Here is a 110305-nt window from a genome sequence, read left to right as displayed (position 1 = left end):
CGCCGGCGCCGGCGCCGGCGCAGCGTCGGGTACTGGCGCCGGTGTGGCGATGGCGCCGCGTTGCACCAGCGCCGGCGCCGGCGCGGCCAGCATGGCTTCATACGCCAGCCAGGCCAGCGGCAAGACCGTCATCCCCAGCAGGGCGCCGATGATGGCCAGCCAGCCGGGCCGCCAGCGCAGCGCCGGCAGCGGGGCGGAAAATGGCGTACTGCCGTATTCCAGCTGCGACAGGATGCGGTTGTCGCCGGCCATGCCGGCCCGGGCCAGCAAATCGGGGCCACCCTTGCGGCCGCCCTGGTTGGTGCTTGTCGCCAAAATATCACCTCCGGACTCGATTCCATTGCATCTGATTTGATCTCATTTGATCTATGCCGCGCCCGTCCTGCGCGCCCGCGCCTACGATTTGGCGATACCCGCTGGCAACCCTTGACGGAGTGTCCCATGCTGATCGCCCTGATCCTGATGTATTTCCTGCTTGCTTCCTTTGCCTGCTGGCTGCTGCTGTTTCCCTCGGGCCGCGCCACGCTGGTGCAGGCGATGGTCAACCTGGGCTGGCGCATGCACGGCCGCGCCCGCAAACTGAACCAGGGCGGCGGCAGGCAGTGGCGACAGCTGCAACATCGCACCGGCCATGGCCTGGCGCAAGGCTGGCAGTTGCTGCTGCGGCATCGCTGGCTGTCGCTCGCAAGCGCGCTGCTGATCATCGTTCCGCCCTGGCTGGCCTGGCTGGCCAGCGACCGTATTGCCTTGCGCGGCTATGCCGATCGGCAATATGTAATCAACGACCAGGTCAGCGACTTGCTCAAGGGCGAGCAACTGGTGCCGCCGCCGGCCTTGCCGCCGCTGGTGTTTACCACTGCCGAAGTGACGCAGCTGCGTCCGCTGCTGGGCGGCGCCAGCCGCAACTGGCAGTTGCTGGAGCAGGATTTTGCCCAGCGGCTGCTGCTGGTGTTCAAGATCATGAAGGATATGCACGGCTATGACATGGTGCTGCTGGAAGGCTACCGCAGTGCGGCGCGGCAAGACCAGTTGGCTGCGGCCGGGCCGAACGTGACCAACGCCAAGGCGTTTCAAAGCTATCACCAGTACGGCCTGGCCGCCGATTGCGCATTCATGCATGAGGGAAAACTCATCATTTCCGAAAAAAATGCCTGGGCCATGCGCGGCTACCGTTTGTATGGCGTGACGGCCGAATCGGTGGGCCTGCATTGGGGCGGGCGCTGGACCATGATGGACTTCGGCCATGCGGAACTGCGCCAGCGCGGCGTGCTGGGGAACTGACTGCCAGGGCCAGCGCGCCAGCCATTCTAGCCCGGGACCGCGACGCAATTTTCTCAGGCGAACTCATACTTGCGCAGCGTCAAGCATGGCGTGCCGGGCCGGTCAGTCCGGGCGGCAATACTTGCTGAAAATCAACAAAGCTCGGCTTTTTTACTGTCAGCATGGTTCGGTTCGCCCTTGCGGCGGCGCCCGTTTTGTCGGACTCAACCAGGACCCACCATGCTGCGACGAATCTGGAATTTCCTCACCGATAGCCGCCACCTGACCATTTTCGGCTTCGTGGCGCTGGCCTTGTTGCTCTACCTGGGGGCCGAAGTGCTGGAGCTGGCACTGGTCTGGGCGCTGGCCTTGCTGCTGCTGGCCTGCGCGATCTGGCTCACCGTATGGCTGCTGCGCCGGCGCCGCGCGCGCCGCGATGCGCAGGCGCTCGGGCAAGCCATCCTCAACCAGGCCGAGATCGCCGCCGCCAACGCTGCCCAGGCGGCCTCGCCCCGGGATGGCGAACTCGACGCCGTGCGCACGGGTTTGCTGGCCGCCATCGAGACCATCAAGACGTCCAGGCTGGGCCGCAAATCGGGGGCGGCGGCCCTGTATGAACTGCCGTGGTACATGATCATCGGCAACCCCGCCGCCGGCAAGAGCAGCGCGATTTTGCATTCCGGCCTGCAGTTTCCATTTGCCGACGGCAAGGTGGTGCAGGGCGTGGGGGGCACCCGCAATTGCGACTGGTTCTTCACCACCGACGGCATCGTGCTCGATACGGCCGGCCGTTATTCGGTGGTCGAGGAGCACCGCGGCGAGTGGTTCGGCTTTCTCGACCTGCTGAAAAAATACCGGCGCAAGGCGCCCATCAACGGCATCATCATTGCGGTGAGCATCGCCGAACTGGGCGGCGACCCCGATGTCGGCATGCAACTGGCGCGCAGCCTGCGCAAACGCGTGCAGGACGTGATCGAACGCCTGGAAGTGTTCGCGCCGCTGTATATCGTGTTTACCAAGGCAGATTTGATCGCCGGCTTTACCGAGTTCTTTGCAGAATCTGAACGCAGCGAGCGCGAACGGGCCTGGGGCGCCACCATGCCCTACCAGCGCAAGCTGCCCACGGCGCAGCTGCTGGCGTTTTTCGACCAGAGTTTCGACGAACTGCAGCACGGCCTGACGGAGCTGAGCCTGGCCAATATGGCGCACCGCCAGCGCAAGACCATGCCGCCAGGGGTCTTCACGTTTCCGCTCGAATTTGGCGCCATCAAGCCGTCGCTGCGCGCCTTTATCGCCACCCTGTTCGAGGAAAATCCGTTCCAGTTCCAGCCCGTGTTCCGCGGGTTTTACCTGACCAGCGCGCTGCAGGAAGGCGTACCCGTCAGCGCTTCGCAGCAGCAGGTGGCGCGCCGTTTCGACCTCACCTGCAGGCCGGCACCGGTGGCCGCCGGCCTGCGCCAGCAAGGCTACTTTTTGCTCGACCTGTTTCGCAAGGTGATCTTTGCCGACAAATACCTGGTGTCCAACTACGCCAGCCGGTACCGGCTGCGCTTCAAGTACGCGGTGTTTTTCAGCGCCACGGTGCTGCTGGGCGCCTGCCTGGGCGGCTGGAGCTGGTCTTACCTGGGCAACCGCCAACTGGTGGCCAATGTCGAGGCGGACATGAACAAGGTGCTGCGCCTGCAGCAGCAGCGGCTCGATTTGCAGTCGCGCCTGGAAGCGCTGGAGATTTTGCAGGACCGCATCGAGCAGCTTGACGCTTACCGGCAGCAAAGGCCGTGGTCCTTGCGCATGGGACTGTACCAGGGCGAGCTGCTGGAACGCAAACTGCGTGAAGAGTATTTCGCCGGCGCCCGCCACGTCATGCTCGATCCCGTGACGGCCGGCCTGGAAGACCTGCTGGCCGAGATGAACGCCAATGCCGGGCAGCTACAGCCGGCAGCGCGCACGCCGCAAGCGCCGGCGGCCGCAGCGGGCGGCCAGCCCTACCAGGCGGCCAGCGCCACCAGTGTGGAAGACGCCTACAACGCCCTGAAAACCTATCTGATGCTGGCCGATAAAAGCCATGCCGAGAGCAGCCACCTGAACGACCAGATGGCGCGCTACTGGCGCGGCTGGCTGGAGCACAACCGCGGCGCCATGCCGCGCGAGCAGATGATACGCAGCGCCGAGCGCTTGCTGACGTTTTACCTGGCACAGGTGGGCGACCCGTCCTGGCCGCGCATCGAGCAAAAGCTGGCGCTGGTCGACCAGGCGCGCGAAAACCTGCGCCGCGTGGTGCGCGGCATGCCGGCGCGCGAGCGCGTCTACGCCGATGTCAGGGCGCGCGCCGCGACCCGCTTTGCCGGCGTGACGGTGGCGCGCATCGTCGGCGAAGCGGACCAGGGCCTGCTGCTGGGCAGTTACGCCATTTCCGGCGCCTACACGCGCCAGGCCTGGGAAAAATTCGTCGAAGGCGCTTTTCGCGAAGCGGCCAACCGCGAGCTGCAAAGCGCCGACTGGGTGCTCAAAAGCGCGTCCACCGACGACCTGACCCTGGAGGGCAGTCCCGAACAGATCGAGAAAAATCTGGTTGAACTGTACAAGGCCGATTACGCGCGCGAATGGCAAAAGTTCGTGCAGGGCGTGGCAGTGGCCGACCTGAAAGGGTTTGACGGCGCCGTGCAGGCGATGAACCGGCTCGGCGACCCGCAAGCGTCGCCGATCGCCAAGCTCCTGACCACGATCTACGAGCAAACCTCGTGGGACAACCCGGCCCTGCAGAACGCGCAGCTGCGCCAGGCCGAGCGCGGCATCGTCGCCTGGTTCAAGGACACGTTCTTGCGCCGCGTGCCGTCGCAGATGACTTCCAGCCCGGGCCTGAACGCGCAGCTCGATCCGGCCCGGCTCGACAAACCAATGGGGCCGATCGGGCGCGAGTTTGCCGGCGTCGGCAAGCTGGTGGCGGCGAAAGAAAAGGACGCCTCCCTGATGCGCGCCTATCTGGAAGCGCTGTCAAAATTGCGCAGCCGCCTGAACCAGCTGAAAAACCAGGGCGACGCCGGCCCCGGCGCCAAGCAGTTCATGCAGCAGACTTTGGAGGGCAGCGGCTCGGAGCTGGCCGAGACCCTGAAACTGGTGGACGAGCAGATGCTGACCGGCATGAGCGACACGCAAAAGCAGGCGATCCGGCCGATCCTGGTGCGCCCTTTGACGCAGACCTTTGCCGTCATCGTGGCGCCGGCCGAACTGGAAGTGAACAAGACCTGGTCGGCGCAGGTGTACGAGCCGTTCCAGCGCTCGCTGGCGAACAAATATCCGTTTGCGCCCACTGCCCGCATCGAGGCCAGCCACCTGGAAATCGGCCAGTTTTTCGGCCCCGAAGGCCTGGTGGCCAAGTTTGTCACCACGGCGATGGGGCCGCTGGTGGTGCGGCGCGGCGATGTGCTGGCGCCGCGCACCTGGGCCGACATGGGCATCAGCCTGTCGCCGCAGATGGTGGCGCGCTTTCCGGGCTGGATCGCGCCGCTGGGCGCGGGCGGCGCGGCGGCCACTTCGAGCGCGGCGCAGACCGTGTTCCAGATCCTGCCGTCGCCGGCGCCCGGCACGCTGGAGTACACGGTGGAGATCGATGGCCAGCAGCTGCGCTACCGCAATACGCCGCCGCAGTGGACCAATATGGTGCACCCCGGCCAAGGCACGCCAGGCGCGCGGATCGTGGCCACCACCTTTGACGGGCGCACGCTGGAGCTGTTCAACGAGCCGGGCCAGTACGGCCTGAAACGCATGATCGACGCGGCGGCCAAGAAGCGCAAGGAGGGCGGCGTGTTCGAGCTGCGCTGGGCGCGCGGCGAGGTGGCCGTGGCCGTGGACCTGAAAATTACCAGCAGCCCGGAAACTGCGGCCACCGCTGCGGGAGGCACGGCGGCCGCAGTACAGGAGCAGGGCTTTCGCGGCATGCAACTGCCGGAGACCATCGTCGGCGCAGCGCTGGCTCCACCGGCCGCCGCGCCCAAGGTCGCCGTGGCGGGAGCGGCGCCATGACGGCCGCGCCGCAAGCCGTGCGCCTCGGATACTTTGGCAAGTTGCCCGCGCGCGGCGACTTCGTCAAGGCTTGCGACAATCACGCGCTGGTGCGGCTGCTCGACGACTGGCTGGCGCAGGTCATGAGCGCGCTGACGATGGAGCCGCGCTGGAAGCTCAATTACGATGCGCTCGCGCCGCTGCGCTTTGCCTTTGTCGGCACGCGCAGCCGGCGCGCCATCGCCGGGCGCCTGGAGGCCAGCTGTGATGTCTCGCAGCGCCGCTTTCCCTTCATGGCCATGAGCGCGATCGAAGTGCCGGACGCCGATGCCTTTGTCGGCTGCAGTCCTTTGGTGTTGTCGCCCCTGTGGCAGCGCCTCGACAGCCTGTGCGCGGGCCTGTCGTCGCAGGCCGATCCGGCACAAAAGCTGCAGGCGCTGGCCGGCGAGCTGGTGCAGGTCGACCCCGGCGACCCTGTCCATGCGGCGCGTTTTTCGGCTTTCCTGCAGGCGCACACGCTGCACTCGCTGCAAGCGATGCTCGCGTCGCCCACCTTTCCCGTCACTGTGCGCGAACTGTTGCTGGGGCTGGGCATGCTGCTGGAGCCGCTGCGTCACAGCGGGCACAGCCGGAACATACAGCTGGAAAAAAACCTGGTGCTGCCGCTGCCGGTTGATGTTGCCCAGCGCGAACTGGTGGCCAGCTTCTGGCTGCACCTGATCCTGCCGTTCCTGCAAGCGCTGGACTTTGAACTGGCGCTGTTCTTTGCCCACCTGGGCGAGGCGCCGGTGCTGCTGGTCGGTTTTTGCGGCGCCGATCCGCATGCGCTGCGCGCGCTGATCGACCCGCAGGCGGCGTGCGAACGGCTGATCGTGCTCGACCAGCTGGACTGGGTCGAGGATGGCCTGGCGCAGGAGCCGGCGCTGCGCCATTTGTCCGCCTGCCTGCAGCAGGACCAGCTGTCGCTGCGCTCGGCCTGCGCCATGCTGACCGATACCTTTGAGTGAAGGATGGACATGAAAGCACTGACCTTGTTCCTGCTGCTGGCGGCAAGCTGCGCCGCCCGCGCGCAAACCCCGGCGCCGGTGTCGCCGCAGCCGGGCCAGATCCTGGTCACCGGCACCGTCGCCGATGAAGCGTCGAAGGCAGCCGTGCTGGCGCGGCTGCGCGAATTGTATGGCTTTGACCGCGTGGTGGACCAGGTGGCGGTAGGCGCGGTGGCGGTGCCGGCCAACTGGAACGCGCACGTGCAAAAATTGCTGACGCCGAACCTGAAACTGATCACGCGCGGCCAGTTGACGATCGACGGCAGCAGCGTCAGCGTGCGCGGCGAAGTGGCCAATGAGGCGCAGCGCCAGCAGATCGCCAGCGAGATCGCCACCAGCCTCAATCCCACCTACACCGTCAACAACGGCCTGCGCGTCGCCGCTTCCGAACAGGGCGTGCTCGATGCGGCGCTCGACAAGCGCATCATCGAATTTGACAGCGGCCAGGCCAGCATCACGTCAAACGGTCTGGCCATCCTCAACGAGATGGCGGCCGCCATGCAAAAGCTCAAGGGCCGCAAGGTGGAAGTGATCGGCCACACCGACAATACCGGCCTGCGCGCCAGCAACGTGTCATTGAGCCAGGCGCGCGCCGACGCCGTGCGCGGCTACCTGGCCAGCAAGGGCATCGCGCCGGACACCGTGCTGACCTCGGGCCAGGGCCCGGACCGCCCGGTGGCCAGCAATGCGACGGCCGATGGCCGGGCCAGGAACCGGCGCATCGAGTTTCGCATCGCCCAGTAAGTCAGGGTAAGGTAACTGTCAAATGCGCCGGCCGTGGCGCCAGCTTGACCAGGTCGGCATAGGCGGCCAGCGTGGTCTGCGTATTGCGCGTCAGGTGGGCGCGCAGGCCCAGGTAGGCGCACAGGGCCAGCAGCGCGAAGATGCTGCTCAAGGCCCACAGCGGCACATCGCTGCTGCGCTTGTTGATCACCTGGTCGGGGCGCCCGGCGCGCGGCGCGAAGCCGCGGCTCTTGCCCTTGATATGGGCGATCTCGTCGCCGAGGCGGGCCGTCAGGTAGCTGAGCTTTTCGCCGCCGTCGATCGCATACTTTCCCTGGAAGCCCAACAGCAAGCACATGTGAAAAACCTGCAGCGCCTGCACCCGCATGGCGCCCTTGCCGCGCAGCGCGTCGAGGCGGTCAAAAAAGTGTTCGCCGGCCAGCTGGTCGCCAAAGATCAGCAACTGCAGCGGGCGCCGTTCCCACGGCTTGCGGATCTCGAACGGCGAAGCGAGCACGATTTCATCGACGGCGGCGCAGAAAGCATACTTGGCCGCTTCGATATCGTCGTCATCGGCGCGCATCTTCTTCGCTTCGCGCGTGTACTCGGCCAAAAAGGTGTTGATGCGCTCCATGAAGCCCTGTTCGTCGCCGGGCGAGCAGCCATTCTTCAGCAGGAACAGCATGTAGAAGCCTTCATGCATCAGGTCGAGCAGGGCGCTGCCGGCATTGGCGGCGGTGGAGGCGCTGCCGCGTCCCAGCAGCGAGGGCGCGGAGCGCCGTTCGATGAGCTCGCTCATGCTGTCACCGCGATCAGTTCGAGCTGCAGTTCGCGTATGCCGGCCGGCACATACACCGAGATCGACTGCGCCTTGAGCATGTGTTCGTACAGGCTGCCGCGGCTTTCCAGCGCAAAGTAGCAGGTGTCGGGCCGCACGGGAATGGCCGCCGGCACTTGCGGCGCATGCGACAGTTTCACGCCCGGCATCGCCGTCAGCACGCATTTTTCCACGTCGTCGGGCGCGCCCACTTTCACGCGCAGCGGCGCGATGTCGACCAGTTCGATGGCCGGCATGGCGGCGCGGATCGCCAGGTACAGGGTGGTGTGCTGGTCGACCTTGTCCGAGTCGAGCTTGCCCAGGTAGTAGGAGGGTTTGCTTTCTGCCAGGGCGATGGCAAAGTACTTCGACGAGATGACGGTGTCGAGCAGTTCGCGGATGATGGTGTCGATGGCGGCAAAGCAGGTGCCCGGCTGCACGTGGTCATAGGCGGGCAGGCTGGCCAGGGTATGGTGGCGCGCATAGCTGAGCAGGCCGCCGGCCAGCGACAGCAGCGCTTCATACAGCCGCTCCGGGTGCAGCGCAGGGTGGCGTACATAATGCATCAGGGCGGCGGCGGCGGTGCTGGCCGTATGCAGCAGCCAGAACGAGGACACGTCGCCCGAGCGGAATTCGATCACGTTGCGGCTCGGCTCGCGGTGATGGCCGTGCAGCGCCGCCACCTTGGCCTGCAAGGCGTCGAGCAGGTGTTCGAGCAGGTCCTGCAGGCGCGGCGCGCCGGCGATCGACAGGCTGGGCGCCATGAACGAGGGCAGCGGCTCGAAGCCGCCCGTCACCGTGCGGCGCAGTGCGATCAGCGGCAGGCAGTCGTAGGAGCCGCGCGCTTCGCTGTCGGGGATCAGACGCACGGTCTTTTTCAGGTAGGCCACTTCGGCCACGCTGGCGCTGGTGAACAGGTCGGGCGTGGCGCGCATGGCGTGCGCGAAGCGGGTGGCGGGCGGCGCGCCGGTTGAGGCAAGCTGCGCGGTATAGTTCAGGCCTTCGCGGTTCAGCACCGGCAGGGCGGCGTAGTACGTCACCTCCTGCAGCGCCGCCGGCAGCGCGGCCAGGTCGACCGGCGGCGGCAGGCTGTCGCCGCCGCTGCCGTCGCCGGCCGCATCGAACACTTCGCCATCGCGGAAAATCGCCGACAGCGCCCGCAGGCGCAGGCTGCCGGTTTTCAGCGCATCGAGATCCCATTCCATGTGCGCCACGCCCCAGGCATACGGGTGCAGGGCGCTGGCTGTCTGGTGCAGCCGCGTTTCGTGATAGTGATCCTGGCGCTGGAAGTGCTGCGGCCGCAAGAACAGGCCCTCTCCCCACAGGACTTTCGCTGCCATGGTCATGCCGTTCTCCTTGTGTCGGTGATATGGTGGTTGATGGGACTAGTCGCAGCGCGCGCCGGCCAGGACGGCCTGCGCGCCGACCGTCAGCGCGCACGCATGCAGGCCGATGGTGACGCCATCGCGCTCGGCCGCATTGGCCGCAAAGGTGGCGCGCCAGCGCTGCGCGGCGGGGGCGCGAAACAGCGCCACCACGCCGATAAAGGCCGCCTCGCGGCCGACCTTTTCCTGTATCTCGTAGTGCTGGCCCGGCACCAGCAGCACTTCCTGTACTTCCAGCAGGTCGGCGCCCAGCAGCGCCTTTTCCCTGGTCGCGTCCAGGAAGCTGTCATACGGCGCCTGCTCGAAGGCGGCGCTCTGGCGCAGCTTGTAGATGCGCGCCACCAGCGCCAGCGGCCGGCCCTGCGGATCGGTGTTCAGGCGCTGGCCCGCATGCAGCCGGATGCTCACGTTGCGCGGCGGCTTCTGGGCTTCCGGGACCTCGGGCGCGGGCTTGGCCAGGCCCGCCATCTGCAGCGCCGCATTGGCCATGCCGCCGATGGCGCCGCCGGCGCAGCCGGCCAGCGCCAGCAGCAAGAAACAGGCGGTGCAGCGCAGCGGCAGGGAAGGGCACATGGCTGGCCTCTCAAAAAGTAAACGTGTGGAAATAAAGTGCTGCCGCTATTTAAACGCATGGCGCCGCTGGCCGTTTGCGCTGGCACAAACCCGCTACCCGAGCGTTGAAATAGCTGTGCTAGATCAGCTTTTTGATGTGTTGCATGCATGGCTGAGTGGAACTTATTCTTTGCTGATCAAGCTCAAGCTGGCAAAAAATAGCGCGATCAATAATGGCCTCCATTGGCGTCGCCCATCTTTCCCAGCAGCAGCGTCCTTTACGTGAAGGAAACACAAAATGAAGTCAAGCATGCATCCGCCCCGCCTGGCCTGCCTGGCCGCCGCCTTCCTGCTCGCCGCCTGCGCCACGACGCCGCCACCGGCGCCGCAGCCGGCGCCAGCACCGACCCTGACGCAGGTGCTGTCCGAAGCCGATGCCGCCGCGCGCGCCGGCCAGTACGACAAGGCCTACGCCTTGCTGCAAAAAGGCGGCAGCGCCTACCCGGCCGACAAGGCGCCGTGGCTGCAGATGGCGCAGATGAAATTTGACCGTGGCCAGTACGGCGATGCCATCAGCCATGCGCTCGAAGCGCTGGAGCGCGATCCCGACGACAAGGTCGCCAACAGCATCGTCGCCGTCAGCGGCCTGCGCCTGTCGGGCAAGGCGCTGGCCGACCTGTCGCGGCAAAACAACCTCAATGGTTCGCTGCGTTCGGAGGCGCAGGAACTGGCCAAGCTGCTGCGCGCCAGCATCGGCGAAGAGGTGCTGGTGCCGCCGGCCCGGCGCCCGGCGGCCGCCGGCAAGCGGGCGGCCGGTAGCGCCGCAGCGTCACCATCGCCCGCACCGTCGCCGGCGCTGGCGCCTGCGGCAAAAGGCGCGGCCGATCCTTTCAGCGGCTTGAAGTAAGCAGCATCTTTATCGGGCGCCTTGGCGGCGCCCGCCCATCGACTTTGCGAAGGAAACCCCATGGCCAAGCCTGACAGTGTCCAGAAACGCCTGCAGCAGGTACGCGCGCCGCGCGTGCAGATGACGTATGACGTGGAGATCGGCGGCACGATAGAAAACAAGGAGCTGCCCTTCGTGGTCGGCGTGCTGGGCGACTTCGGCGGCGATGCCGAGCTCGAGAAACGGCGCCTGAAAGACCGCAAGTTCGTCGGCATCGACATGGATAACTTCGACGAAGTGCTGGGCAGCGTCGAGCCGGTGGCGCGCTTCCAGGTGCGCAACCGCCTGAGCAGCGAAGGCGGCACCTTTCCGGTCGACCTGCGCTTTCGCGCCATGAGCGACTTTCGCCCGGAGTCGGTGGTGCAGCAGGTCGAGCCGCTGCGCCGCCTGCTCGAAGCGCGCACCAAGCTGGCCGACCTGCGCAACAAGCTGGCCGGCAACGACAAGCTGGAAGACCTGCTGACGGAAGTGCTGAACAACACCGACAGCCTGGCCGCCCTGCAACCACAACGCGCGATCAAGGAGGATTGAGATGAATGCACAGGCAGAAGTCCAGGCGTCACCCGTCTTCGCGGCTGGGGCATCGACCGATTTGCTGGACCAGATCGTCGAACAGAGCCGGGTCGCCAAGTCCGACGCCGAACATGCGCGGGCACGCGACCTGATCGCCGAACTGGTGGGCCAGGTACTCGACGGTACGGTGCTGATGTCGCACAGCCTGTCGGCCACCCTGGACGCGCGGGTGGCGCAGATCGACCAGCTGATTTCCATCCAATTGAGCGAAGTGATGCACTCGCCGGCCTTCCAGCAGCTCGAACAGAGCTGGACCGGCCTGCACTACCTGGTCGGCAATTCCGAGACCGGCACGCGCTTGCAGATTCGCATGTTCAACGCCACCAAGCGCGAACTGGTGAAGGACTTCCAGTCGGCGCTGGAGTTCGACCAGAGCAGCATGTTCAAGAAGATCTACGAGGAAGAATTCGGCACCTTCGGCGGCGCGCCGTTCGCCGCGCTGCTGGGCGACTACGCCATCTCGCGCCAGCCCGAAGACATGTACTTCATCGAGCAGATGTCGCATATCGCCGCCGCCGCGCATGCGCCCTTTATCGCCTCGGCCGCACCGGAACTGTTTGGCCTGGAAACCTATGGCGACCTGGGCAAGCCGCGCGACCTGGCCAAGGTGTTCGACACCATCGAATACGCCAAATGGAAGGCGTTTCGCGAGTCGGAAGACGCGCGTTACGTCGGCCTGACCCTGCCGCGCTTCCTGGGCCGGCTGCCCTTCAATCCGGTTGATGGCACCACTGTCGAAGGCTTCAATTTTGTCGAGGAAGTCGACGGCAGCGACCACCACAAATACCTGTGGTGCAATGCTGCCTATGCGTTCGGCAGCAAGCTGACGCGCGCCTTTTCCGACTTCGGCTGGTGCGCGGCGATCCGCGGCGTGGAAGGCGGCGGCCTGGTCGACGACCTGCCGACCCACACCTTCAAGACCGACGAGGGCGACGTGGCGCTGAAATGTCCGGCCGAAGTGGCGATCACCGACCGGCGCGAAAAGGAGTTGTCGGACCTCGGCTTCATCTCGCTGGTCCATTGCAAGAACACGGCCTATGCGGCCTTCTTCGGCGCCCAGTCGACGCAGAAAAGCCGCAAGTACAACAGCGAGGCGGCCAACGCCAACGCGCTGCTGTCGTCGCAGCTGCAGTACATCTTTGCCGTCTCGCGCATCGCCCACTACATGAAGGCCATGATGCGCGACAAGATCGGCAGCTTTTCCGCCGCCTCCAATGTCGAGGATTTCCTGAACCGCTGGCTGATGACGTACGTGCTGCTCGACGACAACGCCAGCCAGGAGCAGAAGGCCCAGTTTCCGCTGCGCGAAGCGTCGGTACAGGTGCACGAAGTGCCGGGGCGGCCCGGCGTGTACCGCGCCGTGTCGTTTTTGCGGCCGCATTTCCAGCTCGACGAGCTGTCCGTTTCGCTCCGACTGGTCGCGGAGTTGCCGAAGTCGACCAATTCCTGATTCATCCCGATTTTTTCAACCAGAGGAGCACACCATGGCAATCGATGTATATCTGCAGATAGACGGCATCAAGGGCGAATCGACCGATGACAAGCACAAGGACTGGATCGAGTGCAAATCGGTCAGCTGGAGCGTGGAGCAGCCGAAATCGGCCACCGCCTCGACCGGCGGCGGCCACACGGCAGAGCGTTGCGAGCACAAGGACATCGTCATCTCCAAGCTGGCCGACCTGTCCTCGCCGGTGCTGCTGCAGACCTGCTCGGCCGGCAAGACCATCCCCAAGGCGCGCTTCGAGTTCATGCGCGCCGACGGCCAGGGCGAGCGCGTCAAGTATTTTGAAATCGAAATCGAGAACGTGCTGATCGGCGCCGTCACGCCCAACGTGGAAGAAGGCGACATCCTGGGCGAACACGTGGGTTTCAAGTTCTCGAAAGTGAAGTGGAAATACACGCAGCAAAAGGTCACCGGCGGCGTCGGCGGCAATACCTCGGGCGGCTGGGACCTGGCGGCCAACCGCGTGGTGTGACGGTGCGGCGTTGATCAGTTGAGCCGTTGCGCGGCAGGCGCCAGTGCGACGCCTGCCGTTTCATTTTTCAAAGAGGTCGCATGTCATCTCCATTGAATGCAAACGCCGGCTTTGTGCCGGGCTTGTTCGACCGCCTGATGGGCGAGGGCACCGCCAGCGCCAGTCTGGCGCGCCTGACGCTTGAACAGCTCAAGGACGCAGTGGCACGCGACCTCGAAGAGCTGCTCAACACGCGTGTGGCCCTACCGGCCGGCGCGCTCGATGGCTTCCCCGAATGCGCCGCCTCCATCGTCAACTATGGGCTGATCGACTTTGCCGGCATGTGCCTGTCGAGCAGCGATGACCGCACCCGCATCTGCGCCGCTTTGAGCGCCGCCATCGAGCGCCACGAGCCGCGCCTGCGCCATGTGCGCGCGCGCCTCGAGCGCGAAGCCGGCTCCATCAACCGCGTCAGTTTTGTCATCAGCGCCACCCTGGCAGTGGCGCACGCCAGTGAAGCCGTCAACTTTGACGCCGTGCTGCAGCCGTCGTCGCTGCGCTATTCGATCAACCGCAAGGGAGCCGCCGCATGAGCAACAACCTCAAGACCCTGATCGCCAAACTCAATGACACGGCGCGCACGGCCGCCACGCGCGCCGCCAGTATCTGCATGGGGCTGGGCCAGTATGAAGTCGATATCGAACACCTGTTCCTGGCGCTGCTGGAACAGGAACGCAGCGATGTCGCCGTCGCCGCGCGCCGCAGCGACATCAGCGTGACGGCCCTGGAAACGGATCTGCGCCGCGAGATCGGCAACTTTCTGACCGGCAGCGCGCGCACCCCCGTGTTCTCGCGCCATTTGCCGCGGCTGTTCGAACACGCGTGGCTGATCGCCTCGCTCGGTACGGCGCAACCGGCGATGATACGCAGCCGGCATCTGCTGTTGGCGCTGCTGACGGAGCCGGAACTGTCGCAGCTGGCCTATCGTGGCTCGAGCCTGTTTGCGCGCTTCAGCGTCGAACAACTGAAACACCATCCCGACAAACTGACGGCCGGATCAAGCGAAGAAACCGGCGCCGCGCCGCCAATGCCTGATGCGCCGGCCGACGCCGTCGCCACCCTGGCCAGCCAGACGCCGGCGCTGGACCAGTTCACCACCGACCTGACGCAACTGGCGCGTGACGGCAAGCTCGACCCCGTGATCGGGCGCGAAAACGAGATCCGCCAGGCGGTCGACATCCTGCTGCGCCGGCGCCAGAACAATCCCATCCTTACCGGCGAAGCGGGCGTGGGCAAGACCGCCGTGGTTGAAGGCCTGGCCTTGCGCATCGCCGCCGGCGACGTGCCGGAAGTGCTGCAGGGCGCGCATATCCACGCGCTCGACATGGGCTTGCTGCAGGCCGGCGCCAGCATCAAGGGCGAGTTTGAAAGCCGGCTGAAAAACGTCATCGACGAAGTGGGCAGCAGTGCCCATCCCATCATCCTGTTCATCGACGAGGCGCATACCATGATCGGCGCCGGCGGCCAGGCCGGCCAGAACGATGCGGCCAACCTGCTCAAGCCCGCGCTGGCGCGCGGCGCCTTGCGCACCATCGCCGCCACCACCTGGAGCGAATACAAAAAATATTTTGAAAAGGACGCGGCCCTGGCGCGCCGTTTTCAAGTCGTCAAAGTGGAAGAGCCGAGCGAGGAGATCGCCTGTGCCATGCTGCGCGCGATGGCGCCGCTGATGGAGCGCCATTTCCATATCCGCGTGCGCGACGAAGCCATTGTCGACGCCGTGCGCCTGTCGCACCGCTATATCAGCGGCCGCCAGCTGCCCGACAAGGCCGTCAGCGTGCTCGATACGGCTTGCGCGCAGGTGGCGCTGGGGCAAAGCGCGACGCCGGCGCAGCTGGAAAACGCCAGCCGCAAGCGTGAGCGCATCGGCGTTGAAATCGCCGCGCTGGAACGCGAGCAGGCCGGTGGCGAGCAGCCGGGCCAGGCGGCCACCGCACGCTTGCGCCAGCTGCAAGGCGACGCCGAACAATGTCAGCAGGCAATCGCTGCGCTGGCGCAGCGCTGGCAGGCGGAAAAGTCGCTGGTGGCGCGCATCACCGAACTGCGCGCCGGCCTGCGGCGCGAGCGGCCCGGCGAGGCAGGGGCGGCGGCCTTGCTGGCGCTGAAGGAGGAACTGGCGGCGCTGCAGGGCGAGGCGCCGCTGGCGCCACTGGAAGTCGATGCGCAGGTGGTGGCCGGCATCGTCGCCGGCTGGACCGGGATTCCGCTCGGCAAAATGGTCAAGGACGAGATCCGCACGGTATTGAGCCTGGACGCGGCCCTGCGTGAGCGCGTGCTGGGCCAGGATCATGTGATTGATGCGGTGGCACAGCGCGTGCGCACGGCGCGCGCCAACCTGGACGATCCCGACAAGCCGCAGGCGGTGTTTTTGTTTACCGGCCCGTCCGGCACCGGCAAGACCGAAACGGCGCTGGCGCTGGCCGACCTGCTGTATGGCGGCGAGCGCAAGTTGATCACCCTGAACCTGAGCGAATACCAGGAGGCGCACAGCGTGGCCGGACTGAAAGGCGCGCCGCCAGGTTATGTCGGCTATGGCGAGGGCGGCGTGCTGACCGAGGCCGTGCGGCGCCAGCCCTACAGCGTGGTGCTGCTCGACGAAGCCGAGAAAGCCCATCCCGACGTGCTTGAACTGTTTTTCCAGGTGTTCGACAAGGGCGTGCTCGATGATGCGGAGGGGCGCGAAATCGATTTTCGCAACACCATCATCATCGCCACCTCGAACCTCGGTTCGGCCGCCATGATGGCCGCCTGTTTGAACCAGCCGGCGCACGCCTTGCCCACGCCCGGCGCGCTGGAAGAACTGGTGCGCCCGCAACTGGTGAAACACTTCAAGCCGGCCTTTCTGGGGCGCCTGAAAGTGCTGCCATTCTATCCCCTGACCGACGCCGTGCTGGCCGATATCATAGGCTTGAAACTGGCGCGCATCGGCGAGCGCATCGCGCGCAACCACCAGGCCCGCTTCAGCCATGACGAGTCCCTGGTCGAGGCGGTGCTGGCGCGCTGCACCGAAGTCGATTCGGGCGCGCGCAATGTCGACCAGATCCTCAACGGCAGCGTGCTGCCCGAGATCGCCGTGGCGGTGCTCTCGCGCATGGCCGGCGCGCTGCCGCTGTCGCGCATCCACGTGGGCGTCAATGCCTGCGGCCAGTTCAGCTACACCATCGATTAATCACGGGAGCGCACCATGTTCAACCTCGACCAATTGCTGCAGCCGGTCAGCCCCATCAAGCCCTGCGGCGACGATATCACCTTCAGCCAGGAGCTCGACGCGATCGCCCGCGCGCGCCAGCACGACGACCCCAGCCTCGACCAGGGCGAGTGGGTGGTGGCCTTGAAAGAAGCCGACTGGCCGTTTGTCGCCACCCGCTGCGAGCAGCTGATTGCCTCGCACAGCAAGGACTTGCGCGTGGCCGTCTGGCTGGCCGAGGCGCACGCCAAAACGCGCCATTTTCGCGGCCTGGGCGATGGCTTTGCGCTGCTGGCCGGCTTGTGCGAACGCTATTGGGATGGCCTGTATCCACCGATCGAAGACGGCGACCCGGAGCAGCGCATCGGCAACCTGTTCTGGCTGTTGACGCGCACGCCGCAGCTGGTGCGCGAAATGCCGCTGACCGACGGCGCCGACGGCAGGTTCTCCCTGCAGGACTTCGATGCGGCGCGCCAGCGCGCGGCGGCCAGTGCGCAAGCGCCGGACCAGGGCTGGGGCGAAATCCGGCAGGAAGAGGGCGCGACCCTGGCGCAGATGGAGGCGGCGCGGCAGAAAAATCCGCGCCAGTTCAGCGACGCCCTGCTGGCCGATGCGCAGTACTGCATGCAGTCGCTGCTGGCGCTGGAACGCGGCATCGACGCGCGCTTCGGCATCGACGGCCCCAGTTTTCGCGCCGCCCGCGAAGCGCTGGAAAACGCCATCCATTTCATCGCCCCGATGCCGCTGGGCGCCGAGCTGGTGGCGGCCCTGCCGGGGGCGCCGGCGACGCATGGCATCGGCAATGTTGGCGCCATCGTGCAACGCCAGCAGGCGCTGGCCCAACTGCGCCAGGTGGCCGATTTTTTCCGCCGCACCGAGCCGCACAGCCCGGTGGCCTACCTGGCCGACAAGGCCGCCAACTGGGGCGAGATGCCGCTGCACCTGTGGCTGCGCGCCGTCGTCAAGGACCAGGGCACCCTGGCCCAGCTCGATGACATGCTGGGCAGCGATACTGCCCAGGGATGATTGCCCTGTTCGCTTGTCGGACGCGCCTGTCGGCAATGGCAAGCTACAATCGGCGCCAACTTGTTATCCGGAGATCATGATGAAAAAAATGCTGTTGCCGTTGATGTTGACTGCGTTGCTGGCCGGCTGTGTTGGCCGTCCCGACAATATTGTGCCCGTGACCAATTTCAACACCACCAAATACCTGGGGAAATGGTATGAAATCGCCCGCCTCGACCACTCCTTCGAGCGTGGCCTGAGCCATGTGACGGCCGATTACAGCCTGCGCCAGGATGGCGGCCTGAAGGTCGTCAACCGTGGCTACAAGGATGCGGACGCCGTCTGGAAAGAATCGGAAGGCAAGGCCTATTTTGTCGACAAGAAAGACGAAGGATTTCTGAAGGTGTCGTTTTTCGGTCCTTTCTATGGGTCTTATATCGTTTTCGATCTGGACCAGCAGGGCTACAGTTATTCGATGATCAGCGGTCCCGACAAGTCCTATTTCTGGCTGCTGTCGCGCACGCCCACCATGGATCCGGCCCTGCAAAAGCGTTTGATTGAGAAAGCGCAAGGCCTCGGTTTCGATACCTCGAAACTGATTGTCGTCAAGCAAAACTGAGCCTGGCTTTACATTGTTGTTTTTCAAATCTTCTTCCTTGCAATGCCTATCTGATGCGCTCACAATCAGGCCCAGCGCGCGACGCGCCTGCGGCCGCGCGGCAACTTTTTTCAGACAGGACAGCATCATGAAAAACCTCAAGATCGGCGTACGTCTTGGTGGAGGTTTTACCGCAGTACTGGTATTGCTCACCACGCTGACGGTGGCGGGCATCGTGCAGATGCACAACGCCAGCCGCGAGACCGACGACCTGGTCCGCGTCAAGGTGCGCAACGAGCGACTGATCGGTGAATGGACCAAGGTCATTGAAGTCAATGCGGCGCGCACGGCGGCGGCCTGGAAAGTGAGCGACCCGGCACACCAGAAACAATTCGAAAACGAAATGGCGGTCTCGTCGGCGCGCGCCACGGAAATCCAGGACGCCATCGGCAAAAGCGAGCTGAACCCGCAGGAACAGGCGCTGTACCAGGAGGTGCTGGCCACCCGCAAGGCCTATACGGAAGTGCGCAAGAACGTGTTCAAGGCCAAGAATGCGGGCGACCTGGAACTGGGCAAGCGCTTGTACGAAGGCGACATGTCGGCCAAGCGCGACATTTACCTGGCCTCGCTGGCCAAGCTGGCCAAGCTCGAAGCGGAACTGCTCGACGTGACGGCCGGCGAGCTGCGCGCCGGTTATGAAAATGGCCGCTTGCTGCTCACCTCGCTGGGCCTGGCCGCCATCATGCTGGGCGTCGCCTGCGCCTACTGGATCACGCGCTCGATCACGCGGCCCATCACGCGCGCCGTGGCAGTGGCGCAAGCGGTCTCGACCGGTGACCTGACGAGCCGGATCGTGGTCGACAGCACCGACGAAACGGGGCAGTTGATGCAAGCGCTGAAAGACATGAACGACAAACTGGTCAGCATCGTCGGCCAGGTGCGCACCAGCACCCACGCCATCGGCACCGCGTCGAGCGAAATTGCGGCCGGCAACCTCGACCTGTCCTCGCGCACCGAGCAGCAGGCCAGCTCGCTCGAAGAGACGGCCTCGTCAATGGAAGAGCTGACCTCGACCGTGAAACGCAACGCCGACAACGCGCGCAGCGCCAACCAGCTGGCGATCGACGCTTCGCAGATCGCCAGCCGTGGCGGGGTGGTGGTGTCGGAAGTGGTCAGCACCATGGGCTTCATCAACGATTCTTCGCGCCGGATCGTCGACATCATCAGCGTGATCGACGCGATCGCCTTCCAGACCAATATCCTGGCCCTGAATGCGGCCGTCGAGGCGGCCCGCGCCGGCGAGCAGGGCCGGGGGTTTGCGGTAGTGGCCGGCGAAGTGCGCAGCCTGGCCCAGCGGTCGAGCCAGGCCGCCAGGGAAATCAAGGGGCTGATCGACGATTCGGTGCAAAAGGTCGAAGCGGGCTCGCAACTGGTGGACAAGGCCGGCCGCACCATGGACGAGATCGTCCAGAGCATCAGTCATGTGACGCAGATCATGAACCAGATCACCGACGCCAGCGAACAGCAGCGCTCCGGCATCGAACAGGTCAACCAGGCCATCGGCCAGATGGATCAGGTCACCCAGCAAAACGCCGCATTGGTCGAAGAAGCGGCGGCTGCCGCCGAATCGATGCAGGAGCAGGCGGCGCGCCTGAGCGAGGTGGTGGGCCTGTTCAAGCTCGACGCCAGCCATGTGACGCGCGCGGTTGCCGCCGCACCTGTGACGACGCGCCGTCCGCCGGCCGTGGCGGTAGCCGCCGCCGGCAAGCCGCGCAAGGCGGTGGCGGCAACAAACAGCGACTGGGAAGAGTTTTAACGGCGAAGACGGTGGGGCGCTACAATCGCGGTCCTGATGCCTTTGTGCTCCACCATGACGACCCAGACTGACTCCGTTTCCTCCCGGCGCGAACGCTGCGCCACCTGTTTGCGCGCGCAGTCCGGCTGCATCTGCCAGTGGGTGCGGCCGCTGTCGCATGCCGTGGAGATCTTGATACTCCAGCATCCGCTGGAAGTGCAGCACGCCAAGGGCAGCGCGCGCCTGCTGCACCTGAGCTTGCCCGACAGCCGCCTGGTCACGGGCGAAGCGTTTGCCGCCGCAGAACTGGACGCGCTGCTGGCCGGCAAGCACAACGTGCTGCTGTACCCGGACACGCCCGGCGACCGCTCGCTGGGCATCGCGCCGCCGCCGCCCCTCGACGATGCATGGCTGAAGGATACGGCCAGCTTGCGGCTGGTGGTGCTGGACGCTACCTGGCGCAAGAGCCGCAAGATGCTGTATCTCAACCCGGCCCTGCAGCAGCTGCCGCGCTTGCCGCTGCGTGATACGCCGCCATCCCATTACCTGATCCGCAAGGCGCATGTGCCCGACCAGCTGTCCACCCTGGAAGCGACTTGCTACGCGCTGATGCAACTCGAAGATGAGGTCGCCCGTTTCGCCCCTTTGATCGCCGCATTTGACGGCTTTGTCGCTCAACAGTTGAGCTATATCACCGCATTTGACGCAAAAAACGTGAAATAAGCCCTTGCCGACCCTTGATCTTGCTGTGACTGCGGCATAGTATACTGTACGTATATACAGTTGATGGGGTCGTTCATGAAAGCAATCATTCCGCAGCATGACGACAGCTTTGCCGGCCAGACCATGCTGCCGCCGCAGTCGCTCAAGCCGCGCAAAGGGCGCGGCGCCGTTTCCAACCTGCAGGGCCGCCATGCAGTGCACGGGCGCGAGGGCTTCGATGACGGCTGGAGCCTGCCGGTGGACGATGGGGAGGAGACCGCCAGTGCCTGGAAAACCCAGGTCAGCGACGAGCAGGCGCGTACCATCCTGTCACGCAATACCTCGCCCGACCTGCCGTTTGGCGTCTCGCTCAATCCCTATCGCGGTTGCGAGCACGGCTGCATCTACTGCTTTGCGCGCCCCACCCACAGCTATCTGGGCCTGTCGCCGGGGCTCGATTTCGAAAGCCGCATCGTCGCCAAGGTCAATGCGCCCGAATTGCTGCGGCGTGAACTGGCCAAGCCATCGTATGTCGCCGAAGCGATCGCGCTGGGCGTCAACACCGACGCCTACCAGCCCTGCGAGCGCGAACGGCAACTGACGCGCCGCGTGCTCGAAGTGCTGCACGAATGCGACCATCCGGTGGGCCTGATCACCAAGTCGTCCCTGATCGAGCGCGATATCGATCTGCTCGCGCCGATGGCGGCGCGGCGCCTGGCGTCGGTGGCGATCACCCTGACCACCCTCGACCCGGCCATCTCGCGCACGCTCGAGCCGCGCGCGGCCGCGCCGGCAAGGCGCCTGCGCACCATCCGCACCCTGACGGATGTCGGCATTCCCGTCGGCGTGAGCATCGCGCCCATTATTCCGTTCGTGACCGAACCGGAAATCGAACAGCTGCTTGAAGCGGTGCGCGACGCCGGCGCCATCAACGCCCATTACGTGGTGCTGCGCCTGCCGTGGGAAGTCAATCCGCTGTTCCAGCAATGGCTCGAAGCGCATTTCCCCGAGCGCGCCCAGCGCGTGATGAACCGCGTGCGCGAAATGCGCGGCGGCAAGGACTACGACAGCAGCTTCGGTGCGCGCATGCATGGCGAAGGCGTGTGGGCCGACCTGATACGCCAGCGTTTTGACAAAGCCGTGCACCGCCTGGGCCTGCATGGCAGGGGCGGACGCTTCAAGCAACTCGACAGCACGCAGTTCCGGCGTCCGCTGACGGTGCCGGCTATGGCGAGCAGGGCCAAGGGCGGCAATGCGGGGCAGCTCGATCTGTTCTAACGTGGTGATCATGCTCCCGGCACGCCCCTCATGACGCTCGATATGTTGCCAGCGGCGCCGGTTTGCCGGCGCGCCTTGACGAGCCTGGCGATTCATGAGCACTAACACTGCCTGCTGATATAATACTTTTAATTACATCACGCGACGACAATGCGCCACCGGTGCTCCCGCCATCATCCTTGCAATGCAAGACTAGCCCATGAGCGCCCTTTTCGATTTTGACATCATCGAACAGCTCCATAGCGGGCCCCGTTCACTGGTCTGCCGCGCCAGGGCGGCTGACGGCGCCGCGCTGATCGTCAAGATTCCCAATCAGCAGTTCCCTTCTTTTCAGCAATTGGCCAGCTTCAAGCGCGAGTACGCCGTCGCGCGCCTGTGCCGCCACCCTGGCGTGGTGCATCCGCTGGCGCTGCGGCTGCATGGCGGCCGCTGGACGATGCTCTTGGAAGACATTGGAGGCCAGGCGCTGGACCGGCTGCTGCGCGCGCGGCTGGCGGCGCGTCAGTCGCCGGCGCAAAGCGCGCTGGCGCTGGACGATTTCTTCGACATCGCGCTGCAGCTGTGCACGGCGCTCGAAGCGGTCCATCTGCAGGGCGTGATCCACAAGGATATCAATCCCTCGAATCTGGTCTGGCATGGCGAACGGCGGCAACTGCAGCTGATCGACTTCGGCATTGCCAGCGAGCCGACGCCGGCCCACCTTGGCGGCGCCAGTATGCAACATCTGGAAGGCACGCTGCGCTACATGGCGCCTGAACAGACCGGGCGCATGAACCGGCGGCTCGATCATCGCGCTGATTTTTATGCGCTCGGCGCCACGTTTTATGAGCTGCTGGTCGGCCAGGCGCCGTTCGAGGCGCGCGACGAGATGGAACTCGTGCATTGCCACATTGCGCGCAGCCCCGACTGGTCGCATCCGGTGCTGGCCAGCCTGCCCGGCCAGTTGCTGCCGATTATCCAGCGCCTGCTGGAAAAAAATCCCGGACAACGCTACCAGAGCCTGCAAGGCCTGCGCAGCGACCTGGCGGCCTGTCGCGCGCCGCTGCCTGCCGCGCCCGGCCGCCTGTCGATCCACGATGGCCGTTTTCTGGTGCCAGCAACCTTGCACGGGCGCGACGACGCCGTTGCCGGCTTGCTGGCTGGGTTCGAACGCAGCGCCGCTGGCGCGTGCGAGATGCTGCTGGTGGCGGGCAATTCAGGTGTTGGCAAGTCGGCGCTGGTGTATCAACTGCAGCAACCCGTGCTTGCCCGGCGCGGCTATTTCTTGCCTGGCAAACTGGACCTGCTGCAGCGCGACGCGCCCTATGCGGCGCTGATCCAGGCTTTCCAGGCGCTGGTGCAGCAGTTGCTGGGGCAGAGCGCCGACACGCTGCGCCAGGCTACCTGCAAACTGCATGATGCCCTGGGCGGCGGCATGGGCGCGATGGTCGAACTGATACCACAGCTGGCCCTGATCGTCGGCGCCAGCGAGGCCCTGCCGGCGTCGACGCCGACCCAGGCCCAGCTGCGCCTGGACCGCCTGTTTCCCCGTTTCGTCGATGTCTTCGCCTCCGCAGGGCAGCCACTGGTGCTGTTCCTCGACGACCTGCAATGGGCCGATGCGGCCACCTTGAGGATGCTCGAGCTGCTGATGGTGGCGTGCGACAAAAGCCGCCTGCTGATCATTGGCGCTTACCGCGACAATGAAGTGGACGCAGCGCATCGGCTGATGGCGCTGCGCGACAGACTGTTCGCGCGTGGCGCGCGCGTGAGCACGCTGGCGCTGGGCGCCTTGAGCGAACCGCAGGTGGCGCGGATGGTCTCGGCCACCGTGCGCGTGGCGATTGCCGACTGCGCCGCGCTGACCCGCCTGTGCCACCTGAAAACGGCCGGCAATCCCTTTTTTCTGCGGCAGTTTCTCGCCGCGCTGCACGAAGACGGCCATCTGCGTTACCGCGCGGCCGGCGATTGCTGGGACTGGGACCTGCCGGCGATCGAGCAGGCCAGATATACCGACAACGTGGTCGAGGCGCTGCTGGAGAAAATCCGCCGCCTGCCGATGAAAACGCAGCAGCTGCTGCAACTGGCGGCGTCCAACGGCAACCGCTTCACCCTGGGCACGCTGGCGCTGGCCGTCGATCACGCGCCCGGGCACACGCGGCAAGACCTGGCGCCGGCCATGAATGCCGGCCTGATCCAGCTATCGGTCGGCGCTGGCGATGATGGCGGCAGCTACCAGTTTCTGCATGACCGGGTGCGGCAGGCCGCCTATCTGGCCGTCGATGCGCAGACCCGCGCGGCCAACCATCTGCTGCTGGGCCGCTTGCTGCTGGCGCGCACCAGCGAGCAACAGCGCGATGGCAAGCTGTTCGACATCGTCGAGCAGCTCAACGCCGGCCGCGCCTTGATCCACGACGCCGGCGAACGGCTGCAACTGGCCGCACTGAACCTGCAGGCGGGCGAGAAAGCGCGCCGTTCGGCTGCCTTCCAGGCCACGCTGGAACATATGCGCGCCGGCCTCGAGCTGCTGCCAGTGGACGCCGGGCACGGCGACACCGGCTTGTGGCTCGACCTGCAGCTGGGCGCGGCCGAAGCGAGCTACCTGTGTGGCCAGTTCGATGCCGCCGAAGCGATCCATGCCCTGGTGCGCGCGCGCGCCCTGGCGCCGCTGCAGCAGGTGCGCCGCATCGCCATCGAGGCGCACCAGTATCAGCTGCAGGGCCGCTTGCTTGAAGCCATTGCCGTGCAGCGCGAAGCGCTGGCGCTGCTGGGCATGGCTATTCCGCAGGAGGTGGCGCAGATGAAGTCGCTTTTTGATGACATCCGCGCCGAGATCGGGCAATTGCCTGGCGCCCGCGCGCCGGCCAGCTTGCTGGCGGCCGCCGACATGCGCGATCCTGTTCATGTGGCCGCGATGCAGATCATGCATGGCCTGTGGATGGCCAGCTACTACGCCGGCCAGCAGGATCTGAGCGCGCTGATGGTGGTGTCGATGACCCGCCTGTCGATGCGGCAGGGCAGCAGCGACTTCAGCGCCGTCGCCTATGTCGGCTACGCGCTGATGATCGCCCTGTACGAGGGCGACGGGACGCGCGGCCATGATGTCGGCGCCATGGCTTTGTCACTGGCCCGGCGCCGCAGCAATCTGCAGGCGCGCACGCAGACCGGCCTGATGTTCGCCGCGCTGACCAGCCACTGGACCCGGCCACTGCGCAATTGCGACGCACTGTACCAGGAAGCCTTGGGCTGGGCGCTGGAAATCGGTGACTTCGTCCAGGTCGGCCTGGTGGCGGCCGTGCGCGCCACCGAGCGGCTGATCCTGGGCGACCATTTGCCGCAGCTGATGCGCGATATCGAGCAGGACATGGCCCTGATGCGCGCCAACGGCCAGCAGGCGATGGCCGACTGCTGCATTGCCGGCGCCATCGGGCCGATCAAGTGCCTGATGGGGCTGTCTGCGCGCCACGACAGCTACGATGACGGGGTCTTCAGCGAGGCCGCTTTTCTGGCGCAGTATGGCCAATCGCAGCTGTACCGCGCCTATTTGTTGCAAGGGAAAATCCGCAACGCCTACCTGTTCGACTGTGCCGATGGCGAACCGCTGGCGGCGCAACTGACGCGCGTCACCACCATCATGCGCGGCCAGGCCAAGGTGGTCGAGGCCAGCTTCTACGCCGCGCTGATCTGGATCCGCGCCTTGCGGCGCGATCCCGCGCGCCTCGATGCGGCCAATCTGCCGGGCCTGATCGACACCGTGCAACGCAGTCTTGCCGCCTGGGCCGGACAAGGCTCGGACTACATCGACGCCAGGCATCTGCTGGTGCAGGCCGAGCTGGCCCGCAGCCGCCAGGAACTGCAGATTGCCACGCGCCTGTATCAGCAGGCGATAGCCGTCGCCGCCCTGGCCGGCCACGTGAGCATGCAGGCGCTGGGCAATGAGCTGTGCGGCGAATGCTGGCTGGAGCAGGAGCAGCCGCGCGTGGCCGCCGTCTTCATCATGGACGCCATCGCCCACTACGAGCAGTGGGGCGCCGAAGGCAAGGTGGCGCAGCTGCGCGCGCGCCACGCCGCAGCGCTGTCGAAGGCGCAGGCGCGCAATATGCAGGTGCAGGGGCAGGGTGCCGCGCTCGACATGGTGTCGCTGATGAAGGCGGCCACCATCCTGTCGAACGAAGTGGGCCTGCGCAAGGTGCTGGCACGCCTGATTGCCATCGTCTGCGAAAACGCCGGCGCACAGGTGGCGCGCCTGTTGCTGCTGTCCGATGGCGTCTACCATGTCGAGGCCGAGATGGACGGCGACGCCATCACCGTGCTGCAATCGCGCCGGCTCGACCTCGAGGCCGCCAGCGACCCGCAGTTCCCGCTGCCGCTGCTGCGCTACGCCATTCGCACCAGCAGCGAAGTGATCGAGGACAGCGTGATGTGCCTGCCGATCCGGCACGGCGGCCAGATCGGCGGCGTTTTGTACTTCGAGAACCGGCTGGCCGAGGCCTCGTTCACGCACGAGCGGATCACCTTCCTGCGCATGCTCGGCGCCCAGGCGATGATCTCGATCGCCAACGCCAGGCTGCATGACAACCTCGAACGGCGCGTGGCCGAGCGCACCGCCCAGCTGGAGGATGCCAACCGCAAGCTGGCGACCCTGTCGATCACCGACGGCCTGACGGGCCTGGCGAACCGGCGCCATTTCGATGATGTGCTGCGCCGCGAACATGCGCGTTCGACGCGCGCCGGCCAGCCGCTGTCGGTGATCATGATCGATGTCGATTACTTCAAACGCTACAACGACGGTTATGGGCACCAGGCCGGTGACGCCTGCCTGATCCGTGTCGCGCACGCGCTCCTGGCCGGCACGCGGCGCGCCAGCGACCTGACGGCGCGCTATGGCGGCGAGGAGTTTTCGATCGTGCTGCCCAACACCGGCGCGCAGGAAGCGCGGCATGTCGGCGAGGCGCTGCGTAGCGCCATCGAAGCGCTTGGCATCGTCCACGCCGGCCGCGATGCGGGGCAGGTGACGATCAGCGTCGGCGTCGCCGTCCGGCCGGCAGCGGCAGCGGGCGATGCGGACGCGCTGCTGCGCCTGGCCGATGCCGCGCTGTATCACGCCAAGGATGCCGGGCGCAACTGCGTGGTGGTGAAGCAGATGTCGCCTGCCTGAACCGGCGCCGTGATGGCATGCCGTCAGGTCTCGTGCGCCGCAAACCATTCGCCCAGGAAGGCCAGCATGGTGCGGCTGATGGCCCTGGTGTGAGCACGCGAAATATAGATGGCGTGGATGCCCATCGAGTGTGGCTGGTAGCCGGGCAGCAGGGCCACCAGTTGTCCGCTGGCGATCAAGGGCGCGGCGGAAAACACCGGTTGCAGCGTAATGCCGGCCCCTTCGACCGCCGCCTGCAGCAGCACCACCGATTCATTGGCGCTCAGGCTGCCGCTGACGGGTACGCTGACGGTGGCGCCAGCATGCTCGAAATGCCACAGGCTTTTGCCGAAATACGTATAGGTGAGGCAATCGTGTGTCTGCAGGTCGGTGGCCTGCCGTGGCGTGCCGTGCTCGCGCAGGTAGGCGGGCGAGGCGCACACCACCGAATGGCAGGTGCCCAGGCGGCGCGCGATCACGCCCGGATCGAGCTGGTTGGTGATGCGGATCGCCAGGTCGATTCTTTCCTCGACCAGGTTGACGGCGCGGTTATCGATGCGCAGGTCGACCGCTGCCTGCCGGTAGCGTTTCAGGTAGGCGGCAATCGCCGCCGCCAGGCTGGCCTGGGCCAGCGACTGCGAGCAGGCGAGGCGCAGGATGCCGGCAGGTTCATCGGCATCGGTGTCGCCCACGCTGGGCATCTGCTCGGCCAGCGCCAGCAGCTCCTGGCAGCGCAGCAAGGTGATGTCGCCGGCGGCCGTCAGGTTGATGCGCCGCGTGGTGCGGTGAAACAGGCGCGCGCCGGACCAGGTTTCCATTTCCGCCAGATAGCGGGTAACCATGGCGCGCGACATGTCGAGCAGTTCGGCAGCGCCGCTCAGGCTGCCGCATTCGGCGATGGTGGCGAACACTTTCGCGGCAACGATGCGGTCCATGGCGCGCTTCCTTTCAAGAGGTTACTTGCGCGATCTGCGCAACAATCCATTGCATTCTAGGCGATTTATCGAACAGGCTGATGCGACTACCATGAGGTTGTCGCCCGCTGTCCGGGCCCAAACCCCGTCAAAGGAAACCACCATGCACCGTCGCCACCTGCTCGCCACCGTATTCGCCGTCGCCTTGTCCACCTTGCTGCCGGCAGCGCAGGCCGCGCAGCCACTGCAGCTGCAAGTCTACAATCCGGGCGAAAAAGCCATCTTTCCGGTCAGCTCGGTAATCGTCAGCGGCGAACGCGACGCCATCCTGGTCGACGCCCAGTTCCAGCACAACGATGCGCTGGCGCTGGTCAGGCAGATCCAGGACAGCGGCAAGACCTTGCGCACCGTATATATCAGCCACAGCGACCCCGATTACTACTTCGGCCTGGACGTGATCCACGCCGCATTTCCATCGGCAAACATTGTCGCCACCGCGCAAACCGTGGCCGCCATCAAGGCCAATATGGACGGCAAGCTCGCCTACTGGGGGCCGATCATGAAAGACAATGCGCCACGCGCGCTGGTGCTGCCGCAAGTGCTGCACGCGGACCACCTGACCCTGGAAGGCAAGACGATCGAGATCAAGGGGCTCAAAGGCGCCAGCCCCGAGCGCAGCTACCTGTGGATACCATCGCTGAAAACCGTCGCCGGCGGTGTCGTCATCAGCAGCGGCATCCATGTCTGGATGGCCGACACGCAAACGCCGCAGTCGCGCGCCAACTGGCTGGCCACGCTGGACCAGATCGCCGCGCTGCAGCCGCACGCCATTGTGCCGGGCCACTTCCTCGGCGCCGCTCCTCCAGCGACGGCGGCGCTGGACTATACGCGCAGCTACTTGCAGGCGTTCGAGACGGCCGCCTCTAAAGCCAGGGACTCGGCCGCGCTGGTCAAGGCCATGCAGGAAAAATTTCCGCAAGCGGGTGAAAGCGCCTCGCTGGAACTGAGCGCGAAAGTCATCAAGGGAGAAATGACATGGCCACAGTAAGCACGCCCGTGCTGCATTATGTGTACGACCCGCTGTGCGGCTGGTGCTACGGCGCCGCACCCTTGCTGCACGCCGCGCAGGCGATCGAAGGCCTGGCCATCGTGCTGCACGGCGGCGGCATGATGAGCGGCGCCAAGCGCCAGAATGTCAACGACAATCTGCGCCGCCACGTGATGGCGCATGACCAGCGCATCGCCCAGGCGACCGGCCAACCTTTCGGCGCGGCGTATGTCGACGGCTTGCTGCGCGATACCGGCGCCGTGTTCGATTCGACCCCGCCGACCACCGCCATCGTGGCGGCGCAGGAAATCGCCGGTCTGGGCCTGGCCATGCTGCACCTGGTCCAGCACGCCCACTATGTGCTGGGTCAGCGGGTGGCCGAGGCCGCCGTGCTGGCGGCGCTGGTGCAGCAACTGGGAATCGCTCCTGACCTGTTTGCCGCTGCCTATGGCCGCCTGGCCGGCGCCGCCATCGAACGGCACATTGCACACAGCCGCGCCTTGCTGGCCCGTTTGGGCGGGCAGGGCTTTCCCACCCTGGCCATCGAGTACCTTGACGGCCGCATGGCGCCGCTCGAGCTTGGCAATTGGCTGGGCCGTACCGAAGGGTGGACCGACTACCTGCGCCAGCAGCTGTCCACGCAAACGCAGCCAGGCCAGGCGAGCGGCGGCCCGGCTTGCGGTCTCGGCGGCTGCGCGCTGTAAGGCGCGGCGGCCCGGATATCAGGTCGCCGCTTCACCGGCCCGGTCCAGTTGCGCCAGGTGCTGTTCGATGGAGAATACATGCGCATCAACCTTGCCCAGCTCGCGCAGCGCGCTGGCCAGGTGCAGCAGATACTCGCTGTTCGGGCCGCTGGGGCCGCTGGCGCGGGCGATCTGGCGCGCGATGTCCAGCTCCGAGGCGGCGCCAAGGAAGGCTGCGTTTTCCTCGTTGGCGATGTAGACCAGGCCTTCTGTCGCGCTGCCATCGTCAAAGCTGATGGTGGTGGCCAGGCGCAGGTAGCCATTCTTTTCGCGGTGGTCCAGGTGGGCGAATACCTGCGGCGTGATCAGGTAGGCCATGCCGTCGCACACGGCGCCGGCCTGCGGCACGATGGTCGCCACCCTGCCCGGCGCCAGCGGCGTGCCGCGGTGGTCGTGCGAGCCTTGCCAGAAGCGCCGGGTCCAGCCGGCGATGCTGGCCGCACGCCGTTCGATGAAGGGAAAGTCGGCCTTGTAGATCAGCGAGCCATAGCCGAACAGCCATACTTGACGATGGCCGTCGAAGCGGTTCATGCGCTGGTTGATGGCGATGGTGGCGGCGTCGATCCGGGACAGCTCTTGCGGGGCGCTCAAAGGTTCGGTCATGGCGGCGGAGGCGATGGGGGCATGGCAGATTATACGGGCGCAGGTGCCGCGCCGCTGCCCACGTTCCATTCGTGCGTGTCGACGAAGCTGACCAGGAAGGCCTTGAAGCTGTCGGCCGCCGGCGACAGCGAGCGGCCGGTTTTCGTGTACACGAAAAAGCGCCGCGTCAGTTCCGGCTCGTGCAGGGTGCGCATCTGCAGCTTGTACAGTTTCACCATCGGTTCCGCATACGGCAGGCAGGCCGTGACGCCCAGGTTGGCGCTGACCATGGCCAGCGCCGTCGTCATGAAGGTCACCTCGTTGTACGGCTTGAGCGGCAGCGTGCGAAAAGCGCCGTGCATGTCGCGCAGCAGCCGTTCCGTGAACTGGCCCTGCAGCGAAATGAAAGGGTAGTCGGCGGCGTCGGCCCAGGTGACTTTTTCCTTGTGCCGCAGCGGATGCTGTTCGGGGAAGACCAGCACGAAAGGCATGTCGAACAGCACTTGCGCGGCGATTTCCGGCGTCGGATCGCGTTCGGGGCCGATGCCGAAATCGACTTCGCCGCTGAACACGCGCCCCGAGACATGCTCGACCGGGCAGTCGACCAGGCGCAGCTGCACCTCGGGGTGCGCCTGGCGGTAGGCGGCGATCACTGCGGGCAGCAGGGTGCACGACATCATCTGCGGCGCGGCGATGCGCACCATGCCGGTTTTGAGCGCTTTGCGCCGGGCCACGCTGGCCATGGCGCCGTCGAGGTCCTCGATCATCTTTGCAAACAGCGGATACAGCTCGCGGCCGAGCTCGGACAATTGCATCTTGCGCGTGCTGCGCTCGACCACGCGCACGCCGAGGATGCTTTCCAGTTCCTTGATCAGGCCGCTCAGGGCCGATTGCGTCACGTGCAGGTATTCGGCGGCCAGGGTAAAACTGCCGGTCTTGGCCAGGGCGACGAGGGCGCGCATCTGGCGCAAGCTGGGACTCATAAGATAATCCGATAAATCAAGCAATAAATATTGTTTGTATGATAGAGCGAAGCAGCTTCTAATGGTGAAAAACCTCGTACAAGGACACCACCATGAAACTCGCCACCCTCAAGAACGCCAGCCGTGACGGCGCGCTGGTCCTCGTCAGCCGCGACCTGCGCCATTGCCTGCCGGTGCCCGCCATCGCCGCCACCTTGCAGGCCGCGCTCGACGACTGGCACACGGTCGCGCCGCAGCTGGAAACGGCCTATGCGGCGCTGAACGCCGGCCAGGCGCCGGACGCGCAGCCGTTCGACGAAGCGCTGTGCCATTCGCCGCTGCCGCGCGCCTACCAGTGGGCCGACGGCTCGGCCTATATCAACCACGTCGAGCTGGTGCGCAAGGCGCGCAAGGCAGAAGTGCCGGCCTCGTTCTATACCGATCCGCTGATGTACCAGGGCGGCTCGGACAGCTTTATCGGCCCGCGCGATCCCGTTTTTGCGCTGTCCGAAGAGTGGGGCATCGATCTGGAAGCCGAAGTGGCCGTGATCACCGGCGACGTGGCGATGGGCGCGGGCGTGCTTGATGCGGCTTGCGCGATCCGGCTGGTGATGCTGGTCAATGACGTCTCGCTGCGCAACCTGATTCCGGCCGAGCTGGCAAAAGGCTTCGGCTTCTTCCAGTCCAAGGCGGCCAGCGCGTTTTCGCCGGTCGCCGTCACGCCGGACGAGCTGGGCGGCCACTGGCGTGATGCCAAGCTGCACCTGCCGCTGCTGGTCGAACTGAACGGCCAGCCGTTCGGCAAACCGAATGCGGGCGAGGACATGACCTTCAATTTCGCGCAACTGGTCGCCCATGCGGCCAAGACGCGCGAACTGGCCGCCGGCACCATTCTAGGCTCCGGCACGGTATCGAACAAGCAGGGCAACCTGCATGGTTCGAGCATTGCCAACGGCGGCGTCGGCTACTGCTGCCTGGCCGAAGTGCGCATGTACGAAACCATCGAGACCGGCACCGCGCAAACGGCCTACCTGAAGTTCGGCGACCGCGTGCGCATCGAGATGCTGGATGCCGGCGGCGCCAGCATCTTCGGCGCCATCGACCAGGCCGTGCTCCACTACCGCGAAAAAATCTGATGAAGCTCTATACCTATTTCCGCAGCTCGGCCGCCTACCGCGTGCGCATCGCGCTCGGACTCAAGGCCCTGGACTATGACGCGGTGCCGGTGCACCTGCTGCGTGGCGGCGGCGAACAACTGGCCGATGCCTACCGCCAGGTCAATCCGTCGGCGCTGGTGCCCACGCTGGTGGACGATAACGGCGTGGTGATCGGCCAGTCGCTGGCGATCCTCGAATACCTGGAAGAGACGCGTCCCAGCCCGCCGCTGCTGCCGGGCGACGCTGCCGGCCGCGCCCATGTGCGCGCGCTGGCCTTGACACTGGTGGCAGACACCCACCCGCTGGGCAATCTGCGGGTGCTCAAGTACGTGAAGGGCGAGCTGGGACAAAGCGAGCAAGCCAAGCTGGCCTGGCAGCGGCACTGGTTGCGCGAAGGCTTGCTCACCTTCGACGCGATGCTGGCCCGCGCCGCAAACCCGGGCGCTTACTGTCATGGCGATACGCCCACCCTGGCCGACTGCTGCCTGGTGCCGCAGCTGTTCAATGCGCGGCGCTTCGACATCGACCTGGCGCCGTTTCCGGCCCTGCTGCGCATCGATGCGGCCTGCGCGCAGCTGCCCGCCTTCCAGCTGGCGCATCCCGCGCGCCAGCCCGATGCCGAGTAGCCTTTGCCGGTCAGAAGCGGGTCGCGAGCGTCACGCTGGCGCGGCGCGCCTGGCTGGATCTGCACATTGTTGATGGCCGACTCAAACAAGCGCGCGTCGCCGAGGGTGTTGACCTTGAAGCGCACGTCGTAGTTTGGCTGACGAGTTACCCGTGCGGCAGGCGTCAGGACGATACGACCCGGTTACGCCCCGCATGCTTGGCGCGGTACAGGGCCTGGTCGGCGCGGATCAGCAAATCGGTCAGGCTGTCCGGCCCGGGCGGGGTGGTGGTGTCGGGCAGCGGCAGGCTGGAGGTGGCGCCGATGCTGATGGTCAGGCGCACCGTCTGGCCATCGCCGCAATCGACTTCCATGCCCTCGACCGCCGCGCGCAGCCGTTCGGCCGCCGCCAGCGCCACCTGCAGCGGCGTCTCGGGCATCAGCAGCACGAATTCCTCGCCGCCGAAGCGGGCCGCCGTGTCCATGCCGCGCGTCATGTTGTGTAACACGTGTGCCACGGCGACAATGGCGCGGTCGCCCGCGTCGTGGCCATAATGGTCATTGATGCGCTTGAAATGGTCGATATCGATCATCAGCAGCGACAGGGCGTGGCCGCAACGATGGCCCCGTTCGATTTCTTCGGCGATGCGCAAGGTCATCTTGCGGCGGTTGCCCAGTTCCGTCAGCGGGTCGGTGGTGGCCTGCTGCTCCAGCCTGGTGTTGGCCACCAGCAGTTCCAGGGTGCGCTGCAAGACCCGCTCTTCGAGTTTGTCGCGCTCTTCATGGAGAATCGCCAGCGTGGCGCGCCGGCCGCGCAGCGCCATCACCAGCGCGGCGATCAGCGCCGCCTGCAGCGCCAGCAGCGACAGGCCGGCAAGGATTTGCATGTGATACAAGCTCCACAGTCCCTGCGGCTGGTTCAGGATGCGCGCGCCGGCCGGCAGGTTGCGCAGGCCGAAGCGCCGCACCGCGCCATCGTCGAAGATGGTCGCCTGCATGCCGGCCGGATCGGGCAAGCGGCCTTGCAAGATGCGCGCGATGGTGCGCCCGACCATGTCGGCGCTGATCACATGGCCGCCCGCCACGCCGGGCAGTATCAGCGACTCGACGCTGGTAAAGATCGGCACGGCGCTGCGCGCGGCCAGGTCGCGTGTCATATCGGCTGGCGCCACCCTGACGCCCTGCGCGTCGCGGTAGACCGGCAGCAGGTAGATGGCGCTGCCGGCGCCGAGCGCCTCGGTGCGGTGGCGCAGCTCTTCCAGCGTCAGCTGGTCCCAGTAGTCGAACACGATGCGGCCCCGCCAAGGCGTGGCGGCGCTGCGGATGGCGGCGATCCAGTCGCGCCCGCGCGCGCTGGTGTCGCCGACCACGGCGATATGGCGCAAGCCGGGCGTGACCTGCTCGATGACGGCCAGCGCACGTGGAAAATCAGGGATGACGTCGAGATTGACGCCATCGTCGGGCTTCCAGCCCTGGCGGCCCTGGTTGACATAAAAGCGCGGCACGCCGGGAAACAGCCTCGGATGCTCGCTCAGAAAGCGCGCTGCCACATAGTTTTCCGTGATGATGGCATCGAGCCGGACATTGGCATATTTGGTGTGCAAATACGTCTCCAGGCCCGCCACTGCCTGGCGTTCGCCCACGCGCACCGCATCGAGGCGCTCTTCGAATATGCCGGGCGTGCTGTTCCAGTGCTGGTTGGCCAGTTCGGCGGTCATGCCGCGGCGCAGCTGGGTCTGCCATGGCGACGAGGCGTCGCTGCCCAGCGAATACAGCACCAGCACCTGGCGCGGCGCGGCGCGCGCCAGCTGGCTTTGCGTTTCGGCCGCCAGCCCCTGTGCCTGCGCGCAAGCAGCCAGCGTCCAGCATAACCACAGCAGCAAGGCCAGGCGGCGCCAGCGGGCGGTGCAGGCCGGCAAGAAAAAAGTCAGGCGGTGCATGAAGGTCGGAGGCGCAAGGCGGCTGATGGATTGATGGGTCTGCTTAATTTCATGGTTGGGATGGAAGCGGAGTCTAGCATTCTTATGTTCCTTGGGAACATTAATGATGCATTTTTTACCAAATTGATTATGTTATTTGTATGGCGGCGAGCGCTGGCAGGCTTGGCGATACTGCAAGGTCCATGCCGCCTTCAGTTACAATTTCGCTTTTATCTTGTGCGGCCACAACCGCACGCCAGCCAGCGCTTGCCTGGTGGAAGTTCGAGGAATATGCAAATCCATAACGTTGAAGAATTGAAGGCATGGATCGCCGCCGGCGGCGTGCCCGACTATCTGCACTTCTGGGGCCATACGCCGGCCCAGGCGCAACTGGCCGACAAGAGCTGCCTGAGCCAGTGGTTTCCGTCGCCGTTCAGCCTCGCTGGCGTGCGCTACGCCACGGCCGAGCATTACATGATGGCGCAAAAAGCCGCCCTGTTCGGCGACATGGCGGTGCAGGCGCGCATCGTGGCGGCCGAGCGGCCGTCGGAAGTGAAAAAACTGGGCCGCGAAGTGGCCAATTTCGACGCCAGGACGTGGGAGGCGGCACGCGCCGGAATTGTTTTCGATGGCAACTACGCCAAATTTGCGCAAAAGCCGGCGCTGCGCAAATTTCTGCTGGGAACGGGCGAACGCATCATCGTCGAGGCCAGTCCGGTCGACCGCATCTGGGGCGTGGGACTGGCGTCGGACCATCCGCGCATCCTCGACCCGGCGACCTGGGACGGCCTCAATCTGCTGGGATTTGCATTGATGAAGGTGCGCACCGCACTACGCGGTGGCTGAAGCGCGCCTCGCCCATCTTGCGGAAATGAGGGGGGTCTCTGACAAACCCCTGCGGATTTGTTATACTTGACTAAATCATTCAACTACTCAGGGTTTCGGAAGTACAATCGAGTAGTTGAAGAGCCGCAATATTTTAACCGAGTTGAGCCGAGGATGTATGCGTCTGACCACAAAAGGCCGTTTTGCCGTGACCGCGATGATCGATCTTGCCCTGCGCCAGGGCAAGGGACCGGTCACGCTGTCGGGTATCAGCCAGCGCCAGTCGATTTCCCTGTCCTACCTGGAACAGCTGTTCGGCAAGCTGCGCCGCCATGAGATCGTCGAATCGATCCGCGGCCCTGGCGGCGGCTACAGTCTGGCGCGCCGCGCCGACAAGGTGACGGTGGCCGACATCATCATCGCCGTCGACGAGCCGCTCGACGCCACCCAGTGCGGTGGCAAGGAGCACTGCCATGGCGCCGACACGGCCACCGGCGCGCGCTGCATGACGCATGAGCTGTGGTCCACGCTGAATGAAAAAATGGTCGATTATCTGGATTCTGTGTCGCTGCAGGACCTGGTTGACCAGCAGAAACAAAAGAACGCCGAGCAAAGCGTGATGGTGATGCACCGTAATCATGCTGCCCTCGGATAAGAAGACCAAAATACCAGTTGCTGATTGCAGGAGTTATTGATGAACGCCCCAGAAAAAAACGCAGGTCAGGTGCACTTTGAAACGGCACCGCATTTCCCGATCTACATGGACTATTCGGCCACCACGCCGATCGATCCGCGCGTCGCCGACAAGATGATTCCCTACCTGCGCGAGCAGTTCGGCAATCCGGCTTCGCGCAGCCACATGTATGGCTGGACGGCGGAGAAAGCCGTGGAAGAAGCACGCGGCCACGTTGCCGCGCTGGTCAACGCCGACCCGCGCGAAATCATCTGGACCTCGGGCGCCACGGAAAGCAACAACCTGGCGATCAAGGGCGCGGCGCAGTTCTACAAAACCCGCGGCAAGCACATCATCACGGTCAAGACCGAACACAAGGCCGTGCTCGACACCGTGCGCGAACTGGAACGCCAGGGTTTCGAGGCGACCTACCTGGAGCCGCAGGACAACGGCCTGATCACCATCGAGCAACTGACTGCCGCCATCCGTCCGGACACCATCCTGGTGTCGGTCATGCTGGTCAATAACGAAATCGGCGTGATCCAGCCGATCGACGAAATCGGCGCCCTGTGCCGCTCGAAAGGCATCATTTTCCACTGCGACGCCGCGCAAGCGACCGGTAAAGTCGTGATCGACCTGCAGAAAACCAAGGTCGACCTGATGACCTTCACCGCCCATAAAACCTACGGCCCCAAAGGCGTGGGTGCGCTGTACGTCTGCCGCAAGCCGCGCGTGCGCCTCGAAGCGCAGATGCACGGTGGCGGCCATGAGCGCGGCCTGCGTTCGGGCACCTTGCCGACCCACCAGATCGTCGGCATGGGCGAAGCGTTCCGCCTCGCCAAGGAAGAGATGGATGTCGAGCTTGGCCGCATCAAGGCCTTGCGGGACCGCCTGGCCAAGGGTCTGCAGGAAATCGAGGAAGTCTATATCAACGGCGACATGGAACAGCGCGTACCGCACAACCTGAACGTCAGCTTCAACTACGTCGAAGGCGAGTCGCTGATCATGGCGATCAAGGACATCGCCGTGTCGTCCGGTTCGGCCTGCACCTCGGCCAGCCTGGAGCCATCGTACGTGCTGCGCGCCCTGGGCCGCAGCGACGAGCTGGCGCACAGTTCGATCCGTTTCACCATCGGCCGTTTCTCGACCGAAGCCGACATCGACTTCGCCGTCGACCTGCTGAAAGCGAAAGTGCACAAGCTGCGCGAACTGTCGCCGCTGTGGGATATGTTCAAAGATGGAATCGACATCAACTCCATTCAATGGGCCGCCCATTAAAAGTACCTGTTAAACCTACTGCGCGTCGTGATTTGCGGCCTGCGATGCTCACTGTGCTCAAGCACAGTTCCGCTTCTTGGCCACAATTCACTTCCGCTCGCTACGGTTTTCCAGGCACTTTGTAACAATTTGACCCCAACCGGGGCCGGCAAGAATATTTAAGGAGCATCAAAATGGCTTACTCGGACAAAGTACTCGATCATTACGAAAATCCACGCAATGTAGGCGCCTTCGACAAGGGCGATGAAACCATCGGCACCGGCATGGTCGGCGCGCCCGCCTGCGGCGACGTGATGAAACTGCAGATCAAGGTCGGCGCCGATGGCCTGATCGAAGATGCGAAATTCAAGACCTATGGTTGCGGTTCGGCCATCGCGTCGAGCTCGCTGGTGACCGAATGGGTCAAGGGCAAGACGCTGGATCAGGCGCTGTCTATCAAGAACACCCAGATCGCCGAAGAACTGGCGCTGCCGCCGGTGAAAATCCACTGCTCGATCCTGGCGGAAGACGCGATTAAAGCGGCGGTCCTCGACTACAAGACCCGTCACCCGGCAGCAGCTTAAATTCGTTGGCATCCCGTTTCCTGCCGCAAGGCGGGGGGCGGTTGCGGAGAGATACATGATTACACTGACCGAAAAAGCGGCAAAGCACATCAACCGTTATATCGAACGTCGCGGCAAGGGCATGGGCCTGCGCTTTGGCGTGCGCACCACCGGCTGCTCGGGCCTGGCCTACAAGCTCGAATATGTCGATGAAGCGGCGGCCGAAGACAGCGTGTTTGAATCGCACGGCGTGAAAGTGTTCGTCGATCCGAAAAGCCTGCCGTATATCGACGGCACGGAACTCGATTTCGCGCGCGAAGGCCTGAACGAAGGCTTCAAGTTCCACAACCCGAACGAAAAAGACGCCTGCGGCTGCGGCGAGAGTTTCCGCATTTAAGAAGCAAGCATGATCCCCGGTCGGTGCGCTGTACTCATCGATTGAGGTACAGCGACCACCGACACACTATGCAAAACCACTTCGAATTATTCCAGTTGCCGCCGCAATTCGCGCTCGACCAGGCTGCGCTCGACAGCGCCTATCGCGAGGTGCAGGGCAAGGTCCATCCGGACCGCTTCATCAACGCCAGCAGCGCCGAAAAGCGGGTGGCGATGCAATGGGCCACGCGCGCCAACGAAGCCTACCAGACCCTGAAAAGCCCGCAAAAGCGGGCTCAGTACCTGTGCGAACTCCATGGCGTCGACCTGCAGACGGAGTCGAACACGGCCATGCCGGTCAGTTTTCTGATGCAGCAGATGGAGTGGCGCGAGGCACTGGGCGAGGCGCGTGCCGCCAAAGACGCCGATGCGCTCGACGTGCTCGACCGCCAGCTGCGCGGCGAACGCAAGACACTGCTGGCCCAAGTGCAGGCCCAGCTCGACGCTGCCGACTATGTGAACGCCGCGCAAAGCGTGCGCGCGCTGATGTTTCTCGACAAATTCGGCGAAGAAGTCCGCTTTGCCTTCGAGGCGCTTGAAGCCTGAGCAGCGTGAGCTTCCTCCGCGCTTTATAATGCGCGCTACAGTATCTGCGGCACCACGCAATTCATCATCGAGGCACGAATACCATGGCACTTCTGCAAATTTCCGAACCAGGCATGTCGACCGCGCCGCACCAGCACCGGCTGGCCGTCGGCATCGACCTGGGCACCACCAATTCCCTGGTCGCCACCGTGCGCAACAGCATTCCTGAAGTGCTGAGCGACGAAGACGGCCACGCGCTGCTGCCGTCCGTGGTGCGCTACCTGCCGAACGGCCACGCCAATATCGGCTACAAGGCCCTGGCTGCGCAGACCACCGATCCGAAGAATACCATCGTCTCCGTCAAGCGCTTCATGGGCCGCGGCCTGGGCGACATCGCCTACGCGGAGAACCTGCCTTACGACTTCCAGGACACGCCCGGCATGGTGCAGCTCAAAACCGTGGCCGGCGTGAAAAGCCCGGTCGAGATCTCGGCGCAGATCCTGGCCACCCTGCGCCAGCGCGCGGAAGACTCGCTCGGCGACGACCTGGTCGGCGCCGTGATCACCGTGCCGGCCTATTTTGACGACGCCCAGCGCCAGGCCACCAAGGATGCGGCCCAGCTGGCCGGCATCAATGTGCTGCGCCTGCTGAGCGAGCCGACTGCGGCCGCCATCGCCTACGGCCTCGACAGCGCCTCCGAAGGCGTGTATGCCGTGTATGACTTGGGTGGCGGCACCTTCGATATCTCGATTCTGAAACTCGCCAAGGGCGTGTTCGAAGTGCTGTCCACCGGCGGCGATTCGGCCCTCGGCGGCGACGATTTCGACCGCCGCCTGTTCTGCTGGATCAGCGAGCAGGCCAGGCTGGCGCCGCTGTCCGACGAAGACACGGCGATCCTGATGGTCAAGGCGCGCGAGGTCAAGGAACTGCTGTCGAGCAAGGCGGAAACCAGCATCGACGCGGTGCTCAATTCAGGCGAGGAAGTCCACCTGCGCATCAAGGCAACCGATTTCGCGGCCATGACCCAGCACCTGGTGGCAAAGACCATGAATGCCATCAAGAAGGCCTTGCGCGACGCCCAGGTGGACGTTGATGATGTCGACGGCGTGGTGATGGTGGGCGGCGCCACGCGCATGCCGCACGTGCAGCGCATTGTCAGCGAATTCTTCCATACGATTCCGCACGCCAATATCGACCCCGACAAGGTAGTGGCGCTCGGTGCTGCGATCCAGGCCAATCTGCTGGCCGGCAACCGCGCAGCCGGCGACGACTGGCTGCTGCTCGACGTGATCCCGCTGTCGCTCGGTATCGAGACCATGGGTGGCCTGGTGGAAAAAATCATTCCGCGCAACTCGACCATTCCCTGCGCACGGGCCCAGGAATTCACCACCTTCAAGGATGGCCAGACGGCGCTGGCCGTGCACGTGCTGCAGGGCGAGCGCGAGCTGGTGACCGACTGCCGTTCGCTGGCGCGCTTCGAGCTGCGCGGCATTCCGCCGATGGTGGCGGGCGCCGCGCGCATCCGCATCACGTATCAGGTCGATGCGGACGGCTTGCTGTCGGTGTCGGCGCGCGAACTGCGTTCGGGCGTGGAAGCGTCGATCAGCGTCAAGCCGGCCTATGGCCTGGGCGATGACGAGATCGCGCGCATGCTGCAGGATTCCTACACCTCGGCCGACGTCGACATGGTGGCGCGCGCGCTGCGCGAAGAGCAGGTGGAAGCCGAACGCATCGTGCTGGCCACGCAGTCGGCCCTCGATGAAGACGGCGCACTGCTCGACGCGCTTGAACGTGCCGCCGTCGATGGCCTGATGGACCAGGTGCGCAGCGCCATCGCGCAATCGCAAACCGGCGCCGTCGACCACCATGGCCTGAAACGCGTGATCGAGCTGCTCGCCGACGGCACCGAAGACTTTGCCGCGCGCCGCATGGACCGCAGCGTGCGCAGTGCCTTGACCGGCAAGTCGCTCGACCAGGTAGCATAAAAAATTGAACAGCGCGGCGGCAAGGCTGCCGCGCCCGAATGACAGACTGAAAGAAGACACCATGCCACAAATCGTTATCCTGCCGCACGCCAAGCTTTGCCCGGATGGCGCCGTGATCGAAGCCCCTGCCGGCAAGTCCATCTGCGACATTCTGCTGGAAAACGATATCGACATCGAGCATGCGTGCGAAAAATCGTGCGCCTGCACCACCTGCCACGTGCTGGTGCGCGAAGGCATCGAGTCGCTCAACGAAGCGACCGAACTGGAAGAAGACATGCTGGACAAGGCCTGGGGCCTGGAAGCCGTGTCGCGCCTGTCGTGCCAGTCCATCGTGGCCGAGGCCGACCTGGTGGTCGAGATCCCGAAATACACGATCAACCAGGTCAGCGAAGGCAGCCACTAAGATGAGATGGTCCGACATCACGGCGATCGCCGAAGCGTTGTACGACGCGCATCCCGATATCGATCCCTTGACCGTGCGCTTTACCGACCTGCATAACTGGGTGGTAAGCCTGGACGGTTTTGACGACGACCACACGCGCGGTGGCGAAAAAGTGCTCGAAGCGATACAGATGGCGTGGATCGATGAAGCGCGCTAAGGGCGCGGCACAGGCTGCCGCCAACACAGTCGCTGCCCCGAAGGACGTGATCACGGCCGCCAGCAATATGCCCGAGATCAAGGATGGCCAGTCGATCGCGCTGCTGCAGGAGTTGCACATCCTCACGCGCGACGGCAAGATGAACCAGGACAGCCGCCGCAAGCTGAAACAGGTGTATCACCTGACGCAGTTCATCGAGCCGCTGCTGCGCGAAGTGCAGCTCGACCATCCTGGCGTCTCGCTGGTCGACCATGGCGCCGGCAAGTCCTACCTGGGCTTCATTTTGTACGACCTGTTCTTCAAGAACGGCAACGACGGCTCGCATATCTACGGCATCGAAACGCGCGAGGAACTGGTGCAGCGCTCGCAAGAGCTGGCCGCCAAATTCAGGTTCCCCGGCATGTCGTTCCTGCCGCTGTCGGTGGCCGAGTCGACCGAATCGAGCCTGCTGCCCCAGCAGATCGATATCGTCACCGCCCTGCATGCCTGCAATACCGCCACCGATGATGCGATTCACTTCGCTTTGAAGAAGCGGGCGAAATTCATGGTGCTGGTGCCGTGCTGCCAGGCGGAAGTGGCGTCGGTGCTGAAGAAGAACAAGGGCAAGACCCTGGGCCGGAACGTGCTGACGGAACTGTGGCGCCATCCGCTGCACACGCGCGAGTTCGGCAGCCAGATCACCAATGTGCTGCGCTGCCTGCAGCTCGAAGCGCACGGCTACCAGGTGAGCGTGACGGAACTGGTGGGCTGGGAGCATTCGATGAAAAACGAACTGATCATCGCCAGCTACAAGAACCTGCCGCGCCAGCGTCCTACCGAGCGGCTGCAGGAAGTGCTGCAGACGCTGGGCCTGGAAGAGATGGGCCACCGTTTCTTTGCCGAGCAATTGGCCAGGGCTGCGGCATAAGGTCTCGCGCAGCGCAAGACAATCAGCAAAAAGGGGAGGGGCAGGTCGGTTACAATACCGGCTTCTCCTCCCCTTTGCTTTTTTGCGCCTCACATGACCACACCACTCGATATGCCCACCGTCCGCCTGGCCAAGCGCCTGGCCGAAGACTTGCCCTGCTCACGCCGCGAGGCCGAGCTGTATATCGAGGGCGGCTGGGTCACGGTCGATGGCGAGCTGGTGGAAGAGGCCGGCGCGCGCGTGGCCGACAAACAGGAAGTGGTGCTGTTGCCGAACGCGACGCTCGACGAAATGCCGCCGGTGACCATCCTGCTGCACAAGCCGGCCGGGATCAATGGCGGTGTCGGCAGCGAAGGCAAGCCGGCCCTGAGCTGTTTGCGTCCCGAAGAAATTTTTACGCCCGACAACGTCGCGCCCAGTTCCGTCACGCGTTTCCTGAAACGCCATCTGATCGGCCTGACGGTGACCAATCCGCTCGACACCATGGCCTCGGGCCTGCTGGTGTTTACCCAGGATTTCCGCGTCGCCCGCAAGCTGGTCGATGAAGCGAAAACGGTGGAGCAGGAATTCATCGTCGAAGTGACTGGCCAGATGCTTGATAACGGCCTGGCGCTGCTCAATCACGGCCTGCCGTTCAATGGCAAGCCCTTGCCGCCGATGAAGGTCAGCTGGCAGAACGAAACGCGGTTGCGCTTCGCCCTGAAAAACGTGCAGCCGGGCCAGATTGCCCATATGTGCCGCATGGTGGGCCTGGAAGTGGTGGGCATCAAGCGGCTGCGCATCGGCCGTATCTCGATGGGCGCCATGCCCGTGGGCCAGTGGCGGTATTTGCAGGGTTACGAACGGTTTTAAGCCGGCTGGCCTGGCATATGGCTTTCGGCAAAGCTTTTCCATAGCCGCTCGGCGATGCGCAGGGCGATGGCGTCGGCTTTTTCCTGCAGGGCGGCATTGCCCAGGCTTTCGGTGGTGGCGAAAAACAGCGTGAGCCAGCGGCGGAACATGCACGGCGTCAGGTGCTCCATCTGCGCATGCTGTGCCAGCGGCTTGCCGTGGTAGCGCATGGTGCCGCGCAACAGGCCCGACCAGAAGTCGACCAGGGTGGCCAGGTGCTCGTCCCAATCCTTGACTTCGCGGCCAAAGATGGGGCCGAGCATGGCGTCTTCGCGGGCGGCGGCATAAAAGGTGTGGACCAGTCGCGTGACTTCTTCTTCGGTGCAGATGTGCGTGCGCGACTGGACGATGTGAACGTGGGGTGGGGGAGCGGTTTTCATGGCCTGCCATGATGGCAGCACAGCCCCGTTTGCTTCAATGATCCAAGTCAAGCCGCTGCAAATAGCGGCTCAGGCGGCAACCTTTTTGCTCTTCCTGGCCGGTGCCGGCAGTTGCACCAGCTGCGTGCCGAGCAGCTTGTCATGCAGGAACTGGCCATTGCCGGTCAGTAGCGCCGTGGCGGACCAGGCCAGCATGCCGACGCCGATCGCCGACAGCGCCTGCCAGTGCCGCAAGTCCAGCCCATACGATACCAGCAGCGCCGGCAGCAGCCACATCCAGGCCAGCAGGTAACGACAGGCGGCCACCCGCAGCGGCACGTGCGCGTGGCCGGGCAGCACCAGCTTCAGGCGCCAGGTCTTCATGGCCAGGGTTTGCCCTTCGCGGCTCCATTGATGGATGAAGTAGGCGCCCATCACCAGGAAGGCCAGGCACTGGCGCATGTGTTCGGTCAACGGCGTATGCGCGCCTCGCACGGCCAGTTCAAACAGCAGGAAGGGCAGGAACAGTACGGCCAGCGCCAGCAGGGACTCGTACACCATCGAGATCAGGCGCCGCTTGATGGTCGGTGACGTGGTGGCGGCGGCGATATTATCTGGCATAGTCGGGCAAAGGGCTGGGTGTGGCGGGCGGCGTCGCCGGCTCCAGGGGCGCCGGGGCGGCCGGGGCCGGCGCGGGTACGACCGGCGCGGGTACAACCGGCGTGGGTATAACCGGCACGGTCATGACGGCGGGCGGGCGGATGTCCGGCTTGATGACAGTGATCTTGTTCGGCAAGGCTTCGGCCGCCAGTTTTTTCTTTTGCTCTTCCGGTAATTGCTGGTATTGCTCCCACTGTGCCGACTTCTGACTTGGATCAATCTTCTTGGCGCGCGCATAATTTTCGCGCACCGTGCGCCGCTGTTCTGGCGTGAGCTTGATCCAGTCGCGCATGCGTTCGTGCAGGCGCGCCTGCTCGTCCGGTGTCATCGAGGCAAAGCGATTCGCGATATCGAGCCACTTCTGCTTGCGCGCCGGTCCGAGCTTGTTCCATTCGCCGGCCAGCGGCTGCAAGGCCGCCTGTTGCGCAAGCGACAGATTGTCCCATTGCGACTTGCCGGCATTTTTCACCGGCGCCGCAGGCGTTGCGAGCGGTTTTGCGGCGGGCGCGGCCGTGACGGCAGGCGCGGCGGGCAGCGCGTCCTGGTGGACGTACACCCAGGATGCGCCCGCCAGCACGCAAACGCCCAAGCCTGCGCCGCCCATGATCCAGCTTTTGCGTGCCTTGCTTGCGGTGGCGTCGGCCATTATTGCTCGCGTTTCGTCAGGTAGGCATTGAAGCCATGGTCCATATAGGCCGACAGCGGCAATTCGTCCGACAGCACGGCCGCGTCGAGTTCGGCCAGTTCGGCAATCTGCTGTTCCTGCTCGAACTGGTAGATGCCGACGCCGCCCAGGACCAGCACCAGCAGCGGAATGACCACGCTCATGCGGCCCAGCCACGACAATGGCTCTGCCAACAGATGGGTGGCGATACCGGCAAGTACGTTCTGGCGCGCAGCGACGCGCGCAGGTGCGTCGGCCTTCTTGCGCGCCATGGCCGCCTTGCGCGCGGCGGCCAGGCGGTCGGTGGTCGAGGCGGGCAGGTCGTCGAGCTTTTCGTTGAGCGCGTGGCGCACTTTGTAGGCGAAATTGATGTCGTCGGTATTCATAGTTGTATTCCCTTGGCTTTCAGCGATTCGGCGAGCGCGTGCGTAGCCCTTGAGCAATGTGTTTTCACGCTGCCTTCGGAGCAACCCATCGCCAGCGCTGTTTCAGCCACGTCCATATCCTGCCAATAACGCATGAGGAAGGCTTCGCGTTGACGCGCGGGCAGCTTTTGTACCTCTTCATCAATCAAATCAAGCATTTGCGCGCGCTCGACCTGGTCGGCCGACGATTCTGCGGCGCTCGAACCTTGTTCCGCCGCATACGTTTCCAGTATATCAAAGTCTTCATGCTCGTCGCCCGATGGTTTCATGCCCGAAAACAGGCTGACCCAGGTGTTGCGCACCTTTTCACGGCGGAAATAATCGAGGATGGTCGTTTGCAGGATGCGCTGGAACAGCATCGGCAGTTCGGCGGCCGGCTTGTCGCCATATTTTTCGGCCAGCTTGATCATCGCGTCCTGCACGATGTCGAGCGCGGATTCATCCTTGCGTACGGCGTAGGCGGCCTGCTTGAAGGCGCGCCGCTCCACATGTTCGAGAAAATCGGATAGTTCTTTGTCTGTTGCCATGCGGTAGGGAGCGAGCCGGGGGGCTGCGTGGACTGTGGGCGGGGAGGTGGCCTGCTTTGTGCAAACTGAGCGCATGCTAGCAAAAAATGTGCATTTCCGCATGATTTTTGCACCCGGGCCGCGCAAAAAGGTATTTAGACAGACATTTTCCTTGACCATCATGGTGCGACGCGATAACGTATGGGACGCTTTGAACACCCCAAAGCTCTATGGTCAAGTTGCAACTGGCACACAACGCCAGCAGCGACAAGACGCGCTTTCATTTGCAGGCAGTTTGTTCTAACCCGCGCCACAAGCGCGAGCGGTTCGTACAGTCGCCACAGAAACTCCGGCCAAACGAGTTGCGTCCAGCGTTGTTTTGCAAGGTATCTATGGGTGCCCGAAGAAATATCGTGACCGCATGAAAAGGGAAGCAGGAGCACTGTAGCGTCAGGCGTACCTCGTCAGGAAAGAACATCCGATCAATCTCCAATGGACCTTGAAAGGAATGTTTCATGAATACCGAAGCAAGAGGATCTGCCTCGGGACCGGCCATCGGTCCCATTACCGGCGCGGAAATCGTCGTGCGCTGTCTGGCTGAAGAAGGCGTCGAGCACGTCTTTGGTTACCCGGGCGGAGCCGTACTGTATATCTACGACGCCATTTTCCAGCAAAACAAATTCCAGCATATCCTGGTTCGCCATGAGCAGGCCGCCGTGCACGCCGCCGACGCCTATTCGCGCAGCTCCAATAAAGTCGGTGTGGCCATTGTCACGTCCGGCCCCGGAGTGACCAATGCCGTGACCGGTCTGTCGACCGCTTACATGGATTCCATCCCGATGGTCGTCATTTCCGGCCAGGTGCCGAGCCATGCGATCGGCCAGGATGCGTTCCAGGAATGCGACACCGTGGGCATCACCCGCCCGGTCGTCAAGCACAATTTCCTCGTCAAGGACGTCAAGGATCTGGCTGCAACGATCAAGAAAGCCTTCTTTATCGCCCGCACCGGTCGTCCCGGCCCCGTGCTGGTCGATATCCCGAAGGATATCAGCATGCACAAATGCCATTTCGACTATCCGAAGGAAGTCGAGATGCGCTCCTACCGTCCGGTCGACAAGGGCCATTCGGGCCAGATCCGCAAGGCCGTGCAGCTGCTGCTGCAAGCCGAACGTCCGATGATCTACACGGGCGGCGGCGTGATCCTGGCGCATGCGGCGCCCGAGCTGAACAAGCTGGTCGACCGCCTCGGTTTTCCGTGTACCAACACCCTGATGGGGCTGGGCGGCTACCGCGCCTCGAGCGAGCAGTTTGTCGGCATGCCCGGCATGCACGGCACCTACGAAGCGAACATGGCGATGCAGAACTGCGACGTCCTGATCGCCATCGGCGCGCGTTTCGATGACCGCGTGATCGGCAACCCGAAACACTTCGCCTCGCATCCGCGCAAGATCATTCACATCGACATCGACCCCTCGTCGATCTCCAAGCGCGTGAAAGTCGATATCCCCATCGTCGGCAACGTCAAGGACGTGCTGATCGAATTCCTGGCGCAACTCGACGCGGCCGAAGCCAAGCCGAACGTCAATGCGCTGTCGAACTGGTGGAAGCAGATCGCCGAATGGCGCGGCCGCGAATGCCTGAAGTATCCGACGTCGGACCTGGTGATCAAGCCGCAATCGGTGGTGGAAAAAGTGTTCCAGATCACCAAGGGCGACGCCTTCATCACCTCCGACGTGGGCCAGCATCAGATGTGGGCCGCGCAATACTACCGCTTCGACAAGCCGCGCCGCTGGATCAATTCCGGCGGCCTGGGCACCATGGGCGTCGGCTTGCCGTATGCCATGGGCGTGCAGATGGCCAATCCGGACGCCACCGTTGCCTGCATCACCGGCGAAGGCTCGATCCAGATGTGCATCCAGGAACTGGCCACATGCAAGCAGTATCACCTGACGCCGAAGATCATCATGCTCAACAATCGATTCCTCGGCATGGTGCGCCAGTGGCAGGAAATCGATTACGGCTCGCGCTATTCCGAGTCCTACATGGATTCGCTGCCCGACTTTGAAAAGCTGGCCGAGGCCTATGGCCACGTCGGCATGAAAATTGAAAAACCGGGCGACGTCGACGGCGCCCTGAAAGAGGCGTTCGCCATGAAAGACAGGCTGGTGTTCATGAACTTTATTACCGACCAGTCCGAAAACGTGTGGCCGATGGTGAAAGCCGGCAAAGGCTTGTCCGAAATGATGCTCGGCTCGGAGGACCTGTAACCATGCGCCATATTATTTCTGTCTTGCTGGAAAACGAAGCGGGCGCCCTGTCGCGCGTGGTGGGCCTGTTCTCGGCCCGTGGCTACAACATCGAGACGCTGACCGTGGCGCCGACCGAAGACGCGACGCTGTCGCGCATGACCATCGTCACCAGCGGCTCGGACGACATCATCGAGCAGATCACCAAGCACCTGAACCGCCTGATCGAGGTGGTGAAGGTGGTGGACCTGACCGAAGGCCAGCATATCGAACGCGAGCTGATGCTGATCAAGGTAAGAGCGGTGGGCAAGGAGCGCGAGGAAATGAAGCGCACCGCCGACATCTTCCGTGGCCGCATCATCGACGTGACCGAGAAAACGTACACGATCGAGCTGACGGGCAACAAGGTCAAGCTCGACGCGTTCATCGATTCGATCGACCGCGCCTCGATCCTGGAAACCGTCCGCACGGGCGGCTCGGGCATCGGCCGCGGCGAACGCATCCTCAAAGTATAAAAAAGATTGCAGCACGCGGCCCCGGCCGCACCCCCATACAACGCAGTTAATTAAAAATAGGAAATACCATGAAAGTTTTTTACGACAAAGACGCCGACCTGTCCCTGATCAAAGGTAAAAACGTTGCCATCATCGGCTACGGTTCGCAAGGCCATGCCCACGCACAAAACCTGAACGATTCGGGCGTCAACGTCACCGTCGGCCTGCGCAAGGGCGGCGCTTCGTGGAACAAGGTCGAGCAAGCCGGCCTGAAAGTGGCGGAAGTCAACGACGCCGTCAAGGCGGCCGACGTCATCATGATCTTGCTGCCAGATGAAAACATTGCTCAGGTCTACAACGAGAACATCGCGCCACACGCCAAGCAAGGTGCGGTGCTGGCGTTTGCCCACGGCTTCAACGTGCACTACGGCCAGGTCGTGCCACGCGCCGACCTCGACGTGATCATGATCGCGCCGAAAGCCCCGGGCCACACCGTGCGCGCCACCTACACCCAGGGTGGCGGCGTGCCGCACCTGATCGCCGTGTACCAGGACAAATCGGGCGTGGCCCGCGATATCGCCCTGTCGTATGCATCGGCCAACGGCGGTGGCCGTGCCGGCATCATCGAAACGAACTTCCGCGAAGAAACCGAAACCGACCTGTTCGGTGAGCAAGCGGTTCTGTGCGGTGGCGCCGTGGAACTGATCAAGGCCGGTTTCGAAACCCTGACCGAAGCGGGTTACGCTCCGGAAATGGCGTACTTCGAGTGCCTGCACGAACTGAAACTGATCGTCGACCTGATCTATGAAGGCGGTATCGCCAACATGAACTACTCGATCTCGAACAACGCCGAATACGGCGAATACGTGACCGGCCCGAAAGTCGTGACCTCGGCCACCAAGGACGCGATGCGCCAGTGCCTGAAGGACATCCAGACCGGCGAATACGCGAAGAGCTTCATCCTGGAAAACAAGGCCGGCGCACCGACCCTGATCTCGCGCCGCCGTCTGACGTCCGAGCACCAGATCGAAGAAGTCGGCGCCAAGCTGCGCGCCATGATGCCTTGGATCGCCAAGAACAAGATGGTCGACCAGTCGAAAAACTAAGCAGTCTGTTGCACAGCAAAGCCGGCGCCAGCCGGCTTTTTTTTCGTGCGTACGGCCCCGTATATGGGGCATCCGCTACAATCAGTGCCATTCAAAAATACCGGTTGCGCCATGCTTGTTTTTTCAAAAGTTTTCGTTGCAAATTTGAACTCGAACAAGCGTCCAGTATCGGTTGCCATCAGTTGCTGGTTTCTGATCGTCGGCTCACTGGCGTCGCTGGTGTCGGCCTGGCTGGGCCGTAACGATCCCGTCATGCTGGCCTGGATGGCGCGCAGCGCGATTCCCGTCGAGGTGCAATATGCGATCGTGCTTGGCGGCCTTGGCCTGACGCTGGTGGCTGCCTTGGCCATGCTGCAACGGCATCGCGGCGCGCGCACTGTCTATCTGCTGTGGGGAGTGATCGACATCGCGCTCAGCCTGGCGACGGTGCCCGTCAAGATTGGCGTGTTGCCTGGCGCGCTCGCGTTTGCCGTGATGTGCGCCTTCCTGTTCAGTGCGGAATCGAGCGCCTGGTTTTCGCCGCGCAAGGCGGCCAACGATGCCTCGATGACGGCGGCTTGAGCACTTGTGTCCAGATGTGATTATCGGGCAGAAAGTGTGACGATTTGTTAATTTGCGCCACGGCAAATTCCTGGACGTTAGAATCAAGTCAGTTTGTATTATTCATAAGCAGCAGGGCTTATCCAGACCCTGCTTGCATCCCACCACCGAGGAGCCGTATCCATGATCAAATCCGTACTTGTTGCCGCCGCAGCTACCGTTGCCCTTTCCGCCCAGGCGCAAACCTTGCCGACCACCGGCACCCTGGTGGTGGTGCCCGCCTTTGGCGAGGTCAGGCATGCCAATGACCAGGTGGTCGCCACGCTGGCCATCGAGGAGCAGGACAAGGACAAGGCCGCCGCCGCTTCGCGCGTCAACCAGAAGATGAACAAGGGCGTGTCCATCATCAAGCAGGCCGATCCGTCAGCGGTGCTGAAATCGTATGGCTATTACACCTACCCGGTGTATCCGGAAGACCGCCCGCTGCCGGCCGGCGCCGTGGCCAAGCCGCGCGTGCCGACCGCCTGGCGCGTCGGCCAGTACCTGGAAGTGACCACCGCCAACCTGGCCAGCCTGCCCAGGACCGTCTCGGCGGCCCAGGGCGTGCTGACACTGAACGGCCTGAACTTTGGCCTGAAGCCGGAAACCGTCCGCTTGCTCGACGACCAGCGCATTGCCGCCACCTATAAAAACCTCAACGAACGTATCGCTTCGATTGCGCGCGCCATGGGCCGCAATGTGGCCGACGCCGTGCTCGACACGGTGGACTTCGAGGGTTCCGGCAATTACGCGGGCGAAAGCCGTGCCGCCGCCGCGCCGATGATGATGCGTAGCGCCAAGATGGCCGAAGATAGCCAGGTGGCCGAACCGAGCTTCGAGCCGGGCGAAACCACGCTCGACATGCGCCTGGTGGGCAAGGTCAAGTTCAAGTAAATCGCGATGCGGTGATAGGCGACAAAGTAAATATTTCCGCGTTAGAATGAATTACTAAAAAACCATGGGGCTTTGAGCCCCATGGTCGCTTCTGCCGCCACCACTGAAAGGGTTTTCATGACTATCCTGCAATCGATCCTGTTCGCCGCCGCCGCCACTGTTGCCGTCACGGTGCAGGCACAAGTGCTGCCCACCGCCGGCACGCAGGTGGTGGTACCCGCCAGTGGCGAGGTGGTGCATGTGAATGACCAGGTCACCGTCACCCTGGCCATCGAGGAGCAGGACCGGGACAAGGCGGCCGCGGCGTCAAGAGTCAACCAGAAGATGAACCAGGGCGTGGCCATCGTGAAAAAGGCCGATCCGCAGGCCGTGCTGAAAACCCAGGGCTATTACACCTATGCTGTCTACCCGGAAGTGGCGCCCTTGCCAGCGGGCAGCGTGGCCAGGCCGAGGGTGCCGAGCGGCTGGCGTGTGGGCCAGACTCTGCAGGTGAAAACGACCAACCTGGCCGCCTTGCCGAAAACGGTGGCGGCGGCACAAGCCATGCTGACCCTGAACCGGCTGAACTTTGGCCTGGCGCCCGATACCGTGCGCAAGCTCGACGATGAACGCATCGTGGCTGCCTATCAAAACCTGAATCAGCGCGTGGCCTCGATTGCCGGCGCCATGGGGCGCAATGTCAATGACGCGGTGATCGAGACCATCGATTTTGAGGGATCGGGCAATTATGCGCGGGGGGGTGCTGCGCCTGCTCCTCCCGCGCCGATGCGCCTATTCAAAAATGACGGTGCTCAGGTGGAAGAGCCGAACTTCGAGCCAGGCGAAACCACCTTGAGCCTGCGCTTGGTGGCCAAGGTGAAGTTCAGGTGAAGGCCGCAGGGGCCACACGGCTTTTCTTTGACCTTGTCTCCTCTATAATGGCAATATCGGCGCACCTGCACGGCAAGGCGTGCGCCTTTCGGTTCCGATTACCCTGTAGCACACAAGAAATGGATTAACATGGCAAACTTTCCCCGTCGTCGAGGCAAGAACGGCAACCCGGCAAACTCCAAGGCATCGCGCTTCAGTACCTTCGTGCGGCTGCCGGCGGCCGATGCGGCAGGCAAGAAAACCTTGCGCCGCCGCGGCATTTACCTGTTGCCCAATGCCTTCACGACGGCGGCGCTGTTCTGCGGCTTCTACGCCATCGTCATGGCCATGAACCAGAAGTTCGAACATGCGGCCTGGGCCATCTTTATCGCCATGATCCTCGACGGCCTTGACGGGCGCATCGCGCGCCTGACCAATACCCAGAGCGAATTTGGCGCCCAGTACGACAGCCTGTCCGACATGGTGTCCTTCGGCGCCGCGCCGGCGCTGGTGATCTATGAATGGTCGCTGCGCGGCATGGGCAAGCTCGGCTGGCTGGCCGCCTTCGTGTATTGCGCCGGCGCCGCGCTGCGCCTGGCGCGCTTCAACACCAATATCGCGGTGGTCGACAAACGCTTCTTCCAGGGCTTGCCCAGCCCGGCGGCGGCGGCCATGGTGGCCGGCTTTATCCTGATGATGAACGATCTGCAGTTTGCCGGCAACCAGCTGGCCTGGGTCTCGTGGGCCATCGCCCTGTTCGCCGGCCTGACCATGGTCACCAATGTGCCATTCTACAGTTTCAAGGATGTGAACTTCCGCAAGTCGGTGCCGTTCATCGTCGTGTTCCTGCTGGCATTGTTCTTTGCGCTGATCTCGATCGATCCGCCAAAGGTGCTGTTCCCGATCTTTGTCGCGTATGGCTTGTCGGGCTATGCCGTGTTTTTCTGGCGCATGGCCAAGGGCAAGCCGGTCAGCATTATTCAGACCGATCACGAGCATTGATGTTGCCAGGGCCAGATCTGCCGGTCTGGCCCTGCTATTTTTCCGTCACCAGAAAAACCGCCGCTCTTCCTTCGCCGGGTCCGGTCCGTTCATCATCTGGCGCACGATGCCGGCCTCGTCAAAATGCACGTGCATCATCGAATCCCACACCCCCGACTCCTTGTAGCGGTACGACCAGACGTACAGTCTGGGCAGCGCCAAATACGACGTTTCCGTCGGCCGGCCCAGCAAATGCAGCACGTCTTGCCGCGTCGATACGCCGATCTTCACCCTTGCAAAGCCCGGCGTGTCGAGTACCTGCTCGAACGACGCCAAACGCTGGTCGGGGCCGAAGCGGGCCATCCAGGTGACCTGGCCGTAGGGGCCGTGCGCGTATTCGAGTTCCGGGCCTTCCGGCAACTGGTAGACATTGGTGGGCGGACCGAGCCGCGCTTCGATGGCGGCGCGCGATTCGCCCGGCTGCGGCGGTGGCCCGCCAAAGCTGGCGCAGGCGGCCAGCAGCAGGGGGGCCAGAAGCGTTGCTATTTTGAATGCTTTTTTCATGGTCAGACTCCCGAACGACAGGAAAATCTTATCATGCACCGAGAAAAGCGCGCGCGACTGGATACAGCCAGGCATTTTTCCGATATACTTGCGCGTCTGGTTTGAGCTCAAGCCAGTTTTTTCAATCGTAGTTCACGGTGGATAGGGTCCAGACTCTGTGCACCGCATGTGAAAGGTTTATCATGACAGTAGAGAACATCAACAAAGCCGCCATTATCGCGGACAACGCACGTGGTCAGAACGACACCGGCTCCCCTGAAGTGCAAGTTGCACTGCTGACCGCTCGTATCAACGAACTGAACGGCCACTTCAAAGCCCACTCGAAAGATCACCACTCCCGCCGCGGCCTGATCATGATGGTCAACCGTCGCAAGAGCCTGTTGTCCTACCTGAAGGCCAAAGACGCTACCCGTTATCGCGACCTGATCGCTAAACTTGGTCTGCGCAAGTAATTTTTGCCGTACAAGGTTTAAACAGAAATGCCTGCGCCAGTTCGCTGTCGCGGGCATTTTGTCATTTGAAATTCCGAATTGCTACCCATAGTTGCAGTATTCTATGTGGATGAACATGTTTTAAAGGCAAAATAGCAAAGGCGGCAACCTTGTATGCGCCGCCTGTGGTGAGGTGAACGACAGCCCCTGAAAATCTGTCGGCAAATAGAAAAGGGTACCCAATGTTTAATAAAGTTACGAAAACCTTCCAGTACGGTCAACATCAAGTGACCCTGGAAACCGGCGAGATCGCACGTCAGGCATCCGGCGCAGTGCTGGTGTCGATCGAAGATACCGTCGTGCTGGCAACCGTGGTGGCGCGCAAAGATGCCAAGCCAGGCCAGGATTTCTTCCCTTTGACAGTAGATTATGTTGAAAAAACTTACGCTGCCGGTAAAATCCCGGGCGGTTTTTTCAAGCGTGAAGGCCGTCCTTCCGAAAAAGAAACCCTGACGTCGCGCCTGATCGACCGTCCTATCCGTCCGTTGTTCCCTGAAGGCTACCTGAATGAAGTGCAAGTCATCATTCACGTGCTGTCGGTCAACCCTGAAATCGATCCGGACATCGCCGCCATGATCGGCGCCTCGGCCGCCCTGTGCGTGTCGGGCGTGCCATTCAACGGCCCGATCGGCGCCGCGCGCGTCGGTTACGCCAATGGCCAGTACATCCTGAACCCGACCGTCCAGCAACTGAAAACGTCGGAAATGGACCTGGTTGTGGCCGGTACCGAAACGGCCGTGCTGATGGTCGAATCGGAAGCGAAACAGCTGTCCGAAGAAATCATGCTGGGCGCCGTGGTGTTTGGCCATGACCAGATGAAAGTCGTGATCGACGCGATCCACGAACTGGTGCGTGACGGCGGCAAGCCGGAAGTCGAATGGGCGCCGGCGCCGAAGAACGAAGCGCTGATCGCGCGCGTGGCCCATTTCGCCAACGCCAAGATCAATGACGCGTATCAAACCAAGGACAAGCAAGAACGTACGGCCAAGCTGAAAGCGGCCACCTCGGACGTGCTGGCCGACCTGGCGGCCGAAGCGGCGGCCAATGGCGGCGCAGCGATCGACAGCGCAGAAGTGAACAACATCCTGTTCGACATCGAAGCGAAAATCGTGCGTACGCAAATCCTCGACGGCGAGCCACGCATCGACGGGCGCGACACGCGCACCGTGCGTCCGATTTCGATCCGCACCAGCGTGCTGCCACGCACCCACGGTTCTGCCCTGTTCACGCGCGGCGAAACCCAGGCGCTGGTCGTCGCTACCCTGGGCACCGCCCGCGACAGCCAGAAGATCGATGCGCTGATGGGCGAATTTACCGATTCGTTCATGCTGCATTACAACATGCCACCGTTCGCCACCGGCGAAACGGGCCGTGTCGGTACCCCGAAACGCCGTGAAATCGGCCACGGCCGCCTGGCCAAGCGTGCGCTGATCGCCGCCCTGCCGCCTGCTGAAGAATTCAGCTACTCGGTGCGCCTGGTGTCGGAAATCACCGAGTCGAACGGTTCCTCGTCGATGGCATCGGTGTGCGGTGGTTGCCTGGCGCTGATGGACGCCGGCGTGCCGATGAAAGAACACGTGGCCGGTATCGCCATGGGCCTGATCAAGGAAGGCGGCAAGTTTGCCGTGCTGTCCGATATCCTGGGCGACGAAGATCACCTGGGCGACATGGACTTCAAGGTAGCCGGTACCCGCAACGGTATCACCGCGCTGCAGATGGACATCAAGATCATGGGCATCACCAAGGAAATCATGCAAGTGGCGCTGGCGCAAGCCAAGGAAGGCCGCGAGCACATCCTGGGCGAAATGCAAAAAGCCATGCCGCATGTGAAAACGGAACTGTCCGATTTCGCGCCGCGCCTGATCACCATCAAGATCAATCCGGAAAAAATCCGTGACGTGATCGGCAAGGGCGGCGCCGTGATTCGCGCGCTGACCGAAGAGACGGGCACCCAAATCGACATCAGCGACGAAGGCGTGGTCACCATCGCTTCCGTCGATGCCGCCGCCGGCCAGGAAGCCAAGCGCCGCATCGAAGAACTGACGGCCTCGGTTGAAGTGGGCAAGACCTACGAAGGCACCGTGCTGAAACTGCTGGACTTCGGCGCCATCGTGCAAGTGATGCCAGGCAAGGATGGCTTGCTGCACATCTCGCAGATCGCCAACGAGCGCGTCAACGCCGTCGCCGACTACCTGAAAGAAGGCCAACTGGTACGCGTGAAAGTACTGGAAACGGACGACCGCGGCCGCCTGAAACTGTCGATGAAAGCTGCCGAAGGCGAAGCGCCAGCCGCGTAATTCCGGCTGACGGCGGCTTTGGCCGCATGATCAAAAACCGCCAGCGCGCAAGCCCTGGCGGTTTTTTATCGTGGTTTTGTTGTTTCACGGTAATCGATAGTTAGTATTTCTTGACGGAAAAATAGTAATCGCTGACGATGGTTCATCCCTTCGATTTTCCTTTTTTATTGGATGCCCATGCTGTCTTCGCTTAAGGCGCGCTTGATCGCCATCGCTGTCTCCATCGTCGTGCTGGCCATGCTGGCCGTCGCCATCGCCAACTTCTTTACCACCCGCAGCAGCACGCTGGCCGCACTCGACACGCAGATGCTGCAGTTGTCGCACAGCCATGCGCAAGCGATTGCCGAATGGCTGCGCGCAAAACAGGCGGTGGTGGCGTCAATGAAGATCGGCGCGCAGGCGCAGGACCCGGTGCCGTCGCTCAAGGCGGCCGAGCAGGCCGGCATCTTCGACATGGCGTATATCGGTTTTGCCGACAAGCACGCCGTGTTTTCGCAGGAGCGCAAGCGCGCCGCCGATTACGATCCGACGGCGCGCCCGTGGTACAAGCAGGCGCTGGCGACTGGCGGCCCCATCATCACCACGCCGTATATCGGCGCCAGCACCGGCAAGCTGGTGGTGACGTTTGCCGAGCCGCTCGGCGAGAAGGGCAATCCGGCAGGCGTGCTGGCGGCCGACGTGATGATGGATGTGGTGGTCAAAAACGTTGCCTCGATCAAGCCGACGCCGGCCAGTTATGCTTTCCTGGTCGACGGCGGCGGCAAGATCATCGCCCACCCGGACGACAAGCTGACCTTGAAACCGTTGTCCGATCTCGACGCCAAGCTCACTTCGCAGGCGCTGGCCGATATTGAAAAGAGCGGCGAGAGCGAGACCATCCGTCTCGGCGAGCGCGAAGGCATCTTGCACGTGAGTAAAGTGCCGGGCAGCGACTGGATGCTGGCGACTGTGCTCGACCGCGCGGAAGCGACGCAGGCCCTGGCCTCGATGCTGCGCGCCTCGGCCCTGACAGCCTTGTTGGTACTGGCGCTGGCCGCCACCGTGCTGAGCGTACTGGTGGCGCGTGCTTTGCGCCGCCTGGGCCTGGTGCGCGACGCGTTGGACGCGATCGCCACCGGCGATGGCGACCTGACCAGCCGCCTCGACGCCGACGGCAGCGACGAGCTGGCGCAGATCGCCAAGGCCTTCAATCTGTTCGTGGAAAAGATCGCCACCGTGCTGGTGCAGATCCGCAGCATCAGCATCCTGGTGCGCAGCGAGTCGGCCGATATCGCTGCCGGCAATGCCGACCTGTCCTCGCGCACGGAAGCGCAGGCCGGCGCGCTGGAGCAAACCGCCAGCTCCATGGATGAACTCACTTCCACCGTCAAACAGAATGCGGAAAACGCGCATGTGGCCAATGAGTTGGCCGTGTCCGCCTCGCAAGTGGCGGCCAAGGGCGGCGAAGTGGTGCGGCAGGTGGTCGGCACCATGGCCGGCATCCAGGAAAGCTCGCGCAAGATCGTCGACATTATCGGTGTAATCGACGGCATCGCTTTCCAGACGAATATTTTGGCCCTGAACGCGGCCGTGGAAGCGGCGCGCGCCGGCGAGCAGGGCCGGGGCTTTGCGGTGGTGGCCTCGGAAGTGCGCAACCTGGCGCAACGCTCGGCCGGTGCGGCCAAGGAAATCAAGGAACTGATCGGCGACTCGGTGGAAAAAGTCGGCGCCGGTGGTCGCCTCGTCGATGAAGCGGGCCAGACCATGGGCCAGGTGGTGGCGTCGGTGCAGCAACTGGCCACCATCATGAGCGAGATCACGGTGGCCAGCCGCGAACAGAGCGCCGGCATCGGCGAGATCAATACGGCCGTCACGCACATGGACGCCATGACGCAGCAAAATGCGGCCCTGGTCGAGCAGGCGGCCGCCGCCGCCGAAAGCCTGCAGGAGCAGGCGGTGGATCTGGCGCAGGCGGTTGCCATGTTCCGCCTCGGCGATACGGTGGCGGCCAGCGCGCCGGCCAGGCCCGCCAAGGAATATGCCACAGCCGCGCCTGTCGCGAAGCCTCGCGCGCCGGCCAGGGTCCTGCCCGCCGCCCCTGCGGCGAAGCCGGTGAAGGCGTCGAAACCCGCCGCCGACGAGTGGGAAGAGTTCTGATGTAGGTCAATGGTTTGCACGCTCATCGGCGATTTTGTCCGGCCATGCCGCCAAAATCGCCGTTCGTCGCAATCGGCGTGTCTGGCGCAGGCGGTATGGCTATAGTGGCTACATGCCGATTCACTGCCAGAGACCCCGAGGAGAACCACATGAACGTCGCCAGACACATGGAAGCCATCGTCATCGCCGCCGCCATCGTGCTCGGCGCCAGCTGCTACGCCACCGCACCGGCGCCCGCCCTGCAGGTGGCCAGTTCCAGCATGCACTCCACTGCTTCCTTCAACGTGCCTGATGCGCATATCGTTCAGGTCAAGGCCAGGCGCCTCACTGCTGCCCAAAAAGCCTTCTTCGCATAAGTGATTGCCAGCAATATTGGCCGCTGCTAGAGTGGCCGCTTGCCGTCGCCTATAAAAACAAGATACTGAGGAATGCAATGAAAAAAACCCTGCACTTTGCGCTGGCCTTGCTGGCCACGTTTGGCCTGCTGCGCGGCGTCTGCGCCGAAACGCGGCAGCTGGAAATGCGTGCGGTCGACGCGCGCGTGGTGCGCGTCAAGCTCGATGGCGTGATGGAAGTGCGCATCCGCCAGGGCAACGTGGCGTCCTTGAGCATTACGGCCGACAAGCGCTATATCGCCGATGTGAGCACGGCGCAAAGCGGCGACACCCTGCATATTGAAACGGAAGTGCGCGGCTTCAAGCTCAATCCGGGTTCCATCCGCGCCGACCTGGTGCTGCCCAATCTGCGCGAGGTCAGTTCGGAAGGCTTCGGCAGCACCGACGTATCCGGTTTTGCGGGCGACGAGCTGACCCTGTCGCTGGAAGGGGCGGGTAGCGTGAAGGTGGTCGGCGACTATCGCAAACTGAACGCCAGCCTGGGCGGCGTGGGCAGCATGGTGCTGTGGATCGGCAATAACGACAAGGCCGACCTGGACCTGCAAGGGGCCGGTTCGATGGTGCTGGGCGGGCGCGGGCGCGTGCTCAAGGCCACCCTCGGCGGCCTGGGCAGCCTCAATGCGCAACAATTCGAGGCCGATGCGGTCAATCTGGATTTGAGTGGTCTCGGTAACGCCATCGTCAACGCCCGCAGCAACGCCAAGCTGAACCTGAGTGGACTCGGTTCGGTGACGGTGTATGGCAAGCCGGCCAACCGCGATGTCAGCGTCGATGGCCTTGGCAAAGTGAGCTGGAAATAAGGGAATCCCCGGGGGTCCTGCCGTCGTGCAGGATAATAAAAGCAATCAGACCACATCCCATTCCGATGAAAAAACTGATCATTACACTTTGCATGCTGTTCGCGATACAGCTGCCGGCCAAGGCCGGTTTCAGCGAAGGCGCCAGCGCCTACAACAACAAGAATTATGTGCTGGCCTACAAGGAAATTTTGCCGTTGGCCAAGTCTGGCAACGCCGACGCCCAGCACTTGCTGGGCCTGATGTATTACATGGGGCGCGGCTTGCCGCAAGACTACAAACAGGCCATGTTCTGGCACCGCAAGGCGGCCGACCAGGGCAAGGCCGATGCACAATATGTGGTGGGCGCCATGTATTACACGGGCAACGCCGTGCTGCAGGACCACAAGCAGGCCGTTGCCTGGTTCCGCAAGGCGGCCGAGCAGAACCATGCCGAGGCGCAGCAGGTGCTGGGCCTGATGTACCGTTATCACATGGGCGGCGTGCAGCAGGATAATGTGATCGCCTACATGCTGTGGAACCTGGCTGCCGCCAATGGTTCGAGCAATGCGGCCGACCAGCGCGCCGCCGTGGTGCGCAAGATGACGCCGGAACAGGTCGAGGAGGGGCAGACCCTGTCGGCCAGATGGAAGCCTGGCACGCCCTTGCCGCGCACGTCAAAGACCGGCGCAGAATAGGCGCGCTGCAGGACGCGGGGGCGTCTGCAAGGCACGCAAGCTTGGCGTACAATCGCACTTTCCCTTTAAAGATGCCTTGCCATGCGCGCAATTGAAATCAGCCAGCCCGGCCCCTCCGATGTCCTGAAAATCGCCGAACGTCCGCAGCCTGCCTGGAAGGCGGGCGAGTTGCTGATCAAGGTGCACGCGGCCGGCATCAACCGTCCCGACGTGCTGCAGCGCCTGGGCAAATATGCCCCCCCAAGCGGCGCCTCCGACCTGCCCGGCCTGGAAGTGGCGGGTGAGCTGGTCGATGGCGATTTCGAGGGCAGCGGGTTCCAGCCCGGCGATCTGGTGTGCGCGCTGGTACAGGGCGGCGGCTATGCCGAATATTGCGCGGCACCCGCCGGCCAGTGCCTGCCGTTGCCAAAAGGCTTGACGGCGCTCGAGGGCGCTTCGCTGCCGGAAAACTTCTTTACCGTCTGGAGCAACGTGTTCGACCGCTGCGCGCTGTCGGGCAGCGATACCTTGCTGGTGCAGGGCGGCAGCTCGGGCATCGGCGTGGCGGCGATCCAGCTGGCCAGCGCGCTCGGCCATCGCGTGTTCGCCACCGCCGGCAGCGATGAAAAAGCGCGCGCCTGCGAAGCGCTGGGCGCCGAGCGCGGCATCAATTACCGCACTGAAGATTTCGTTGCCGTCGTCAAGCAACTGACCGATGGCAAGGGCGTCGATGTGATCCTCGACATGGTCGGCGGCGATTACCTGCCGCGCGAGATCGCCTGCCTGGCCGACGACGGGCGCATCGGCCTGATCGCGGTGCAGGGCGGCACCAAAGCCGAGCTCGATCTGGGCACCTTGTTGCGCCGCCGCCTGACGGTGACGGGTTCGACCTTGCGCCCCCGTTCGGTGGCCTTCAAGGCGGCGGTGGCGCAGCACCTGCGCCAGACCGTCTGGCCGCTGATCGAGGCCGGCAAGATCAAGCCCGTGATCTATAAAACCTTCCCGCTGGACAAGGCGAATGAAGCGCATGCGCTGATGGAGGCGAGCACCCACATCGGCAAGATCATGTTGCAAGTTGCTTGAAAGCAGTAGCTAGCGGTTTGACCGCCAACAGTGGTAGCGTTAGAATGACGGGTTATTAAAATTTAGGCTACTATGCGTCGCAAACTCGTCGTCGGAAATTGGAAAATGAACGGCAGTCTCACCTCGAACGCGGTGTTATTGTCTGAAATCGTTGCTGGCCTGGCTGATGCCGTTGCTGCCAGCGCCGTCTGTGTGCCCGCGCCTTACCTGGCGCAGTGCCAGGCGCAATTGACAGGGTCCAGCCTGGCATGGGGCGCGCAGGATGTTTCCGCGCAAGCGGGCGGCGCCTACACCGGTGAAGTCTCGACCGCGATGCTGCACGATTTTGCTTGCAGCTACGTCATACTGGGACACTCCGAGCGGCGCGCCTATCACGGCGAGACCGACGCGCAAGTGGCAGCCAAGACGGTCGCGGCGCTGGCGGCAGGCATCACGCCCATCGTCTGCATCGGCGAGCATCTCGACGAGCGCGAAGCAGGGCAGACCGACGCGGTGGTGGCCATGCAGTTGAATGCAGTGCTCGCCGCCATTGGCGAAGCCGACGTGGCGAAACTGGTGCTCGCTTACGAGCCGGTCTGGGCCATTGGCACGGGCAAGACCGCCACGCCGCACATGGCGCAGGAAGTGCATCAGGTATTGCGCGGCCAGTTGGCGGCAAAGAATGCGGTAGCGGCCGCCGGCGTGCAGATCCTGTACGGCGGCAGCATGAAGCCGGAGAACGCGAAAGAATTGATGGCAATGCCGGATATCGATGGCGGTCTGATCGGTGGGGCGGCATTGAAGGCGGCGGATTTCCTGGCGATTATTCACGCCGCTGATTGAATTACTTTAAACTAAGAATGGAATTGCAATGAACATGATGTTCAATCTGGTAGTCGTGGTACAGGTAGTGTCCGCTTTGTCGATTATTGCGCTGGTGTTGTTGCAGCACGGCAAGGGCGCCGACATGGGCGCCGCCTTTGGTTCCGGCGCGTCCGGCAGCCTGTTCGGCGCCACGGGTTCGTCGAACTTCATGTCGAAGTCGACCGGCGTGGCCGCCGCCATTTTCTTCGGCGCCACCCTGGCGCTGTCGTTGATGGCCAACCAGCGTGCCACCACGGTGGGTGGCGGCGTGATGGACAAGGTTGTCAAGCCTGTGCCCGTGACCGGCGCTGGCGCCATTCCTGGTGCCGCTCCGGCCGCGCCAGTGGCGCCATCGACCGGTGTGCCAGCGGCCACCGTGCCAGCGACCCCGGCGGCATCCACTCCGGCAAACACGATTCCGAAGTAATTGGCGGCGTTTTTCGAGAGTAATTCTCATTACGGGCAGAATATTGCTCAATGTTTTGGCAGTACGGTAGGAAAACGCAGTACAGAGGCATTAGCTGTAAAAATTTATCGTTTTTATCTGTGTTTTGATGCATTTTTGCATTAACTTTGGCAGCAAAGCAGAGTAGAATACGGGCCTTACCGCCGACGTGGTGAAATTGGTAGACACGCTATCTTGAGGGGGTAGTGGCGCAAGCTGTACGAGTTCGAGTCTCGTCGTCGGCACCAGAAATCAGAAGCCAGCAACGGCGCACGGGCCATGGCTCGTTCAAAGTTGCTGGCTTTTTTTACGAGGATGTGTCGTTCGATCCTGATCGTAGCCCTGATTGGGATCGTGCGTTAGATACGCTGCAAATCACCGCAGCGTCCTCATTTAACCGATCGTTCAATATAAGCTCATCAAATCGTGAACCTCGAAAATTACTTCCCCGTCCTGCTGTTTATTCTTGTCGGCCTTGGTGTCGGCATCGCGCCCCAGGTCCTGGGTCGCATCCTGGGTCCTCACCGGCCCGACGCAGCAAAACTCTCCCCGTACGAATGTGGCTTTGAAGCATTCGAAGATGCACGCATGAAATTTGATGTGCGCTACTATCTGGTTGCAATCCTGTTTATTTTGTTCGATCTGGAAACGGCATTCTTTTTCCCGTGGGGCGTGGCAATGCGCGACCTGGGCTGGGCTGGTTTCGTCACGATGATGGTGTTTATCGCCGAATTCGTGGTCGGATTTTGGTACATTTGGAAGAAAGGTGCCCTTGACTGGGAATAAGCCATGGCTATTGAAGGCGTATTAAGCGAAGGTTTCATCACCACCTCGGCCGACAAGCTGATCAACTGGGCGCGTACCGGGTCGATGTTCCCGATGACGTTCGGTCTGGCCTGCTGTGCGGTCGAAATGATGCACGTGGGCGCAGCCCGCTACGACATGGACCGTTTTGGCGTGGTGTTTCGTCCCTCGCCGCGTCAGTCCGACGTGATGATCGTTGCCGGCACGCTGTGCAACAAGATGGCGCCGGCGCTGCGCAAGGTCTACGACCAGATGGCCGAGCCGCGCTGGGTCATCTCGATGGGCTCCTGCGCCAATGGCGGCGGGTACTACCACTATTCGTATTCCGTGGTGCGTGGTTGCGACCGCATCGTGCCCGTCGACGTGTATGTGCCTGGCTGCCCTCCGACAGCCGAAGCGCTGCTGTACGGCATCATGCAACTGCAGAACAAGATCAAGCGTACCAGCACGATCGCACGCTAACCGGGCCGCTTCAGATTATGACAACACATTTAGAAGTATTGCAAAACGCCCTCGGCACTGCCCTGGGCGAACGCGTTGGTACGAGCGTTGCGCTGGGCGAAGTGACCCTGACCGTCAAGGCCGAGGACTACCTGGCCGTGATGCAAACCCTGCGCGATGATCCGTCCCTGCATTTCGAGCAGTTGCTCGACCTGTGCGGCGTCGACTACCTGACCTATGGTGACGGCGCCTGGACCGGCCTGCGTTACGCGGCCGTGTCGCATTTGCTGTCGGTCAAGCACAACTGGCGCGTGCGCGTGCGCGTGTTCGCGCCCGACGACGAGATGCCGCTGCTGCCGTCCGTGATCGGCATCTGGCGTTCGGTCAACTGGTACGAGCGCGAAGCGTTCGACCTGCTGGGCATTCTGTTCGAAGGCCATAACGACCTGCGCCGCATCCTCACCGACTACGGCTTCATCGGCCATCCGTTCCGCAAGGACTTCCCTGTCTCCGGCTATGTCGAGATGCGCTACGACCCGGAACAGAAACGCGTGATTTACCAGCCCGTGACGATCGAGCCGCGGGAAAACGTGCCGCGCGTGATCCGCGAAGAACATTACGGGATGAAATAATGGCTGAGATTAAGAATTACACCCTGAACTTTGGGCCACAGCACCCGGCCGCGCACGGTGTGCTGCGCCTGGTGCTTGAGCTCGATGGCGAAGTCATCCAGCGTGCCGACCCCCATATCGGTCTGCTGCACCGCGCCACCGAAAAACTGGCCGAACAGAAGACCTATCTGCAATCGGTGCCGTACATGGACCGTCTCGACTATGTGTCGATGATGTGCAATGAACACGCCTATGTGATGGCGATCGAAAAGCTGCTGGGCCTGGAAGTGCCGCTGCGTGCGCAATATATTCGCGTGATGTTCGACGAAATCACCCGCGTGCTGAACCATCTGATGTGGCTGGGCGCGCACGCGCTCGACGTCGGTGCCATGGGCCCGTTCCTGTACTGCTTCCGCGACCGCGAAGACCTGTTCGACTGCTACGAAGCGGTGTCGGGCGCGCGCATGCACGCGGCCTACTACCGTCCGGGCGGCGTTTACCGCGACCTGCCGGACGCGATGCCGCAGCACAAGGCGTCGATCATCCGCAACGCCAAGGCGATTGCCAAGCTGAACGAAAACCGCCAGGGTTCGCTGCTGGACTTTATCGAAGACTTCACGCGCCGTTTTCCGACCTATGTCGACGAATACGAGACGCTGCTGACCGATAACCGTATCTGGAAACAGCGCACGGTCGGCATCGGCGTGGTCGCGCCGGAAGATGCGCTGGCGATGGGCTTTACCGGCGCCATGCTGCGCGGTTCGGGCGTGCAATGGGACTTGCGCAAGCAGCAACCCTACGAAGTGTACGACCTGATGGACTTCGACATTCCGATCGGCACCAACGGCGACTGCTACGACCGTTACCTGGTGCGCGTGGAAGAGCTGCGCCAGTCGAACCGCATCATCAAGCAGTGCGTGGAGTGGCTGCGCAACAATCCGGGTCCTGTCATGACCAGCAACCGCAAGGTGGCGCCGCCGGGCCGCGTCGACATGAAGACCAATATGGAATCGCTGATTCACCACTTCAAGCTGTTTACCGAAGGATTCCACGTGCCGCCGGGCGAAGCCTACAGCGCGGTCGAACACCCGAAAGGCGAGTTCGGCATTTACCTGGTGTCCGATGGCGCCAACAAGCCGTACCGCATGAAGCTGCGTGCACCCGACTATGCCCATTTGCAGTCGCTCGACGAAATGGCGCGTGGACACATGATTGCCGACGCCGTGACCATCATCGGTACGCAAGACATCGTGTTCGGCAGTATTGACCGCTAAGAGGCAAAAAGTATGTTGTTATCAGAGCAGTGCTATAAAAAAATTGACCGCGAGCTGGCCAAGTATCCGGGCGATCAGCGCCAGTCGGCCGTGATGGCCGCGCTGGCCCACGCCCAGGATGAGCTGGGCTGGCTGGCGCCGGAAACCATGAAGGAACTGGCCGGCTACATCGGCATGCCGGCCATTGCCGTGCAGGAAGTTGCCACGTTCTACAATATGTACAATGTGAAACCGGTCGGCAAGCACAAGATCACCGTGTGCACCAACCTGCCATGCGCCCTGTCGGGCGGCGTGCGCGCGGCCGAATACCTGAAGCAGAAGCTGGGCATCGATTTCCGCGAAACCACCCCGGACGGTCAGTTCACGCTGGTCGAAGGCGAGTGCATGGGCGCTTGCGGCGATGCGCCTGTCCTGCTGGTCAGTAATAAAACCATGTGCAGCTGGATGTCGAACGAGAAGATCGACGCCATGCTGGAGGAACTCAAGAAATGACGTCACTCCACAACCGCCATATCGATCCATTGATCCTCAAGGATCTGGATGGCAAGAACTGGCATTTGCAAGATTATGTGAACCGCGGCGGCTATTCCGCCCTGCGTCGCATCCTGGAAGAGAAGATCACGCCTGAACAGATCATCGCCGACCTCAAGGCCTCGTCCTTGCGCGGCCGTGGCGGCGCGGGTTTCCCTACCGGCCTGAAGTGGAGCTTCATGCCGCGCCAGTTCCCGGGTCAGAAATACCTCGTCTGCAATACAGATGAAGGCGAGCCGGGCACTTTCAAGGACCGCGACATCATTCGTTACAATCCCCATGCCCTGATTGAAGGCATGGCCATTGGCGCTTATGCGATGGGCATCACCGTGGGCTACAACTATATCCACGGCGAGATCTTCCAGGAATACCTGCGGTTCGAAGAAGCGCTGGAAGAGGCGCGCGCCGCCGGCTTCCTCGGTGACAAGATCATGGGCAGCGAATTCTCGTTCCAGTTGCATGCGCACCATGGTTATGGTGCCTACATCTGCGGCGAAGAAACCGCCTTGCTCGAATCGCTGGAAGGCAAGAAAGGCCAGCCGCGCTTCAAGCCGCCTTTCCCGGCCTCGTTTGGCCTGTACGGCAAGCCGACCACCATCAACAACACGGAAACCTTTGCGGCTGTGCCGTTCGTGCTGAACATCGGCCCTGAGAAATACCTGGCGATGGGCAAGCCGAACAACGGCGGCTCGAAGATTTTCTCGATCTCGGGCGACGTGGAAATGCCGGGCAACTACGAAGTGCCGCTCGGCACGCCGTTTGCCAAACTGCTGGAACTGGCAGGCGGCATGCGCGGTGGCAAAAAGATCAAGGCCGTGATTCCTGGCGGCTCGTCCGCGCCGGTGATCCGCGGCGACATCATGATGCAGACCGACCTGGACTACGACTCGATCGCGAAAGCCGGTTCGATGCTCGGTTCGGGCGCCGTCATCGTGATGGACGAAACACGCTGCATGGTCAAGGCGCTGGAGCGCCTGTCCTACTTCTACTTCGAGGAATCGTGCGGCCAGTGTACGCCTTGCCGTGAAGGCACTGGCTGGATGTACCGCATGGTGCACCGCATCGAGCAGGGGCAGGGTCGTCCAGACGACCTGGACATGCTCAACTCGATCGCCGACAACATCCAGGGCCGCACCATTTGCGCGCTGGGCGATGCGGCCGCCATGCCGGTACGGGCCTTCATCAAGCAATTCCGTGAAGAATTTGAATATCATGTCGAGCACAAGCATTGCTTAGTGCCCGCTTACATCTAAGCTGCGTCAGGTAACGATCACCATGGTTGAAATCGAAATAGACGGCAAAAAAGTCGAAGTCCCTGCTGGTAGCATGGTGATGGACGCCGCCAACAAATTGGGAACCTACATTCCGCACTTCTGCTATCACAAGAAATTGTCGATCGCAGCGAACTGCCGCATGTGCCTGGTCGAAGTGGAGAAGGCGCCCAAGCCTTTGCCCGCTTGCGCGACCCCGGTCAGTGCCGGCATGATCGTGCGCTCCGCCAGCGACAAGGCTGTGCAGGCGCAAAAGTCGGTCATGGAATTCCTGTTGATTAACCACCCGCTCGATTGCCCTATCTGCGATCAGGGCGGCGAATGCCAGTTGCAGGATCTGGCAGTCGGCTACGGCAAGAGCGAATCGCGCTACAAGGAAGACAAGCGCGTCGTCAAACCGAAGGAAGCCGGTCCGCTGGTCTCGATGCAAGAGATGGCGCGCTGCATTCAGTGCACCCGCTGCGTACGCTTTGGCCAGGAAGTGGCCGGCGTGATGGAGCTGGGCATGATCGGCCGCGGCGAACACTCGGAAATCGTGTCGTTTGTCGGCCAGACGGTCGACTCCGAACTGTCGGGCAACATGATCGACCTGTGCCCGGTCGGCGCCTTGACCTCGAAGCCGTTCCGCTACAGCGCCCGTACCTGGGAACTGTCGCGCCGCAAATCGGTCAGCCCGCATGACGGCCTGGGCGCCAACCTGATCGTGCAAGTGAAAGCTGGCAAGGTCAAGCGCGTACTGCCGCTGGAAAATGAAGCCGTCAACGAATGCTGGATCTCGGACAAGGACCGTTTCTCATATGAAGCGCTGGACAGTGCCGAGCGCCTGACCTCGCCAATGCTGAAGCAGGGCAACGAGTGGAAAGAAGTCGACTGGCAAACCGCGCTGGAATACGTGGCGCACGGCCTGAAAAACATCAAGCACGAGCATGGCGCCGACGCCATCGCCGCGCTGGCCACGCCGCATTCGACGGTGGAAGAACTGGTGCTGCTGCAAAAAGTCGCCCACGGTCTCGGTTCCGAGCACGTCGACTTCCGCCTGCGCCAGCTTGACTTCGCGCTCGACGCGAGCGTCAAACCATGGCTGGGCATGCCGATCAGCGACTTCGCGCAGATCAAGCGCGCCTTCGTGATCGGCTCCTTCCTGCGCAAGGACCATCCGCTGCTGGCCACGCGCCTGCGCGCCTCGGTCAAGAGCGGCGCCAGGCTGTCGATCCTGCACGCCTCCGACGACGAGCAGTTGATCACGATCGCCAACAAGATGATTGTCGCGCCAGCTGACTGGCTGGCCGCCTTGTCGGAAGTGGTGGCTGCCGTGGCGAAAGCCAAGCAGATCGCCGCCCCCGCCGGTTTCGAATCGGTCAACGCCTCCGACGTGGCCGTCAATATCGCCGCCAGCCTGATGGCCGGCGACCATGGCGCGATTTTGCTGGGTAACGCGGCAACGCAGCACCCGCAAGCGTCGCAGCTGCATGCTGCCGCACAATGGATCGCCGAACAGACCGGTGCGACTCTGGGTTACCTGACGGAAGCGGCCAACACGGTCGGCGCCCATCTGGTCGCCAAGCCGCGCAGCAATGCTCAAGCCGCGTTTGCCGTGCCGAAAAAAGCCTATGTGCTGCTGCACGCGGAGCCGGAACTCGATAGCGCCAATCCACAGGCGGCCCGCGCCGCTTTGGATGGCGCCGAGATGGTCGTGGCCATGTCCGCCTTCAAGCATGGCATGGAGTACGCCGATGTGCTGCTGCCGATTGCGCCGTTTGCCGAAACCTCGGGCACCTTCGTCAACTGCGAAGGCCGCGCGCAAAGTTTCAATGGCACCGTGAAACCGCTGGCCGAAACCCGTCCGGCCTGGAAAGTGCTGCGCGTCTTGGGCAATATCCTCGGCTTGCCAGGGTTTGACTACGACACCTCGGAAGCGATCCGCGACGAAGCATTCGGCGTGGGCGTGCTTGACCTGTCGGCACAGCTTTCCAACAGCGCCAAAAACGCACCGCAGGCTGCCAGCTACGCACCGGCGTCAAACAGGCTGCAACGCATCGCCGACGTGCCGATCTACTTTGCCGACGCGCTGGTGCGCCGCTCCGAGCCTTTGCAGCGCACGGTCGACGGCGCCGCGCCGCAAGCCCATCTGTCGCCAGTACTGGCCGGGCAGCTCGGCATCAAGGCCGGCGACAAGGTCAAGGTCGCGCAAGGCGCGGGCAGCGCCATCCTGGTGGCCGCCATTCATGCCGGCTTGCCAGCCAATGTGGTGAAAGTGTCGGCGGCGCATGCCTCGACCGCCCAGCTTGGCGGCATGTTCGGTGACATCACCGTTGAAAAAGCAGAGGGGAACATCTGATGGCGCTGCCTGAATTTGTAAACGTCATCAATACCGGCGGCCAGAATCTGCTGGGCGTGACCTGGCCGTTCTTCTGGACGCTGATCAAGATCCTGTGCGTGCTGTTGCCGCTGATGGGCCTGGTTGCTTACGCCACCCTGTGGGAGCGCAAGCTGATCGGCTGGATCCAGATCCGCGTCGGCCCGAACCGCGTGGGTCCCTTGGGCTTGCTGCAGCCGATCGCCGATGCGTTGAAACTCCTGTTCAAGGAGATCATCATCCCGTCCAAGGCCGCCAAAGGCCTGTTCGTGATCGGCCCCATCATGACCATCATGCCGGCCCTGGCCGCTTGGTCGGTGGTGCCGTTCGGCCCGCAAGCGGTGCTGGCCAACGTCAACGCAGGTTTGCTGCTGCTGCTGGCGATCACCTCGATGGAAGTCTACGGCATCATCATCGCCGGCTGGGCCTCGAACTCGAAGTACTCGTTCATGGGCGCCATGCGCGCCTCTGCACAGATGATCTCGTATGAAATCCCGATGGGTTTCGTGATGGTGATCGTGCTGATGGTGTCGGGCAGCCTGAATTTCATCGACATCGTCGGCGGCCAGCAGATTGGCTACTTCGCCGACAAGGGCGTCAACTTCCTGTCGTGGAACTGGCTGCCGCTGCTGCCGATGTTTGTCATCTACCTGGTCTCGGGCCTGGCCGAAGCGAATCGTCACCCGTTCGACGTGGTCGAGGGCGAGTCCGAAATCGTGGCCGGCCACATGGTCGAATATTCGGGCATGGCCTACGCCATGTTCATGCTGGCCGAATACGCCAACATGATCCTGATCGGCGCGCTCGCCTCGATCATGTTCCTCGGCGGCTGGTCGGCACCGTTCGGCTTCCTCGAATTCTGGGGCGGTTTCGGCGGCTTCTTCTGGCTGTTTGCAAAAACCTTCTTTATCGTCTCGCTGTTTGTCTGGGTGCGTGGTACTTTCCCCCGTTACCGTTATGACCAGATCATGCGCCTCGGTTGGAAAGTGTTTATCCCGTTGACGCTGGTCTACCTGGTCTTCGTCGCTGCCTGGATGCAGACATCCTGGAATATTTGGAAGTAAGAGAGTGCATACGAATGGATAAGGTAAAAGATTTTTTCAGCAGCCTCCTGTTAGGCGAGCTGATCAAGGGCATGGCGCTGACCGGCAAGTACATGTTTTCGCGCAAGATCACGGTGCAATTCCCGGAAGAGAAGACACCGATCTCGCCGCGCTTCCGTGGCCTGCACGCGCTGCGCCGCTACCCGAACGGCGAGGAACGTTGCATCGCCTGCAAACTGTGCGAAGCGGTGTGCCCGGCGATGGCCATCACGATCGAATCGGAGCAGCGTGACGACGGTTCGCGCCGTACCACGCGCTACGATATCGATTTGACCAAGTGCATCTTCTGCGGTTTCTGCGAAGAATCCTGCCCGGTCGACTCGATCGTTGAAACGCACGTGCTGGAATATCACGGCGAGAAACGCGGCGATTTGTATTACACGAAAGAGATGTTGCTGGCCGTGGGCGATCGTTATGAAAACGAGATCGCCGCCGCGCGCGCCGCCGACGCACCTTATCGCTGATGGAGGCGCCGCAGCCACAGGCTGCGGCGCACCCCTCGTTCATCTGTACGTCTATTGGGTTTTTTATGGACTTTAAAACAATTTTGTTTTACGCCTTCTCGCTGATCTTGATTCTGGCAGCGACACGCGTCATCACGGCCCGTAATCCGGTCCACGCAGTGCTGTTCCTGGTGCTGTCCTTCTTTTCTGCGGCAGGCATCTGGATGCTGCTGCAAGCTGAATTCCTGGCCATCGTGCTGGTGTTGGTGTATGTCGGCGCCGTGATGGTGCTGTTCCTGTTCGTCGTCATGATGCTCGATATCAATATCGACCGCATGCGCGAAGGCTTCTGGGGCTACCTGCCCTTGTCGGTGACGGTGGGCGTGCTCATCGTGCTGGAAATGGCCGCCGTGCTGTGGCATGGTTTTCGCAACTTTTCGCCAAGCATCGCACCGGCCAACATCAACCTGGGCGGCACCAAGGAATTGGGCCTGCTGATCTACACCGAGTACGTGTTTGCGTTTGAAATCGCTGCCGTGGTGCTGCTGGTGGCCATCGTGGCTGCGGTTGCCCTGACCTTGCGCAAGCGCAAGGACACCAAGCATTTTGCTGCGGGCGACGCCGTGCGCGTCAAGCGTAACGACCGCCTGAAGATCATCAAGATGGATCCGGTCGTCGAGCGTGCCGCGGCGCCGGAAGTTAAGGAGACACCATGACACTTACGCTCACACATTTCCTGGTCCTGGGCGCGATCCTGTTCGCCATCTCGATCGTCGGTATTTTCCTGAACCGCAAGAACATCATCGTATTGCTGATGGCAATCGAATTGATGCTGCTGGCGGTGAACATGAACTTCATCGCGTTTTCCCATTTCCTGGGTGACGCGGCCGGTCAGATCTTCGTTTTCTTCATCCTGACGGTTGCCGCCGCTGAGTCGGCTATCGGTCTGGCTATTCTGGTGGTGATGTTCCGTAATCTGGATACCATCAACGTCGAAGACCTGGACAGCCTCAAAGGCTGATGTTTTTCAGACTCGATCTCTCGAATAATAACGATTAAGGTTCATCATGGCGGGGCAACTCCTCAACCCTAACCTCCTTCTTGCCGTACCGCTGGCGCCGCTGGCCGGTGCCGCGATTGCAGGTTTGCTTGGCACCCAGTTTCTGGGTAATTTGGTCGGTCGCAAGACGTCGCATACCGCGACGATCCTGGGCGTACTGATCGCGTTCATCCTGTCCGTGCAGACGTTGCTGGCAGTGATGGATGGCGCGACATTCAATGGCACGATCTACAACTGGATGACGATCGGCACCCTGAAGATGGAAGTGGGCTTCCAGATCGATTCGCTGTCGGCGATGATGATGTGCGTGGTCACCTTTGTCTCGCTGATGGTGCACATCTACACGATCGGCTACATGAAGGATGACGAAGGCTACAACCGCTTCTTCTCCTACATCTCGCTGTTCACCTTCTCGATGCTGATGCTGGTGATGGCCAACAATTTCCTGCAACTGTTCTTCGGTTGGGAAGCCGTCGGCCTGGTGTCGTACCTCCTGATCGGTTTCTGGTACCAGCGTCCGACGGCCATCGTGGCCAACATGAAGGCCTTCCTGGTCAACCGCGTGGGCGACTTCGGCTTTATCCTGGGCATCGGCCTGCTGCTGGCCTACGCCGGCACCATGAACTACCAGGAAGTCTTCGCCAAGAAAGAAGCACTGGCGCTGTTGAACCTGCCAGGCACCGACTGGGCGCTGCTCACCGTTGCCTGCATCTGCCTGTTTATCGGCGCGATGGGCAAGTCGGCGCAGTTCCCGCTGCACGTGTGGCTGCCTGACTCGATGGAAGGTCCGACCCCGATTTCGGCACTGATTCACGCCGCAACAATGGTGACGGCCGGTATTTTCATGGTCTCGCGCATGTCGCCGCTGTTCGAACTGTCCGACACGGCCTTGTCCTTCATCCTGGTGATCGGTTCCATCACGGCGCTGTTCATGGGTTTCCTGGGCATCATCCAGAACGACATCAAGCGCGTGGTCGCTTACTCGACCCTGTCCCAACTGGGCTACATGACGGTGGCGCTCGGTTCGTCCGCCTATTCGGTGGCCGTATTCCACCTGATGACCCACGCTTTCTTCAAGGCACTGTTGTTCCTGGGCGCCGGTTCCGTGATTATCGGCATGCACCATGACCAGGACATCCGCAATATGGGTGGCTTGCGCAAATACATGCCGATTACCTGGATCACCTCGCTGGTCGGTTCGCTGGCCCTGATCGGCACGCCGCTGTTCTCCGGCTTCTATTCGAAAGACAGCATCATCGAAGCGGTCGAAGCGACCCATATCTGGGGCGCGGGCTTTGCCCAGTTCGCCGTACTGGCCGGCGTGTTCGTCACCGCCTTCTACTCGTTCCGCATGTATTTCCTGGTCTTCCACGGCAAGGAACGTTTCGGCCAGGCGCATGCGCATGGTCATGATGATCACCATGCACCGAAGGCTGCCCATGGCGCCCACGCAGGTGATGATCACGCGCATGACGACCACCATGAAGAAGCCGAGGAAGACGACCATGGCCACCACGGCCTGGCGCCTGGCCAGAAACCGCATGAATCGCCCTTCGTGGTCTGGTTCCCGCTGGTGATGCTGGCGATTCCTTCGCTGCTGATCGGTTATTTCACCATCGGCCCGATGCTGCATGGCGACTTCTTCAAGGGCGTGATCTTTGTCGGCGAAAACCATCCGGCGATGGAAGAGTTGTCGCACGAGTTCCACGGTGCACTGGCGATGGCGCTGCACGGCCTGTCGACGGCACCGTTCTGGCTGGCCTTGTCCGGCGTGGTGGCGGCTTACTACTGCTATATGGTCAACCCGCGCGTGCCGGCCTGGTTCTTCGCCAAGTTCCACGCAATCCACACCCTGCTCGACAACAAGTACTACATGGACAAGTTCAATGAAGTCGTGTTTGCCGGCGGCGCCCGCCTGTTGGGCAATGGCCTGTGGAACTTCGGTGACAAGAAGCTCATCGATGGTCTGGTGGTCAATGGCAGCGCCAAGGTGGTTGGCTGGATCTCGTCGCTGTCGCGTGGTCTGCAGACGGGTTACATCTACCACTACGCGTTCGTGATGATCCTCGGCGTGCTGGCCGCCCTGATCTATTTCCTGCCATTCTGGCCCGCTAAGTAAGCTGACCTGATAAAAGAATACTGAGAACCATGATGCAGTCTACGATTTCTACACTACCTCCTTACCTGAGTCTGTCGATCTGGGTGCCGATCATTTGCGGCGTCCTGGTGCTGGCTCTCGGCCGTGACAGCAAAGCGGGTTTTACCCGCTGGCTGTCGTTGGCTGGCGCGGTGCTCAGCATGCTGTGCACCCTGCCGCTGATCCAGCATTTCGACAATGCCGCGCACGGCATGCAGTTTGTCGAAAAAGCGCCATGGATTGCCCAATTCAATATCTGGTACTCGCTCGGCATCGACGGCCTGTCGCTGTGGTTCGTGCCGCTGACCGCCTTCATCACGGTGATCGTGGTGATCTCGGCCTGGCAGGTGATCGAGAAGCGCATCGCGCAGTACATGGGTGCGTTTTTGATCCTGTCGGGCCTGATGATCGGCGTGTTTTGCGCCATGGACGGCCTGCTGTTCTACTTCTTCTTTGAAGCCACGCTGATCCCGATGTACATCATCATCGGTATCTGGGGCGGCTCGAACCGCGTGTACGCCTCGTTCAAGTTCTTCCTGTACACCTTCTTCGGTTCGCTGCTGACCCTGGTCGCCATCATCTACCTGCGCTCGAAGACCGGCACCTTCGATATCCTCGAATGGCATGCCTTCAAGCTGTCGATGCGCGAACAGATCTTCATCTTCATCGCCTTCCTGATGGCCTTTGCCGTCAAGGTGCCGATGTTCCCGGTCCACACCTGGCTGCCGGACGTCCACGTCGAAGCGCCTACCGGTGGTTCGGCCGTGCTGGCTGCCATCATGCTGAAGCTGGGCGCCTACGGTTTTCTGCGCTTTTCGCTGCCGATTACCCCTGACGCCAGCCATTACCTGTCGGGCTTCATGATCGCGCTGTCGCTGATCGCCGTGATCTATGTCGGCCTGGTGGCGCTGGTGCAGACCGACATGAAAAAACTGGTTGCCTATTCGTCGATCGCCCACATGGGTTTCGTCACCCTGGGCTTCTTCATGTTCAACGACATCTCGGTGCAGGGCGGTATCGTGCAGATGGTGTCGCATGGCTTTATTTCCGGCGCCATGTTCCTGTGCATCGGCGTGCTGTATGACCGCATGCATACCCGTAACATCGCCGATTACGGCGGGGTGGTGAACCGCATGCCGAAATTTGCCGCCTTCTTCGTGCTGTTCTCGATGGCCAACTGCGGCTTGCCGGCCACCTCCGGTTTCGTCGGCGAGTTCATGGTGATCCTGGGCGCGGTGCAATTCAACTTCTGGATTGGCCTCCTGGCTGCAACGGCGCTGATCTGGGGCGCGGCCTACTCGCTGTGGATGGCCAAGCGCGTGGTGTTCGGCAAGATCAAGAACAAGCATGTGGCGGAACTGACCGACATCAACCAGCGTGAATTCGTCATGCTTGGGTTGCTGGCCATCGCCGTGCTCGTGATGGGTCTGTACCCAGCCCCGTTCACCGACACGATGCAAACGTCGGTGACGGACCTGCTCAAGCATGTCGCCACCAGCAAGTTGCCTTAAATACGAAGATCGATAACATGAATAATGCACCCAACCTGGTCCCGCTGTACGCGGAGATCTTTCTGCTGATCGCCACTTCGGCGATCCTGCTGATCGATATGTTCTTGCCTGCGGCGAAGCGTTCGATCACCTATGCGCTGTCGCTGCTGACCCTGGCCGGCTGCGCCTTGCTGACCGTGGGCGACTTTACTGCCGGCACCACCGTCTACACGTTCCACAATATGTTCGTGTCGGACCCGATGTCGCAGCTGCTCAAGCTGTTCTCGTATGGCGCCGTCGCCATGACCCTGATCTACTCGCGCAGCTATGCCACCGACCGCACCATGCTGTCGGGTAACCTGGGCGGCGAGTTCTACGTGCTGGCCCTGTTCGCACTGCTGGGCCAGATGATCATGATCTCGGCCAACAGCTTCCTGATCATCTACCTGGGCCTGGAACTGATGTCGCTGTCGCTGTACGCGCTGATCGCGCTGCGCCGCGACAACGCCAAGGCCACCGAAGCGGCCATGAAATACTTTATCCTGGGCGCGCTGGCCTCCGGCTTCATGTTGTACGGTATTTCGATGCTGTACGGCGCGACCGGCACGCTGGATCTGCATGCCGTGCGCCATGCGCTGGAATCGGGCAAAGCCAACGGCACCATCATGGTCTTCGGCCTGGTGTTCCTGGTTGCCGGGCTGGCCTTCAAACTGGGCGTGGTGCCCTTCCACATGTGGGTGCCTGACGTCTATCAAGGTTCGCCAACGGCCGTCACATTGCTGCTGGGCGCGGCGCCAAAACTGGCCGCGTTCGCCATCTGCCTGCGCCTGCTGGCCGAAGGCCTGCTGCCGATGGCGCGCGACTGGCAACAGATGCTGATGGTGCTGGCCGTGATGTCGCTGGCTATCGGCAACTTCACCGCGATTGCCCAGACCAACCTGAAGCGCATGCTGGCCTATTCGACCATTGCGCAAATGGGCTTCGTGCTGCTGGGCCTGATGTCCGGTACCTTCACCGAAGCGACCGGCGTGCTGAATGCCACCGGTGCGGCCACCGCCTATGGCGCGGCCATGTACTACGTGGTCACCTACGTATTTACCACGCTCGGTACCTTCGGCGTGATCATGCTGCTGGCCCGCAATGGCTTCGAAGCGGAAGAACTGGCCGACTTCAAGGGCCTGGGCAAACGCAGCCCGATCTTCGCACTGGTAATGACCCTGTTCATGTTCTCGCTGGCCGGCGTGCCGCCACTGATGGGCTTCATGGCCAAGTACTCGGTGCTCGCTGCCGTGCTGGGCACGGGCCAGATCTGGCTGACCATGGTGGCCGTGCTGTTCTCGCTGATCGGCGCCTTCTACTACCTGCGCGTGGTGAAAATGATGTGGTTCGACGAGCCGACGGATACCAACGCGCTGGTGGTGCATGGCGACATGCGCATCGTGCTGGCTGCCAACGGCGCCATGGTGCTGGTACTGGGCGTGCTGCCTAACAGCATCCTGGCCGCCTGCGCCACGGCGATTTCCAAAACGCTGGTATCGTAAGGCGATGGACGCCACGGTTTCAAGCTGGCTGGTGATCGCCATGGGCATCCTGGCGGCCAACCTGCCTTTCTTCAATGAAAAGCTGTTTGCCGCCGTGCCCTTGAAACAGCACGCGGCGCCGGGGGACGGCAGAAGCTGGCGCAAGCCGCTGGCCCTGCGCCTGCTGGAGATGGTGATCCTGTACTTCATCGTCGGCAGCCTGGCCTTCGTGCTCGAAGGGCGCCTCGGCAACGCTTTCCCGCAAACCTGGGAGTTTTACGCCATTACCGGCTGTCTGTTCCTGGTGCTGGCATTCCCCGGCTTCGTGGCTCGTTATTTACGCAAGCAGCGCTGAATCAGCGCTTCAAAAGCGGCGCCTCTGGCGCCGTTTTTTATTGAATAAAAGGACATGCATGGATACGAATCTGCTTGAAACCAAGGTCGACGGCGAAACCGTCTTTACGGGCAGCTTCCTGCAAGTGCAACGCGACCGCGTCAGCCTGCCTGACGGCAAGATCACCGACCGCGAATATATCCTGCACCCGGGCGCGGTCGTCATCTTGCCGCTGTTGGGCGACGGCACCGTGCTGATGGAGCGCCAGTTCCGCTATCCGCTGAACAAAGTCTTTATCGAATTTCCTGCCGGTAAAATCGATGCGGACGAAGCGCATCTGGCCTGCGCTAAGCGTGAACTGCTGGAAGAGACCGGTTATACGGCCAGCGACTGGCAATTCGTCACGACGATCCATAACGCCATTGCATATTCGGACGAGCACCTGGAACTGTTCCTCGCGCGCGGCCTGGTGGCCGGCGAGCGCCAGCTCGACGAGGGCGAATTCCTGGAGACCTTTACGGCCACCGTGCCGCAATTGCTGGACTGGGTCAAGGATGGCACGATTACCGACGTGAAAACCGTGATCGGCATCTTCTGGCTCGATAAAATCACCAGCGGCGCCTGGCAGCCGGCCTGAGGGTCGGAGCAAATTGCTCATGCGCGCAGCCGTCTTCCTGATGCTGGCGCTGGCCTCGGCCAGCAGTAGCGCGTTTGCCCAGGCGCGTACGCCATTCCAGGTGCGCTGCGAAGACACCATCAGCAAGACGGTATCGGTGCTGACGGCGCAGCAGAACGGCTACAGCATCGACACCCATCTGCCATACCGGGCGCTGACCGCCATGAAGGGCGTGGCGCGCAGCAATGCCTTCGTGCTGGGCTTGACCAAGACCGATTCACAAGTGAAAATCGCGCTGGCCGGTCCGATGCTGCTTGACCCCGTCAGCGGCTACGAATGCGTGGCGCCGCAGATCAGCGTGAGCCTGACCTACGCGCCCGTGATCATCTATATCGGCCGCGAATTTCCGCCTGGTACGTGCGCGTATGATGAAATACTCAGGCACGAGCTGCGGCACATGAAAACGTATATGGACGATTTGCCGCGCGTCGAAAACACCGTGCGCGCGGCGCTGGCCAGGCGCTTCGAAGCGCGCCCCCTGTATGCGCCGCGCGGCACGGCCAAGGCGGCGCTGGCGCGCGAGATCGACACGGGCTGGCTGCCGTATATCAAGGCGGAAATGCGCAAGGTGGAAACTTTGCAGGCAGCCATCGATTCGCCGCAGGAGTATGCGCGTCTCGGCAAGGCCTGCAATGGCGAAATCCAGACCATATTGGCCGGCAAGGCGCAGCCTGCGGCCAGGTAAAGCAAGAGACAGCAAGAGACAGGAAAGCAGAGATGACCGAACCCGCAACTGCCGAACAATCAACGGCCGAACAATTCACCGCGGCGCGCTATTTTGCGCTGATTCCCGCCGCCGGCGTGGGCGCGCGCATGGCGGCGGGCAGCCCCAAGCAATACCTGAACATTGCCGGCAAACCGATGCTGCGCCACGCGCTCGACGCCTTTTTATCCAGCCCGCTGATCGCCCACACCTATGTGGTGGTCAGCATGGATGACGGCTGGATCGACGCCGTGATTCCCGAGCACGGCGTGACGGTGCTGCGCTGTGGCGGCGCGACCCGCATGGAGAGCATTTTGAACGGCCTGCACGCGCTGCAGGACGTGCTGCAGGGCATGGATCAGGTGCTGGTGCACGACGCGGCGCGGCCCGGTCTTACGCCTGCCTTGATTGCAAAGCTGATCGCGGAAGTGGGCCAGCACCCGGCCGGCGGCCTGCTGGCCTTGCCGGTGGTCGATACCGTCAAGCGGGCAGGGCAGGGCAATGTGTGCGCCGCCACCGTGCCGCGCGACGGCCTGTGGCTGGCGCAGACGCCGCAGATGTTTTCCTACGCGCTGCTGCGCCGCGCCTTGTCCGAAGCGCCCGATCCGCAGGCGATCACCGATGACGCGTCCGCCATCGAAGCGCTGGGCCTGTCGCCGAAACTGGTCGAAGGCCATCCGCGCAACCTGAAGGTGACCTTGCCGCGCGATATACAAACGGCGGAAATGTACCTGGCCCATTCTTGAAACCTGAACCGAAAGACCGCATGACAACCATCACCACTCCCGTATTGCCGTTCCGTATCGGCCAGGGCTATGACTGCCACGCGCTGGTGGAAAACCGCGACCTGATCATCGGCGGCGTCAAGATCCCGCACCACCTGGGCCTGCTGGGCCACTCCGACGCCGACGTGCTGCTGCATGCGATCACCGACGCCATCTTTGGTGCGGCGGCCCTGGGCGATATCGGCCGCCATTTCCCCGACACCGATCCCAACTTCAAGGGCGCCGACTCGCGCACATTGCTGCGGGAAGCCGTCTCGCGCGTCAAGGCCGCCGGCTATGTGGTCGGCAATATCGACGCCACCATCATCGCCCAGCGCCCGAAAATGGCGCCCCATATCGACGCCATGTGCGCCAACGTGGCCGCAGACCTGGGCGTGACGGTAGGCCAGGTCAATATCAAGGCCAAGACCAATGAAAAGTTGGGCTACCTGGGGCGCGAGGAGGGCATTGCGGCGGAGGCGGTGGCGTTGTTGCTGCGAGCCTAGCAGCCGGGATCAGACGGATGCCTGTACGGCAAGTTCATGCTTTTTGATGTTGCGCTAAGATGCACACTTGCTACTGAACTGCCGTCCACCGCCATCCCTAGTCCTGGAGAAAACCATGTCCCATTTCCGTTCCATACGCGCCATGGCCATCGCCGCCGCCATGCTGGCCTTGAGCTTGCCCGCCCACGCCGAACTGGCCGCCACCGGCGAGCCGCCCGCAGCCAGGCAAGGCTGGAAGGCGGTCACGGTGGCCGAAGGCGTGCGCCAGCCCTGGGGCATCGCCTGGCTCGGCGACGGCCGCGCGCTGGTCACCAGCAAAGAAGGCAGCTTGCATATCCTGAATGGCCAGACATTCGACGAGGTGGTACTCGACGGCATGCCGGCGATTTTTACGGGCGGGCAGGGCGGCCTGCTCGATATCGCGCTGCACCCGCAGGATGCCGGCAAACCGCATCCGCGCGTCTACATGACGGTCTCGACCGGGACCAGTGAAGCCAACCGCACGACCCTGGTGCAGGGCGTGTTCGACGGCAAGAAAGTGACTGGGATCAAGACCTTGTTCAAGGTCTCGACCGACAAGAGCGGCGGCCAGCATTTCGGCTCGCGCCTGCTGTGGCTGCCGGACGGCACTTTGCTGATGAGCGTGGCCGACGGTGGCAACCCGCCACTGCGCATAGGCGACCGGCTGGCGCGCGAGCAGGCGCAAAATCGCGCCACCCACCTGGGATCGATTCTGCGCCTGACCGACGAAGGCAAGCCGGCGCCCGGCAATCCGCTGGCCGCCAAAGGCGCCTTGCCGGAAATCTGGTCGATGGGACACCGTAATATCCAGGGCCTGGCGCGCGACCCGGTATCGGGCCGCATCTGGGCCACCGAGCACGGCCCTTATGGCGGCGACGAGCTGAACCTGGTGGTGGCCGGCGGCAATTACGGCTGGCCGTTGCAAAGCTATGGCGCCGACTATAAAACCCATGAGCCGGTGGGCAAGCACGAAGTGGCCGGCATGATCAACCCGAGCGTGGCCTGGGTGCCGTCGCCGGCGCCGTCGGGCCTGGCCGTGTATTCGGGCGACAAGATTCCGGCCTGGCGCGGCAGCGTCTTCAGCGGCGGCCTGGCGGCCAGGGATATCCGCCGCGTGGTGCTCGACGCTGCTGGCCAAGTGACGGGCCAGGACCGCCTGGCCATCGGCGAGCGCGTGCGTGACGTGAAGCAGGGGCCGGACGGCTACCTGTATGCGTTGACGGACGAGAGCAATGGCAAGCTGCTGCGCATCATCGCGCAATAATCATGTGCCGCAAGGGCGGTCTGCTTTAAGATGGCGCCTTTCTTCAAGATAAGGTGGCGCCATGGCCCGTGATACCTATGCATACCGGCACGTCGCCGTCGAATCGCGCGACATCGGCGGCGCGGTGGAAATCCGTCCGGTGCCGGGCCAGGCGTTCTCGCCCGAACTGGCGGTGCAATGCTCGCGCCGCCTGGTCGACCTGCAACGCTACCGGCTGGGCAGCCGTTTTTTACTGTTTGCCAAGCTGACCGACCGTCTCGGCGGCACACCCTATCTGTATGCCTGGCATGGCGACCCGGATGTGCCGATGACGCCGGCCGATGTCAAAAAATTCCTCGGTGAATTCAGGCGCGGGCGTATCTGAGCCTGATTACGGGCTGGCCGAGATGGTTTTCGCCAGGTCGCTCGGCGCCTTGCGCCGCCAGGCCGCCGTCAGGGCCGCCGCCAGCATGTCCAGTTCGGCGTCCGCCAGGCGCACCGTGATGCCGGCCAGCCGTTCGCCCCACAGCAGTTTTTCGCAGCCGTGAGGCGAGATGACGGTGGCGATATGCGCCGCTTCCGCATCGAGCAGCACATTGATGTGCTCATCGTCGGGCAGGGTGGCGAAGATCTTGCCGCCGACGCGGAACGCGGGGCGATCATGGTGCTCTTCCTCGGTGGTATCGGGAAATGACAATGCCAGATAGCGTAGTTCTTCCAGGTCGACCATTTCCTCTTTCCCCCTCATCGGACAGACAGTAACGTATATGCATTTTGCCATGTTGCTTCGCCGCGTGGGGCCGGCATGCGTGAAAAGAACACGGCGGCACGCGACAGCTGCCGGGCGGTTTGTGGTGTCTGCGCGACACTGTCCGCTCATCGCCTGCGCCCTGCCACCAGTGCGCAAGCCGCATTCTTCCGCATGGCTTGCCGTGATTGTATTGCAATAAAATCATTTTTGATAATAAAAAGAAAAAATCTTTTCTTTTGAGAATTTTCAGATAAAATAGTGTCATTCGATTGCCTGACCCGTCTATCGTTGTGATCGTGTTCCGGAAACCCGACCCTTTTCCAGGACACTTGTGGCGCCAGCACGCTGCCGCAAGTCCGCCACCCGTGCGGAAGGTCATGCCACCGGCCGCTCATCCTTGCAGCGCACCGCCGACACGCCTCAACGCAGCGTGAATTCAGCTGAAGTGCTCCCATGCCTTTATTCCTGGATCATCATGAAAAACTTGTCTCAATGGGTCTTGTCCCTGATCGCTGTTGGTGTGTTTGCCCACGCGAACGCCAGCACCACTACCATCTCCACCGGCTACTTCGCTGCCGGCGCGCAAAAAAGCGCCGCTGCCTACAAGAGCGTGGTTGATGCCGCCGTCGCCAGGCCAACCGTGGGCTATGGCAGCAAGACCGTGGCCAGCTACAGCAGCGTCGACAACAGCAGCCTGTTCGGCAGCTCGAAAAATGTCGCGTTTCGTTCGACCATCGATTTTGGCGTGAGTGCCGCCCAGGCCGGCCCGCAAAGCTGCTGCGATGGCTTTCAGCAGGCGCAGTTCACGGCGGCTAACAGCAGCGTCGCCAGTGTCAGCGCCACCGATGGCCCGGTCCCGGTGTCGCCGGTAGCGGAACCATCGACCTACGTCATGCTGCTGGTCGGCCTGGGCCTGCTGGTCTTCACCACCGGCCAGAAGCAGCCGGACGTGTTCCGCGCCTGAGCTACTCTGCGCCGTCGTCCTCGCTGTCCTCGTCGCCGCCGCCACCTTTGCCGCGTTCGGCATCGACGCCTTTCTGCAGCGCCTGGGCATCCTTGAACAGGCTGTCCGTGCTGTGGTCAAGGCTGATGCGCAGCACGGGTGGGTACAGCACGGACATATACAGTTCATCGGACAGCCGGCCATTGAGTTGCAGGTTGCTCAGGAGAATCAACGTCGAGCCGATCATGGCCAGCACCGCGCCCACCAGCGCGAAGCGGCGCGGATGCTGGGGTTTGATGGTCCACAGGTGGAAGAAGATCATGGCGCAGACGATGACGATGAACATATGGCGTCCATAGCGCGTGAGCGACTCGAGCGACAGCGCATAGGCGACCATGCCGCTGGCCAGTTCCCACACCTCCATCGCCACCAGGCCGCAGCCGATAATGAACAGATGACGGCCGAAACGGGCCGTCTGGCCGAACAAACGGTTGGCCACGGCCCAGATCGCCGCCCAGACCAGGCCGCCACCCAGCGCATAGGCGATGATCATCAGATAGGAAATCGGCTCGAATTTTTCGGCGTCGCCGAGCCAGTTGGAAAAAACGGCGGACACGGCGATCATGGCCAGGCCCGACACGGCCGGGCGCAGGCCTTCCCAGTCATGCCTGGTGGTGTCGCTGCGTTCGGGCGCGACCTGCTGGTCGGCGCCGCGCACGCGCAGCAGGGTATGGCCCAGGCGCACCACGGTGTGGCCCTGCAGGGCCAGGGTGCTCTGGCGCTTGCCTTGGTGGATCACGCCGTTATGGCTGCCCAGGTCGCGCAGCAGCAGGCCGCCCGCGCCGTCGTCCTCGACGATGGCGTGTTCGGGCGCCGTATGCGCGTCGTCGAGAATGAAGTCGTTGCCATAGCCGCGGCCTATGCGGATCGGCAATGCGGCGATGCGCTGGCGCTGTTGCACCTCGCCATTGGCGGCCAGGATCTCGATGTAATAGGGCGCTCTCATGGCTTGCCCGCGAGTTTGTCTGATGGCGTGCGCGTCAGCGCGTCGAGGAAGGTGCGCGTCACGCGCAGGCCGTTGGCGTAGGATACGCCGCGCGCGTCGATGCGGCTTTGCAGGTTCATCAGTGGCTCATCGGTGCTGGCGGCCAGCAGGGCAAAATCATACAGGCCGGGAAATTTGCGGTAGGCGCGTACGCACAGGACGGCGCGCAGCGGCAAGGTGGCGTTCCTGACGAACTGTTCGGTGCAGTGCGGGCCCGTCAGGTGGACGCTCTTGTAGTTGCCGAAGCTTTCGTTCTTGAACGAGGTACTGGCCAGTTCGGCAAAGCGCAGGGCGCCCAGTTCGCTGCTGCGCAGGAACTCGTGGCGCATCGACACCTGCCCCGTTTGCAGGGCGCCGGAAATGAAGATCGCCGATTCCATCGCACAATTCGTATTGTCGATGGTATACGGCTTGTCGGCTTTCACGTTCGAGCGGCCCCAGCAGCGCATCTGTTCCGATTCGCGCACCGGCACCCGGTACGGACCCATGGCTTTCAGGCTCAGGGGCGTTGCCAGCAGTCGCCCCAGCATGGCGTCCTGGTGGGTCAGCAGTTGTGCGGTGACCAGCGGCTTGAAGTCTTTCGGCGGCTTGACCAGGCGCGCCGCCTGCTCCAGCAGTTCCTGGGCATAGCGGGCAGGCACCAGGAAGCTGACCAGTTCGCCATCGAGGCGTTTTGACACGTTAATGCCCGCCACGTCGCCGCTGGCCGTCACGCTGGGCCCGCCGCTCATGCCGGAATTGATGGGGCCGGTAAACATCAGCTGGTCGTAAAAGCTGCGCGTCACCACGCCGTTGTAGGCGCCTTCGGAAATGGCAAAGCCCAGGTCCAGCGGATTGCCCATCGAATACAGGTACTGGCCCTGCGTCAGGGTGGCCAGTTGCGCCGGCATCCTGAAAAAACCGGTGCCGTGGCGGTTCACGCGGATCACGGCCAGGTCGTGCAGCACGTCCACCGCCAGCAGTTCGACGTTGCCGCGCTGGCCGACCGTGTCCACCCATTCTCCGACATAGGTATCGGGGTCGAGCGCAAATTGCGACACCACGTGGTAATTGGTGACCACCAGGTCGCCCGTGCCGATCAGGAAGCCCGAACCGACCGACGATTGCGTGCGGCCATTTTTCAGCAGCACGCGTACTTGCAGGATATCGGCGCGCGCGGCGGTGTACAGCTTTTGCGCGGCCGAGGACGGCGGCGGCAGGGCCGCATGCTCGGTGGCGGCGGGCGCTGCCGTGGCGGGCGGCGGCTTGGCGGGGGACACTGGTGCGCCAGTAGCGGCAGGGGGCGTGACGGGCGCCGGGGCGGCGTGCGTGCCGGCGGACAGGCCGGCCAGCAACAAGGCAGTGTTAAATAATTTCATGCATCCTTAGGGCGTGAGGCAAGCGGGTCGCGCGCCAGGCGCCACGCGCCCGGCCCGCGCGGCGTGGCTTACAGGGCGCCGTCTTCGAGCGCCGGCGCTTCGGCCGGTGTCATCATGTGGCCAAGCTTGCTTTCCTTGGTGTTCAGGTAGTGCTGGTTGAAGGCGTTGCGGTTGACCAGCAGCGGCACCCGTTCGACCACCGTCACGCCCAGCGCTTCCATCGCCGCGATCTTGCGCGGATTATTGGTCATCAGGCGCAGGCTGCCGATGCCGAACTGCTCGAACATCGGTTTGCACAAGGTGTAGTTGCGCGCGTCGGCCTTGAAGCCCAGCTGCTCATTGGCCTGCACCGTGTCGGCGCCCGCTTCCTGCAGGCGGTAGGCGCGGATCTTGTTGATCAGGCCGATGCCGCGTCCTTCCTGGCGCAGATACAGCAGGATGCCGCGGCCTTCCTCGGCAATGCGTTTCAATGCGCCTTCCAGTTGCGCGCCGCAATCGCAGCGCTGCGAAAACAGCACGTCGCCCGTCAGGCATTCGGAATGCACGCGCGCCAGCACCGGCGCGCCGTCGCCGACATTGCCCAGCACCATGGCCAGGTGTTCCTTGCCGGTTGCGTGTTCGACAAAGGCGTGCAGGGTGAACTGGGCCCACGGCGTTGGCAGCGCACAGGAAGTCGTGTAATCCAATTCGCCTGTCGCCAGGATGTCCGCGCCGCTTTGCATGGTTGTGCTCATATAGGTAAGTGTCAAAAATAAAAGGCGCGCAGCACCACTGCGGTGCCGGCGCGCCTTGCCATCATACCAAAAAGCAGCAAAACGTTTTCCGCTGTCTTAGTAAGGCAGGTCGAACAGCAGCAATTCCGCATCTTCCGCCTGGGTAAAACTCACTTTGGCTTCCTGCGTCAATTTCAGCGCATCGCCGGCTTTCAAGGGCGTGCCGTTGACCACCAGGCTGCCGCGGATCAGGTGCACATACGCCGTGCGGCCGTCGTCGATGGCGTGTTCCAGCGCATCGCCTTCCTGCATGATGCTGGCGTAGAGCGAGGCGTTCTGGTGGATCAGCACCGAGCCCTGGCGGCCATCGGAAGAAGCAACCAGGCGCAGTTTGCCCTGTTTGCTGTCCGGTGCGAAGTGTTTCTCTTCGTAGCTGGGAGCGATGCCCGTCACGTTCGGCTGGATCCAGATCTGCAGGAAATGCAGGCCGTCCGTTTGCGAGTGGTTGAATTCGCTGTGACGCACGCCGCTGCCGGCGCTCATGCGCTGTACATCGCCATAGTGCAGGACCGAACCGGTGCCCATGCTGTCCTTGTGTTCGAGCGCGCCGTCGAGCACATACGAGATGATTTCCATGTCGCGGTGGCCGTGGGTGCCGAAGCCCTGGCCCGGCGTGACACGGTCTTCATTGATCACCAGCAAAGGACCAAAGCCCATGTGTTTCGGATCGTGGTAGCTGCCGAACGAGAAGCTGTGGTGGGAATTGAGCCAGCCATGGTTGGCGGCGCCGCGTTCTTCGCTATGACGGATTTGTAACATGGTAAGACTCCATTTCTTGATAAGTTAATGTGCGATAATTTCGAAGGGCCGTTGCCGCGCTTTGTCGGATTTGGCTGGCTGACTTCGTCTTTCGTGACGCGATGAAGCGAGTATAGGCCTGCCTGCGGAGAAAGAAAAACGGAAAGATTACCGTGCTATGATCGAAAAAATCGAATGCTAAGACTCAGCCTGGAAGCCCTGCAAATCGTCGACGCCATCGACCGCCGCGGCTCGTTCTCGTCGGCCGGCAAGGAGTTGCACAAAGTGCCGTCGACCATCTCGTATACCGTCGCCAAGCTCGAAGACGACCTGGGCGTGCAGGTATTCCAGCGCAACGGCCCGAAAGTGGTGCTGACGGCGGCCGGCCAGGAATTGCTGAAAGAAGGGCGCTATCTGCTGAAAGCCGCGCTGGACCTGGAGCATCGCGTGCGGCGCGTCGCTTCGGGCTGGGAGACGGAACTGGCGATCGGCCTCGATTCGGTGTTTTCGGCGCGGGCGCTGGCCGGCGATATCGCAGCCTTCTATGAGGTGGCGCAGCAGACGCGCTTGCGCCTGGTGCAGGAGACCCTGTCGGGGACCTGGGAGGCGCTGCTGGAACGCCGCGTCGATCTGCTGGTCGGCGCACCCGGCGACGGCCCGCCCGGCGGCGGCTATATCGCCCAGCCGCTGGGCATGCTCGACTTCGTGTTTGCGGTGGCGCCCACGCATCCACTGGCGCGCATCGACCGGCCCTTGACGCGCGGCGACCTGCAGCATCACCGCGCCGTGGTGGTGGCCGACTCGGCGCGCCAGCTGGCGCCGCGCACGGTGGGCTTGCTGCTGGGACAAGACGCCCTGACCGTACCCGGCATGCAAGTGAAATTCGATTACCAGGTGCTGGGCCTGGGGTTTGGCTTTTTGCCGGGGCCGTGCGCGCGGGCCGCCATCGCGCGCGGCCAGCTGGTGGAAAAGGCCGTGGAAGAGCCGAAGCCGGCCGAAACGTTCTACCTGGCCTGGCGGGTGGGCGAGGATGGCGCCGCCTTGCGCTGGTGGCTGGCGCGCATGCGCGAGCCGGAACTGTTCGCCCGCCTGACGCAATATCTGCCCGGTGCGTCGCCCTTGCCATCGGCTTGATCAAGGACAATCGTGTACCGCTTGCATCGTGTGGAACTGTAAAATGTTGACATGGGACAACAATTTCGGGTTACTATATTCGCAGCATTTTGCGCCAAACTCCAAGCCCGATCACGGGATTTTGATGATGACACTCCCTGCAGCGCCTACTTTATGCCTTCCCCTGTTTGCTGTCGTGCGGAGGCGCCGTGCTTGAGGCGCGGCTTGCGCAGTGTTTGCGCCTGAGCCATGAAGCGCAGCGGCAGGGCGGCTTGCAACTGGCCGAAACCCTGGCGCAGTTGCAGGGGGAGCTGGAACAATTGCGCGGCGCCAGCCGGCCCGTGCTGCGCCTGGCGCCGGCCGATGCCTTGCTTGAAATCGACCTGGACGGCTACCTGATCGGCTGGAACCATGGCGCCGACCAGATGTTCGGGTATGCCGAGTTCGAAGCGCTGGGCCAGCACATCCTGTTTCTGTATCCGCCCGACGAGGCGCAAGACACCCCATTGGAACTGCTGCCGGTGCAGCCGGACATCGCCGTCGATGTGCTGCGACGCAAGAAGTCGGGTGTGCTGACCTGGCTGCGCATGCAGCGCCACGCCATTTTCGACCAGTCCGGCAAGACGTGCGGCATGGCCGTGCGCCTGTCCATGCTGGCCGAGCCGTTGCCCGATATCGACAAGGTCAGGCTGCACGCGCGCATTATCGAAGACAGCGAGCAGGGCGTCTTGATTACCGACGCCGACGAGCGCATCGTGTCCGTCAACAGTTCCTTCAGCCGCATCACCGGGTATTCGCCGTTCGAGGCCATCGGCCGCACGCCGGACCTGCTGCGTTCGGGCGTGCACGACGCGGAATTCCGCGCCAAGGTGCGCGCCGCCATGCGCGGCCATGGTTCCTGGCGCGGCGAAATCATCGGCCGGCGCAAGAATGGCGAGCTGTTTCCGCAAGCCGTCACCATCAGCGTGGTGCGCAATGAGTTTGGCGAAGTGAGCCATGTGTTCTCGCTGTTTTCCGATATCTCGGTGCACAAGGACGCCGAGGCGCGCATGCAGCGCATGGCCAATTACGACAGCCTGACGGGCTTGCCCAACCGCTGCCTGCTCAATCAATTGGTGGTGCAGGGCCTGGCCGAAGCGAAGCGCCAGGAAACCCATGGCGCGCTGATGGTGATCGATATCAGCCGCATCGGCTCGATCAGCGACACCCTCGGCCACGAGGTGGGCGACCAGTTGGTGATCGCCATCGGCGCGCTGTTCCGCGGTGCGCTGCGCGACGCCGATATCCTGGCCCGTGTCGACAACAGCAAGTTCGTCGTTGCCCTGCTGCATATCGAAAAGCGCGAACACGCGGCCAATGTGGCGCAAAAGCTGCTGAACCTGCTCGACGCGCCGATCCGCATCGACAGCCACGCCTTGTACGTGGGCGCCAGCATCGGCATTACCGTGTATCCGGAAGACGGCATGGAAGCGCCGGCGCTGTTCCGCTTTGCCGACGTGGCCGTGGCGAAAGCGGCGCAGACCATCGAGCCGACCTTTTTGTTTTACCGCGAAGACATGAATCGCCGCGCCAAGGAGCATTTGCGCCTGGAAAGCGAAATGCGCCTGGCCCTGGGCGACCGGGAACTGGAACTGCATTACCAGCCGAAAGTGAGCTTGACCAGTGGCCAGATCGTCGGTGCGGAAGCCCTGCTGCGCTGGAAGCATCCGCTGCGCGGCATGGTCTCGCCCGGCGTCTTTATTCCTGTCGCCGAAGAAACCAGCTTGATCCTGGAACTGGGTACCTGGGTGCTCGATGAAGCCTGCCGGCAGATCCGCGCCTGGGAAGACCGCGGCTTGCAGATGCCGGTGATCGCCGTCAACCTGTCGGCGCGCCAGTTCGACGCCCACCTGCCGGCCAGGGTGGCAGCGGTGCTCGAGCGCTACGGTGTGCGGCCGGACCAGATCATGCTGGAAATTACCGAAAGCCTGTTGATGCGCGGCGCCGACAAGGTGATCGAGATCATGAACGAGCTGGTGGCGATGGGCCTGTCGCTGGCGCTGGACGACTTCGGCACCGGCTACTCCAGCCTGGCCTACCTGAAAAAATTTCCGATCAGCACTCTCAAAATCGACCGCGCTTTCGTGATCGGTTTGCCCTACGAGGAAAACGATTGCGCCATCGCGCGCGCCATCGTCACCATGGCGCAGCAGCTGCGCCAGGAGATCGTCGCCGAAGGCGTGGAAACGCCGGAGCAGATGCGTTTCCTGCGCAGCCTGGGCTGCGACCAGTTGCAGGGTTATCTGTTCAGCCCGGCGGTTACGGCCGTGGAATTCGAAACCATGCTCGGCGAGGGCCGGCACCTGATGCTGGAAGAGGTGATGTAGCGCGGCGCGCCGGCGCGCGCTGCACCGTCTTGCTGCGGGCGTAAACGCAGCCGGGGCCGGCAGTTGAAGAGAGTGCTGCTCAGTTCAGAATGCCGTACACCCGGTGCTTTTTTTCACCTTGCCGGGCTCGCCTTCATGGCACAATGCGCCATCCGCACCCCAGGTGCCTTCTTCAGGACTCCCATGACCCGTGCCATACTCGACGAAAGCCAGATCCATCCCGCCGCCCGCCCTTTGATCGGCGGCAAGCATGCCGATCTGGTACGCGAAGTGCAGGCCGCCATTGCCGCCAATCAAGTTGTGGTGGTTGGCATGGCGATCAATCCGTTTCCGCGCAAGGCGCGCAAGATCCTCGACGTGCTCGGCACGCCTTACCAGTATCTGCAATACGGCAGCTACTTCAATCAGTGGCATCGCCGCAACGCCCTGAAGATGTGGAGCGGCTGGCCGACTTTTCCGATGGTCTTCGTCAACGGCGTGCTGGTCGGTGGCGCCAGCGAGTTGCAGGCGCTGGTCACGTCCGGCGAGCTGTCGACCATGCTGGCAAAAAAGTGCGCCAGTTTTAAGCGCTCCGGCGCAATGTATGACCGACAGGCCTGGCCTGGTCCAGCTGAGTGGAGATCAGTCTTGCCGGCGCTTCCAGCCCGGCGGGCGTAGCGGATCGAGCAGGCCGCGCAGATCATTGTGGTCCAGCTCGTACATCAGCGCCAACAAACCGCCCAGTTCGCCCGAGGGGAAACCCTCGCGTGCGAACCAGCCCAGATAGTGGCCGGGCAGGTCGGCCAGCAGCCGTCCTTTATATTTCCCATAGGGCATTTCGCGCGTCAGCAGCAGCGCCAGTTTGTCTGCATTCATCAGATGATTCTAGCAGATCGCCTCATTGTTGAAATTGGCGCAAGTATCTTCGGCTTGGCCTGGTAGTCTTCCATATTCAATATCTCCATTGCCTTGCGGGCGCTGACCATCAGCGGGCCGTTTCTTTCCTGTTCAGCGCATGGCCGATGCCAGTACCTGGTCATCAAGCTGAAATATTCCTTGTTTATGATCTGGCATCGTCTTCAAAGCTGGTTTGTTCTACGATATTTATTTATAAAGAAAGAAACAAAAAATGTCGAATTGTGCTCCTGAGTCTACGCGTCGTCGCCTGTTGCAACTGTTTGCCGGCGCCCCCATGCTGCCATTGGCAGGCCTGACCGGTGTCAGCGCTTTCATGTCGGGTTGTGGCGGCAGCTCCGATACCATCGTGCCGCCGGCCACCACGCCAGGCACGGGTACCCCGGTCGTCACGTTTACCACCGCAGAATTTACCGGCATGGCTGCGCCAGCCGCGAGTTCCCCTGCCGCACTGGCCACCACCACGGTCGGCTCCAAACTCAAGGTCAATTTCAGCGATGGCAGCAGCAACAGCTATAACCTGGCTTACCAGCCTTTCTTCCTGACCGGCGACCGGGTGCCGGACGGCAAGGGCGGCACCGTAATCGCCGGCGGCTACGTCGACATCAAGAACCAGCCTATCATCGACGCGTCGGTGCCGGGCAAGGAGCGCCAGTTCTTCTCGGACTCGCCGGATGGCAGCTCGATGCTGACGGTGGCCAACGCCACGGTGACCGGCGTCAAGGGCAAGCCTGTGTTTGCCGTGGTGCAGTTTGAATACAACTCGCTGAACCAGGCTGGCGCCTCCACCTACGGCACGCTGCCGTCGCCGATCGCCGTGCTGACGCTGGACCAGGACCAGAGCACCGGCAAGCTCTCGCTGGTGAAATATCACAATGTCGATACCTCGTCCGTCAAAGGCCTGTGGATTACCTGCGGCGCCAGCCTGTCGCCATGGAACACCCATCTGTCGAGCGAAGAGTACGAACCCGACGCTTTTGACCAGGGCCTGGGCGGCCAGACCCTGGCCGTGCTCAAGGAGTTCAGCAAGAACGTCTTTGGCAATACCACCACCGCCAATCCATATGACTACGGCCACTTGCCGGAAGTGTCGGTCAACCCGGATGGCACCGGCAGCATCAAGAAACACTACTGCCTGGGCCGCTACTCGCGCGAACTGGTGCAGGTGATGCCAGACCAGCGCACCATCCTCGGCGGCGACGACTATACCAATGGCGGTCTGTTCATGTTCGTGGCCGACAAGGCCGCCGACCTGGCGGCAGGCGGTACCCTGTACGTCGCCAAATACACCACCCAGCTGACCGAAACCACCACCGGCAAGCTGCAATGGGTCAAGCTGGGCCATGCCACGCACGCCGAGATCAAGGCGCTGGTCGACGGTGGCATCAAGGCCACCGATATCATGGATTCGACGATGACCGATCCGTCCGACACCAGCTACACGAAGATCGTCCTGAACAAGAAAACCGCCTGGGTGCGCGTCAAGGCCGGCCAGGAAAAAGCCGCCGCCTTTCTTGAAACCCATCGCTACGCCGCCCTCAAGGGCGGCAGCATGGCCTTTACCAAGAACGAAGGCACGACGGTCAATGCCAAGGACAAGATTGCTTACTCGGCCTACGCCAACATCCAGGACTCGATGGTCGAAGGCGGCTCGGGCTATGTGGCCGGCCTCAATGTCAAATTCAAGAAGCTGGTGGCTGGCGCCGTGGTGTCGCACAAGCTTGCGGGTGGACAGAAGGACGATACCGGCGCGGCCATCGACAGCGAATGGGTGCCGAGCGAATCGAGCGTCCTGATCGCCGGTGAAGACATCGCGGCCGACGGCCTGGGCAACAGCGCCAATCCGGACAAGATCGCCAGCCCCGACAACTTGAAGTTCTCGGAAAAACTGCGCACATTGTTTATCGGCGAGGACAGCGGCAACCATCTGAACAATTTCTTGTGGGCGTATAACGTCGATACCAAAAAGCTGGACCGTTTGCTGTCCTGCCCGGCCGGTGCGGAATCGACGGGCTTGCATGCGGTCGACGAGATCAACGGCTGGACCTATGTCATGAGCAACTTCCAGCATCCGGGCGACGAGTGGAACCGCTTCCCGGCGTTGCCATCGGCGCTGAAGGACCAGCTCAACATCATGATCAACACCAACTACAACAACAAGTTCAGTGGCGCGGTCGGCTATCTGACGGCGGAGTTGACACAGGTGAAGCTGTCGAAATAACTTGCCGTATCTGATGCCGGCGTAAGCCGGCAGGAAAAGTAAAAGTGCCCGTCTTCGCAAGGAGGCGGGCACTTTTCTTTATATTCTTGCCCTGTTTTATCTTTGTCGGCGACGCGCACCATCTCTTCCGCAATTCTTATACACTTGTATTTCCGGGTAAATCCGAGGGGGGCAACGTCTTATTATTGTCATTCTGATCATTTGAGTGGTATTGTTGTAATTTTCATGATGGCCGATGAAAAAGATGCGCTCAACTCCATCGCCGCCCTGTCATTCGGCGCCACTCCTTCCAGTGTGTTAAATGCTAAAAACTCTCCAGGCAGGTCGTGCGCTTGCCGCTTTGTCAGTCGCCGCATTTCACCTGTCGATCACCATGGGGCAGCAGCGATACGGCGGCAATCCTGTCTTCAGCGAGTACACTCCTTACCTGTAGAATTTGAGTTCCATTGTCTTTGCCGTCGGCTTTGCCCTGCTGCTGGCGGGGGTGACCAAGCTGGAAACGGCTGCTTATGTGAACATTCCCGCATTCCTCTGTCTGGTTGGCGACGCGTCCTATACGATTTATCTGGTACACCTGGCGCTCGAAGGCGTGCTGTTAAAACTGTCAATGAAGATGCGCCTTGACGAATTTGCCGGTGCTGGCGCGACCTATATCCTTGTTCTCGCAGGAACCATCGCACTTGGCTGCGTCGCCTATTTGTTGATTGAACGGCCCTTGTTGGCCAGGCTTCGCAGGCGCCGTGTGGCCGGCCCCGTATTTTCCTGAACCGGCCGTACAAAGTTTGACAGTCCGGCTTTGCTGTATATTCACGCCCCTGTCCTTTTCGCCTCGGCACCCCATGTCCCCCGCCATCCTGTTCTCCGTCGTCGTCGCCTATTTCCTGATCCTGCTCGCCGTTGCATGGCGCACCTCGCGCCATGCCACCAATGACAGCTTTTTTATCGGTAACAAGGACAGCAACTGGATGCTGGTCGCCTTTGGCATGGTGGGCACCACCCTGACCGGCGTGACGTTTATCAGCGTGCCCGGGGCGGTAGGGCGCGACGGCTTCGGCTATATCCAGCTGATGATCGGCTATGTATTGGGCTACCTGGCGATCACCTTCATCCTGCTGCCGCTGTACTACCGGCTGCAACTGACATCGATTTACCGCTACCTGGAGCTGCGGCTGGGGCGGCGCTCGTACCAGAGCGGGGCGGCGTTTTTTATCCTGTCGCGGCTGCTGGGGGCGACGGCGCGGCTGTATTTGGTGGTCAATATCCTGCAGGCGACCATACTCGACAGCTTGGGCGTGCCGTTCTGGCTGACCGCTTCGGTGGTGCTGCTCCTGATCCTGCTGTACACCTGTGAAGGGGGCGTCAAGACCATCATCTGGACCGATACCGTGCAGACGGCCTGCATGCTCGCTGGCCTGGTGATCTGCACCGTGTTCCTGCTGCGCGCAATGGATCTTTCCGTGATCGACAGCATCGAGCGCATGCGCTCGCAAGGGCTGGCGCGGGTGTTCAACTTTGACCCGGACAGCCCTGGCTACGTGGGCAAGCATATCGTGGCCGGCATGTTCATCACGCTGGCGATGACGGGCATGGACCAGGAGATGATGCAGAAGAATATTTCGGTGCGCACCTTGCGTGATTCGCAAAAGAACATGCTCAGTCTCACCGTCGTGCTGACTGGCGTCTTGCTGCTGTTTTTGTTCCTCGGCGGCCTGCTGCACCTGTATGCACCTTTGGTGAGCGTGACGGCGACGGGTGATCAATTGTTTCCGGCCGTGGTGCTCGGGCATTTCCCGGCGGTGGTGCAGCTGATCTTTTTTATCGCCTTGATTTCCGCCCTGTTTCCCAGCGTCGATGGCGCGTTGACGGCGTTGACCTCGACTTTTTGCATCGATATCCTGGGCCTGCAGCAAAGAAACGAACTGGATGCGGCCACGCAGATGCGCTGGCGCCGCCGCGTGCACCTGGGCTTTGCCGCGCTGTTCCTGCTCTTGATCATGGCCTTCAAGTGGATGGACAACCCCAGCATGATAGGCGTGATCCTCAAATTGGCCAGCTATACCTATGGACCCTTGTTGGGCCTGTTCGCGTTTGGTCTGATCAGCCAGCGTGGCGTGCGCGACCGCTGGGTGCCTTTGGTGTCGCTGGCCGCGCCGCTCCTGTGCGCGCTGGTCGAGCAGGAGCAGGCGCTGCTGTTTGCGCATTATCGCATCGGCCTGGAACTGCTGATCTTGAATGGCGCTCTGATGCTGGCGGGCCTGTTTTTGATTTCCACGCCGGCAGCAAAGGGCGCGGCGCAGTTGCCAAAACAGGACGATCGCCGCAGATTTCAGTTATATTGATTTTTTCCAGCTCACCCTCTACGGAGCATCACTCAATGTCACTCAATCCGTTTCCTCCGCTGCGCCGCGGTCTGGCCGCATTCTGGCGCGCGCTCGACGCCACGCGGCGCGCCGTGTTCAACCTGATTTTCCTGCTGATCGTGATCGCCATCCTGATCGCCATCTTTGGCGGCGGCGCCAAGCCGTTGCAGGAAAAAACCACGCTGGTGCTGGACCTGCAAGGCCCGCTGGTGGAAGAAACGCCGGGTGGCGTGCGCGAAGCCGTGCTGGCCAATGTCAGCGGCGACGTCAAGAAAACCGTGCAGCTGCGCGATGTGCTGGCCGTGCTCGATACTGCCGCCAAGGACAAGCATATCGGCGCCATGGTGCTGCTGCTCGATGACCTCGAAGGCGGCGGTCTGGCGTCCTTGCGCGAAGTGGCGGCCGGCATCGAGCGCTTCCGCGCCAGCGGCAAGAAGGTCACGGCCTGGGGTTCGAGCTACAACCAGCGCCAGTATCTGCTGGCCTCGAAAGCCGACGAGGTGTTCGTGCACCCGATGGGCGCCGTGATGCTCGAAGGTTTTGGCCGCTACCGCAATTACTACCGCGACGCGCTCGACAAGGTCGGCGTGACGGTCAACCTGCTCAAAGTCGGCACCTATAAAAGCTTTGCCGAGCCGTTTATCGCCAACGGCCCGTCGGAGGCGGCCGCCGAAGCGGACCGCTACCTGAACAATGGCCTGTGGACCACCTACACCACCGACGTGGAAAAGGCGCGCAAGCTGCCGGCCGGCGCCATCATGGCCAGCATCGACAAGCTGCCCGAGCTGATCGAAGCGACCGGCGGCGACATCGCCAAGGCCTCGCTGAACGCCAAACTGGTCGACGGCCTGAAAACGCGCGATGAAATTCGCCAGTTGATGATGGCGCGCGGCGCAAAGGACGAGGACGGCAACAACTTCCGCCAGGTCAGCTACAGCGACTACCTGGCCCGATTGCATCCGGCGCGCATCGGCGACGCCGTCGGCGTGGTGATCGCTTCGGGCGAGATCGGCGACGGCGTGGCGCCGGCCGGTGCCGTCGGCGGCCTGTCCACCTCGCGCCTGATCCGCCAGGCGCGCGAAGACAAGGCCATCAAGGCCGTGGTGCTGCGCATCGATTCGCCCGGTGGCAGCGCGTTTGGCTCGGAGCTGATCCGCCGCGAACTGGAACTGACGCGCGCGGCCGGCAAACCGGTGGTGGTCTCGATGGGCAACGTGGCCGCTTCGGGCGGCTACTGGATCAGTACCTCCTCCGATGAAGTGATCGCCGACGCGGCCACCATCACCGGTTCGATCGGTGTGTTCGCCATCTTGCCGACGGCCGAAAAAGTCATCGACAAGCTGGGCATCCACACGGCCGGCGCGCCGACCACCTGGCTGGCCGACGCGGGCAATCCGCTGCGTCCGCTCGACCCGCGCTTCGCGCAAGTGATACAGGGCTCGATCAACCATGTGTACGGCGACTTCATCAACATCGCCGCCAAGGCCCGCAAGACCACGCCCGAAAAAATCAATGAAGTGGCGCAGGGCCGCGTGTGGACCGGCTTGCAGGCAAAAGAGCGCAACCTGGTCGACCGCATCGGCAGCTACCGCGATGCGCTGGCCTCGGCGGCCAAGCGGGCGAACCTGGGCGCAGACTATCGCGTCGCCTATATCGAGCGCGAAACCTCGACCTTCGACCGCGTTATCGGCATGTTCGGCGCCAACGCCATGGCCTCGCTGGGCCTGGGCGAACATGTGAAGCTGGGCCTGGCCGCCACCGGCCTGCCGCCAGCGGCGGCGCTGGGCATTGCGAGCGACCTTGGCTGGCTGTCCGGCATCACCAGCGAACGCAAGCCGTTCATGGCGCTCACGCATTGCCTGTGCACCAATCCGATGGGCGGAAAATAGGCCGCTGTCTGACCCCGCAGTGACCTCAAGCCGGCTTTGTCCGGCTTGTTTTTATTGAAAGGCGGTAAAGCCACGTAAAGACCGCCGGAGATTTGTAGCGAGTTTGTATCTGCCTGTGCGCCGCCGGCTTGCTGGCCGCCGCCCTGCAGGCCTGATGCCGCCGTGCGCCGCGCCATGCCGTGGCCCTGCTGATATGTACAAATGTTTCAGACAGAAATGAAACAGTTACATGACTATGCTAGAGTCCTCGCTCGATGGAGAACGATGTTTTTTCAGCTGATTTTCAGCTCTTGATTCCCCGTTGATCTTGTAAAAAAACACCCGAAAAACGGGCGCCCTGCCCGAGTGAACCGACTCGGCGGACGGCCAACAGCTACGCCGTGCCAGCGGCGCATAAAAGGATAAGCGATGGATACGCAGATGACCCCACCTCCCGCACGGCGCAGCCGCCGTTCCAAGATCGTCGGTACCCTGATTGCCCTGGCCGTGATGGCCGCCCTCGGTGGCGGCGCCTGGTATCTGACGCACTCGGGCACCAGCGCGCAAGGCGCCGGCGCGGGTGGTCCTGGCGGGCCAGGCGGCCCCGGCGGCGGTCGCCGTGGTCCGCCGTCGACCACCGTCGGCGTGGCCACGGCCGTGAAATCGGACTTGCCGGTGGTGCTCGATGCGCTCGGCACGGTCACCGCCGCGTCGACCGTCACGGTGCGCCCGCAGGTGTCGGGCATTTTGAAGGAGCTGCGCTTCAAGGAAGGCGCGATGGTCAAGGCCGGCCAGGTGGTGGCGCTGATCGATCCGGCGCAGTTCGAGATGGCCCTGATGCAGGCGTCCGGCCAGCGCCAGCGCGATGAGGCGCAGCTGGATAACGCGCGCCTGACCCTGAAGCGCTACCAGACCCTGCTGGGCCAGGATTCGATCGCGCGCCAGGATGTCGACACGCAGGCGGCACTGGTGAAACAGCTCGAAGGCACGGTGATGACCGACCGCGCCGCCGAAGGCACGGCCAGGCTGAATCTCGGCTACACCAAAGTGGTCTCGCCGATCAGCGGCCGGGCCGGCCTGAAGGTGGTCGATATCGGCAACCTGGTCAACACCGGCGACGCCGGCGGCGTGGTGGTCATTACCCAGCTCTCGCCGATCGACGTGCAGTTCGCCATCCCGCAGGACAAGGTGCAGACCATCCAGGAACGCCAGGCGCAGAACGTGGCGCTGCCGGCGCTGGCGCTGGACCGCACGCGCAGCATCACCCTGGACAAGGGCAACCTCACGGCGCTCGACAATCAGGTCGACGTGCAGACCGGCACCGTGCGCGCCAAGGCCCGCTATGCCAACGACAAGATGGCGCTGTTCCCCAGCCAGTTCGTCAATGTGCGCCTGGAGCTGGGCAATATCACGGGCGCCGTGCTGGTGCCCGTCACGGCCCTGCGCCACAGCAATAACGGCGACTTCGTCTATGTGCTCAAGGAAGACAAGACCGTTACCGTGCGCATGGTCACGCGCGGCCAGGCCACCACCGACATGGTGGAAATCCGCGCCGGCCTGGAAGCGGGCGAGAAGGTCATCACCGAGGGCGCCGACCGCCTGAAAGAAGGCGCGAAAGTCATGCTGGCCGGCGACAAGCCGGCCGCTGCTGGTCAGGGCCGGGGGCAGGGTGGCCTCGGCGCGAACGGCGAACACCGCCAGCGCCGCCAGCACGCTGAAGGGGCATCCTCGGCACCAGCGTCGTCGGCGCCTGCCACCGGGCCTGCCGCTGCCGCCCCGGCCAAGGGTGCGGCGCAATGAGTCCATCGACCCCGTTCATCAAGCGGCCGGTCGCCACCGCGCTGCTGATGCTGGCCATCGTGCTGGCCGGGATGGTGGGCTTCAAATTCCTGCCGCTGGCGGCCTTGCCGCAGGTTGATTTCCCGACCATCCAGGTGCAAACGCTGTATCCGGGCGCCAGCCCCGAAGTCATGGGCCAGACCGTCACCGCGCCGCTCGAGCGCCAGTTCGGCCAGATGGCCGGCCTGCAGCGCATGAGTTCGACCAGCGCCGCCGGCGTGTCCATCATCACCTTGCAATTTACCCTCGGCCAGACGCTCGACGTGGCCGAGCAGGAAGTGCAGGCGGCGATCAATGCCGGCGGCTCGCTGCTGCCGACCGACCTGCCGGCGCCGCCCGTCTACGCCAAGGTCAATCCGGCCGATGCGCCGGTGCTCACTCTCGCCATCACGTCCTCCACCATGCCTTTGATACAGGTGCAAAACATCGTCAACACGCGCCTGGCCTTGAAGATCAGCCAGGTCGATGGCGTGGGCCTGGTATCGCTGTCGGGCGGCCAGCGTCCGGCCGTGCGCATCCAGGGCGACACCAGGCTGCTGGCCTCCTACGGCCTGGGCCTGGACAGCCTGCGCACGGCAATTGCCGCGGCCAACGTCAACAGCGCCAAGGGCAGCTTCGACGGCCCGTCGCGCTCGTTTACGATCAACGCCAACGATCAGCTGGTCACGGCGGAAGAATACAAGCGCCTGATCATCACCTATAAAAACGGCGCGCCGGTGCGCCTGTCGGACGTCGCCAATGTGGTCGACAGCGCCGAAAACACGCGCCTGGGCGCCTGGGCCGGCAAGCAGCCGGCCATTATCCTCAACGTGCAGCGCCAGCCCGGCGCCAACGTGATCAAGACGGTCGACGCCATCAAGGCCCTGCTGCCCGAGCTGCAAAAGAGCTTGCCGGCGGCCATGAAACTCGACGTGCTGAGCGACCGCACCACCGGCATCCGCGCCTCGGTCGAACACGTGGAGCTGGAACTGCTGGCCTCGGTGCTGCTGGTGGTGCTGGTGATCTTTGCCTTTTTGCACAGCCTGCGCGCCACCGTGATCGCCAGCCTGTCGGTGCCCATTTCCCTGATCGGCGCCTGCGGCGTGATGTATTTGCTCGGCTACAGCCTGAACAACCTGTCGCTGATGGCGCTGACGATCGCCACCGGCTTTGTCGTCGACGATGCCATCGTCATGATCGAGAATATCGCGCGCTATATCGAAGAGGGCGAAACACCGATGGCCGCCGCCTTGAAAGGCGCGTCGCAGATCGGCTTTACCATCATCTCGCTGACGGTCTCGCTGATCGCCGTGCTGATTCCACTGCTGTTCATGGGCGACGTGGTGGGGCGTCTGTTCCGCGAGTTTGCCATGACCCTGGCGATCACCATCTTGATTTCCGCCGTGGTGTCATTGACGCTGGTGCCGATGATGTCGGCGCGCTGGCTGAAAAGCCATGCCGATGAAAAGATCGGCGCTACCGGCCAGCGTATCCAGGCGTTTTTCGAGCGCGTGATTGCGCGCTACGACCAGGCGCTGGCGTGGGTCCTGAAGCGCCAGGGCTTGACCTTGCTGGTGGCGCTGGCGACCCTGCTCCTGACAGTGATCCTGTATATCACCATCCCGAAAGGCCTGTTCCCGACGCAGGATACGGGCCAGCTGCAGGCGCGCATCGAAACCTCGCAGGCCGTCTCGTATGAACGCATGGCCGGCCTGCAGCAGGCGGCCGCCAGCGCCATCCTGGCAGACCCGGACGTGGAGACCCTGAGCTCCGTGGTTGGCGTCGATGCGGCCAACAACACCATGCTCCATACGGGCAGCATGCTGATCAACCTGAAGCGCTCGCGCACCGACAGCCAGGATGACATCATGGAGCGGCTGCGCAACCGCGTGGCCAGCGTGGCCGGCGTGACGCTTTACTTGCAGCCGACGCAGGACCTGACCATCGACGCTGAATCCGGCCCGACCCAGTACCGCGTCTCGCTCGAAGGCGCCAGCACCGCTGCCGTCACCGAATGGGCCAACAAGCTGGCGGCGCGCATGCGTGAAAAGTCGCAATTGCGTAACGTGACCACGGACGCCGGCGCCACCGGCGCGGCCGTCAACGTGGCGATCGACCGCGACAGCGCGGCGCGCATGTCGGTCACCACCGCCACCGTCGACGACGCGCTGTATAACGCCTTTGGCCAGCGCATCATTTCGACGATTTTCACCGAGACCAACCAGTACCGCGTGATACTCGAAGCCCAGCCCGGCATCGTCACCACGCCGACCGAGCTGGGCGAGCTGCAGGTGCGTACCGGTTCGGGCAAGTCGACGCCCTTGTCGGCGTTTGCCAGCATCACCGAAAAGCAGTCGCCGCTGCAGATCACGCACGTGGCGCAATACCCGGCCACCACCCTCGGTTTCGATACCGCCAGGGGCGTGGCGCTGGGCAGCGCGGTCGACGCCATCCGCGCGGCGGCGCACGATATCGGCTTGCCCGCCTCGGTGAGCATGACCTTTCTGGGCGCTGCCGGCGCATATGAAAACTCGCTGTCGAACCAGCTGTGGCTGATCCTGGCCGCCGTGGTGTGCGTGTATATCGTGCTGGGGGTGCTGTACGAAAGCTATATCCATCCGCTGACGATTCTGTCGACCCTGCCGTCGGCCGGCGTCGGCGCGCTGCTGGCGCTGATGCTGTCGGGGCAGGACCTGGGCGTGATCGGCATTATCGGCATCATCCTGTTGATCGGCATCGTGAAAAAGAACGCCATCATGATGATCGACTTTGCCATCGAGGCCGAGCGCGACCAGGGCAAGAGCCCGCAGGAAGCGATCCACCAGGCGGCGCTGCTGCGCTTCCGCCCGATTCTGATGACGACCCTGGCGGCGCTGTTCGCGGCCGTGCCGCTGATGCTGGGCTGGGGCGAGGGCGCCGAACTGCGCCGTCCGCTGGGCCTGGCGATTTTCGGCGGCCTGATCGTCAGCCAGGTACTGACCTTGTTTACCACGCCGGTGATCTACCTGGGCTTTGACCGCCTGGGCCGCCGCTTCGGCGGCAAGCGCCAGGACGCCGTGAACCTGGACAAGCCGGGCGGCCAGCCGCCGGCAGGGAGCGCCGCGTGAATTTGTCCGAACCCTTCGTCAAGCGGCCCATCGCCACGGTGCTGCTGACCATCGGCATCGCGCTGGCCGGCATCGGCGCGTTCTTCGTGCTGCCCGTCTCGCCGCTGCCGCAGGTCGATTATCCGACCATTTCCGTCAGTGCCAGCCTGCCCGGCGCCAGTCCCGACACCATGGCCAGTTCCGTCGCCACGCCGCTCGAACGGCGCCTGGGCGTGATCTCGGGCGTCAACGAAATGACCTCGTCGTCGAGCACGGGTTCTGCGCGCATCAACCTGCAGTTCGACCTGAACCGCAAGATCGACGCCGCCGCGCGCGAAGTGCAGGCGGCGATCGCCGCCTCGCGCGTCGACCTGCCGGCCACCTTGCGCAGCAACCCGACCTACCGCAAGGCCAATCCGTCGGACGCGCCGGTGATTATCCTGGCGCTCACATCGAAGACGCGCACGCCGGGCCAGATCTACGACGCCGTGTCGAACCTGGTGCAGCAGAAGGTGGCCCAGGTCAAGGGCGTGGGCGACGTGGAGCTGGGCGGCGGTTCGCTGCCGGCGGTGCGCGTGGAACTGCTGCCCTACCAGCTCAATCACTACAGCGTGTCGATGGAAGACGTGCGCGCCGCCATCCAGGCCACCAATGCCAACCGCCCCAAGGGCGCCGTGACCGGCGACGCGCGCAGCCTGCAGATCTATTCGGGCGCCAGCACGGCGTCGGGCGGGCGCAGCGCCGCCGACTACCGCAGCCTGGTGGTGGCCTGGCGCGACGGCGCCGCGATCCGCCTCGACGATGTGGCCGAAGTGGCCGACGGCGTTGAAAACACCAATACCCTGGGCCTGTTCAATGGCGACCCGGCCGTGATCGTGCTGATCACGCGCCAGCCCGGCGCCAACGTGATTGCCACGGTCGACGGCGTGCGCGCGCTGCTGCCGCAACTGCAGGCGCAGCTGCCCGGCGACATCAAGCTGCAGGTGGCCTCCGACAGCACCAATTCGATCCGCTCCTCCTTGCACGAGATCGAGTTCACATTGATCTTGTCGATCGTGCTGGTGGTGCTGGTGGTGAGCGCCTTCCTGCGCAGCGTGCGCGCCACCATCATTCCGGCGGTGGCCACCATCGTCTCGCTGCTCGGTACTTTCGGCGTGATGTACATGCTGGGCTTTTCGCTGAACAATTTGTCGCTGATGGCGCTGACGGTGGCCACCGGCTTTGTCGTCGATGACGCCATCGTGGTGCTGGAAAACACGCAGCGCCATATCGAGGCCGGCATGGACCGCTTCAAGGCGGCCCTGCTGGGCGCGCGCGAAGTGGGTTTTACAGTGCTGTCAATCAGCCTGTCGCTGGTGGCCGTGTTCATTCCGCTGCTGTTCATGGGCGGCCAGGTGGGGCGGCTGTTCCGCGAGTTTGCCGTGACGTTGTCGGCGGCGGTAATGATTTCGCTGGTCATTTCATTGACCACCACGCCGATGATGTGCGCCTGGCTGCTCAAAAGCGGCCAGCAGCACAAGGCGCCCGGCGCAGTGGCGCGCTGGTTCGAACGCGGTTTCGACAAGCTGCTCAAGGGCTATGAACACTGCCTGGACTGGGCCTTGTCGAGCGTTGCGCTGGTGATGACGATACTGGTTTTCGTGGTCGGCCTGAACGTGTACCTGTTCGCGGCCGCGCCCAAGGGCTTTTTCCCGCAGCAGGACACGGGCCAGATCAACGGCGGCATGCGCGCCGACCAGAGCATCTCGTTCCAGGCCATGCAGGGCAAGTTGCGCCAGCTGGTCAATATCATCAAGGCCGATCCGGCTGTCGCCACCGTGGTGGGCTTTACGGGTGGCGGCAGGGCAGGGGGCGGCTTCATGTTCATCAACCTGAAGCCGGCCTCGCAGCGCACCGACAAGGGGCAGGCCGTGATCGCGCGCCTGCGCCCGCAACTGGCCAGGGTGACCGGCATTTCGCTGTTCCTGAACCCAGTGCAGGACCTGCGCATGGGCGGCAGGTCGAGCAATTCGACCTACCAGTACACCTTGATCAGCGACAACCAGGCCGACCTGAAAAAATGGGCGGCGAAACTGGCCGACCAGATGAAGGCGCAGCCGGCCCTGATCGACGTCGATACCGACCAGGCCGAAAATGGCGTGGAAACGTATGTCTCGATCGACAAGGACCGCGCCACGGAACTGGGGGTGCAGGTGCGCGATATCGACAATGCGCTGTACAACAGCTTCGGCCAGCGCCAGGTGGCGACCATCTACGATGAGCTCAACCAGTATCACGTGATCATGGAAGTGGCGCCCCGTTATGCGCAAAGCCCGGAGGCGCTGCGCTCGGTGTATGTGCCGGCCTCGAATGCGGCCGCCGTCGCCGCCGTCACCGGCACCGCCAGCAACACCAGCGCCAGCACCGCAGCAGTCAGCGCCACCACCTCGAACACCACGGCCGCGCGCGATCCGTCCAGCGGCACGGCGCTGTCGAGCACCCTGGCGACCATGGTGCCGCTGTCGTCGTTCAGCAGCTTTGCCGAAAGCTCGACGGCCACCGCCATCAACCACCAGGGCGGCGAGCTGGCCACCACCGTGTCGTTCAACCTCGCCGACGGCTATACCCTCGGCGACGGCCAGGCGGCGGTGGCGCAGGCCGAGTCCGAGATCGGCATGCCGGTCAATGTGCGCGGCAGTTTCCAGGGGTCGGCCAAGAGCGCCCAGGACAGCAACAAGGAGCAGCCGCTCCTGATCCTGGCGGCCATCGTGGTGATCTATATCGTGCTGGGCATCTTGTACGAAAGCCTGATCCATCCGATCACGGTGCTGTCGACCTTGCCGTCGGCCGGCGTCGGCGCCGTGCTGGCGCTGCTGATGCTGCGCATGGAGTTTTCCATCATCGCCCTGATCGGCGTGTTTTTGTTGATCGGCATCGTCAAGAAAAATGCCATCCTGATCATCGATTTCGCACTGGAGGCCGAGCGTGCGCGCGGCCTTGCGGCGCGCGAGGCGGTGCGCGAGGCTTGTTTGCTGCGTTTTCGCCCGATCCTGATGACGACCCTGGCGGCGGCGCTTGGCGCCTTGCCGCTGGCGATAGGCTTTGGCGAGGGCTCCGAGTTGCGCCAGCCACTGGGGGTCGCCATTATCGGCGGCCTGATTGCCAGCCAGTTGTTGACCTTGCTGACCACCCCGGTGGTCTATATCCTGCTCGACAAACTGCGCACGCGCAGCGCCGACGAGCAGCAATTGAGCCGCATTCCCGGGCCAGATAACCCGAGCACACAATCATGAGTCAAGTCAAACACCGTACCTCCTTTGTTCCCGCACGCCTGCCATTGCACGCTCTGGCGCTGGCCGCGTTCGCGCTGCTGGCCGGCTGCGCCGTCAGCCCCGTCCATGAAGTGCCCGCCACCAGCGCGCCGCTGGCGTACAAGGAGGCGGCCGGCTGGCAGATCGCCGCGCCGGCCGACACCCTCGAGCGCGGTCCCTGGTGGACCCTGTTCGGCGACACGCAACTGAACCAGCTGGCCGGCAGCATCGACATCTCGAACCAGAACGTGGCCGCCGCTGTCGCGTCCTACGAGCAGGCGCGCGCGCTGGTGCGCGAACAGCGCGCCTCGCTGTTCCCCAGCGTGAACCTCACGGGCAGCGGCACGCGCTCGGGCGGTGGTGGCGAGCAGCAGACCAGCAATAACTACCGCGCCGCGCTGGGCGCTTCGTGGGAACCGGACATCTGGGGCCGGCTGCGCGCCGGCGTCACCGGCGCCGACGCTTCCGCGCAGGCATCGAACGCCGACCTGGCCGCCGCGCGCCTGTCGGCGCAGGGCGAGCTGGCCACCAATTATTTTTCGCTGCGCCAGAGCGATGCGCAGATCGCGCTGTTGACTTCCACCATCGAAGGCTACCAGCGCGTGCTCGACATCACGCGCAACCGTTTCAATTCAGGCATCGCGGCGAAATCGGACCTGCTGCAGGCGCAGACGCAGCTGGCCAATGCGCGGATCGACCTGTCCAGCCAGGTGCGCGCGCGCGCCCAGCTCGAACACGCGATCGCCATCCTGCTGGGCCGCGCGCCGTCCGACTTTACCCTGGCCGTGGCGCCGTGGACCATCACGGTGCCCGAGGTGCCGGTCGGCGTGCCTTCCACCTTGCTGCAACGCCGGCCCGATATCGCCGCCGCCGAACGCCGCGTGGCGCTGGCCAACGAACAGATCGGCATTGCCCGCTCCGCCTATTACCCGAGCCTGAACCTGACCGGCTCCTACGGTGCCGGCGCCAGCAAGCTAGGCGACCTGTTCAACGCTTCATCGAGCCTGTGGTCGCTGGGCCTGTCGGCCGCGCAAACGGTGTTCAATGCGGGCGCCACCACCGCCAGCGTGGACGCGGCCAGGGCCGGCCATGCGGCGGCCGTGGCGCGCTACCGCCAGACCGTGCTCACGGCCTTCGGCACGGTCGAAGACCAGTTGTCGGCCACGCGCGCGCTGGCCGAACAGATCGACCTGCGCCGCCAGGCGTCCAGCGCCGCCGATGAAGTGGAACAGCAGATGCTGAACCGCTACAACGCGGGCCAGGTCGGCTATACCGACGTGGTGACGGCGCAGGTGACGGCCCTGTCGGCGCGGCGCCAGCTGGTGCAGGCGCAGGCCGACCGCCAGACCACGGCGGTGGCCTTGATCCAGGCGCTGGGCGGCGGCTGGCAGGCTGCCGCGCCACAGTAACTGTATTGATGGCGAGTCTGCAAAAGCGCGGCTCGTCATTGCTTTGTGGAAGCATTTACTGATAAAATTTCAGACAGGAGATGGCATTCCTCCTGTAAACCGCCCCTGGGGCTGATGATGCCTGCACGTATTCCCTGACATGGGAAGGTGCAGGCGTAGCTCAGTCCTTCCCCATGTCCGGGTTTGTGCTCCACACCGCAAACGATAGGACAAGCATGAAACAGCACAACTTTCCTGAACAAATCGAGCTGTTGCCGCATGTCGGCAAGTGGCTGTTGCTCGCCAGCAGTGTTGCCGTGCTCGCAGGCTCCGCATCGGCGTTTTTCCTGTTCGCGCTGGACTGGGCAACCGCCGTCAGGCTATCCCATCGCTGGCTGATCTGGCTGCTGCCGATCGCAGGCTTTGCCGTCGGCTGGCTGTATCTGCGCTTTGGCCAGCGCGTCGAGGCGGGCAATAACTTGCTCATCGACGAAATCCACGATCCTGACAAAATTATCCCGCTGCGCATGGCGCCGCTGGTATTGGGCGGCACCATTGTCTCGCATCTGTTCGGCGCATCGGTGGGGCGCGAGGGAACGGCGGTACAAATGGGTGGCGCGCTGGCAGACCAGTTCACCCGCCTGTTCAAGCTCGCGCACGAAGACCGGCGCATCATCCTGATGGCCGGCATCAGCGCCGGCTTCGCCTCCGTATTCGGCACTCCGCTGGCGGGCGCGATCTTCGGGCTGGAAGTGCTCGCCATCGGCCGCCTGCGCTACGACGCGATGCTGCCCTGCATGGTGGCCGCCATCGTTGCCGATCAGGTCGGCTTGCTGTGGGGCGTGCATCACACCCACTATGCAATTGCTTTTGTACCGCCATTATCGGCGTGGCCGCTGCTGGCGATGGTGATCGCGGGCGCGCTGTTCGGCCTGACCGGCATGGCCTTCGCGAACACCACTCACGCCTTGAGCGGCTGGATGAAGCGGCGAGTCCCTTATGCGCCGTTGCGGCCCTTTTTTGGCGGCATCGTCATCGCGGCAAGCGCATGGTGCTTCGGTGCCGACCGTTACATCGGGCTCGGCCTGCCAACGATTGTGGCATCGTTCCAGCACCCATTGCCGGCCTACGACTTCCTCGGCAAGATGGCCTACACCATCGTCTCGCTGGGCAGCGGCTTCAAAGGGGGAGAAGTCACCCCGCTGTTCTATATTGGCGCTACCCTGGGCAACGCCCTGGCGCCCATTTTGCACTTGCCGATACCCTTGTTGGCGGGCGTGGGCCTGGTTGCGGTGTTCGCCGGCGCCGCCAACACACCGATCGCATCGACGCTGATGGCGATGGAACTGTTCGGCGCAGAGGTGGGGGTCTATGCCGCACTGGCGTGCGTGGTCAGCTATCTGTTCTCGGGGCACACCGGCATCTATCGCTCGCAGCGTATTGCGCAATCCAAGCACCGCCAGATGCCCGAGGGCATCAAGCTGGGGGACGTGCCTGCCTACCGGAAGAAACAGTCACGGCAAGGCGCCGCTGAAACCCGTGAACCCGAATAGGCAAGAACACAGACAACGACAATCGGGCGCCAGGCGTCCAGGCAGGCGCCAATAAATTCTTCCGATCGATGACTTCCATGGCCGGCGCTTGGCAAGATGGCCGACGAGGCTGCAAAACCTTTTGTGCCAGGCAATGCGGTCATATAATTCGATATTAGTTGAAGTATCGAATTTTATGGCTTATGATTATTCCATAATTATTGAATAATGAAAGAGTTGCCATGGATACCAAAGAGGTTTTGGCGGCGCTCTCGGCCATGGCGCAGGAAAGCCGGCTGGGCATTTTTCGGCTGTTGGTACAGGTCGGTCCTGAAGGAATGGCTGCCACCAGGATCGCCAAGCAGCTCGATATCATGACGCGCATGAACATGTTTGTCAGCCTGCCGCTGCAGA

101 protein-coding genes, 1 tRNA gene, 3 pseudogenes and 1 riboswitch are annotated in these 110305 nt (G+C 63.1%); of the genes and pseudogenes, 85 read left to right on the top strand and 20 right to left on the bottom strand.

Features of this window, described 5'->3' with window-relative positions; all coding sequences use genetic code 11:
* Positions 1-315 (bottom strand): annotated as a pseudogene (locus CD932_RS28660) (hypothetical protein); the annotation flags it as partial.
* Between the two features lie 126 nt (positions 316-441).
* On the opposite strand from CD932_RS28660, the gene CD932_RS02425 reads away from it, so the two are divergent.
* The 4 genes from CD932_RS02425 to CD932_RS02410 all read left to right on the top strand — a co-directional run bounded on the left by CD932_RS02425 (position 442) and on the right by CD932_RS02410 (position 7052).
* Positions 442-1281, top strand: a complete 840-nt coding sequence (locus tag CD932_RS02425; RefSeq protein ID WP_094441241.1) for a M15 family metallopeptidase — start codon at positions 442-444, stop codon at positions 1279-1281.
* A gap of 219 nt (positions 1282-1500) precedes the next feature.
* Positions 1501-5283, top strand: coding sequence for a type VI secretion system membrane subunit TssM (gene tssM / locus CD932_RS02420; RefSeq protein ID WP_176460852.1), 3783 nt, complete (start codon positions 1501-1503; stop codon positions 5281-5283).
* Positions 5280-6269: a type VI secretion system-associated protein TagF gene (gene tagF, locus CD932_RS02415; protein WP_094441240.1), complete on the top strand. Its 990-nt coding sequence runs from the start codon at positions 5280-5282 to the stop codon at positions 6267-6269. The genes tssM and tagF overlap by 4 nt, the downstream gene beginning before the upstream one ends.
* A 9-nt stretch (positions 6270-6278) precedes the next feature.
* Positions 6279-7052, top strand: a complete 774-nt coding sequence (locus CD932_RS02410) for an OmpA family protein (RefSeq protein ID WP_094443405.1) — start codon at positions 6279-6281, stop codon at positions 7050-7052.
* 1 nt (position 7053) lies between these two features.
* On the opposite strand, the gene icmH is transcribed toward CD932_RS02410, so the two are convergent.
* Genes icmH through tssJ form a run of 3 tightly spaced genes read right to left on the bottom strand, consistent with a single transcriptional unit; the run spans position 7054 to position 9806 of the window.
* Positions 7054-7830, bottom strand: a complete 777-nt coding sequence (gene icmH / locus CD932_RS02405; RefSeq protein ID WP_094441239.1) for a type IVB secretion system protein IcmH/DotU — start codon at positions 7828-7830, stop codon at positions 7054-7056.
* A complete protein-coding gene (gene tssK / locus CD932_RS02400; RefSeq protein ID WP_094441238.1) occupies positions 7827-9194 on the bottom strand; it encodes a type VI secretion system baseplate subunit TssK in 1368 nt (455 codons plus the stop codon). The genes icmH and tssK overlap by 4 nt, the downstream gene beginning before the upstream one ends.
* A gap of 39 nt (positions 9195-9233) precedes the next feature.
* Positions 9234-9806 (bottom strand): type VI secretion system lipoprotein TssJ, encoded by a 573-nt coding sequence (tssJ, locus tag CD932_RS02395; RefSeq protein WP_094441237.1) that lies wholly within the window; start codon positions 9804-9806, stop codon positions 9234-9236.
* On the opposite strand from tssJ, the gene CD932_RS28000 reads away from it, so the two are divergent.
* The 13 genes from CD932_RS28000 (at position 9805) to CD932_RS02335 (ending at position 27021) form a co-directional block, all read left to right on the top strand.
* Complete coding sequence (locus CD932_RS28000) at positions 9805-10071, top strand: hypothetical protein (RefSeq protein WP_141213150.1); 267 nt, start codon at positions 9805-9807, stop codon at positions 10069-10071. The two genes, tssJ and CD932_RS28000, sit on opposite strands and share 2 nt — an antisense overlap.
* 12 nt (positions 10072-10083) lie before the next feature.
* Positions 10084-10692, top strand: a complete 609-nt coding sequence (locus tag CD932_RS02390) for a M48 family metallopeptidase (RefSeq protein ID WP_254926429.1) — start codon at positions 10084-10086, stop codon at positions 10690-10692.
* Positions 10693-10752: 60 nt separating this feature from the next.
* The gene (gene tssB / locus CD932_RS02385; protein WP_094441236.1) at positions 10753-11262 is read left to right on the top strand and encodes a type VI secretion system contractile sheath small subunit; all 510 of its coding nucleotides are present in this window, start codon (positions 10753-10755) and stop codon (positions 11260-11262) included.
* Between the two features lies 1 nt (position 11263).
* Entirely contained in the window at positions 11264-12754 is a 1491-nt protein-coding gene (gene tssC, locus CD932_RS02380; RefSeq protein ID WP_094441235.1) for a type VI secretion system contractile sheath large subunit, read from the top strand.
* Between the two features lie 34 nt (positions 12755-12788).
* Positions 12789-13280 carry a type VI secretion system tube protein Hcp gene (locus CD932_RS02375; RefSeq protein ID WP_094441234.1) on the top strand — a complete coding sequence of 164 codons (492 nt, stop codon included), beginning with the start codon at positions 12789-12791 and terminating at the stop codon, positions 13278-13280.
* Positions 13281-13360: 80 nt separating this feature from the next.
* Positions 13361-13852 carry a type VI secretion system baseplate subunit TssE gene (tssE, locus tag CD932_RS02370; protein WP_094441233.1) on the top strand — a complete coding sequence of 164 codons (492 nt, stop codon included), beginning with the start codon at positions 13361-13363 and terminating at the stop codon, positions 13850-13852.
* Positions 13849-16488: a type VI secretion system ATPase TssH gene (gene tssH, locus CD932_RS02365; protein WP_094441232.1), complete on the top strand. Its 2640-nt coding sequence runs from the start codon at positions 13849-13851 to the stop codon at positions 16486-16488. The genes tssE and tssH overlap by 4 nt, the downstream gene beginning before the upstream one ends.
* A 15-nt stretch (positions 16489-16503) precedes the next feature.
* The gene (gene tssA, locus CD932_RS02360; protein WP_094441231.1) at positions 16504-17532 is read left to right on the top strand and encodes a type VI secretion system protein TssA; all 1029 of its coding nucleotides are present in this window, start codon (positions 16504-16506) and stop codon (positions 17530-17532) included.
* A 76-nt stretch (positions 17533-17608) separates the two neighbouring features.
* Complete coding sequence (locus CD932_RS02355) at positions 17609-18130, top strand: lipocalin family protein (protein WP_254926428.1); 522 nt, start codon at positions 17609-17611, stop codon at positions 18128-18130.
* A 127-nt stretch (positions 18131-18257) separates the two neighbouring features.
* On the top strand, positions 18258-19925 hold the full coding sequence (locus tag CD932_RS02350; protein WP_094441230.1) for a methyl-accepting chemotaxis protein: 1668 nt from the start codon (positions 18258-18260) through the stop codon (positions 19923-19925).
* A gap of 54 nt (positions 19926-19979) precedes the next feature.
* Complete coding sequence (locus CD932_RS02345; RefSeq protein ID WP_094441229.1) at positions 19980-20627, top strand: tRNA-uridine aminocarboxypropyltransferase; 648 nt, start codon at positions 19980-19982, stop codon at positions 20625-20627.
* A gap of 123 nt (positions 20628-20750) precedes the next feature.
* Positions 20751-21884 (top strand): PA0069 family radical SAM protein, encoded by a 1134-nt coding sequence (locus CD932_RS02340; protein ID WP_094443403.1) that lies wholly within the window; start codon positions 20751-20753, stop codon positions 21882-21884.
* Positions 21885-22083: 199 nt separating this feature from the next.
* Positions 22084-27021, top strand: coding sequence for a diguanylate cyclase (locus tag CD932_RS02335; RefSeq protein ID WP_094441228.1), 4938 nt, complete (start codon positions 22084-22086; stop codon positions 27019-27021).
* 23 nt (positions 27022-27044) lie between these two features.
* On the opposite strand, the gene CD932_RS02330 is transcribed toward CD932_RS02335, so the two are convergent.
* Positions 27045-27935 carry a LysR family transcriptional regulator gene (locus CD932_RS02330; protein ID WP_094441227.1) on the bottom strand — a complete coding sequence of 297 codons (891 nt, stop codon included), beginning with the start codon at positions 27933-27935 and terminating at the stop codon, positions 27045-27047.
* Between the two features lie 142 nt (positions 27936-28077).
* On the opposite strand from CD932_RS02330, the gene CD932_RS02325 reads away from it, so the two are divergent.
* Together CD932_RS02325 and CD932_RS02320 are read left to right on the top strand one after the other, a co-directional pair.
* Positions 28078-28962: an MBL fold metallo-hydrolase gene (locus CD932_RS02325; protein WP_094441226.1), complete on the top strand. Its 885-nt coding sequence runs from the start codon at positions 28078-28080 to the stop codon at positions 28960-28962.
* Complete coding sequence (locus tag CD932_RS02320; protein WP_094441225.1) at positions 28950-29666, top strand: DsbA family protein; 717 nt, start codon at positions 28950-28952, stop codon at positions 29664-29666. The genes CD932_RS02325 and CD932_RS02320 overlap by 13 nt, the downstream gene beginning before the upstream one ends.
* A gap of 18 nt (positions 29667-29684) precedes the next feature.
* Here the strand turns inward: CD932_RS02320 and CD932_RS02315 are convergent, their stop codons facing one another.
* A complete protein-coding gene (locus CD932_RS02315) occupies positions 29685-30269 on the bottom strand; it encodes a gamma-glutamylcyclotransferase (RefSeq protein ID WP_094443402.1) in 585 nt (194 codons plus the stop codon).
* Positions 30270-30337: 68 nt separating this feature from the next.
* Positions 30338-31270, bottom strand: a complete 933-nt coding sequence (locus tag CD932_RS02310; protein WP_094441224.1) for a LysR family transcriptional regulator — start codon at positions 31268-31270, stop codon at positions 30338-30340.
* Positions 31271-31362: 92 nt separating this feature from the next.
* Here CD932_RS02310 and CD932_RS02305 point away from each other — a divergent pair, with 92 nt between their 5' ends.
* Together CD932_RS02305 and maiA are read left to right on the top strand one after the other, a co-directional pair.
* The gene (locus CD932_RS02305; protein ID WP_094441223.1) at positions 31363-32385 is read left to right on the top strand and encodes a fumarylacetoacetate hydrolase family protein; all 1023 of its coding nucleotides are present in this window, start codon (positions 31363-31365) and stop codon (positions 32383-32385) included.
* Positions 32385-33032 (top strand): maleylacetoacetate isomerase, encoded by a 648-nt coding sequence (gene maiA / locus CD932_RS02300; protein ID WP_094441222.1) that lies wholly within the window; start codon positions 32385-32387, stop codon positions 33030-33032. Before CD932_RS02305 ends, maiA begins: the two co-directional genes overlap by 1 nt.
* 163 nt (positions 33033-33195) lie before the next feature.
* Here the strand turns inward: maiA and CD932_RS02295 are convergent, their stop codons facing one another.
* Complete coding sequence (locus tag CD932_RS02295) at positions 33196-34950, bottom strand: GGDEF domain-containing protein (protein ID WP_094441221.1); 1755 nt, start codon at positions 34948-34950, stop codon at positions 33196-33198.
* A 270-nt stretch (positions 34951-35220) separates the two neighbouring features.
* Here CD932_RS02295 and CD932_RS02290 point away from each other — a divergent pair, with 270 nt between their 5' ends.
* The 11 genes from CD932_RS02290 to CD932_RS02240 all read left to right on the top strand — a co-directional run bounded on the left by CD932_RS02290 (position 35221) and on the right by CD932_RS02240 (position 43550).
* Positions 35221-35775, top strand: a complete 555-nt coding sequence (locus CD932_RS02290; RefSeq protein WP_094441220.1) for an NADAR family protein — start codon at positions 35221-35223, stop codon at positions 35773-35775.
* Positions 35776-35932: 157 nt separating this feature from the next.
* The gene (gene iscR / locus CD932_RS02285; RefSeq protein ID WP_094441219.1) at positions 35933-36409 is read left to right on the top strand and encodes a Fe-S cluster assembly transcriptional regulator IscR; all 477 of its coding nucleotides are present in this window, start codon (positions 35933-35935) and stop codon (positions 36407-36409) included.
* A gap of 69 nt (positions 36410-36478) precedes the next feature.
* Positions 36479-37705: an IscS subfamily cysteine desulfurase gene (locus CD932_RS02280; RefSeq protein ID WP_303396093.1), complete on the top strand. Its 1227-nt coding sequence runs from the start codon at positions 36479-36481 to the stop codon at positions 37703-37705.
* A 173-nt stretch (positions 37706-37878) separates the two neighbouring features.
* On the top strand, positions 37879-38268 hold the full coding sequence (gene iscU, locus CD932_RS02275) for a Fe-S cluster assembly scaffold IscU (protein WP_038493869.1): 390 nt from the start codon (positions 37879-37881) through the stop codon (positions 38266-38268).
* Between the two features lie 55 nt (positions 38269-38323).
* Positions 38324-38644: an iron-sulfur cluster assembly protein IscA gene (gene iscA / locus CD932_RS02270; RefSeq protein ID WP_034750079.1), complete on the top strand. Its 321-nt coding sequence runs from the start codon at positions 38324-38326 to the stop codon at positions 38642-38644.
* A 68-nt stretch (positions 38645-38712) separates the two neighbouring features.
* Positions 38713-39228, top strand: coding sequence for a Fe-S protein assembly co-chaperone HscB (gene hscB / locus CD932_RS02265; protein WP_094441217.1), 516 nt, complete (start codon positions 38713-38715; stop codon positions 39226-39228).
* A gap of 83 nt (positions 39229-39311) precedes the next feature.
* Entirely contained in the window at positions 39312-41192 is a 1881-nt protein-coding gene (gene hscA / locus CD932_RS02260; RefSeq protein ID WP_094441216.1) for a Fe-S protein assembly chaperone HscA, read from the top strand.
* A 61-nt stretch (positions 41193-41253) separates the two neighbouring features.
* The gene (gene fdx, locus CD932_RS02255; RefSeq protein WP_034750070.1) at positions 41254-41595 is read left to right on the top strand and encodes an ISC system 2Fe-2S type ferredoxin; all 342 of its coding nucleotides are present in this window, start codon (positions 41254-41256) and stop codon (positions 41593-41595) included.
* Position 41596: 1 nt separating this feature from the next.
* Positions 41597-41791 carry a Fe-S cluster assembly protein IscX gene (iscX, locus tag CD932_RS02250; protein ID WP_094441215.1) on the top strand — a complete coding sequence of 65 codons (195 nt, stop codon included), beginning with the start codon at positions 41597-41599 and terminating at the stop codon, positions 41789-41791.
* Positions 41792-41858: 67 nt separating this feature from the next.
* On the top strand, positions 41859-42698 hold the full coding sequence (locus CD932_RS02245; protein ID WP_094443401.1) for an SAM-dependent methyltransferase: 840 nt from the start codon (positions 41859-41861) through the stop codon (positions 42696-42698).
* 93 nt (positions 42699-42791) lie between these two features.
* Complete coding sequence (locus CD932_RS02240) at positions 42792-43550, top strand: rRNA pseudouridine synthase (RefSeq protein ID WP_094441214.1); 759 nt, start codon at positions 42792-42794, stop codon at positions 43548-43550.
* On the opposite strand, the gene CD932_RS02235 is transcribed toward CD932_RS02240, so the two are convergent.
* The 5 genes from CD932_RS02235 to CD932_RS02215 form a co-directional block, all read right to left on the bottom strand.
* Entirely contained in the window at positions 43547-43969 is a 423-nt protein-coding gene (locus tag CD932_RS02235) for a group III truncated hemoglobin (RefSeq protein ID WP_094441213.1), read from the bottom strand. The two genes, CD932_RS02240 and CD932_RS02235, sit on opposite strands and share 4 nt — an antisense overlap.
* 69 nt (positions 43970-44038) lie before the next feature.
* Positions 44039-44569 carry an RDD family protein gene (locus CD932_RS02230; protein ID WP_094441212.1) on the bottom strand — a complete coding sequence of 177 codons (531 nt, stop codon included), beginning with the start codon at positions 44567-44569 and terminating at the stop codon, positions 44039-44041.
* A complete protein-coding gene (locus CD932_RS02225) occupies positions 44559-45254 on the bottom strand; it encodes a DUF3106 domain-containing protein (protein WP_254926427.1) in 696 nt (231 codons plus the stop codon). Before CD932_RS02225 ends, CD932_RS02230 begins: the two co-directional genes overlap by 11 nt.
* Positions 45254-45658 carry a DUF3619 family protein gene (locus tag CD932_RS02220; protein WP_094441211.1) on the bottom strand — a complete coding sequence of 135 codons (405 nt, stop codon included), beginning with the start codon at positions 45656-45658 and terminating at the stop codon, positions 45254-45256. The genes CD932_RS02225 and CD932_RS02220 overlap by 1 nt, the downstream gene beginning before the upstream one ends.
* Complete coding sequence (locus CD932_RS02215) at positions 45655-46224, bottom strand: RNA polymerase sigma factor (protein ID WP_094441210.1); 570 nt, start codon at positions 46222-46224, stop codon at positions 45655-45657. Before CD932_RS02215 ends, CD932_RS02220 begins: the two co-directional genes overlap by 4 nt.
* A gap of 494 nt (positions 46225-46718) precedes the next feature.
* Here CD932_RS02215 and CD932_RS02210 point away from each other — a divergent pair, with 494 nt between their 5' ends.
* The 7 genes from CD932_RS02210 to pssA all read left to right on the top strand — a co-directional run bounded on the left by CD932_RS02210 (position 46719) and on the right by pssA (position 53373).
* A complete protein-coding gene (locus CD932_RS02210) occupies positions 46719-48470 on the top strand; it encodes an acetolactate synthase 3 catalytic subunit (protein WP_176460851.1) in 1752 nt (583 codons plus the stop codon).
* Positions 48471-48472: 2 nt separating this feature from the next.
* Entirely contained in the window at positions 48473-48964 is a 492-nt protein-coding gene (gene ilvN, locus CD932_RS02205; RefSeq protein WP_065310638.1) for an acetolactate synthase small subunit, read from the top strand.
* Positions 48965-49032: 68 nt separating this feature from the next.
* Positions 49033-50049: a ketol-acid reductoisomerase gene (gene ilvC, locus CD932_RS02200; protein WP_094441209.1), complete on the top strand. Its 1017-nt coding sequence runs from the start codon at positions 49033-49035 to the stop codon at positions 50047-50049.
* Positions 50050-50193: 144 nt separating this feature from the next.
* Positions 50194-50610: a hypothetical protein gene (locus tag CD932_RS02195; protein ID WP_094441208.1), complete on the top strand. Its 417-nt coding sequence runs from the start codon at positions 50194-50196 to the stop codon at positions 50608-50610.
* A 162-nt stretch (positions 50611-50772) separates the two neighbouring features.
* A complete protein-coding gene (locus tag CD932_RS02190; protein WP_094441207.1) occupies positions 50773-51522 on the top strand; it encodes an SIMPL domain-containing protein in 750 nt (249 codons plus the stop codon).
* Positions 51523-51639: 117 nt separating this feature from the next.
* The gene (locus CD932_RS02185) at positions 51640-52392 is read left to right on the top strand and encodes an SIMPL domain-containing protein (RefSeq protein WP_094441206.1); all 753 of its coding nucleotides are present in this window, start codon (positions 51640-51642) and stop codon (positions 52390-52392) included.
* A gap of 129 nt (positions 52393-52521) precedes the next feature.
* Entirely contained in the window at positions 52522-53373 is an 852-nt protein-coding gene (gene pssA / locus CD932_RS02180; RefSeq protein ID WP_094441205.1) for a CDP-diacylglycerol--serine O-phosphatidyltransferase, read from the top strand.
* A 45-nt stretch (positions 53374-53418) separates the two neighbouring features.
* On the opposite strand, the gene bamE is transcribed toward pssA, so the two are convergent.
* Positions 53419-53916 carry an outer membrane protein assembly factor BamE gene (gene bamE / locus CD932_RS02175; RefSeq protein ID WP_094443398.1) on the bottom strand — a complete coding sequence of 166 codons (498 nt, stop codon included), beginning with the start codon at positions 53914-53916 and terminating at the stop codon, positions 53419-53421.
* Positions 53917-54098: 182 nt separating this feature from the next.
* Between bamE and rpsO the strand changes: the two genes are divergently transcribed.
* The 31 genes from rpsO (at position 54099) to CD932_RS02020 (ending at position 82732) form a co-directional block, all read left to right on the top strand.
* Complete coding sequence (rpsO, locus tag CD932_RS02170) at positions 54099-54368, top strand: 30S ribosomal protein S15 (RefSeq protein ID WP_010399743.1); 270 nt, start codon at positions 54099-54101, stop codon at positions 54366-54368.
* A gap of 221 nt (positions 54369-54589) precedes the next feature.
* A complete protein-coding gene (pnp, locus tag CD932_RS02165; RefSeq protein ID WP_094441204.1) occupies positions 54590-56704 on the top strand; it encodes a polyribonucleotide nucleotidyltransferase in 2115 nt (704 codons plus the stop codon).
* A 177-nt stretch (positions 56705-56881) separates the two neighbouring features.
* A complete protein-coding gene (locus CD932_RS02160) occupies positions 56882-58840 on the top strand; it encodes a methyl-accepting chemotaxis protein (RefSeq protein WP_176460850.1) in 1959 nt (652 codons plus the stop codon).
* Between the two features lie 149 nt (positions 58841-58989).
* On the top strand, positions 58990-59196 hold the full coding sequence (locus CD932_RS02155; protein WP_094441203.1) for a hypothetical protein: 207 nt from the start codon (positions 58990-58992) through the stop codon (positions 59194-59196).
* Positions 59197-59273: 77 nt separating this feature from the next.
* The gene (locus tag CD932_RS02150; protein WP_094441202.1) at positions 59274-60035 is read left to right on the top strand and encodes a DUF2807 domain-containing protein; all 762 of its coding nucleotides are present in this window, start codon (positions 59274-59276) and stop codon (positions 60033-60035) included.
* A 65-nt stretch (positions 60036-60100) separates the two neighbouring features.
* The gene (locus CD932_RS02145; protein WP_094441201.1) at positions 60101-60709 is read left to right on the top strand and encodes a tetratricopeptide repeat protein; all 609 of its coding nucleotides are present in this window, start codon (positions 60101-60103) and stop codon (positions 60707-60709) included.
* Positions 60710-60790: 81 nt separating this feature from the next.
* On the top strand, positions 60791-61771 hold the full coding sequence (locus CD932_RS02140) for an NAD(P)H-quinone oxidoreductase (RefSeq protein ID WP_094441200.1): 981 nt from the start codon (positions 60791-60793) through the stop codon (positions 61769-61771).
* Between the two features lie 72 nt (positions 61772-61843).
* On the top strand, positions 61844-62593 hold the full coding sequence (gene tpiA / locus CD932_RS02135; protein ID WP_094441199.1) for a triose-phosphate isomerase: 750 nt from the start codon (positions 61844-61846) through the stop codon (positions 62591-62593).
* 28 nt (positions 62594-62621) lie between these two features.
* Positions 62622-63041 carry a preprotein translocase subunit SecG gene (gene secG, locus CD932_RS02130; RefSeq protein WP_094441198.1) on the top strand — a complete coding sequence of 140 codons (420 nt, stop codon included), beginning with the start codon at positions 62622-62624 and terminating at the stop codon, positions 63039-63041.
* A gap of 181 nt (positions 63042-63222) precedes the next feature.
* Positions 63223-63307 (top strand) — tRNA-Leu (locus CD932_RS02125).
* Positions 63308-63485: 178 nt separating this feature from the next.
* A complete protein-coding gene (locus CD932_RS02120) occupies positions 63486-63845 on the top strand; it encodes an NADH-quinone oxidoreductase subunit A (protein WP_094441197.1) in 360 nt (119 codons plus the stop codon).
* Between the two features lie 3 nt (positions 63846-63848).
* Positions 63849-64325 (top strand): NADH-quinone oxidoreductase subunit B family protein, encoded by a 477-nt coding sequence (locus CD932_RS02115; RefSeq protein ID WP_010399733.1) that lies wholly within the window; start codon positions 63849-63851, stop codon positions 64323-64325.
* A 17-nt stretch (positions 64326-64342) separates the two neighbouring features.
* Positions 64343-64936, top strand: coding sequence for an NADH-quinone oxidoreductase subunit C (locus CD932_RS02110; protein ID WP_065310654.1), 594 nt, complete (start codon positions 64343-64345; stop codon positions 64934-64936).
* A complete protein-coding gene (locus tag CD932_RS02105; protein ID WP_094441196.1) occupies positions 64936-66189 on the top strand; it encodes an NADH-quinone oxidoreductase subunit D in 1254 nt (417 codons plus the stop codon). The genes CD932_RS02110 and CD932_RS02105 overlap by 1 nt, the downstream gene beginning before the upstream one ends.
* A 12-nt stretch (positions 66190-66201) precedes the next feature.
* Positions 66202-66681, top strand: a complete 480-nt coding sequence (nuoE, locus tag CD932_RS02100; protein ID WP_094441195.1) for an NADH-quinone oxidoreductase subunit NuoE — start codon at positions 66202-66204, stop codon at positions 66679-66681.
* The gene (gene nuoF, locus CD932_RS02095) at positions 66678-67973 is read left to right on the top strand and encodes an NADH-quinone oxidoreductase subunit NuoF (RefSeq protein ID WP_094441194.1); all 1296 of its coding nucleotides are present in this window, start codon (positions 66678-66680) and stop codon (positions 67971-67973) included. The genes nuoE and nuoF overlap by 4 nt, the downstream gene beginning before the upstream one ends.
* Before the next feature lie 22 nt (positions 67974-67995).
* Entirely contained in the window at positions 67996-70329 is a 2334-nt protein-coding gene (gene nuoG / locus CD932_RS02090) for an NADH-quinone oxidoreductase subunit NuoG (protein WP_094441193.1), read from the top strand.
* A complete protein-coding gene (gene nuoH / locus CD932_RS02085) occupies positions 70329-71411 on the top strand; it encodes an NADH-quinone oxidoreductase subunit NuoH (RefSeq protein ID WP_094441192.1) in 1083 nt (360 codons plus the stop codon). Before nuoG ends, nuoH begins: the two co-directional genes overlap by 1 nt.
* A gap of 14 nt (positions 71412-71425) precedes the next feature.
* Entirely contained in the window at positions 71426-71914 is a 489-nt protein-coding gene (gene nuoI / locus CD932_RS02080) for an NADH-quinone oxidoreductase subunit NuoI (RefSeq protein ID WP_065310660.1), read from the top strand.
* A gap of 65 nt (positions 71915-71979) precedes the next feature.
* Positions 71980-72609 (top strand): NADH-quinone oxidoreductase subunit J, encoded by a 630-nt coding sequence (locus tag CD932_RS02075; protein ID WP_094441191.1) that lies wholly within the window; start codon positions 71980-71982, stop codon positions 72607-72609.
* Positions 72606-72914: an NADH-quinone oxidoreductase subunit NuoK gene (gene nuoK / locus CD932_RS02070; protein ID WP_065310662.1), complete on the top strand. Its 309-nt coding sequence runs from the start codon at positions 72606-72608 to the stop codon at positions 72912-72914. Before CD932_RS02075 ends, nuoK begins: the two co-directional genes overlap by 4 nt.
* A gap of 46 nt (positions 72915-72960) precedes the next feature.
* Positions 72961-75072, top strand: a complete 2112-nt coding sequence (gene nuoL, locus CD932_RS02065) for an NADH-quinone oxidoreductase subunit L (RefSeq protein WP_094441190.1) — start codon at positions 72961-72963, stop codon at positions 75070-75072.
* A 29-nt stretch (positions 75073-75101) separates the two neighbouring features.
* Positions 75102-76601 carry an NADH-quinone oxidoreductase subunit M gene (locus CD932_RS02060; protein ID WP_094441189.1) on the top strand — a complete coding sequence of 500 codons (1500 nt, stop codon included), beginning with the start codon at positions 75102-75104 and terminating at the stop codon, positions 76599-76601.
* Positions 76602-76618: 17 nt separating this feature from the next.
* Positions 76619-78121 (top strand): NADH-quinone oxidoreductase subunit NuoN, encoded by a 1503-nt coding sequence (gene nuoN, locus CD932_RS02055; protein ID WP_094441188.1) that lies wholly within the window; start codon positions 76619-76621, stop codon positions 78119-78121.
* A 4-nt stretch (positions 78122-78125) separates the two neighbouring features.
* The gene (locus CD932_RS02050; protein ID WP_094441187.1) at positions 78126-78455 is read left to right on the top strand and encodes a DUF2818 family protein; all 330 of its coding nucleotides are present in this window, start codon (positions 78126-78128) and stop codon (positions 78453-78455) included.
* Positions 78456-78513: 58 nt separating this feature from the next.
* A complete protein-coding gene (locus CD932_RS02045; protein ID WP_094441186.1) occupies positions 78514-79071 on the top strand; it encodes an NUDIX domain-containing protein in 558 nt (185 codons plus the stop codon).
* Between the two features lie 19 nt (positions 79072-79090).
* Complete coding sequence (locus CD932_RS02040) at positions 79091-79795, top strand: hypothetical protein (protein WP_094441185.1); 705 nt, start codon at positions 79091-79093, stop codon at positions 79793-79795.
* A gap of 32 nt (positions 79796-79827) precedes the next feature.
* Positions 79828-80559 (top strand): 2-C-methyl-D-erythritol 4-phosphate cytidylyltransferase, encoded by a 732-nt coding sequence (gene ispD / locus CD932_RS02035; protein WP_094441184.1) that lies wholly within the window; start codon positions 79828-79830, stop codon positions 80557-80559.
* A gap of 20 nt (positions 80560-80579) precedes the next feature.
* A complete protein-coding gene (gene ispF / locus CD932_RS02030) occupies positions 80580-81083 on the top strand; it encodes a 2-C-methyl-D-erythritol 2,4-cyclodiphosphate synthase (protein WP_094441183.1) in 504 nt (167 codons plus the stop codon).
* A 115-nt stretch (positions 81084-81198) separates the two neighbouring features.
* On the top strand, positions 81199-82368 hold the full coding sequence (locus CD932_RS02025; RefSeq protein ID WP_094441182.1) for a PQQ-dependent sugar dehydrogenase: 1170 nt from the start codon (positions 81199-81201) through the stop codon (positions 82366-82368).
* Positions 82369-82429: 61 nt separating this feature from the next.
* Positions 82430-82732 (top strand): hypothetical protein, encoded by a 303-nt coding sequence (locus tag CD932_RS02020; RefSeq protein WP_094441181.1) that lies wholly within the window; start codon positions 82430-82432, stop codon positions 82730-82732.
* Between the two features lie 6 nt (positions 82733-82738).
* Here CD932_RS02020 and CD932_RS02015 read toward each other — a convergent pair whose 3' ends face one another.
* On the bottom strand, positions 82739-83077 hold the full coding sequence (locus CD932_RS02015; RefSeq protein WP_094441180.1) for an MmcQ/YjbR family DNA-binding protein: 339 nt from the start codon (positions 83075-83077) through the stop codon (positions 82739-82741).
* A gap of 75 nt (positions 83078-83152) precedes the next feature.
* Between CD932_RS02015 and CD932_RS27995 the strand changes: the two genes are divergently transcribed.
* Both CD932_RS27995 and CD932_RS02010 read left to right on the top strand, forming a co-directional pair.
* Positions 83153-83338, top strand: a complete 186-nt coding sequence (locus tag CD932_RS27995) for a hypothetical protein (RefSeq protein WP_141213149.1) — start codon at positions 83153-83155, stop codon at positions 83336-83338.
* A gap of 235 nt (positions 83339-83573) precedes the next feature.
* Entirely contained in the window at positions 83574-84062 is a 489-nt protein-coding gene (locus CD932_RS02010) for a PEP-CTERM sorting domain-containing protein (RefSeq protein WP_094441179.1), read from the top strand.
* A 1-nt stretch (position 84063) separates the two neighbouring features.
* Here the strand turns inward: CD932_RS02010 and CD932_RS02005 are convergent, their stop codons facing one another.
* The 4 genes from CD932_RS02005 to CD932_RS01990 all read right to left on the bottom strand — a co-directional run bounded on the left by CD932_RS02005 (position 84064) and on the right by CD932_RS01990 (position 87976).
* Complete coding sequence (locus CD932_RS02005) at positions 84064-85047, bottom strand: FHA domain-containing protein (RefSeq protein WP_094441178.1); 984 nt, start codon at positions 85045-85047, stop codon at positions 84064-84066.
* Positions 85044-86444 (bottom strand): serine protease, encoded by a 1401-nt coding sequence (locus CD932_RS02000; RefSeq protein ID WP_094441177.1) that lies wholly within the window; start codon positions 86442-86444, stop codon positions 85044-85046. The genes CD932_RS02005 and CD932_RS02000 overlap by 4 nt, the downstream gene beginning before the upstream one ends.
* Before the next feature lie 68 nt (positions 86445-86512).
* A complete protein-coding gene (ribA, locus tag CD932_RS01995; protein WP_094441176.1) occupies positions 86513-87166 on the bottom strand; it encodes a GTP cyclohydrolase II in 654 nt (217 codons plus the stop codon).
* A 108-nt stretch (positions 87167-87274) separates the two neighbouring features.
* Positions 87275-87976 carry a pirin family protein gene (locus CD932_RS01990; RefSeq protein ID WP_094441175.1) on the bottom strand — a complete coding sequence of 234 codons (702 nt, stop codon included), beginning with the start codon at positions 87974-87976 and terminating at the stop codon, positions 87275-87277.
* A gap of 174 nt (positions 87977-88150) precedes the next feature.
* Between CD932_RS01990 and CD932_RS01985 the strand changes: the two genes are divergently transcribed.
* The 3 genes and pseudogenes from CD932_RS01985 to CD932_RS01975 form a co-directional block, all read left to right on the top strand.
* Positions 88151-89089 carry a LysR substrate-binding domain-containing protein gene (locus CD932_RS01985; RefSeq protein ID WP_094441174.1) on the top strand — a complete coding sequence of 313 codons (939 nt, stop codon included), beginning with the start codon at positions 88151-88153 and terminating at the stop codon, positions 89087-89089.
* A 188-nt stretch (positions 89090-89277) separates the two neighbouring features.
* Positions 89278-91434: a bifunctional diguanylate cyclase/phosphodiesterase gene (locus tag CD932_RS01980; protein WP_094443396.1), complete on the top strand. Its 2157-nt coding sequence runs from the start codon at positions 89278-89280 to the stop codon at positions 91432-91434.
* Positions 91435-91617: 183 nt separating this feature from the next.
* Positions 91618-91980 (top strand): annotated as a pseudogene (locus tag CD932_RS01975) (glutaredoxin domain-containing protein); the annotation flags it as partial.
* Between the two features lie 75 nt (positions 91981-92055).
* On the opposite strand, the gene CD932_RS01970 reads toward CD932_RS01975, so the two are convergent.
* A complete protein-coding gene (locus CD932_RS01970; RefSeq protein WP_094441172.1) occupies positions 92056-92289 on the bottom strand; it encodes a DUF3820 family protein in 234 nt (77 codons plus the stop codon).
* A gap of 253 nt (positions 92290-92542) precedes the next feature.
* Here CD932_RS01970 and CD932_RS01965 point away from each other — a divergent pair, with 253 nt between their 5' ends.
* The 10 genes and pseudogenes from CD932_RS01965 to CD932_RS28655 form a co-directional block, all read left to right on the top strand.
* A complete protein-coding gene (locus CD932_RS01965; protein ID WP_094441171.1) occupies positions 92543-94549 on the top strand; it encodes a PhoX family phosphatase in 2007 nt (668 codons plus the stop codon).
* Between the two features lie 436 nt (positions 94550-94985).
* Complete coding sequence (locus CD932_RS01960; protein ID WP_094441170.1) at positions 94986-95315, top strand: hypothetical protein; 330 nt, start codon at positions 94986-94988, stop codon at positions 95313-95315.
* A 73-nt stretch (positions 95316-95388) separates the two neighbouring features.
* Positions 95389-96888, top strand: coding sequence for a sodium:solute symporter (locus CD932_RS01955; protein WP_094441169.1), 1500 nt, complete (start codon positions 95389-95391; stop codon positions 96886-96888).
* Between the two features lie 35 nt (positions 96889-96923).
* On the top strand, positions 96924-98798 hold the full coding sequence (sppA, locus tag CD932_RS01950; protein ID WP_094441168.1) for a signal peptide peptidase SppA: 1875 nt from the start codon (positions 96924-96926) through the stop codon (positions 98796-98798).
* A gap of 420 nt (positions 98799-99218) precedes the next feature.
* Entirely contained in the window at positions 99219-100577 is a 1359-nt protein-coding gene (locus CD932_RS01945) for an efflux RND transporter periplasmic adaptor subunit (RefSeq protein WP_254926426.1), read from the top strand.
* The gene (locus CD932_RS01940; protein WP_094441166.1) at positions 100574-103702 is read left to right on the top strand and encodes an efflux RND transporter permease subunit; all 3129 of its coding nucleotides are present in this window, start codon (positions 100574-100576) and stop codon (positions 103700-103702) included. Before CD932_RS01945 ends, CD932_RS01940 begins: the two co-directional genes overlap by 4 nt.
* Positions 103699-106953, top strand: coding sequence for an efflux RND transporter permease subunit (locus CD932_RS01935; protein WP_094441165.1), 3255 nt, complete (start codon positions 103699-103701; stop codon positions 106951-106953). Before CD932_RS01940 ends, CD932_RS01935 begins: the two co-directional genes overlap by 4 nt.
* Positions 106950-108380, top strand: a complete 1431-nt coding sequence (locus CD932_RS01930) for an efflux transporter outer membrane subunit (protein ID WP_094441164.1) — start codon at positions 106950-106952, stop codon at positions 108378-108380. Before CD932_RS01935 ends, CD932_RS01930 begins: the two co-directional genes overlap by 4 nt.
* 67 nt (positions 108381-108447) lie before the next feature.
* A riboswitch (Fluoride riboswitch) is annotated at positions 108448-108511 on the top strand.
* A gap of 84 nt (positions 108512-108595) precedes the next feature.
* On the top strand, positions 108596-109912 hold the full coding sequence (locus CD932_RS01925) for a voltage-gated chloride channel family protein (protein WP_094441163.1): 1317 nt from the start codon (positions 108596-108598) through the stop codon (positions 109910-109912).
* Positions 109913-110133: 221 nt separating this feature from the next.
* Positions 110134-110265 (top strand): annotated as a pseudogene (locus tag CD932_RS28655) (transcriptional regulator); the annotation flags it as partial.
* Positions 110266-110305 lie beyond the last annotated feature (40 nt).

This window comes from Janthinobacterium sp. PC23-8 (genome assembly GCF_002250505.1).
In the GTDB taxonomy this organism is placed as follows: Bacteria; Pseudomonadota; Gammaproteobacteria; order Burkholderiales; family Burkholderiaceae_D; genus Janthinobacterium.
The sequence above is the reverse complement of the archived record's forward strand: the minus strand, read 5'-3'. Positions and strand labels throughout refer to the sequence as shown.

Coding starts and splice junctions, on each gene's coding strand:
- CD932_RS02425 (WP_094441241.1), top strand. CDS start 442: ATGCTGATCGCCCTGATCCTGATGTATTTCCTGCTTGCTTCCTTTGCC.
- tssM (WP_176460852.1), top strand. CDS start 1,501: ATGCTGCGACGAATCTGGAATTTCCTCACCGATAGCCGCCACCTGACC.
- tagF (WP_094441240.1), top strand. CDS start 5,280: ATGACGGCCGCGCCGCAAGCCGTGCGCCTCGGATACTTTGGCAAGTTG.
- CD932_RS02410 (WP_094443405.1), top strand. CDS start 6,279: ATGAAAGCACTGACCTTGTTCCTGCTGCTGGCGGCAAGCTGCGCCGCC.
- icmH (WP_094441239.1), bottom strand. CDS start 7,830: ATGAGCGAGCTCATCGAACGGCGCTCCGCGCCCTCGCTGCTGGGACGC.
- tssK (WP_094441238.1), bottom strand. CDS start 9,194: ATGACCATGGCAGCGAAAGTCCTGTGGGGAGAGGGCCTGTTCTTGCGG.
- CD932_RS28000 (WP_141213150.1), top strand. CDS start 9,805: ATGGCTGGCCTCTCAAAAAGTAAACGTGTGGAAATAAAGTGCTGCCGC.
- tssJ (WP_094441237.1), bottom strand. CDS start 9,806: ATGTGCCCTTCCCTGCCGCTGCGCTGCACCGCCTGTTTCTTGCTGCTG.
- CD932_RS02390 (WP_254926429.1), top strand. CDS start 10,084: ATGAAGTCAAGCATGCATCCGCCCCGCCTGGCCTGCCTGGCCGCCGCC.
- tssB (WP_094441236.1), top strand. CDS start 10,753: ATGGCCAAGCCTGACAGTGTCCAGAAACGCCTGCAGCAGGTACGCGCG.
- tssC (WP_094441235.1), top strand. CDS start 11,264: ATGAATGCACAGGCAGAAGTCCAGGCGTCACCCGTCTTCGCGGCTGGG.
- CD932_RS02375 (WP_094441234.1), top strand. CDS start 12,789: ATGGCAATCGATGTATATCTGCAGATAGACGGCATCAAGGGCGAATCG.
- tssE (WP_094441233.1), top strand. CDS start 13,361: ATGTCATCTCCATTGAATGCAAACGCCGGCTTTGTGCCGGGCTTGTTC.
- tssH (WP_094441232.1), top strand. CDS start 13,849: ATGAGCAACAACCTCAAGACCCTGATCGCCAAACTCAATGACACGGCG.
- tssA (WP_094441231.1), top strand. CDS start 16,504: ATGTTCAACCTCGACCAATTGCTGCAGCCGGTCAGCCCCATCAAGCCC.
- CD932_RS02355 (WP_254926428.1), top strand. CDS start 17,609: ATGATGAAAAAAATGCTGTTGCCGTTGATGTTGACTGCGTTGCTGGCC.
- CD932_RS02350 (WP_094441230.1), top strand. CDS start 18,258: ATGAAAAACCTCAAGATCGGCGTACGTCTTGGTGGAGGTTTTACCGCA.
- CD932_RS02345 (WP_094441229.1), top strand. CDS start 19,980: ATGACGACCCAGACTGACTCCGTTTCCTCCCGGCGCGAACGCTGCGCC.
- CD932_RS02340 (WP_094443403.1), top strand. CDS start 20,751: ATGCTGCCGCCGCAGTCGCTCAAGCCGCGCAAAGGGCGCGGCGCCGTT.
- CD932_RS02335 (WP_094441228.1), top strand. CDS start 22,084: ATGAGCGCCCTTTTCGATTTTGACATCATCGAACAGCTCCATAGCGGG.
- CD932_RS02330 (WP_094441227.1), bottom strand. CDS start 27,935: ATGGACCGCATCGTTGCCGCGAAAGTGTTCGCCACCATCGCCGAATGC.
- CD932_RS02325 (WP_094441226.1), top strand. CDS start 28,078: ATGCACCGTCGCCACCTGCTCGCCACCGTATTCGCCGTCGCCTTGTCC.
- CD932_RS02320 (WP_094441225.1), top strand. CDS start 28,950: ATGGCCACAGTAAGCACGCCCGTGCTGCATTATGTGTACGACCCGCTG.
- CD932_RS02310 (WP_094441224.1), bottom strand. CDS start 31,270: ATGAGTCCCAGCTTGCGCCAGATGCGCGCCCTCGTCGCCCTGGCCAAG.
- CD932_RS02305 (WP_094441223.1), top strand. CDS start 31,363: ATGAAACTCGCCACCCTCAAGAACGCCAGCCGTGACGGCGCGCTGGTC.
- maiA (WP_094441222.1), top strand. CDS start 32,385: ATGAAGCTCTATACCTATTTCCGCAGCTCGGCCGCCTACCGCGTGCGC.
- CD932_RS02295 (WP_094441221.1), bottom strand. CDS start 34,950: ATGCACCGCCTGACTTTTTTCTTGCCGGCCTGCACCGCCCGCTGGCGC.
- CD932_RS02290 (WP_094441220.1), top strand. CDS start 35,221: ATGCAAATCCATAACGTTGAAGAATTGAAGGCATGGATCGCCGCCGGC.
- iscR (WP_094441219.1), top strand. CDS start 35,933: ATGCGTCTGACCACAAAAGGCCGTTTTGCCGTGACCGCGATGATCGAT.
- iscU (WP_038493869.1), top strand. CDS start 37,879: ATGGCTTACTCGGACAAAGTACTCGATCATTACGAAAATCCACGCAAT.
- iscA (WP_034750079.1), top strand. CDS start 38,324: ATGATTACACTGACCGAAAAAGCGGCAAAGCACATCAACCGTTATATC.
- hscB (WP_094441217.1), top strand. CDS start 38,713: ATGCAAAACCACTTCGAATTATTCCAGTTGCCGCCGCAATTCGCGCTC.
- hscA (WP_094441216.1), top strand. CDS start 39,312: ATGGCACTTCTGCAAATTTCCGAACCAGGCATGTCGACCGCGCCGCAC.
- fdx (WP_034750070.1), top strand. CDS start 41,254: ATGCCACAAATCGTTATCCTGCCGCACGCCAAGCTTTGCCCGGATGGC.
- iscX (WP_094441215.1), top strand. CDS start 41,597: ATGAGATGGTCCGACATCACGGCGATCGCCGAAGCGTTGTACGACGCG.
- CD932_RS02245 (WP_094443401.1), top strand. CDS start 41,859: ATGCCCGAGATCAAGGATGGCCAGTCGATCGCGCTGCTGCAGGAGTTG.
- CD932_RS02240 (WP_094441214.1), top strand. CDS start 42,792: ATGACCACACCACTCGATATGCCCACCGTCCGCCTGGCCAAGCGCCTG.
- CD932_RS02235 (WP_094441213.1), bottom strand. CDS start 43,969: ATGAAAACCGCTCCCCCACCCCACGTTCACATCGTCCAGTCGCGCACG.
- CD932_RS02230 (WP_094441212.1), bottom strand. CDS start 44,569: ATGCCAGATAATATCGCCGCCGCCACCACGTCACCGACCATCAAGCGG.
- CD932_RS02225 (WP_254926427.1), bottom strand. CDS start 45,254: ATGGCCGACGCCACCGCAAGCAAGGCACGCAAAAGCTGGATCATGGGC.
- CD932_RS02220 (WP_094441211.1), bottom strand. CDS start 45,658: ATGAATACCGACGACATCAATTTCGCCTACAAAGTGCGCCACGCGCTC.
- CD932_RS02215 (WP_094441210.1), bottom strand. CDS start 46,224: ATGGCAACAGACAAAGAACTATCCGATTTTCTCGAACATGTGGAGCGG.
- CD932_RS02210 (WP_176460851.1), top strand. CDS start 46,719: ATGAATACCGAAGCAAGAGGATCTGCCTCGGGACCGGCCATCGGTCCC.
- ilvN (WP_065310638.1), top strand. CDS start 48,473: ATGCGCCATATTATTTCTGTCTTGCTGGAAAACGAAGCGGGCGCCCTG.
- ilvC (WP_094441209.1), top strand. CDS start 49,033: ATGAAAGTTTTTTACGACAAAGACGCCGACCTGTCCCTGATCAAAGGT.
- CD932_RS02190 (WP_094441207.1), top strand. CDS start 50,773: ATGATCAAATCCGTACTTGTTGCCGCCGCAGCTACCGTTGCCCTTTCC.
- CD932_RS02185 (WP_094441206.1), top strand. CDS start 51,640: ATGACTATCCTGCAATCGATCCTGTTCGCCGCCGCCGCCACTGTTGCC.
- pssA (WP_094441205.1), top strand. CDS start 52,522: ATGGCAAACTTTCCCCGTCGTCGAGGCAAGAACGGCAACCCGGCAAAC.
- bamE (WP_094443398.1), bottom strand. CDS start 53,916: ATGAAAAAAGCATTCAAAATAGCAACGCTTCTGGCCCCCCTGCTGCTG.
- rpsO (WP_010399743.1), top strand. CDS start 54,099: ATGACAGTAGAGAACATCAACAAAGCCGCCATTATCGCGGACAACGCA.
- pnp (WP_094441204.1), top strand. CDS start 54,590: ATGTTTAATAAAGTTACGAAAACCTTCCAGTACGGTCAACATCAAGTG.
- CD932_RS02160 (WP_176460850.1), top strand. CDS start 56,882: ATGCTGTCTTCGCTTAAGGCGCGCTTGATCGCCATCGCTGTCTCCATC.
- CD932_RS02155 (WP_094441203.1), top strand. CDS start 58,990: ATGAACGTCGCCAGACACATGGAAGCCATCGTCATCGCCGCCGCCATC.
- CD932_RS02150 (WP_094441202.1), top strand. CDS start 59,274: ATGAAAAAAACCCTGCACTTTGCGCTGGCCTTGCTGGCCACGTTTGGC.
- CD932_RS02145 (WP_094441201.1), top strand. CDS start 60,101: ATGAAAAAACTGATCATTACACTTTGCATGCTGTTCGCGATACAGCTG.
- CD932_RS02140 (WP_094441200.1), top strand. CDS start 60,791: ATGCGCGCAATTGAAATCAGCCAGCCCGGCCCCTCCGATGTCCTGAAA.
- tpiA (WP_094441199.1), top strand. CDS start 61,844: ATGCGTCGCAAACTCGTCGTCGGAAATTGGAAAATGAACGGCAGTCTC.
- secG (WP_094441198.1), top strand. CDS start 62,622: ATGAACATGATGTTCAATCTGGTAGTCGTGGTACAGGTAGTGTCCGCT.
- CD932_RS02115 (WP_010399733.1), top strand. CDS start 63,849: ATGGCTATTGAAGGCGTATTAAGCGAAGGTTTCATCACCACCTCGGCC.
- CD932_RS02110 (WP_065310654.1), top strand. CDS start 64,343: ATGACAACACATTTAGAAGTATTGCAAAACGCCCTCGGCACTGCCCTG.
- CD932_RS02105 (WP_094441196.1), top strand. CDS start 64,936: ATGGCTGAGATTAAGAATTACACCCTGAACTTTGGGCCACAGCACCCG.
- nuoE (WP_094441195.1), top strand. CDS start 66,202: ATGTTGTTATCAGAGCAGTGCTATAAAAAAATTGACCGCGAGCTGGCC.
- nuoF (WP_094441194.1), top strand. CDS start 66,678: ATGACGTCACTCCACAACCGCCATATCGATCCATTGATCCTCAAGGAT.
- nuoG (WP_094441193.1), top strand. CDS start 67,996: ATGGTTGAAATCGAAATAGACGGCAAAAAAGTCGAAGTCCCTGCTGGT.
- nuoH (WP_094441192.1), top strand. CDS start 70,329: ATGGCGCTGCCTGAATTTGTAAACGTCATCAATACCGGCGGCCAGAAT.
- nuoI (WP_065310660.1), top strand. CDS start 71,426: ATGGATAAGGTAAAAGATTTTTTCAGCAGCCTCCTGTTAGGCGAGCTG.
- CD932_RS02075 (WP_094441191.1), top strand. CDS start 71,980: ATGGACTTTAAAACAATTTTGTTTTACGCCTTCTCGCTGATCTTGATT.
- nuoK (WP_065310662.1), top strand. CDS start 72,606: ATGACACTTACGCTCACACATTTCCTGGTCCTGGGCGCGATCCTGTTC.
- nuoL (WP_094441190.1), top strand. CDS start 72,961: ATGGCGGGGCAACTCCTCAACCCTAACCTCCTTCTTGCCGTACCGCTG.
- CD932_RS02060 (WP_094441189.1), top strand. CDS start 75,102: ATGATGCAGTCTACGATTTCTACACTACCTCCTTACCTGAGTCTGTCG.
- nuoN (WP_094441188.1), top strand. CDS start 76,619: ATGAATAATGCACCCAACCTGGTCCCGCTGTACGCGGAGATCTTTCTG.
- CD932_RS02050 (WP_094441187.1), top strand. CDS start 78,126: ATGGACGCCACGGTTTCAAGCTGGCTGGTGATCGCCATGGGCATCCTG.
- CD932_RS02045 (WP_094441186.1), top strand. CDS start 78,514: ATGGATACGAATCTGCTTGAAACCAAGGTCGACGGCGAAACCGTCTTT.
- CD932_RS02040 (WP_094441185.1), top strand. CDS start 79,091: ATGCGCGCAGCCGTCTTCCTGATGCTGGCGCTGGCCTCGGCCAGCAGT.
- ispD (WP_094441184.1), top strand. CDS start 79,828: ATGACCGAACCCGCAACTGCCGAACAATCAACGGCCGAACAATTCACC.
- ispF (WP_094441183.1), top strand. CDS start 80,580: ATGACAACCATCACCACTCCCGTATTGCCGTTCCGTATCGGCCAGGGC.
- CD932_RS02025 (WP_094441182.1), top strand. CDS start 81,199: ATGTCCCATTTCCGTTCCATACGCGCCATGGCCATCGCCGCCGCCATG.
- CD932_RS02020 (WP_094441181.1), top strand. CDS start 82,430: ATGGCCCGTGATACCTATGCATACCGGCACGTCGCCGTCGAATCGCGC.
- CD932_RS02015 (WP_094441180.1), bottom strand. CDS start 83,077: ATGGTCGACCTGGAAGAACTACGCTATCTGGCATTGTCATTTCCCGAT.
- CD932_RS27995 (WP_141213149.1), top strand. CDS start 83,153: ATGCGTGAAAAGAACACGGCGGCACGCGACAGCTGCCGGGCGGTTTGT.
- CD932_RS02010 (WP_094441179.1), top strand. CDS start 83,574: ATGAAAAACTTGTCTCAATGGGTCTTGTCCCTGATCGCTGTTGGTGTG.
- CD932_RS02005 (WP_094441178.1), bottom strand. CDS start 85,047: ATGAGAGCGCCCTATTACATCGAGATCCTGGCCGCCAATGGCGAGGTG.
- CD932_RS02000 (WP_094441177.1), bottom strand. CDS start 86,444: ATGAAATTATTTAACACTGCCTTGTTGCTGGCCGGCCTGTCCGCCGGC.
- ribA (WP_094441176.1), bottom strand. CDS start 87,166: ATGCAAAGCGGCGCGGACATCCTGGCGACAGGCGAATTGGATTACACG.
- CD932_RS01990 (WP_094441175.1), bottom strand. CDS start 87,976: ATGTTACAAATCCGTCATAGCGAAGAACGCGGCGCCGCCAACCATGGC.
- CD932_RS01985 (WP_094441174.1), top strand. CDS start 88,151: ATGCTAAGACTCAGCCTGGAAGCCCTGCAAATCGTCGACGCCATCGAC.
- CD932_RS01970 (WP_094441172.1), bottom strand. CDS start 92,289: ATGAATGCAGACAAACTGGCGCTGCTGCTGACGCGCGAAATGCCCTAT.
- CD932_RS01965 (WP_094441171.1), top strand. CDS start 92,543: ATGTCGAATTGTGCTCCTGAGTCTACGCGTCGTCGCCTGTTGCAACTG.
- CD932_RS01955 (WP_094441169.1), top strand. CDS start 95,389: ATGTCCCCCGCCATCCTGTTCTCCGTCGTCGTCGCCTATTTCCTGATC.
- sppA (WP_094441168.1), top strand. CDS start 96,924: ATGTCACTCAATCCGTTTCCTCCGCTGCGCCGCGGTCTGGCCGCATTC.
- CD932_RS01945 (WP_254926426.1), top strand. CDS start 99,219: ATGACCCCACCTCCCGCACGGCGCAGCCGCCGTTCCAAGATCGTCGGT.
- CD932_RS01940 (WP_094441166.1), top strand. CDS start 100,574: ATGAGTCCATCGACCCCGTTCATCAAGCGGCCGGTCGCCACCGCGCTG.
- CD932_RS01930 (WP_094441164.1), top strand. CDS start 106,950: ATGAGTCAAGTCAAACACCGTACCTCCTTTGTTCCCGCACGCCTGCCA.
- CD932_RS01925 (WP_094441163.1), top strand. CDS start 108,596: ATGAAACAGCACAACTTTCCTGAACAAATCGAGCTGTTGCCGCATGTC.